Source organism: Streptomyces cyaneus, from assembly GCF_004028635.1.
In the GTDB taxonomy this organism is placed as follows: Bacteria; Actinomycetota; Actinomycetes; order Streptomycetales; family Streptomycetaceae; genus Streptomyces; species Streptomyces cyaneus.
Map to the genome: position 1 here is coordinate 1,485,198 of NZ_ML138678.1, position 115,343 is coordinate 1,600,540.

Annotated in this window: 86 protein-coding genes, 1 other RNA gene and 1 pseudogene (2 of these 88 cut by a window edge); 29 read left to right on the forward strand and 59 right to left on the reverse strand. The window is 70.7% G+C overall.

Annotated elements, in window-relative coordinates:
- From EHO50_RS06660 to EHO50_RS06710, 12 genes and pseudogenes are all read right to left on the reverse strand, one after another.
- Positions 1-156: the start of an SUKH-4 family immunity protein gene (locus EHO50_RS06660; protein WP_128428819.1), read on the reverse strand. Its footprint begins 1,068 nt before the window's first position; the window shows 156 of its 1,224 coding nt (coding positions 1-156); the start codon lies at positions 154-156; its stop codon lies off the left edge, out of view.
- A gap of 218 nt (positions 157-374) precedes the next feature.
- A pseudogene (locus EHO50_RS06665) lies at positions 375-899 on the reverse strand (AAA family ATPase); the annotation flags it as partial.
- A 65-nt stretch (positions 900-964) separates the two neighbouring features.
- Positions 965-1,087: a hypothetical protein gene (locus tag EHO50_RS45560; protein ID WP_281288160.1), complete on the reverse strand. Its 123-nt coding sequence runs from the start codon at positions 1,085-1,087 to the stop codon at positions 965-967.
- A complete protein-coding gene (locus EHO50_RS06670; protein ID WP_128428820.1) occupies positions 1,084-3,393 on the reverse strand; it encodes a xanthine dehydrogenase family protein molybdopterin-binding subunit in 2,310 nt (769 codons plus the stop codon). Before EHO50_RS06670 ends, EHO50_RS45560 begins: the two co-directional genes overlap by 4 nt.
- Positions 3,390-5,099, reverse strand: a complete 1,710-nt coding sequence (locus EHO50_RS06675) for a 2Fe-2S iron-sulfur cluster-binding protein (protein WP_128428821.1) — start codon at positions 5,097-5,099, stop codon at positions 3,390-3,392. Before EHO50_RS06675 ends, EHO50_RS06670 begins: the two co-directional genes overlap by 4 nt.
- Positions 5,096-5,989, reverse strand: coding sequence for an FAD binding domain-containing protein (locus EHO50_RS06680; protein ID WP_128428822.1), 894 nt, complete (start codon positions 5,987-5,989; stop codon positions 5,096-5,098). The genes EHO50_RS06675 and EHO50_RS06680 overlap by 4 nt, the downstream gene beginning before the upstream one ends.
- A gap of 237 nt (positions 5,990-6,226) precedes the next feature.
- Complete coding sequence (locus tag EHO50_RS06685; RefSeq protein ID WP_128428823.1) at positions 6,227-7,837, reverse strand: beta-N-acetylhexosaminidase; 1,611 nt, start codon at positions 7,835-7,837, stop codon at positions 6,227-6,229.
- Positions 7,838-7,851: 14 nt separating this feature from the next.
- Positions 7,852-8,685: a carbohydrate ABC transporter permease gene (locus EHO50_RS06690; RefSeq protein ID WP_128429014.1), complete on the reverse strand. Its 834-nt coding sequence runs from the start codon at positions 8,683-8,685 to the stop codon at positions 7,852-7,854.
- Between the two features lie 14 nt (positions 8,686-8,699).
- Positions 8,700-9,596, reverse strand: coding sequence for a carbohydrate ABC transporter permease (locus EHO50_RS06695; RefSeq protein ID WP_128428824.1), 897 nt, complete (start codon positions 9,594-9,596; stop codon positions 8,700-8,702).
- On the reverse strand, positions 9,593-10,885 hold the full coding sequence (locus tag EHO50_RS06700; RefSeq protein WP_128428825.1) for an extracellular solute-binding protein: 1,293 nt from the start codon (positions 10,883-10,885) through the stop codon (positions 9,593-9,595). The genes EHO50_RS06695 and EHO50_RS06700 overlap by 4 nt, the downstream gene beginning before the upstream one ends.
- 187 nt (positions 10,886-11,072) lie before the next feature.
- On the reverse strand, positions 11,073-11,372 hold the full coding sequence (locus EHO50_RS06705; protein ID WP_128428826.1) for a DUF3039 domain-containing protein: 300 nt from the start codon (positions 11,370-11,372) through the stop codon (positions 11,073-11,075).
- 30 nt (positions 11,373-11,402) lie between these two features.
- A complete protein-coding gene (locus EHO50_RS06710; RefSeq protein WP_030054423.1) occupies positions 11,403-11,975 on the reverse strand; it encodes a YqgE/AlgH family protein in 573 nt (190 codons plus the stop codon).
- Between the two features lie 253 nt (positions 11,976-12,228).
- On the opposite strand from EHO50_RS06710, the gene murA reads away from it, so the two are divergent.
- Positions 12,229-13,569 (forward strand): UDP-N-acetylglucosamine 1-carboxyvinyltransferase, encoded by a 1,341-nt coding sequence (murA, locus tag EHO50_RS06715; protein ID WP_128428827.1) that lies wholly within the window; start codon positions 12,229-12,231, stop codon positions 13,567-13,569.
- Positions 13,570-13,733: 164 nt separating this feature from the next.
- On the opposite strand, the gene EHO50_RS06720 is transcribed toward murA, so the two are convergent.
- The 13 genes from EHO50_RS06720 to EHO50_RS06780 all read right to left on the reverse strand — a co-directional run bounded on the left by EHO50_RS06720 (position 13,734) and on the right by EHO50_RS06780 (position 31,588).
- Positions 13,734-14,015, reverse strand: coding sequence for an HU family DNA-binding protein (locus tag EHO50_RS06720; RefSeq protein WP_007382399.1), 282 nt, complete (start codon positions 14,013-14,015; stop codon positions 13,734-13,736).
- 406 nt (positions 14,016-14,421) lie between these two features.
- On the reverse strand, positions 14,422-15,846 hold the full coding sequence (locus tag EHO50_RS06725) for an NAD-dependent malic enzyme (RefSeq protein ID WP_128428828.1): 1,425 nt from the start codon (positions 15,844-15,846) through the stop codon (positions 14,422-14,424).
- Positions 15,847-16,159: 313 nt separating this feature from the next.
- The gene (locus tag EHO50_RS06730; RefSeq protein ID WP_128428829.1) at positions 16,160-18,472 is read right to left on the reverse strand and encodes a HelD family protein; all 2,313 of its coding nucleotides are present in this window, start codon (positions 18,470-18,472) and stop codon (positions 16,160-16,162) included.
- 69 nt (positions 18,473-18,541) lie between these two features.
- Positions 18,542-19,375 (reverse strand): anti-sigma factor family protein, encoded by an 834-nt coding sequence (locus tag EHO50_RS06735; RefSeq protein WP_128428830.1) that lies wholly within the window; start codon positions 19,373-19,375, stop codon positions 18,542-18,544.
- Positions 19,375-19,896 (reverse strand): sigma-70 family RNA polymerase sigma factor, encoded by a 522-nt coding sequence (locus tag EHO50_RS06740; RefSeq protein WP_010039908.1) that lies wholly within the window; start codon positions 19,894-19,896, stop codon positions 19,375-19,377. Before EHO50_RS06740 ends, EHO50_RS06735 begins: the two co-directional genes overlap by 1 nt.
- 319 nt (positions 19,897-20,215) lie before the next feature.
- Entirely contained in the window at positions 20,216-20,812 is a 597-nt protein-coding gene (locus EHO50_RS06745) for a CGNR zinc finger domain-containing protein (RefSeq protein ID WP_128428831.1), read from the reverse strand.
- A gap of 677 nt (positions 20,813-21,489) precedes the next feature.
- The gene (locus EHO50_RS06750) at positions 21,490-22,641 is read right to left on the reverse strand and encodes a uroporphyrinogen-III synthase (RefSeq protein ID WP_128428832.1); all 1,152 of its coding nucleotides are present in this window, start codon (positions 22,639-22,641) and stop codon (positions 21,490-21,492) included.
- Between the two features lie 164 nt (positions 22,642-22,805).
- Positions 22,806-24,188, reverse strand: coding sequence for a nitrate/nitrite transporter (locus tag EHO50_RS06755; protein WP_128428833.1), 1,383 nt, complete (start codon positions 24,186-24,188; stop codon positions 22,806-22,808).
- Between the two features lie 201 nt (positions 24,189-24,389).
- The gene (locus tag EHO50_RS06760; protein WP_128428834.1) at positions 24,390-25,364 is read right to left on the reverse strand and encodes a hypothetical protein; all 975 of its coding nucleotides are present in this window, start codon (positions 25,362-25,364) and stop codon (positions 24,390-24,392) included.
- Between the two features lie 334 nt (positions 25,365-25,698).
- Positions 25,699-27,024: an acyltransferase family protein gene (locus EHO50_RS06765; RefSeq protein WP_128428835.1), complete on the reverse strand. Its 1,326-nt coding sequence runs from the start codon at positions 27,022-27,024 to the stop codon at positions 25,699-25,701.
- On the reverse strand, positions 27,021-29,225 hold the full coding sequence (locus EHO50_RS06770) for a bifunctional polysaccharide deacetylase/glycosyltransferase family 2 protein (RefSeq protein ID WP_128428836.1): 2,205 nt from the start codon (positions 29,223-29,225) through the stop codon (positions 27,021-27,023). Before EHO50_RS06770 ends, EHO50_RS06765 begins: the two co-directional genes overlap by 4 nt.
- Positions 29,225-30,334: a hypothetical protein gene (locus EHO50_RS06775; RefSeq protein ID WP_128428837.1), complete on the reverse strand. Its 1,110-nt coding sequence runs from the start codon at positions 30,332-30,334 to the stop codon at positions 29,225-29,227. The genes EHO50_RS06770 and EHO50_RS06775 overlap by 1 nt, the downstream gene beginning before the upstream one ends.
- Positions 30,335-30,616: 282 nt before the next feature.
- Positions 30,617-31,588 (reverse strand): LysR family transcriptional regulator, encoded by a 972-nt coding sequence (locus EHO50_RS06780; RefSeq protein ID WP_128428838.1) that lies wholly within the window; start codon positions 31,586-31,588, stop codon positions 30,617-30,619.
- Positions 31,589-31,671: 83 nt separating this feature from the next.
- Here EHO50_RS06780 and EHO50_RS06785 point away from each other — a divergent pair, with 83 nt between their 5' ends.
- A complete protein-coding gene (locus EHO50_RS06785; RefSeq protein WP_128428839.1) occupies positions 31,672-32,991 on the forward strand; it encodes an MFS transporter in 1,320 nt (439 codons plus the stop codon).
- Positions 32,992-33,069: 78 nt separating this feature from the next.
- Here the strand turns inward: EHO50_RS06785 and EHO50_RS06790 are convergent, their stop codons facing one another.
- The gene (locus tag EHO50_RS06790; RefSeq protein ID WP_128428840.1) at positions 33,070-34,443 is read right to left on the reverse strand and encodes a cytochrome P450; all 1,374 of its coding nucleotides are present in this window, start codon (positions 34,441-34,443) and stop codon (positions 33,070-33,072) included.
- 148 nt (positions 34,444-34,591) lie between these two features.
- Between EHO50_RS06790 and yicI the strand changes: the two genes are divergently transcribed.
- A complete protein-coding gene (gene yicI, locus EHO50_RS06795; protein WP_128428841.1) occupies positions 34,592-36,844 on the forward strand; it encodes an alpha-xylosidase in 2,253 nt (750 codons plus the stop codon).
- Positions 36,844-37,854, forward strand: coding sequence for a LacI family DNA-binding transcriptional regulator (locus tag EHO50_RS06800; RefSeq protein ID WP_128428842.1), 1,011 nt, complete (start codon positions 36,844-36,846; stop codon positions 37,852-37,854). The genes yicI and EHO50_RS06800 overlap by 1 nt, the downstream gene beginning before the upstream one ends.
- 768 nt (positions 37,855-38,622) lie before the next feature.
- Here EHO50_RS06800 and dacB read toward each other — a convergent pair.
- The 10 genes from dacB to ftsE form a co-directional block, all read right to left on the reverse strand.
- Positions 38,623-40,224, reverse strand: a complete 1,602-nt coding sequence (gene dacB / locus EHO50_RS06805) for a D-alanyl-D-alanine carboxypeptidase/D-alanyl-D-alanine endopeptidase (protein WP_128428843.1) — start codon at positions 40,222-40,224, stop codon at positions 38,623-38,625.
- Between the two features lie 67 nt (positions 40,225-40,291).
- A complete protein-coding gene (locus EHO50_RS06810) occupies positions 40,292-41,275 on the reverse strand; it encodes an extracellular catalytic domain type 1 short-chain-length polyhydroxyalkanoate depolymerase (protein WP_128428844.1) in 984 nt (327 codons plus the stop codon).
- Positions 41,276-41,369: 94 nt separating this feature from the next.
- Complete coding sequence (locus tag EHO50_RS43915) at positions 41,370-41,525, reverse strand: hypothetical protein (RefSeq protein ID WP_164904768.1); 156 nt, start codon at positions 41,523-41,525, stop codon at positions 41,370-41,372.
- Positions 41,522-42,562: a DUF4232 domain-containing protein gene (locus EHO50_RS06815; protein WP_128428845.1), complete on the reverse strand. Its 1,041-nt coding sequence runs from the start codon at positions 42,560-42,562 to the stop codon at positions 41,522-41,524. The genes EHO50_RS43915 and EHO50_RS06815 overlap by 4 nt, the downstream gene beginning before the upstream one ends.
- Positions 42,563-42,629: 67 nt before the next feature.
- Positions 42,630-43,931, reverse strand: a complete 1,302-nt coding sequence (locus tag EHO50_RS06820) for a contact-dependent growth inhibition system immunity protein (protein ID WP_128428846.1) — start codon at positions 43,929-43,931, stop codon at positions 42,630-42,632.
- A 124-nt stretch (positions 43,932-44,055) separates the two neighbouring features.
- Positions 44,056-44,424: a transfer-messenger RNA gene (ssrA, locus tag EHO50_RS06825) on the reverse strand.
- A gap of 119 nt (positions 44,425-44,543) precedes the next feature.
- Positions 44,544-45,086, reverse strand: a complete 543-nt coding sequence (smpB, locus tag EHO50_RS06830; RefSeq protein ID WP_128429015.1) for an SsrA-binding protein SmpB — start codon at positions 45,084-45,086, stop codon at positions 44,544-44,546.
- 59 nt (positions 45,087-45,145) lie between these two features.
- The gene (locus EHO50_RS06835; RefSeq protein WP_128428847.1) at positions 45,146-46,312 is read right to left on the reverse strand and encodes a S41 family peptidase; all 1,167 of its coding nucleotides are present in this window, start codon (positions 46,310-46,312) and stop codon (positions 45,146-45,148) included.
- 67 nt (positions 46,313-46,379) lie between these two features.
- Complete coding sequence (gene ftsX / locus EHO50_RS06840) at positions 46,380-47,297, reverse strand: permease-like cell division protein FtsX (protein WP_128428848.1); 918 nt, start codon at positions 47,295-47,297, stop codon at positions 46,380-46,382.
- 36 nt (positions 47,298-47,333) lie between these two features.
- On the reverse strand, positions 47,334-48,023 hold the full coding sequence (gene ftsE, locus EHO50_RS06845; protein WP_062706418.1) for a cell division ATP-binding protein FtsE: 690 nt from the start codon (positions 48,021-48,023) through the stop codon (positions 47,334-47,336).
- A 249-nt stretch (positions 48,024-48,272) separates the two neighbouring features.
- Here ftsE and EHO50_RS06850 point away from each other — a divergent pair, with 249 nt between their 5' ends.
- Positions 48,273-48,464: a hypothetical protein gene (locus tag EHO50_RS06850; protein WP_128428849.1), complete on the forward strand. Its 192-nt coding sequence runs from the start codon at positions 48,273-48,275 to the stop codon at positions 48,462-48,464.
- 121 nt (positions 48,465-48,585) lie between these two features.
- Here the strand turns inward: EHO50_RS06850 and EHO50_RS06855 are convergent, their stop codons facing one another.
- The 4 genes from EHO50_RS06855 to EHO50_RS06870 all read right to left on the reverse strand — a co-directional run bounded on the left by EHO50_RS06855 (position 48,586) and on the right by EHO50_RS06870 (position 53,924).
- Positions 48,586-49,221: an LPXTG cell wall anchor domain-containing protein gene (locus EHO50_RS06855; protein WP_128428850.1), complete on the reverse strand. Its 636-nt coding sequence runs from the start codon at positions 49,219-49,221 to the stop codon at positions 48,586-48,588.
- A 293-nt stretch (positions 49,222-49,514) separates the two neighbouring features.
- The gene (gene prfB / locus EHO50_RS06860; RefSeq protein ID WP_128428851.1) at positions 49,515-50,621 is read right to left on the reverse strand and encodes a peptide chain release factor 2; all 1,107 of its coding nucleotides are present in this window, start codon (positions 50,619-50,621) and stop codon (positions 49,515-49,517) included.
- Between the two features lie 249 nt (positions 50,622-50,870).
- Positions 50,871-52,112 (reverse strand): serine/threonine-protein kinase, encoded by a 1,242-nt coding sequence (locus EHO50_RS06865; protein ID WP_128428852.1) that lies wholly within the window; start codon positions 52,110-52,112, stop codon positions 50,871-50,873.
- Positions 52,113-52,262: 150 nt separating this feature from the next.
- Complete coding sequence (locus EHO50_RS06870; protein WP_128428853.1) at positions 52,263-53,924, reverse strand: serine/threonine-protein kinase; 1,662 nt, start codon at positions 53,922-53,924, stop codon at positions 52,263-52,265.
- A 369-nt stretch (positions 53,925-54,293) separates the two neighbouring features.
- On the opposite strand from EHO50_RS06870, the gene EHO50_RS06875 reads away from it, so the two are divergent.
- From EHO50_RS06875 to EHO50_RS06910, 8 genes are all read left to right on the forward strand, one after another.
- Positions 54,294-57,824, forward strand: a complete 3,531-nt coding sequence (locus EHO50_RS06875) for an FHA domain-containing protein (protein WP_128428854.1) — start codon at positions 54,294-54,296, stop codon at positions 57,822-57,824.
- Between the two features lie 244 nt (positions 57,825-58,068).
- Entirely contained in the window at positions 58,069-59,451 is a 1,383-nt protein-coding gene (locus EHO50_RS06880; RefSeq protein WP_128428855.1) for an ABC transporter substrate-binding protein, read from the forward strand.
- 67 nt (positions 59,452-59,518) lie between these two features.
- Positions 59,519-60,802: a carbohydrate ABC transporter permease gene (locus tag EHO50_RS06885; protein ID WP_128428856.1), complete on the forward strand. Its 1,284-nt coding sequence runs from the start codon at positions 59,519-59,521 to the stop codon at positions 60,800-60,802.
- Entirely contained in the window at positions 60,799-61,713 is a 915-nt protein-coding gene (locus EHO50_RS06890; RefSeq protein ID WP_128428857.1) for a carbohydrate ABC transporter permease, read from the forward strand. The genes EHO50_RS06885 and EHO50_RS06890 overlap by 4 nt, the downstream gene beginning before the upstream one ends.
- 172 nt (positions 61,714-61,885) lie before the next feature.
- Complete coding sequence (locus EHO50_RS06895) at positions 61,886-64,147, forward strand: bifunctional glycosyltransferase/CDP-glycerol:glycerophosphate glycerophosphotransferase (protein ID WP_128428858.1); 2,262 nt, start codon at positions 61,886-61,888, stop codon at positions 64,145-64,147.
- Between the two features lie 171 nt (positions 64,148-64,318).
- Positions 64,319-66,520, forward strand: a complete 2,202-nt coding sequence (locus EHO50_RS06900; protein WP_128428859.1) for a bifunctional glycosyltransferase/CDP-glycerol:glycerophosphate glycerophosphotransferase — start codon at positions 64,319-64,321, stop codon at positions 66,518-66,520.
- Between the two features lies 1 nt (position 66,521).
- Positions 66,522-68,753: a bifunctional glycosyltransferase/CDP-glycerol:glycerophosphate glycerophosphotransferase gene (locus EHO50_RS06905; protein WP_128428860.1), complete on the forward strand. Its 2,232-nt coding sequence runs from the start codon at positions 66,522-66,524 to the stop codon at positions 68,751-68,753.
- A 50-nt stretch (positions 68,754-68,803) separates the two neighbouring features.
- The gene (locus EHO50_RS06910; RefSeq protein WP_128428861.1) at positions 68,804-70,435 is read left to right on the forward strand and encodes a hypothetical protein; all 1,632 of its coding nucleotides are present in this window, start codon (positions 68,804-68,806) and stop codon (positions 70,433-70,435) included.
- 38 nt (positions 70,436-70,473) lie between these two features.
- Here EHO50_RS06910 and EHO50_RS06915 read toward each other — a convergent pair whose 3' ends face one another.
- Positions 70,474-70,887 (reverse strand): organic hydroperoxide resistance protein, encoded by a 414-nt coding sequence (locus EHO50_RS06915; protein ID WP_128428862.1) that lies wholly within the window; start codon positions 70,885-70,887, stop codon positions 70,474-70,476.
- Positions 70,888-71,020: 133 nt separating this feature from the next.
- Between EHO50_RS06915 and EHO50_RS06920 the strand changes: the two genes are divergently transcribed.
- The 3 genes from EHO50_RS06920 (at position 71,021) to galE (ending at position 74,474) form a co-directional block, all read left to right on the forward strand.
- Positions 71,021-71,491, forward strand: coding sequence for a MarR family winged helix-turn-helix transcriptional regulator (locus EHO50_RS06920; RefSeq protein ID WP_128428863.1), 471 nt, complete (start codon positions 71,021-71,023; stop codon positions 71,489-71,491).
- Positions 71,492-71,789: 298 nt separating this feature from the next.
- Positions 71,790-73,430, forward strand: coding sequence for a glycosyltransferase family 2 protein (locus tag EHO50_RS06925; protein ID WP_128428864.1), 1,641 nt, complete (start codon positions 71,790-71,792; stop codon positions 73,428-73,430).
- A 63-nt stretch (positions 73,431-73,493) separates the two neighbouring features.
- Positions 73,494-74,474 (forward strand): UDP-glucose 4-epimerase GalE, encoded by a 981-nt coding sequence (gene galE, locus EHO50_RS06930; RefSeq protein ID WP_128428865.1) that lies wholly within the window; start codon positions 73,494-73,496, stop codon positions 74,472-74,474.
- 34 nt (positions 74,475-74,508) lie between these two features.
- Here galE and EHO50_RS06935 read toward each other — a convergent pair whose 3' ends face one another.
- Together EHO50_RS06935 and EHO50_RS06940 are read right to left on the reverse strand one after the other, a co-directional pair.
- On the reverse strand, positions 74,509-75,024 hold the full coding sequence (locus EHO50_RS06935) for a GNAT family N-acetyltransferase (protein ID WP_342786898.1): 516 nt from the start codon (positions 75,022-75,024) through the stop codon (positions 74,509-74,511).
- 232 nt (positions 75,025-75,256) lie between these two features.
- Positions 75,257-75,739 (reverse strand): Lrp/AsnC family transcriptional regulator, encoded by a 483-nt coding sequence (locus EHO50_RS06940; RefSeq protein WP_128428867.1) that lies wholly within the window; start codon positions 75,737-75,739, stop codon positions 75,257-75,259.
- 93 nt (positions 75,740-75,832) lie between these two features.
- On the opposite strand from EHO50_RS06940, the gene EHO50_RS06945 reads away from it, so the two are divergent.
- Together EHO50_RS06945 and EHO50_RS06950 are read left to right on the forward strand one after the other, a co-directional pair.
- Complete coding sequence (locus EHO50_RS06945) at positions 75,833-76,651, forward strand: LLM class flavin-dependent oxidoreductase (protein WP_128428868.1); 819 nt, start codon at positions 75,833-75,835, stop codon at positions 76,649-76,651.
- Positions 76,648-77,085, forward strand: coding sequence for a nucleoside deaminase (locus EHO50_RS06950; RefSeq protein ID WP_128428869.1), 438 nt, complete (start codon positions 76,648-76,650; stop codon positions 77,083-77,085). Before EHO50_RS06945 ends, EHO50_RS06950 begins: the two co-directional genes overlap by 4 nt.
- A 42-nt stretch (positions 77,086-77,127) precedes the next feature.
- Here the strand turns inward: EHO50_RS06950 and EHO50_RS06955 are convergent, their stop codons facing one another.
- Positions 77,128-77,772 (reverse strand): LuxR C-terminal-related transcriptional regulator, encoded by a 645-nt coding sequence (locus tag EHO50_RS06955; RefSeq protein WP_128428870.1) that lies wholly within the window; start codon positions 77,770-77,772, stop codon positions 77,128-77,130.
- An 85-nt stretch (positions 77,773-77,857) separates the two neighbouring features.
- Positions 77,858-78,496, reverse strand: coding sequence for a TetR/AcrR family transcriptional regulator (locus EHO50_RS06960; RefSeq protein ID WP_128428871.1), 639 nt, complete (start codon positions 78,494-78,496; stop codon positions 77,858-77,860).
- A gap of 428 nt (positions 78,497-78,924) precedes the next feature.
- Between EHO50_RS06960 and EHO50_RS06965 the strand changes: the two genes are divergently transcribed.
- From EHO50_RS06965 to EHO50_RS06980, 4 genes are all read left to right on the forward strand, one after another.
- Positions 78,925-79,845, forward strand: coding sequence for an ABC transporter permease (locus EHO50_RS06965; RefSeq protein WP_128428872.1), 921 nt, complete (start codon positions 78,925-78,927; stop codon positions 79,843-79,845).
- Positions 79,838-80,680 (forward strand): ABC transporter ATP-binding protein, encoded by an 843-nt coding sequence (locus tag EHO50_RS06970; RefSeq protein ID WP_128428873.1) that lies wholly within the window; start codon positions 79,838-79,840, stop codon positions 80,678-80,680. The genes EHO50_RS06965 and EHO50_RS06970 overlap by 8 nt, the downstream gene beginning before the upstream one ends.
- Positions 80,681-80,871: 191 nt before the next feature.
- Positions 80,872-83,091 (forward strand): CDP-glycerol glycerophosphotransferase family protein, encoded by a 2,220-nt coding sequence (locus EHO50_RS06975; protein WP_128428874.1) that lies wholly within the window; start codon positions 80,872-80,874, stop codon positions 83,089-83,091.
- Positions 83,088-84,749 carry a glycosyltransferase family 2 protein gene (locus EHO50_RS06980; protein ID WP_128428875.1) on the forward strand — a complete coding sequence of 554 codons (1,662 nt, stop codon included), beginning with the start codon at positions 83,088-83,090 and terminating at the stop codon, positions 84,747-84,749. The genes EHO50_RS06975 and EHO50_RS06980 overlap by 4 nt, the downstream gene beginning before the upstream one ends.
- A 62-nt stretch (positions 84,750-84,811) precedes the next feature.
- On the opposite strand, the gene EHO50_RS06985 is transcribed toward EHO50_RS06980, so the two are convergent.
- From EHO50_RS06985 to EHO50_RS44495, 3 genes are all read right to left on the reverse strand, one after another.
- A complete protein-coding gene (locus tag EHO50_RS06985; RefSeq protein ID WP_128429016.1) occupies positions 84,812-86,293 on the reverse strand; it encodes a hypothetical protein in 1,482 nt (493 codons plus the stop codon).
- Between the two features lie 129 nt (positions 86,294-86,422).
- Positions 86,423-91,357 carry an NAD-glutamate dehydrogenase gene (locus EHO50_RS06990; protein ID WP_128428876.1) on the reverse strand — a complete coding sequence of 1,645 codons (4,935 nt, stop codon included), beginning with the start codon at positions 91,355-91,357 and terminating at the stop codon, positions 86,423-86,425.
- A 374-nt stretch (positions 91,358-91,731) separates the two neighbouring features.
- The gene (locus EHO50_RS44495) at positions 91,732-92,253 is read right to left on the reverse strand and encodes a hypothetical protein (protein WP_181449561.1); all 522 of its coding nucleotides are present in this window, start codon (positions 92,251-92,253) and stop codon (positions 91,732-91,734) included.
- A 301-nt stretch (positions 92,254-92,554) separates the two neighbouring features.
- Here EHO50_RS44495 and EHO50_RS07000 point away from each other — a divergent pair, with 301 nt between their 5' ends.
- On the forward strand, positions 92,555-93,121 hold the full coding sequence (locus EHO50_RS07000) for a DJ-1/PfpI family protein (RefSeq protein ID WP_128428877.1): 567 nt from the start codon (positions 92,555-92,557) through the stop codon (positions 93,119-93,121).
- A gap of 124 nt (positions 93,122-93,245) precedes the next feature.
- Here EHO50_RS07000 and EHO50_RS07005 read toward each other — a convergent pair whose 3' ends face one another.
- Positions 93,246-93,911 (reverse strand): HAD family hydrolase, encoded by a 666-nt coding sequence (locus EHO50_RS07005; RefSeq protein ID WP_128428878.1) that lies wholly within the window; start codon positions 93,909-93,911, stop codon positions 93,246-93,248.
- Positions 93,912-94,025: 114 nt separating this feature from the next.
- On the reverse strand, positions 94,026-94,541 hold the full coding sequence (locus EHO50_RS07010; RefSeq protein WP_128428879.1) for a DUF6912 family protein: 516 nt from the start codon (positions 94,539-94,541) through the stop codon (positions 94,026-94,028).
- 341 nt (positions 94,542-94,882) lie between these two features.
- On the opposite strand from EHO50_RS07010, the gene EHO50_RS07020 reads away from it, so the two are divergent.
- Positions 94,883-95,686: an Rv3235 family protein gene (locus EHO50_RS07020; protein ID WP_128428880.1), complete on the forward strand. Its 804-nt coding sequence runs from the start codon at positions 94,883-94,885 to the stop codon at positions 95,684-95,686.
- Positions 95,687-95,908: 222 nt separating this feature from the next.
- On the opposite strand, the gene secA is transcribed toward EHO50_RS07020, so the two are convergent.
- On the reverse strand, positions 95,909-98,758 hold the full coding sequence (gene secA, locus EHO50_RS07025; RefSeq protein WP_128428881.1) for a preprotein translocase subunit SecA: 2,850 nt from the start codon (positions 98,756-98,758) through the stop codon (positions 95,909-95,911).
- 274 nt (positions 98,759-99,032) lie between these two features.
- On the opposite strand from secA, the gene EHO50_RS07030 reads away from it, so the two are divergent.
- Entirely contained in the window at positions 99,033-99,632 is a 600-nt protein-coding gene (locus EHO50_RS07030; protein WP_128428882.1) for a GNAT family N-acetyltransferase, read from the forward strand.
- A 328-nt stretch (positions 99,633-99,960) separates the two neighbouring features.
- A complete protein-coding gene (locus EHO50_RS07040; RefSeq protein WP_128428883.1) occupies positions 99,961-101,202 on the forward strand; it encodes a winged helix-turn-helix domain-containing protein in 1,242 nt (413 codons plus the stop codon).
- Positions 101,203-101,239: 37 nt separating this feature from the next.
- Here EHO50_RS07040 and EHO50_RS07045 read toward each other — a convergent pair whose 3' ends face one another.
- The 8 genes from EHO50_RS07045 to mtnA all read right to left on the reverse strand — a co-directional run bounded on the left by EHO50_RS07045 (position 101,240) and on the right by mtnA (position 111,911).
- Positions 101,240-101,986 carry a response regulator gene (locus tag EHO50_RS07045; RefSeq protein ID WP_128428884.1) on the reverse strand — a complete coding sequence of 249 codons (747 nt, stop codon included), beginning with the start codon at positions 101,984-101,986 and terminating at the stop codon, positions 101,240-101,242.
- 202 nt (positions 101,987-102,188) lie between these two features.
- The gene (gene hpf / locus EHO50_RS07050) at positions 102,189-102,881 is read right to left on the reverse strand and encodes a ribosome hibernation-promoting factor, HPF/YfiA family (protein WP_373922014.1); all 693 of its coding nucleotides are present in this window, start codon (positions 102,879-102,881) and stop codon (positions 102,189-102,191) included.
- Positions 102,882-103,196: 315 nt separating this feature from the next.
- A complete protein-coding gene (locus tag EHO50_RS07060; RefSeq protein ID WP_128428887.1) occupies positions 103,197-104,309 on the reverse strand; it encodes a ComF family protein in 1,113 nt (370 codons plus the stop codon).
- A gap of 250 nt (positions 104,310-104,559) precedes the next feature.
- Entirely contained in the window at positions 104,560-106,401 is a 1,842-nt protein-coding gene (locus tag EHO50_RS07065) for an LpqB family beta-propeller domain-containing protein (protein ID WP_164904779.1), read from the reverse strand.
- Entirely contained in the window at positions 106,391-108,475 is a 2,085-nt protein-coding gene (gene mtrB, locus EHO50_RS07070) for an MtrAB system histidine kinase MtrB (RefSeq protein ID WP_128428889.1), read from the reverse strand. Before mtrB ends, EHO50_RS07065 begins: the two co-directional genes overlap by 11 nt.
- 1 nt (position 108,476) lies before the next feature.
- On the reverse strand, positions 108,477-109,166 hold the full coding sequence (gene mtrA / locus EHO50_RS07075; protein ID WP_199812060.1) for a two-component system response regulator MtrA: 690 nt from the start codon (positions 109,164-109,166) through the stop codon (positions 108,477-108,479).
- 156 nt (positions 109,167-109,322) lie between these two features.
- A complete protein-coding gene (locus EHO50_RS07080; RefSeq protein WP_128428890.1) occupies positions 109,323-110,138 on the reverse strand; it encodes a sulfite exporter TauE/SafE family protein in 816 nt (271 codons plus the stop codon).
- Positions 110,139-110,759: 621 nt separating this feature from the next.
- Positions 110,760-111,911 carry an S-methyl-5-thioribose-1-phosphate isomerase gene (mtnA, locus tag EHO50_RS07090; protein WP_128428891.1) on the reverse strand — a complete coding sequence of 384 codons (1,152 nt, stop codon included), beginning with the start codon at positions 111,909-111,911 and terminating at the stop codon, positions 110,760-110,762.
- Between the two features lie 140 nt (positions 111,912-112,051).
- Here mtnA and EHO50_RS07095 point away from each other — a divergent pair, with 140 nt between their 5' ends.
- The 3 genes in view from EHO50_RS07095 to EHO50_RS07105 are tightly spaced (at most 4 nt apart) and all read left to right on the forward strand, a layout consistent with a single transcriptional unit that may run on beyond the window.
- On the forward strand, positions 112,052-113,398 hold the full coding sequence (locus EHO50_RS07095) for a DUF7847 domain-containing protein (protein ID WP_128428892.1): 1,347 nt from the start codon (positions 112,052-112,054) through the stop codon (positions 113,396-113,398).
- A gap of 4 nt (positions 113,399-113,402) precedes the next feature.
- A complete protein-coding gene (locus EHO50_RS07100) occupies positions 113,403-114,179 on the forward strand; it encodes a DUF4129 domain-containing protein (protein ID WP_128428893.1) in 777 nt (258 codons plus the stop codon).
- A protein-coding gene (locus tag EHO50_RS07105; protein ID WP_128428894.1) for a DUF4350 domain-containing protein crosses the window boundary here: on the forward strand, positions 114,176-115,343 show its 5' portion. It continues 35 nt past the right edge of the window; 1,168 of the gene's 1,203 nt are visible here — the first part of the coding sequence; the start codon lies at positions 114,176-114,178; its stop codon lies beyond the right edge, outside the window. The genes EHO50_RS07100 and EHO50_RS07105 overlap by 4 nt, the downstream gene beginning before the upstream one ends.

Consider the following 115,343-nt stretch of genomic DNA (forward strand, 5'->3'; position numbering starts at 1 on the left):
GCTCAACACGCCGCTGTCGCACGGCAGTCCGGGCCCCGTCAGCCAGCGCCGCGTCGACGCGTGCGTGACGTACGGAGCCAGCTCGGCGTCGGTCAGGATGATCGCCGCGTCACTGGCACAGGTCGTACTCGCGTAGGTCGTAATCGTCGTGCTCATGGCTCCCCCGCATGCGCTTGCTCACCGCCCCGGGCAGGGCACGGCGCACCGACCGGTCCGCCGGCTCCGGCTGCCGTCCCCACTGCCCAGAACACTACGTGCCACCACTGACAACGCCCCGGATCAGCACGACCACCGACAACGCCCCGGCCCAGCACGACCACCGACAACGCCCCGGCCCAGCACGACCACTGACAGCGCTTCACATCAGTAGACGCTCAGTCCACCCTCGCGCGTTCCCGCCCCGCCAGAATCGCCTCCACGGTCTCCCCCACGGTCAGCTCCGACGAGTCCACCCACAACCCGATCCGCGGCGTCTGCGCCCGCAGCGCCCCGTCCAGCTGCTCAACCGTCCAAGCCCCGTACCCCGTCTTCGCCCGCCCGGCCTCCCGCGCCGCCACCGCAGCGGCATTCGGCGCGAGGACGATGACGTACAGCGGACGCGTGCGCACCAGCCGTACGTACGTCGCCAGATCGGCACCCAGCACCACGTCCTGCACGACAGCCGTGAACCCGGCCTGCGCGTACGCGTCCGCCGTCGCCGCCGACAGCCGGTACCGCAGCCGGAGTTGGGCCTCGCCCTCACCGCCGTCGGCACGCTCGCCGCCGTCGGCATCGTCGGCTTCGGGCTCGTACTCCACGCGCCCCGAGACGATCATCCGCCGGAAGACGTCCCCACGGACATGTGCCGCCCTCGGCAACCGCTCCGCCAGCGCCTGCGCGACCGTCGACTTGCCCGCCGCCTCCCCCGCTGCCTAAAGGGCGCGGGAGGTACCCCCATCCCCGGTGATGAGCACGACCCCGCGCATCACGTGAGATACACGCCGCCCAGCACGACGACGATCGCCGCGAGCAGGAACACCAGGATCCACAGCGCCAACCTGCCCACGCCGGGCGCGGGTTCGTAGCGCGGTGGGTCCGGCTCGGTCACTGCCCCGTCACCACCGCGGCCTGCGGCCGGATCGGCAGGCGGTTCACCGGGCGGCCCGTCGCGGCCCGTACGGCCGACGCGATGGCCGCCGGCGAGGTCACCACCGGCACCGCGCTCACCGCCTTCGCACCGAAGGGCGCGACCACGTCGCGTTCCTCGACCAGCTTCACGATCCGGATGTCCGGTGCGTCAAGGGCCGTCGGCAGGGCGTAGCCCGTCAGGTCCGGGTGGCGGATCAGGCCGCGTGCCGAGCGCAGGTTCTCCGTGAGCGCTATGCCCACGCCCTGCGTCACGCCCGCCTCGATGCGCGCCTCCAGCTGGGCCGGGTTCAGCACATGGCCGACGTCCTGGGCGAGCGCCAGCTCCACGACCCGTACCGAGCCCAGTTCGATGTCGACGTCCACCACCGCGCGGATCGCGCAGAAGGACATGCCGACGAAGGCGTCGCCCTGGCCGGATTCGTTCAGCGGCTCGGTCGGGTGCGGGCGGCACTGGGCCGTCGCCCACAGTTCCTTGCCGTCCATCGCCTCGGTGACGGTGGTCGACAGGACGCCGTCGTACGACGTGATCTTGCCGTCGGTGATCTGGAGCAGCTCCGTGGACATGCCGAACTTGTGGGCCAGGGGCTGGAGCAGTTGGGTGCGGACCATCTTCGCCGCACGCTCCACCGCGCCGCCCGACACCCAGGTGTGGCGGCCTCGGCAGCCCGCACCGGCCGGAGGCTGGTCGGTGTCGACCGGCGCCACGTGCACCTCGTCGATGCCGAGCGTCTCCTGGACGATCTGCCGGGCCAGTGTGGTGAAGCCCTGGCCGGTCTCGACCGCGGCGCACAGCACCGTCGCCACGCCGTCGTGGACCTTCACCGTGGCCGTGGAGACCTCGTCCGCGCCCTCGGCGCCGAGCATGTGCACCATGCCCAGGCCGTAGCCGACACCGCGCCGCACCGCGCCCGGTTCGCCCGCGCCCTCGGGGCCGCCGGGCAGCAGCCACTCGTCCTCGGGCGTGTCCTTGGGCAGGGCGGGAAGCGGGTAGTCCCGTACGGCCTGGAGCAGTTCCGCGACCGGGGCCGGGCAGGTCACCGTCTGGCCCGTCGGGAGTACGTCGCCCGTCGCCATCACGTTGCGCAGGCGCAGCTCCGCCGGGTCCATGCCGAGCTTCTTGGCCAGCTTGTCCATCTGCGCCTCGTACGCGGCGCACACCTGCATGGCGCCCTCGCCGCGCACATGGCCGGAGGGCGGGTTGTTGGTGCGTACGGCCCAGCCCTCGATGAAGGCGTTCGGGACGACGTACGGGCCGCAGGCGAAGGCGACCGCGGCGGCCAGGGCCTCGGAGGAGGTGTCGGCGTACGCGCCCGCGTCCAGCAGGATCTGCGCCTCGACCTTCACCAGCCTGCCCTCGGCGTCCGCGTGGTGGCGGTACCGCAGGAGAGTCGGGTGCCGGTGGGTGTGGCCGAGGAAGGACTCCTCGCGCGTGGCGGTGAGCTTGACCGGGCAGCCCGTCTTCAGCGCCAGGAGACCCAGCGGGAGCTGGAAGCCCTGGTCCTCGCGGTCGGCGGTGGCGCCGGGGACGCCGGTGACGACGACCTTGACGCGCTCGGGCTCCAGGCCGTAGCAGGCGGCGGCCCGGTCGCGGTCGGTGTGCGGGTCGGTGGAGGCCAGGTAGAGCTCCACGCCGCCGTCGGGACGCGGAACCGCGAGGCCTGCCTCGGCTCCGATGGGGGCCGGGTCCTGGCGGCCGATGCGGTACAGGCCCTCCACGACGATGTCGCCGGCCGCGTCGGGGTCGCCGTGGCGCAGCGGGATGTGGCGGATCAGGTTGCCGTCGGGGTGCAGCGGCTCGGCCTCGAAGGCCTGCTCGGGGTCGGTCACCGGGTCGAGTACTTCGTACTCGACGATGACGGCCGCGGCGGCCAGACGCGCGGTGTCCGGGTGGTCGGCGGCGACGGCGGCGATGGGCTCGCCGTGGTGGCGTACGACCTCGGAGGCGAAGACCGGGCGGTCCGCCTTGCCGCGGCCGAGCAGCGGGCTGCCGGGGACGTCCTCGTGCGTGACGACGGCCCGTACGCCGGGCATCTCGCGCGCGTGGGAGGTGTCGATGGACTTGATGCGCGCGTGCGGGTGCGGCGAGCGCAGCACGGCCGCCCACAGCAGGCCCTCGGCCCACAGGTCGGCCGCGTACGGGAAGGTGCCCTCGGTCTTGGCGCGGGCGTCGGCGGCCGGCAGGGAGGCGCCGATGCCGTGCGGGATCGGCTCGGGGGCAGGTGCTGCCTCCGCGGCTGTGGTCGCGGTGGCGGCTTCGTTGCTCACGCCTGGCCTCCGTCCTGTCCGTACGCCTGGTCATGCGGTCGCCCGGGCCCCGGGTTCATGGCCCCGGGTGCCTCGAACGCCGACGGGTGGACGCCACCGGCCCCCGGGCCCGCCTGGTGAGGGATACGTGGCTCGTCGCCGTCCTGTTCGCCGTCGTCGGCCGCCGCCTGGGCCTCGCGCTCGGCGACGACCTCCTTGACGGCGTCCAGGACGCCTCGGTAGCCGGAGCAGCGGCACAGGTTGCCGCACAGCGCCTGGCGGGCCTCCAGCTCGGTCGGCGCCGGGTTGCCCTCCAGCAGGTCGTGCACGGTCATCGCCATGCCCGGCACGCAGAAGCCGCACTGCACGGCGCCGCACCGCGCGAGCGCCCGCTGCACGTCCGAGGGCTGTCCGTCCTCGGCGAGGCCCTCGACCGTACGGACCTCGGCGCCGGCGGCGGTCACGGCGGGCACCAGGCAGGACGCGACGAGCCGCCCGTCGACCTGCACGTTGCACGCCCCGCACTCGCCCTGCGAGCAGCCGTCCTTGGCGCCCGCGAGCCCGAGCCGCTCGCGCAGCACGTAAAGCAGCGACTCGCCGATCCAGGCGTCCGAGACGGGCCGGTCGACGCCGTTGACGCGCAGGACGTAGGAGGCGAGGGGGTGTTCCTCGCCGGGGGGTGCCGGTACGTCGTCGGAGGCGGCGGTCCGCGCGGGGTCCTCGGTGCCCTCCTGGTCGGAGTCGCCGCCCTCGGCCGCCGTGGGCTCGGCGGAAGCCTCTGCGGGGCCCTCGGCGGCCTCTGGGGCGCCTTGGGCGTCCGCGGCGGCCTCACCGGGCTCAGGAGCGCCCCGTGAGGCGTCTGGGGCGGTCTCGGCCGGCGGCTCGGATGCGAGCGCGTGGAGGTCGTCGTCACCGGCGTCCCCGGACGCGTGCTCGGCGGAACCGGGCTCCACGCGCGCGTGCATGTCCGGGCCGGGCTGGTCGGTCGGGTGCGCGCCGGACCGGTCGGTGGTGTGTACGGCGTGGTGGTCGCCGACGTGTCCCCCGGGCTGTCCCGGTCGCCCGGGCGCGTGCCCCGCTCCCGTCAGCTCCCCGGTCGCCGGGGCGCCTCCCAGCGCCTCGTCGGTCGCCCCGGCGGCCTGTGCCTGCTGCCCCCACGGCTGCCCGGTCGCCTGGGTCGCCCAGGGGGCGGGCGCACCGCCCGGCAGCGTGGCCGGTGGGGTTCCGCCCCACTGCTCGACGAGCGACGACGTGGTGAACTCGCCCGATTCGTCCGGCAGGTCACCGCCGGCGACGGGGATCGACCACTGCCCGGTGACGTCCTGACCAGGCGCGGGAGCGGCGTCCCGGCCTGCCGCGGTCTCCGAGAAGTTCCACTGCTGGGTGGCCCCGGGGTTGTAGTTGAAGTGGTCGGTGCCCCCGTCCTGCGGGGCGGCGTTCGGGTCGGGCCACTGGGCACCCTCGACGGGCGTGCCGGCGACCGGCCAGCCGCCGGGGGCCGCGGGGTCGGTGCCCGCGGGCGGTCCCTGCGCGACCGTTATCTGCGGCGGCACATACCCGTGGCCGGGCGCGGCGAGCGGGCTGTCGGTGGAGGCCAGGAGGGCGTCGATGCCCCCTTCGGGGAGTTTGACGAAGGCGGTGGCGCCGTCGTCGTAGTCGCCCTGGGGCAGCGGGTCCCAGCGGCCTCGGCCCTGGGGCGTGCCCTCTCCGTGGTGGTCGTCGGTCACGACAGTGCCCTCCCCAGTGCTCGTCGGGCCAGTGCGGCGACGGTGCGCCGCAGGTGCAGTACGGCGGGCGGATGCTGTGTCACGGAGCCGTCCTCGGCCGGGGCCGGGTCGGGGATGCAGGCCGCGGAGACGTACTCGCCGAAGGCGTGCAGCGCCTCGGGGACGATCGCGCGGTTATTGTCCCAGTCGATCAGCTGGGCGACCCAGTGCTCGGCCTCCAGCGGCCTGAGCGCCATCGGCGCTATGGCACCCACGGCGCACCTGACTCCGCGCCGGGCGGGGTCGAGGACGACCGCGACGGACGCCATCGCGCGCCCCGGGCCGGTGCGGCCGGTGGCCTTGAGGAAGACCTGCGGGGCGTGCAGCAGCGGCACGCGCACGTAGCCGATGAGTTCGCCGGCGCGCAGCATCTCCATGCCGGCCAGCAGGTGCGACACCGGGATCTCCCGGCGGGCTCCGCCCGGGCCCGCGATGATCAGGGTCGCTTCGAGGGCGGCGAGGACCGGCAGCGCGTCACCGGTCGGGGACGCCGAGGCGATGTTGCCGCCGAGCGTGCCCGCGTTGCGGATCTGCGGCGGGCCGGCGGCGCGCGCGGCGGCCGCGAGCGCCGGGATCAGGGCGGCGAAGTCGGGGCGGCCCATACGCGCGTGCGTGAGTCCGGCACCCAGCAGGGCGTGGCCGTCCTGGTACTGCCAGCCACGGATCTCGCTGATCCGGCCGAGGCCGACCAGTGCGGCGGGCCTGAGCTGTCCGGAGTTGACGGCGGCCATGAGGTCGGTGCCGCCCGCGACGGGCACGGCGGCGGGCGTGGCGGCGAGTGCTGCCACGGCCTCGTCCAGCGTCGTGGGCAGCGTGACGGCCTGCGCCGCCTGCGGTGTGTGCGTGGTCAAACCGGCTGCCCCTTCCCGCTGCCCCACCTGGTCCCACCTGTGCTGCCGTACGGTACGTGCTGACAGGGCGGACGTGGCAACTCTGGCACATCTTCGCAGGACCCGAAGACAGGGGTCCGCTAGGAGGCATTCGCCCACCTCATCAGGGAGATGGTCCGTTTTCGTACGGCATCACCGGTGCGTGCCGATTGACACTCTTCGGTGACACCTTGCCGGTTTTTTCCATTACCTGTTCCATTACCTGTCCGGGGGCGAGCCGTCGATCGGACGGCCGAGCACACCGGGGCGCCGCTGCCAGGGCCGCGGTCCCGTCGGCGGACGGTAGGCGACTCCCAGGGCGTCGAGTCGTCCGTAGTGCGCGGCCATCCGCCGCTCGAAGTCGGCGAAGTCCCGTTCCGCCGGGGCCGGCAGGCGGCTCCAGGCCACCTCGGCGAAGGCGGCCAGGCGTGGGAACGTCTGGTAGTCCACGCGCGCCTGGTCCTCCATCACCTCGGTCCACACGTTGGCCTGCGTCCCGAGCACGTGCGGGACCTCGTCCGGCGTCAACTGGGCGGGAACGGGCTCGAACCGATAGACGTCCTCCAGGGTGCGCACGTACCCGATCGGCACCGGCTCGTCGGCGCCCGCGTCCTGACGGTGGTCCAGATACACCTGCTGCTCGGGGCACATGACGACGTCGTGGCCCGCGCGGGCCGCCGCGATGCCGCCCGCGTACCCGCGCCAGGAGGACACCGCCGCACCCTTCGCGAGCCCGCCCTCCAGAATCTCGTCCCAGCCGATGAGCCGCCGCCCGCGCGCGGCGAGCCAGCTGTCGAAGTGACCGATGAACCACGCCTGGAGCTCGTCCTCGTCCCTCAGCCCGAGTTCCCTGATGCGCTCCTGCGCCGTAGCCGACTGCCGCCACTGGTCCTTGAGGCATTCGTCACCCCCGACATGAATGAACTCCGAGGGGAACAGCTCCAGGACTTCCTCGAACACCCCCTCGTAGAAGCGCAGGGTGTTGTCAGTGGGGGCGAGTACGTTCGGATTGATCCCCCAGGTGTCCCAGACGGAGAGCGCGGAGGTGTCTATGACGTCGGTGTTGCCGAGTTCCGGGTACGCGGCAATGGCGGCCTGCGAGTGTCCGGGTACGTCGATTTCGGGGACGACGGTGATATGCCGCTCGGCGGCGTACGCGACGATCTCGCGGATGTCGTCCTGGGTGTAGTGGCCACCGTGCGGCTTCTCGTCCCACAGCGGGGAGGCCCGATGGCCGAATTTGGTGCGCGCCCGCCAGGAGCCGACCTCGGTGAGCCGGGGGTACTTCTGGATCTCGACGCGCCAGCCCTGGTCGTCCGTCAGGTGGAAGTGGAAGACGTTGAGTTTGTGGGCGGCCATCAGGTCCAGGTAGCGCAGCACGCCGTCCTTGGGCATGAAGTGCCGGGCGACGTCGAGCATCAGGCCGCGCCAGCGGAATCGGGGGGAGTCCCGGATCTCCGTCAGGGGCAGCCGCCACGTACGGCCGGGGAGGGGTGCGCGCCGGAAGGCGTCGGGGCCGAGGAGCTGGCGCAGCGTCTGGGCGCCCCAGAAGACACCGGCAGGCGAGCCGCCCTGGATGTGGACGCCGTGGGGGGCGATGACGAGGCGGTATGCCTCGGCGTCGAGTCCGGGCCGGACGGACAGATGGAGGACGTCGTACTCGTCCCCCTTCTTGGGCGGCAGCGCGAGCCCGGTCGCCGCGCCGAGCGTCGCGCGCAGCCATCGCGCGGTGTCCTCGGTGCCCGGACCGGCCTCGATCCCGAAGCCGTCGCCGAGTTCGAGGAAGCCCGTGGCCCGCTCCATCCGGTGCGGTGCCGGAATGAGATCCATGAATGATCAGCCTTTCAGTCCTTGACCGCGCCGCCCAGCCCCGACACCAGCCGTCGCTGCACGAGCACGAAGAAGATCAGCACCGGAATCGTCATCACCGTGGACGCCGCCATCACGCCGCCCCAGTCCGGCTCGTCCGGTTTGTAGAAGACGAGCAGGGCCATCGGCAGGGTTGACTGTGAGGTGTCGCTGATGATGAAGGACTTGGCGAACAGGAAGTCGTTCCAGGCGGAGATGAAGGAGAAAACGCTGGTGGCCACGAGGCCGGGGAAGACCAGCGGGAAAAGGATCTGCCACAGGAATCGCGACCGGCTCGCCCCGTCCATGTACGCGGCCTCCTCCAGCGCCTCCGGAACGGCCTTCACAAACCCCCGCAGCATCCAGATCGCGAACGGCAGCGAGAAGGCGATGTGCGGCAGGATCAGCGAGCCGAGCGTGTTCAGTTGGCCGAAGTCCCGCATGAGGAAGAACAGGGGGATCGTCAGCGCCTCCACCGGCACCATCTGGGCCACCAGAAACATGATCAGCAAGGTGGTCCGGAAGCGGAAGCGGAATCGTGTCACCGCGGTCGCCGCGAGAAACGCGATCAGCGCCGAGACGATCACGACCGTGCACGCGACGACAAGGCTGTTGAGGAAGTAACGGCCGAATTCGTTCTGCTCGAAGACCCGCCGGAAGGAATCCAGAGAGGGAGCGAGCGTCCAGGGCCGTGGCTCGCTCGACTCGATCTCGCCGGCCGGTTTGAAGGCGCTCAGCACCATCCAGTACAGCGGAAACGCCACCACCACGGCGATCAGCAGCGCGGACGCCTCCGCGAGCAGCCGCCAGGGACGCCGTACGAAGCTCATGGCACTCACCGGCCTCACAGCTCCTCCCCCTGCCTGCGCAGCAACCGCAGATACACCAGCGTGACCGCCAGCAGGATCAGCAGCATCACCACGCCGATCGCCGAGCCCAGGCTGTACTGCGAGGACGCGAAGGCCTTTTGGTAGGCGTACACGTTCAGCACGAGGTTCTGGCCCGCGATGCCGCCGCCGTTCGTCATGACGTAGATCTGCGTGAAGACCTTGAAGTCCCAGATGACCGACTGGATGGTGACGACCACGAGGATCGGCCGCAGCATCGGCGCCAGCACCGACCGCCAGATCCGCCACTGCGAGGCACCGTCCAGCGCGGCGGCCTCCAGCACCTCCGCCGGTACGGCACGGATACCGGCGTACACCGTCACCATCACGAACGGAAAGGAGCACCAGACCACTTCGAGCAGGACGAGGAAGAAGGCACTGAAGCGCCCGTACGTCCACGAGTGGTCGCCGAGCCCCAGGACGCGGTTCACCGGCCCGAAGTCCGGGTCGAACAGGAACAGCCACACCGTCGAGCCGGTGATGGCGGGCGTCGCCCACGCCCCCATCGCGGCCAGCATCAGCGCGAGCCGCGGCACGGCACGCACGCGCGTGAGCAGCACGGCGAGCGCACAGCCGACGGCGAGCGTCGAGACGACGCAGGCCGCCGCGAAGACGACCGTCGCCAGCAGCACCTGCCAGAACTGCTCGTCGCCGAAGAGCTCCGCATAGTTCCCGAAGCCCTGGAAGGTGGTGGGTTCCCCACCGCTGACCTGTGCCTGGGTGTACTGGAAGAACGAGATCAGCCCGAGCTGGTAGACGGGGTAGACGAGCAGGCCGGCGAGGACGACGAGAGCGGGGGCGAGGTAGAGCCAAGGTGTGCTCCAACGCCCCATGGGGCGCGGGGAACTGTTCATCCGGCGGAGCCAAACGCCTCGTCCATCTTCTTGGCGGCGTCCTCAGAAGCCCCCGCCACGTCCTTCTTGCCGCTGATGACCTCTTGGAACATCGTCGGCAGAACGAGCGAGGAGTCGATCTCGGACCACGCAGGCGACGCGGGAACGAACTTCGTACCCGCGGCGAGGGTCTCCGCGAAAGGCTTGACGTACGGCTCCTGCGCCGCCACCTGCTGCCTCACGTCGGAGAACGTCGGCAGGAACCCCATCGCCCCGAACATCGAGGCCTGCGTCTTCTTCGAGGCCAGCTGCTCCATCAGCTCGACCGCCAGCGTGCGGTGCGACGTGCTCTTCAGTACGCCGATGTTGTTGCCCCCGGCGAACGCGGGAGCGATGGAGCCCGCCGCCACCCCCGGCAGCGGCACCACCGCGTACTTGCCCTTCACCTTCCCGGCCTCCACGGCGGTGTGGCTGAAGTCGCCGCCGATCGCCATGCCCGCCTTGCCGGCCGCGAACGCGGTGACGGTGTCGTTGCCACCCATGCCCGCGCACTTGGCGGCGGGACAGTTGTCGTCGGTGAAGAGGGAGGTGTAGGCCTTGATGCCCTTCTGGGCGGCCGCGCTGTCGATCGCCGAGGCGTACGAGCCGCCCTTGCCGGCCGCGATCTCACCGCCGTTGGCCCACACGAACGGCATCGCGCCGTACGTGTACGCCCCGCCCACCACAAGCCCGTACAGCTCGGGCTTCGCGGCGCGGATCTTACGGGCCGTCGTCGCCAACTCGGTCATGGTCTTCGGGACTTCGAGGCCGAGTTCCTCGAAGACGTCCGTGCGGTAGTACAGGGCGCGGACGCCGACGTAGAAGGGCGCGCCGTAGATCTTGCCGTCCACGGTGACGGACTGCTTGGCCGTGGGGTCGGTGTCCTTGGCCTCGCTCCAGTCGCCGAACTCCTTGGTGACGTCGAGGAGTCCGCCGTCCTTCACATAGCCGGCGGTGTCCGTGTTGCCGTACTCCATCACGTCGGGGGCGGAGTCCGGGTCGTTGAAGGCGGCCTTGACGCGCTGGGCGCGGGTCTCGATCGGGATGTACTCGACGTCGACCTCGGTGCCGTCGTGGGCCTTCTCGAAGGCGGTGACGACGGAGTCGACGACCTTCTCCTTCGGCTTGTTGCCGACTTCCTGGAAGAGCCAGACACGCAGCGTGCCGGTCTTCTCGTCCTTGTCGGAGGAGGAGTTGGTGGAGGTCTGGGGGGCGCAGGCGGTGACGGCCAGGGCGGTGAGCAGTACGGCGAGTCTGGGGGCGAGCTTCATGGAGCGGTCCTCCGAGCGTACGTTGCAACATATGCAATGACGGTTTCGCTCTGCACAACGCATCGGAGCCTAGGGACTACATGAACATGGCCACAAGAGGTCTCAACCACTTCGTGACACGCAAAGGCCCCCGGGGTGCGCCGAAACGCGCCCCGGGGGCCTTGCAAGCCTCAGGCCGGAGGGAGGGTTACTTCTTGTCGCCGCCCTTGCCCTTGTCGTCGCCACCGGCGCCCATGGACTCGTAGATCTCCTTGCACATGGGACACACCGGGTACTTCTTCGGGTCGCGGCCGGGCACCCAGACCTTGCCGCAGAGCGCCACGACGGGGGTGCCGTCGAGGGCGCTCGCCATGATCTTGTCCTTCTGGACATAGTGGGCGAAGCGCTCATGGTCGCCGTCGCCGTGGGACACCTGTGGCGTCGGCTCTACGAGGGTCCCCGTACCAGTCCCGCGCTGCGGCTGGGTCTCAGGCTCAAGAGTGCTCATAACAACCAAGAGTACTGAAGCCCACAGGCGTCAGTTGAGCGATGGGTCGTCCGGGTACGTGGCCACCATCGCGAGCTCGTTGCGCTGTCGACGCAGGACCTCGCGCCAGAGCCTTTCCGGCGACGGCGAGGAGACGTCTCCGGGCTCGGACTCGACGACGTACCAGGCGCCCTCCACCAGCTCGTCCTCCAGCTGGCCGGGGCCCCAGCCGGCGTATCCGGCGAAGATCCGCAGACTGCCGACGGCCGAGGCGAGCAGCTCCGGCGGGGCCTCCAGGTCCACGAGCCCGATCGCGCCGTGCACCCGGCGCCAGCCCAGCGGGGCGCTCTCGCCGTTCGCGTCGCCGGGGATGACGGCGACGCCGAGGGCCGAGTCGAGGGACACCGGGCCACCCTGGAAGACGACGCCGGGTTCGCCGGCGAGGTCCGCCCAGCCCTCCAGGATGTCGCCCACGTCCACGGGGGTCGGACGGTTGAGGACGACACCGAGGGAGCCCTCCTCGTCGTGGTCGAGAAGGAGCACCACCGCGCGGTCGAAGTTCGGGTCCGCCAGGGCGGGCGTTGCCACGAGCAGCCGCCCTGTGAGCGAGGACACCTCGGTCATGCCAGACATGATCCCGCATCTTCCCTTCGCGTGGGGAGGCAATCCCGGTTCGGGAGTGAATGCAGCTCAGGGCGGAAAGGAGCGCCCCCGGGCGCACGGCCGCGATGGTGACCGCTTGTGCCCGCCGGTGAACGGTTCGTGTTGTGACACAGCTATGACGATCCTGAGCCCTCCTTGGGCTTACTGAAGGGGGGTCGGCGGCGATTACCCTTTCCCTCCTGGCCCCTGCCCAACTCATCGGAACGCGAGATACATGACCGTCAACGACGATGTCCTGCTTGTCCACGGCGGAACCCCGCTGGAGGGCGAGATCCGTGTCCGCGGTGCGAAGAACCTCGTACCGAAGGCCATGGTCGCCGCTCTGCTGGGCGGCGAGCCAAGTCGACTGCGCAACGTGCCGGACATCCGTGACGTGCGCGTCGTACGCGGTCTGCTGCAGCTGCACGGGGTGACGGTCCGCCCGGGTGAGGAACCGGGCGAGCTGGTGATGGACCCGTCCCACGTGGAGAGCGCGAACGTCGCTGACATCGATGCCCACGCGGGTTCGAGCCGTATCCCGATCCTCTTCTGCGGCCCTCTGCTGCACCGCCTCGGGCACGCCTTCATCCCCGGTCTCGGCGGCTGCGACATCGGCGGCCGGCCCATCGACTTCCACTTCGAGGTGCTGCGGCAGTTCGGCGCGCGGATCGAGAAGCGGGCGGACGGGCAGTACCTGGAGGCTCCGCAGCGGCTGCGCGGCACGAAGATCCGGCTGCCTTACCCGTCCGTCGGCGCGACCGAGCAGGTGCTGCTGACGGCCGTCCTCGCCGAAGGCGTCACCGAGCTCTCGAACGCGGCCGTGGAGCCGGAGATCGAGGACCTCATCTGCGTCCTGCAGAAGATGGGCGCCATCATCGGCGTGGACACCGACCGCACGATCCGCATCACCGGTGTGGACTCGCTCGGCGGCTACAACCACAAGGCGCTCCCCGACCGCCTGGAGGCCGCCTCGTGGGCGTCCGCGGCGCTCGCGACCGAGGGCAACATCTACGTCCGTGGCGCCCAGCAGCGCTCGATGATGACGTTCCTCAACACCTACCGGAAGGTGGGCGGTGCCTTCGAGATCGACGACGAGGGCATCCGTTTCTGGCACCCCGGCGGCCAGTTGAAGTCCATCGCCCTCGAAACGGACGTGCACCCCGGCTTCCAGACGGACTGGCAGCAGCCGCTGGTGGTCGCCCTCACGCAGGCGACAGGCCTGTCGATCATCCACGAGACGGTCTACGAGTCCCGCCTCGGCTTCACCTCCGCCCTGAACCAGATGGGCGCCCACATCCAGCTCTACCGCGAGTGCCTGGGCGGCTCCGACTGCCGCTTCGGCCAGCGCAACTTCCTGCACTCCGCGGTCGTCTCCGGCCCCACCAAGCTCCAGGGCGCCGACCTGGTCATCCCCGACCTTCGCGGCGGCTTCTCGTACCTCATCGCGGCCCTGGCGGCCCAGGGCACGTCCCGGGTCCACGGCATCGACCTGATCAACCGCGGCTACGAGAACTTCATGGAGAAGCTCGTCGAGCTGGGCGCGAAGGTGGAGTTGCCGGGCAAGGCGCTCGGCTAACGGCCAGAGGACCGACGTAAGCCGATGGGGCGGTCACCCAGTACTGGGTGACCGCCCCATCGGCGTTGAGTGCAACCCCCTAAGGGGCGCGGGGAACTGCGCGACCAGCCACAACCAGCCCGCAGCCGCCCACGGCGCCAGGCTGCAGCGGCGTTGAGGCGCCCTTACTTACCCTTGGCCGCTTCCTTGAGCTTGGAGCCCGCGGAGACCTTGACGCTGTAGCCGGCCGGGATCTGGATCGGGTCGCCGGTCTGCGGGTTGCGCGCGGTGCGAGCGGCACGGTGGGTGCGCTCGAAGGTCAGGAAGCCAGGGATGGTGACCTTCTCGTCGCCCTTGGCGACAATCTCGCCGACGGTCTCGGCGAACGCGGCCAGCACGGCGTCGGCGTCCTTGCGGGTCACCTCGGCGCGGTCGGCCAGCGCGGCCACCAGCTCACTGCGGTTCATGTTGTTACTCCCGTGTTCTTCTTGCTGTTGAGGCGTGCCACGCGGCGGAGCCGCATATTGGGCACAGCTAAGCCGATGCTGCCAGGGTCCTCGGACAGTCCCCGGACCCGGGTCCGTCGTCAGACCCTCGCGCGCCCAGTGACGCATCCTGCCCCTACCTGCGGCGGGAAAGCCAATCCGGCACCCGGAGGAGTCGTGAGAACACCCTTGGGAGTCACACGAAGAGAGGGCCTGAGCATTCGCGTCACGATAAACGGCGGCTGGAGGCCCTTGGTTCCACGACGCGCCGTTACAAGGGCTTGCCGTGGCGATCCTCACAGCCGCCACACACTTTCGGGCCGCAGCGGGGTCCGGGGGCGGCAGCCCCCGGCGACGCCCGCTCCGATGCCGATCGTGACGCGGGTGCCTACTCGACCGACGACACGGCGCTGACGGACTTCGCCGCTTCCCGCACCGCGCCGGCCACCGCTCCCGCGACCTTGTCGTTGAAGACGCTCGGGATGATGTAGTTCGGGTTCAGCTCGTCCTCGGTCACCACATCCGCCAGCGCCTTCGCGGCCGCGAGCATCATCTCGGTGTTGACCGTGCGGGACTGAGCGTCCAGCAGACCGCGGAAGACGCCCGGGAAGACCAGCACGTTGTTGATCTGGTTCGGGAAGTCGGAGCGGCCCGTGGCCACAACTGCGGCCGTCTGACGGGCGATTGCCGGGTCGACCTCGGGGTCCGGGTTCGCGAGCGCGAACACGATCGCGTCGTCGGCCATGGCGGCCACGTCGTCGCCGTCCAGGACGTTCGGGGCCGAGACGCCGATGAAGACGTCCGCGCCGCGCACGGCCTCCTTCAGCGTGCCGGTCAGGCCCTCGGGGTTGGTGTTGTCGGCGATCCAGCGCAGCGGCGAGTCGGCGGGGGCGTCCCGCAGGTCCTCGCGGCCGGCGTGCACGACGCCGTGGATGTCGGCGACGACGGCGTTCTTCACGCCCGCGGCGATCAGCAGTTTGAGGATGGCCGTACCGGCCGCGCCGGCGCCGGACATGACGACGCGGATGTTCTCAATTGCCTTGCCCGCAACGCGAAGTGCGTTGGTCAGGGCGGCCAGGACGACGATCGCCGTGCCGTGCTGGTCGTCGTGGAAGACGGGGATGTCGAGGGCCTCGCGCAGCCGCGCCTCGATCTCGAAGCAGCGCGGGGCGGAGATGTCCTCGAGGTTGATGCCGGCGAACCCGGGGGCGATCGCCTTGACGATCTCGACGATCGCGTCGGTGTCCTGGGTGTCCAGGCAGATCGGCCAGGCGTCGATACCGGCGAACCGCTTGAAGAGGGCCGCCTTGCCCTCCATGACGGGCAGCGCGGCCTTGGGGCCGATGTTGCCGAGGCCCAGCACCGCCGAGCCGTCCGTCACAACCGCAACGGAGTTGCGCTTGATGGTCAGACGCCGCGCGTCCTCGGGGTTCTCGGCGATCGCCATGCAGACGCGGGCGACGCCCGGCGTGTAGATCATCGAGAGGTCGTCACGGTTGCGGATGGGGTGCTTGGACTGCATCTCGATCTTGCCGCCGAGGTGCATGAGGAACGTACGGTCGGAGACCTTGCCGAGCGTGACGCCCTCGATGCCGCGGAGCTGCTCGACGATCTCGTCGGCGTGCGCCGTGGAGGTCGCGGCGATGGTGACGTCGATGCGGAGCTTCTCGTGGCCGGAGGCGGTCACGTCGAGGCCGGTCACCGAGCCTCCGTGGGACTCGACGGCTCCGGTGAGCTGGGAGACCGCGGTTCCGCTCGCGGGCACCTCCAGCCGGACCGTCATCGAGTAGGAGACGCTGGGCGCCGTTGCCATGGCCGACTTCCTCTGCTTTCACCGTGTGACGCTGGATGCCGTCCGATCGTCGCACCTACCGCTGAGTAGGAGTTAGCCGGGCTTGAATTGCGAACGTATTGTTCGCCACGTCTTCTCATAAAAAGAGGCCCACGTCACATCGTGACGTGGGCCTCTTCAACGTTCATGACACCGACCCGCCATGCTCGCCTCGCGGCAAGTGGTCGCTCGTAGCGACGAAGGTTGGGCCCGGGGGCTTGGATCGAGCCGGTGCCACACCCAGGCTAACAAACAGATCCCGTAAGGCCATTCCCGTACCGGGTGTTCCTCCGGATCAATCTCTGAGCAGGTCCGGCACCCCGGTCGCGTCCGGCTCGTCCCGCTCCCCCGACACCACGGTGAGCTGCTGGGTCGCCCGGGTCAGCGCGACGTACAGCACCCGCAGTCCGGCCGGGGACTCGTCCGCGATCTCCGCCGGTGAGACGACGACCGTCGCGTCGTACTCCAGCCCCTTGGCCTCCAGGCTGCCGAGCGCCACGACCCGGTCGCCGAGCCCGGCGAGCCACTTGGCCGCCTCCTCGCGCCGCTGCATGGCGACGACGACGCCGACCGTGCCGTCGACGCGGTCGAGCAACCGGGCGGCCTCCTCGCGGACGGTGTGCGCGAGGGAGTCCTCCACGACGGTGCTGCGTCCCTTGTTCGTTGTCACAAAACGCGGCTCGACGCCGGTGGAGCGGACCGCCGACGGCGAGGTCGAGCCGGGCATGGCCAGGGCCAGTACCTTCGCCGCCAGCTCGGCGATCTCGGCGGGGTTGCGGTAGTTCACGGTGAGCTGGAAGCGGCGGCGCGGGCGGGAGCCGAGTGCCTCGTCGCGGGCCTGGGCCGCCTCGTCGACGTCGGACCAGGAGGACTGGGCCGGGTCGCCGACGATCGTCCAGGTGGCGTGCCGGCCACGGCGGCCGAGCATCCGCCACTGCATCGGCGTGACGTCCTGGGCCTCGTCGACGATGACGTGGGCGTACTCGGTGCGCTCCTGCGCAAGCCGCTCGGCGCGCTCGCGCTGCGACTCCTCGCGGACCGGCATCAGCTCTTCCAGGCCGGTGAGCTGGTCGAGCGGGTCCAGCTCGCGCCTCTTCCTCGGGCGGGCCGGGCTGCCGAGGATCGCCTGGAGCTCGTCCAGCATGGCGATGTCGTGCACGGAGTGGCCGTCCCGCTTCAGCGAGCGGGCCACCTTGCGGACCTCGCCGGGGTTGAGGATCCGGCGGGACCAGCGACCGAGCCGCCGCTCGTCGGCCATCGCCGCCAGCACGGCCGCCGGAGTCAACTCCGGCCACCATGCGTCGAGGAAGGCGATGAAGCTGTCCTCCGAGGTGACGTCCTCGTCGAAGGAGGAGCGCAGCTCGGCGGCGAGCTCGGGGTCGGAGTGGCGGGTGGCGCCGCCCGACTGCGCCCACAGGGCGTCGAGCAGCAGCTTGCGGGCGCGCGGGCGCAGCAGGTTCACGGGGGCCGTGCCGCCCAGGACGTTGTGGCGGATCCGCTCCAGCTCCCCGGCCTCCAGTTCGAGCCGGCGCCCGAAGGCGACGACCCTGAGCCGGGTCGGCGAATCGTTCAGCTCCAGGGCCCCGCGGGCGGCCTTCCGCAGCACCTTGAGCATGCGGTACGAGCCCTTGGCGCGGGCCGTGGACGGGGAGTCGTACAGCTTGGCCTCGGCGCCGTCGACGAGCGAGCCGATCGCACGGATGGCGACCTGGCCCTCCTCGCCGAGCGACGGGAGCACGCCCTCGGTGTACGCCACCAGCAGCGGGGTCGGGGAGACGATCAGGATGCCGCCCGCGTACCGGCGCCGGTCCTGGTAGAGCAGGTAGGCGGCGCGGTGCAGGGCCACGGCCGTCTTCCCCGTCCCCGGACCGCCCTCGACGTAGGTCACGGAGGCGGCGGGGGCGCGGATGACCAGGTCCTGCTCGGCCTGGATGGACGCGACGATGTCCCGCATGGTGTGGCTGCGGGCCTGGCCGAGGGCGGCCATGAGGGCGCCGTCGCCGATGACCGGCAGCTCGTTGCCGTCGAGGAAGGCCTTGAGCTCGGGGCGCATGAGGTCGTCCTCGACGCTCAGCACCCGGCGCCCCTTGGAGCGGATGACCCGGCGCCGTACGACCCGTCCCGGATCCACCGGAGTGGAGCGGTAGAAGGGCGCCGCGGCCGGGGCCCGCCAGTCGATGACCAGCGGGGCGTAGTCCTGGTCGAGCACGCCGATGCGGCCGATGTGCAGGGTCTCGGCGATGTCGGCGGTGTTGTCGTCCCGCACCGCGCCCTCGGCGGGCTCGACGGCGGTGTACGCGCCGTCGGGTCCCTTCTTGCCGTCCTTGCCGAGGAGCAGGTCGATACGGCCGAAGAGGAAGTCCTCGAACTCGTTGTTGAGCCGATTGAGGTGGACACCGGCCCGGAAGACCTGCGCGTCCCGCTCGGCGAGCGCGCCGGGTGTGCCGACCTGGCCACGCTTGGCCGCGTCGTTCATGAGGAACTCCGCCTCGTGGATCTTCTCCTCGAGGCGCTGGTACACCCGGTCCAGGTGTTCCTGTTCGACGCCGATCTCTCGGTCTCTCGAGGAGTCTTCGAGCGCGGTTTCCTGTGGAGCCTGAGCGGCCACCGGGCCCCCTTCTGACGTGCTGGGCAGCCGTCAACCGTACGCGAAAGGGACCCGGAAAAGCTACGGCGGCTACACGTCGACCTCGACGATCTTCTTTCCGTCGAAGTCCATGATCTCGACGTGATCGACATCGTCCGGTGCCATGGAGACGCCGCCGCTGACGTAGAGCGGGTTCCTGGCCTGCTCGGTCTTGGCGTCCGGGATGCCGTAGCCCCACTTGGGGACGGACCAGGAGGCGGCCGTCTCGCGCTCGCCGTCCTTGCTGACGAAGATCATGGAACACTTGAGCGGGCCCTTGACGCCCTTGAGTTCGAGGGCCGTCTCGGTGCCCCAGAGCTTCTCCGACATGGCGACGGTCGCACTGGCACCGGTCGTGGAGTCGCTCCCCGAGACCTTGTTCTCGATGCTGGTGAACAGGTCCTTGGCGGGGTTGGCCGCCACCACGGTCCGGTTTCCGTCGCCGCCGCCGCTGCCGTCGCCGCCGTTCGTCGCCACGGCCACGAACGGGCCGCCGACGATCAGCGCGGCCGCCGCGGCGACCATGTAGAAGCTGCGCCGGCGCTTCTGGGCGCGACGCTCGGCGACCTCGTCCACGAGCTTGTTCACCAGACGCGGGCTGGGCTTCGCCGACAGGGAGTCGCCGATCGCGGGCGTACCGGCACCGGGCAGGTCCGCGAGCGCGGCGAGCATCGGCTCCATTCCGGCGAGCTCGTCCAGCTGCTGGGCGCACCATTCGCAGGTCGCGAGGTGAGCTTCGAAAGCGGTTGCCTCGGCGTCGTCGAGGATCCCGAGGGCATAGGCACCGACGGTCTCGTGTTCGCTCGGAACCGGATGTCCCTGCATGGGTCCAGACATACCCGAACCGCCCATCCCGAATCCCTGGTTTCCCCCGTAAACACTCATCACGCCGTCACCCCCCGCTCCTCCAGAGCCAGCTTCATCGACCGCAGGGCATAGAAGACCCTGGAACGAACGGTGCCACTGGGTATGCCCAGCGTCTCGGCCGCCTCGTTGACCGTACGCCCCTTGAAGTACGTCTCGACCAGTACCTCCCGGTGGGCGGGGGTCAGGTCGTCGAGTGCGTCCGACAGCGTCATCAGCCACAGCGCCTTGTCGATCTCGTCCTCCGCGGGGATGACCTCCAGCGGCGACGGATCGACCTCCTGCGGCCGGGCCTGCCGGCTGCGGTGGCCGTCGATGACGATGCGCCGGGCGACCGTCACCAGCCAGGGGCGTACCGATCCGGTCGCTCGATTGAGCTGTCCGGCGTTCTTCCAGGCACGGATGAGCGTCTCCTGCACGACGTCCTCTGCTCGTTGCCGATCACCGGCGACCAGTCGAAGGACATACGCAAGGAGGGGTCCGGCGTGCTCTCTGTACAGCGCACGCATCAGCTCCTCATCAGGTTCCGAGGGCTGGGACATGCGATGTCGGGCCCTCGATCCACGTTCATTGGCCACGACGGAATCCTTGCGCACGCCCACCTCCGATGTCCGGGGGTTCCCCCAGTCGGTCGCTCGACCACCCGTACGGAAGCGGCGCGTTGAGTGTTCAAAGTGAGGCGACAGTTTTCTGCGGAGTGACGTGACGAGCGGGACATGGCAGCACATTCCCACCGTGCGATCTTTACATTTCCACCACATCGGCAAGATCGTTTCGATGCTTCCCTACGGTGGCGTAGGTAAACGGCATGTAATCGAAATCACTTCGACAGCCGTTCCACAGAAGCCGCATAACGGACTGTCAGGCGCGAGCGAGGGCCGCGCGACGACGATGCCGAGCGACCCTTTCCCGATTCCCGCAGACCTCACTGGAACACCAGCGCCTCCTGCGCCCCCGGGACGAATCGACATAAACGATCGGGCAGTTGTCGCCCTCGCACTCCCTCAGCCCGGCCCGCGCGACCGGATCGGTGAGCAGTTCCACGGCGTCCCGCGCGACGGCACCGAGCAGCGCGGCGCACTCGGGCGGATGATCCAACTCCCTCACGAGGGTGCCGTCTTCACTCCGTACGGCACGGGGGGCCGGGGGCGCGGTGCAGGCGAGGTCGTTCACGCGGGCGAGCGCGATGTCGTACGACGGCCAGGGCTCGGGGGCGAGTCCGCCGCGCACCAACTGTCCGATACGTCCACGCAGTTCGCGGAACTGCACGAGCCAGGAGCCGTCGGCGTGGGCCAGCGGAGTACCCGGCGGAACCAGCCCCGCCCCGACGATCCAGGCGCACAACACCTCGACGGAGTCGAACCGTTCCTCGGGGTGCGTGGTCGCGAGGAGATCCAGACAGATCCGCCCGGCGTCGAACCGCAGCTCGTACGCGTCCGTGACCGTACCCAGTGCCATGTGCCTGTCACCGCCTAGGGGTCACCCCGGTCAACAGGGGTCGGTGAGGTGCTGTGAGAGGGCTGGGGGAAGAGCAGGGAGAAGGGCTGGGGAGAAGCGTCCCCTCTAACAGTGCCTGCCCGCCGCCGGAGCCGGAACCCCTCGTACCGCCCACAGCCCTGGACGACCGCGCGTGGAGCTGCGCGTGACGGCCTTGTTCCGGACGCCGGGCGCTCTACGCTCACCGGGCGCACCGGCATGGTTTCCGCCCCCGCCGCCCCTACCCGTCCCGTCCTTGAAGGGGCTCCGCCCCTTCCACCCCGCCAGGGGGCTCCGCCCCCTGGACCCCCGCTCCTCAAACGCCGGAGGGGCTGATTTCACCAGGGCACTTCACCTCACGACGCCGGCCCAGGCATTTCAGCCCGTTCGGCGTTCGAGGACGGGCGCGGCCATCCCGATCCCCCACCCACCCGCTGGGGGCTCTACCTCCCGGCGCTGACGGTCACTGCCCAGCGCCGGCCCAGGTATTTCAGCCCGTCCGGCGTTTGAGGACGAGGCCCCTTCAGGGCCGAAGCGGGGGTCTGGGGGCCGCAGGCCCCCAGGACGGCGGGGTCGAAGGGGCGGCAGCCCCTGGAGGACGGGAAGGGTAGGGGCGGCGGGGGCGAGAAAAGCCAAGGCCCGCCCCGGCACCGGCACCGCTACACGTCCGCGTACTTCGCGTCCGCCGCCGGATCCAACGCCAGCCGATACCCCCGCTTGACGACAGTCTGGATCAGCTTCGGCGCCCCCAGAGCCGTACGAAGCCGAGCCATCGCCGTCTCCACCGCATGCTCGTCCCGCCCCGCCCCCGGCAACGCCCGCAACAGCTCCGCGCGCGGCACCACCCACCCCGGCCGACGAGACAGAGCCCGCAGCAGCGACATGCCCGCCGGCGGCACGGGACGCAGTGCGCCGTCGACCAGAACCGCGTGCCCGCGAATCTCCACGTGGTGCCCGGCAATCGGCAGCGACCGAGCCCGACCGGGCAGCTCCTGACACAGCAGCTGGACCAGCGGACCGAGCCGGAACCGTTCGGGCTGGACCGTGTCGACGCCGAGCGCCTGCAGCGGCAGCGCGGTGACCGGACCGACGCAGGCCGGAAGGACGTCATGATTGAGGGCGGCGAGCAGCTCCGGAAGCAGCCCGCGCTCCTCCGCCCGCGACAGCAGGGACGCCGCGGCCGGGGCGCTGGTGAAGGTGAGGGCGTCCAGCCCGCGGGAGACCGTCGCGTCCAGCAGACGGTCGACCGGGCCGATGTCCTCCGGCGGCAGCCACCGGTAGACGGGGACCCCGAGCACCTCCGCTCCCGCGGCCCGCAACGCCTCCACGAATCCGGGCAGCGGCTCACCGTGCAGCTGGATGGCGACCCGGCGCCCGTCGACGCCCTCCTCCAGCAGCCGGTCCAGTACCTCGGCCATGGACTCGCTGGACGGCGACCAGTCCTCCGTGAGCCCGGCGGCCCGTACCGCGCCCTTGACCTTCGGTCCGCGCGCGAGGATCTCGACCCCGCGCAGCCGTTCCAGCAGGTCTTCGCCCAGCCCCCATCCGTCGGCGGCCTCGATCCAGCCCCGGAAGCCGATCGCGGTCGTGGCGACCACGACGTCCGGCGTCCGCTGGATGATCTCCTTGGTGGCGGCGAGCAGCTCGCTGTCGTCGGCGAGTGGCACGATGCGCAGGGCAGGGGCGTGCAGGACGGCGGCGCCGCGCCGCTGGAGCAACGCCCCGAGCTCGTCGGCCCGGCGCGCGGCGGTCACGCCCACGGTGAACCCCGCGAGGGGCCCATGGTCGGATTGCTGCTGTTCGTCGTACATAACTCTCGTCCCGCACTCGAGTTGTGGTGCCTGCGCCAGGTGGTCCACCGGGGGTGACCGGGAGCGGCTCCTGATCGCACCCTTGGTGGGTACACCTGCATGCCGATCGAGCCTGTCAACGGTGCGTGACAGGCTCGGTTCGGCTTGATGTCAGCAGTGTTACGTCACACCTCTGCGTAGCTGAGCTGCGGCTTTGCCTCCGAGGTCGCTGTGGCGTGCGTCTCCGAGGCGGCCGGGCGGCGAAGGTATACGGCCCAGGTGACCAGGAAGCAGACGCCGTAGAAGGCGAGGAAGGCGACGAAGGCGCCGGTGCCGGAGCCCACCGTGAGGAAGGACTGGCGGAAGGCGAGGTTGATGCCGAGGCCGCCGAGCGCACCCACCGCGCCGATGAGGCCCATGGAGGCACCGGAGAGCCGGCGGCCATAGGCGGCGGCGTCCTCACCGGTGAGCCCCTTGGCGAGGGCCTTGTTGTGGAAGATGCCGGGGATCATCTTGAACGTCGAGCCGTTGCCGAGCCCGCTCAGCACGAACAGGGCGATGAACGCGGTGGTGAACAGCGGCAGCGACTTCTGCATCGAGGCCACGATGATGACCGCGGTCGCGGCGGCCATGGCGACGTAGTTCCACAGCGTGATCTTCGCACCGCCGTACCGGTCGGCGAGCCAGCCGCCCACGGGGCGGATCAGGGAGCCGAGCAGCGGGCCGATGAAGGTGACGTAGGCGGACTGGAGCGGCGTCCGGCCGAACTGGGTCTGCAGGACGAGACCGAAGGCGAAGCTGTATCCGATGAAGGAGCCGAAGGTGCCGATGTAGAGGAAGGACATGATCCAGGTGTGGGCCTCCTTCACAGCGTCCTTGGCGGCACCGGTGTCGTTCTTCACCGAGGAGATGCTGTCCATCTTGAGCCACGCGAGGACGGCGGCGATCACGATGAACGGGATGTAGATCCCGAGCAGCAGGCGCGGGCCGGCGCTGGCACCGATGACCGCGAGACCGACGAGCTGCACCACGGGCACACCGATGTTGCCGCCGCCGGCGTTCAGACCGAGCGCCCACCCCTTCTTACGCAGGGGGAAGAAGGCGTTGATGTTGGTCATGCTGGAAGCGAAGTTTCCGCCACCGACACCGGCCAGCATCGCGCAGAGCAGGAAGGTGGTGAAGGAGGTTCCCGGCTCCATCACGGCGAATGCGGCGACGGTCGGCAGGAGCAGCATGCTCGCCGAGATCACCGTCCACATCCGGCCGCCGAAGATGGCGACGGCGAAGGTGTAGGGCACGCGGACGATGGCACCGACCAGCGTGGCCATCGAGACGATCGTGAACTTGTCGGCAGGGGTGAGCCCGTACTCCGGCCCCATGAAGAGGACCATCACGGACCACAGGGTCCAGATCGAGAAGCCGATGTGCTCGGAGAGGACCGAGAAGAAGAGGTTGCGCTTGGCGACCTTCTCTCCGGTCTCGTCCCAGAACGTCTCGTCCTCGGGGTCCCAGTGATCGATCCAGCGGCCTCCCCTGCTCGAGGCGGGGGCTGTGCTAGGGGCTGTCATGACGCCTCCACGGTACTTCGGGGCTCGGTCGCACTTCGAGTGGCTGGTCCCGAAGGTAGGGAGGGCTCGTTTCCGCGCTGTGGCACCGGGTGACCGGAAGGGAACTTTGCTCTCACCCGGCGGGAAGGGCGGATGAGAGGTTGTGGCAGTCGTCCCTATATAAGGGCGAGATATAGGGACGAGATACAGGGGCCGCGGGCGTCAGCGCTGCGGGGGCTGCCAGTGCGGGTTCTGCTGGGGATACGGCTGCTGGGGGTGAGGCTGAGGCTGGCCGTACGGCTGCTGGGGCTGCGGCTGGCCGTACGGCTGCTGGGGCTGGCCGTAGGGCGGCTGGGGCTGCGGCTGCTGCGGCGTGGCGTACGGGCCCGGGGTCTGGGTCTGGGGAGCGCCGTAAGGGCCTGGGGCCGGCTGATTGCCGTACGGGCCCGGGGCGGCGGGCTGGGGAGGGTACGCGCCCGGGGCCGGGGCGGCGGGCTGCCCCGGGTAGGGGCCAGGGGCCTGCTGGCCGTAGGGCCCGGCGGCGAAGGGGTTCCCTTGGCCAGCCATCTGCCCTGGCATCTGTCCCGCGTACTGCCCCGTCATCTGCGCACCCGGCGGCAGATACCGCACCCGACCGCCCTCGTCGGTGATCGGCGTGAACCCGGCGGCCTGGAGCCGGGCCGCGAACTTGGCGTTGCGCTTGCGGTTGACGGCGAAGCCGATGCCGACGATGGCCATGAAGAACGCCCAGGTGAGGAATGCTGCCAGCCAGGCGCCGGCATCCGCGCCCAGCCGCACTCCGAGGATCCCGGCGCCGATGGTGAGGCCGATGGCCGCGTACCCCATCCGCTTCTCGGCGTTCTTGCCGGTGAGGTCGAAGTTGATACGGGCCTTGAGAAGCTCGAAGGCGTCCGGCACGAGGGGCGGTACGGACACCCCGTCGCCGGCGTTCGGATACTGCGCCCAGTTCTGCCCGGCGCGAGCGCGGGCCTGGGGGCTGGGGTCGGGCGCGATCATCATCACGAGCGCGTTGTTCCGCCCGGCGCTCTGCCGTACGTCCACGTACTCGTACCCGAACTGCTGGGCGATGAAGGCCAGCGTGGCGAGCTTCTTCACGGAGGCCATGGGGCTGGTGAGCTCGACGGGCCCTCCGCCCGCCATCAACTGCAGCATCTTCTGCACTTGCCGCTTGCTCATCAGCACCTGCTCCCCACCGACCACCCGGACCAACCGGCCCCTCGGGTCACCCCGTTCACTTGCGCAACCCGGTCAGTGTTCCATGGGGGTCTGACAGGACGGAACCTCGGTCGGCGGGGTTCACAGGTTCTTACCGGATCTTGGCTGCCTCCAGGGGCCGGAGCCGATCGCCGAGGGCAAACGGAAGGGGATCAGGCCTCCGGATGATGACGGAGCGGCGTGCCAGGGGCTCTGCTGCGGCGAAGTCGCGGCGGGAATGGGCGAGTCCACCTTCATCCATCGCCGCCGAGGAAACAGCGTCCCTGAGATCGATGTCGGCCAGAACCCGCGTGCCCTACCTGGCGTGAGAGCGCTTCTTCCCAGCCCCGTCCGGCCACAACCGCGGCCCCCGCTTCGCCGCAAGGTCCTCGACCCAGCCCACCGCCACGATCATCAACCCGATCAACGGCCACACCAGGAAGAACATCCAGATCATGTACGTCGAGTCGAGCGCTGCCGTCGCTCGCTCGCTCTCCATGAACGGAAGCTCGTACAGCCGGTCGAGGATCGGGACCGTGGCCATGATCAGGAGGTTGTGCCAGAGGTAGATCGTGACCGCTCGGTTGTTGGAGAGGGTGACCAGCTTGTCCCACTTCGATAGCTTGCCCGGCAGTTCCTGCCACGACGGGGAGTACTGGAGCAGGATGACCACGAAGCCGAAGGACCAGGTGGCCTGGGCCAGCGGGATGTCGTTCAGGTCCCAGCCGTCGGGGCCCAGATGGCCCGAGGCCCACCACAGGCCGAAGGCCATCAGCAGGACCGAGCAGGAGACGGCCACATAGCGCGGGATCTTCGCCAGGAAGCCCTCGTGGTGGGCGAAGCCCAGGACCCAGCAGCTGCCGTAGACGGCGAAGTCCGTGACCGCGTTGCCCGTTTCGCCGGGGATGGAGACCAGTCCCGTGCCCACGATCGCCGTCAGTCCCAGCGGGGCGAGCAGCGTCGGCCAGGGGGCCCTGCGGAAGGCCCACAGGAGGAGGGGTGAGGCCACCACGAACCACAGGTACGCCCGCAGGTACCACAGCGGCCCCGCCGCCTGCACCGCCCACGTGTCCTCCAGCAGCCCCGACTTGGAGCCGATGTGCCACGGGAACGGCGGTGCGCCGATCGGGATGACGTAGTTGATCAGGTCGACCAGGACCCAGGAACCGCCGTGGTCCGGGTCCTTCGTCGGGTTCCAGCCGCCCGCGAACATCAGCGCCAGCACCACCGCGCTGAACGCCCAGAGAGGGGGCAGCAAGCGGCGGATACGGCCCCTGATCACACCCCACGCCGGGCGGTTCAGCGAGCGAGCCATCAGCGAGCCGGCCAGCGCGAACATCACGCCCATGGACGGGAACAGCACCGTCAGCCACGCCCAGCCGAAGAGGTGGTAGACGACCACGCGGACCAGGGCTATCGAGCGGAGCAGGTCCAGGTAGCGGTCCCGGCCCGGCTTGGCCTGCTTCTTGGGCGCGGGTGCGGCGGCCGTGGGGGGCACCGGGGCCGACTCCGGCACCGGCACCGGCTCGGTCGTGCGCTGCTGCGGGACGGCGTACGGCGCCGTCGTCCATGCCGACTCCGAGGGGCCGGCCTCCGTGCCCGGAGCTCCGCCCGTCCCCGTCGGCTGATATCCCTGCGTCATCCCACCGGCCTCCGATCACCGTCACGCGTACCTGCCGCCCGCTGCCGCGGCACCGGTCCCCCGGGTGCCTCGACGACGCCCGTGCGGCGCAGCTTCTGCCAGCGCAGGCGGCCGCCGGTGAGGGCCGTGATCCAGGACTGGAGCAGGACGACGTACATGAGCTGGCGGTAGAGGATCTGCTGGAGGGGGAGGGAGATCAGGTGGGTCATGCGTTCCTTGTCCAGGCGGAAGGCGTACGCCGCGCAGACCAGCTGGATGGCCAGGACGCCGAGCCACGCGCCGATCGTCTTCTGTGTCGGGCCGAAGATCAGGCCGTAGAGGAGGAACACGTCGATCAGCGGGGCCAGCAGGGGGGCGAGCACCATGAAGAGGGACACCAGCGGCAGGCCGACCCTGCCGAAGCGGCCCGACGGGCCCCGTTCCACGAGCGCCTTGCGGTGCTTCCAGATCGCCTGCATCGTGCCGTACGACCAGCGGTAGCGCTGCGACCACAGCTGCTGGACGGTCTCCGGGGCCTCGGTCCAGGCCCGGGCCTTCTCGGCGTACACCACGCGCCAGCCGTCGCGGTGCATCGCCATCGTGATGTCGGTGTCCTCGGCGAGCGTGTCGTCGCTCATGCCGCCGACCCGTTCGAGAGCGGACCTCCGGAAAGCCCCGACCGCGCCCGGGATCGTCGGCATGCAGCGCAGGATGTCGTACATACGGCGGTCGAGGTTGAAGCCCATCACGTACTCGATGTGCTGCCAGGCGCCGATCAGGGAATCCCGGTTGCCCACCTTCGCGTTGCCGGCCACCGCGCCCACGCGCGGGTCACCGAACGGCTGGACCAGCTCGCGGACCGTGGACGGTTCGAAGACCGTGTCGCCGTCCATCATCACGATCAGGTCGTAACGGGCGTTCGCCAGGCCGCGGTTGAGCGCCGCGGGCTTGCCGGCGTTGAGCTGGCGGACGACGCGGACGTTGGGCAGGCGCATCGCCTCGACGATCCGTGCCGTGCCGTCGCTCGAACCGTCGTCGACGACGATCACCTCGATGGGGTGCTCGCTCGCCATCAGGGAACGGACGGTGTTCTCGATGCACTTGGCCTCGTTGTACGCCGGGACCAGCACCGACACCGGTTCGGTGACCGGCGGGCCCCAGCGGAAGCCGCGGCGGCGCACCCGGCGGGCGTGGATGCCCGACAGCAGCAGCATCAGCACGAAGCGGCTGATGACCAGGAAGCCGATCACCGCCAGGCCGACCACCAGGACGCCGGTGATGTTGTCCGAGGCCTGGACCAGGAAGACCCAGGCCTTGCCCTTCCACTGGTCGAGGCCGGTGACCTGGGTGTGGGCGCTGGGCGCGTCGAGGGCCTCGGTGAGGTTGTCGAACTCGTAGCCCTCGGCCTTCATGTCCGGCAGGAACCTGTCCAGCGCCTCGACCGTCTGGTGCCGGTCGCCGCCGGAGTCGTGCATCAGGACGATCGCGCCCTTGCCGCCCTTGGGGGTGGCACGGCGGATGATCTCGTCGACGCCCGGCTTCTGCCAGTCCTCGCTGTCGGTGTTGTTGACGACGGTGATGTAACCGCGCCTGCCGATGTACTCCGTCACGGGCCAGGACTTGTTGTCCATGGCGTCGGCGAAGGAGGAGTACGGCGGGCGGAAGAGGGACGTACGGATACCGGCCGCGCCGCTGATCGCCAGCTGGTTCTGGGACAGCTCCCAGTCGATGCGCTTCTTGCTCTGGAAGGAGAGGTCGGGGTGGTTGAAGGTGTGCAGGCCGACCTCGTGGCCCTCCTCGACCATGCGCCGGACCAGGTCAGGGTGGCGCGAGGTCATGGTGCCGGTGACGAAGAAGACGGCGTGCGCGTGGTGCTTCTTGAGCACGTCCAGGACCTTGGGGGTCCAGGTCGGGTCCGGGCCGTCGTCGAAGGTGAGGACCAGGCGGTGGTCCTGGAGGGTCAGGGACTCGGTGCGACCGCTGCGGGTGTCGATGACCGGGCCGCCCTCGAGGATCTGCTCCGGGACCTTGTCGGAGGCGGCGGCGGGCTGGACGCGGTGGTCGGCCAGGATCTCGTTGTGGACGTACCCCCGCAGCATCAGCATCGCCATCAGCGCGACGAGAACGAGTGAGGGAAGCAGCAGGCGCATGGGCACGCGGCGGCGCCGGGAGCCGTCGGGGGCTCCCTTCGCGGGCCCGTGACGGCGGGTGCGGGATGCCATCAGAGGGTGTACTCCGGGGACGGGGCGAGTGCGGAGGCGGAGACGCTCGTGTCCGGCTCCTGTGCGATGGGCGTGGGGTCGCTGGGGCCGTTCGCGACAGTGCCGCTCGCGGGTTCGTCGGTGGTCGGGGTGTCGGTCGGCTCCTCGGTGGGGCCGCCGCCGTCCGTCGGGGTCGGGTCGGGGCCGGGGATGGTGGGCTCGGTGGTCGGTCCGGGGTCGGGGGTGGGATTGGTGCCCGGGTTCGTGGTGGCCTTGGTGGCGGTCGGCTTCGGCTCGGCGGACACGCCGGGCTCCTCGGCGCCGGCCGACGTGCCGGGCGCGGTGGCGTCGGCGTCGGGGGACACGCTCGTGTCGGCGGTGGCCGTCGGGGAGGTGCCCGGGGAGACGCTGCCGGTGCCGGAGGGCTGCGGTGCCGACTCCGCGGGCAGCGGCGGGGTGTCGACCTGGCCGGCCGGCTGCTCCTTGGGGCGCTCCACGGGCAGCCAGGGCGCGTCGGAGTTGCCGGACAGCAGCGTGGCGACGATGACCACGGCGTAGATCGCGCAGGCGAGGCCCACGGCCATGCCGATACGGCGGAAACGGCGGCTGCGGCGGCCCGACTCGTCGACGAACACGGGCCCGTCGGAGCCCTCGCCGCCGCCCGGGGCGTCCTTGGCCGCGCGCAGCATGCCGTCGAGCTGCAGGCCTATGCCGTCGAGCTGGACGGTGACCTCGTGCGGATCGTGGGTGGCGCCGGGCCGCGCGGGCTCCTCCGGCTCGCTCCACGGGTCACGGACCGCCGGCGCGGTGCGCGTCTCACCCGGTGCCGGGTACGCGTCGTGGACCGCGGGAGCGGTGCGCGTCTCGCCGGGCGTCGGGTACGCCTCGCCTCTCGGGGCCGACGGTCGGTCGAAGGCCGACCAGCCGTCCGACCGCCCGGCGGTGGGGCGTACGTCCGCCGTCCTCCCGACCGCGGGAAGCACCGTGGTCTCGTCGGCGTCGGATGCGTCAGCCCTCGGCCCGCCGCGCAGGATCTCCGTCTTGTCGGCGTCCGAAGAGGCACGCCCGCCACCGTGGAGTATCTCCGTCTCCCTTGCTTCGGATCGGGAGCGATGGCCCTGACCGGGCACCTCGGTCTCCCCGGTCGCCGGGAAGGCCTGGGTGTGACCCCTGGAACCTGCCGGGGAGGAACCGCCCCCGGACCCCGATGACACGTCGGGCCACTCCGGTTGGGCGTCTTCTCGCCACTTCTTCACGCGCACGCACATCCCCCCACGGGACCGTTCTGGGTGCGCGCACGACACTGAGCACCCGTCGCCTGCCGAGCCCCCACCCGGCCGAGCGCCCCCCTTTATCACACTGTGCTCAGGCCATGAATGTAGCGCACGCGGAGGTTTCGTGGTTGCCGCGTGTCAATTGTGAACGCTCCCAGTGGCCAAATCGATGGCCGGAATCCATCCCTGGGCCGGCTTCACCAGCCAGCCTTCCTCGGCTGTGAGCTGGGCCGCAGCGCGTCGAAGGGCGTCCAATGCAGGGTGCACCAGGCCCTTTCGCCACACCAGTGACACGGGTGACAGGGGCACGGGATCGATCAAGGGCCGCAGCACGGCCCCGGGCATGGCCGGAAAGTCGATGACGGCGAGAACGGGGGTCCTCATCTTGGCCATGATCCGCTGGAACTCCTCGTCACCGACGGCGAGCGGGGCGGGCGGAGCCACCTCGATCCCCCTCCCGTCGAACAGCCGGTGCGCGAGGTCGGTCCACTCCGGCGTACGGGGGTTTCCGGCCCCGGCGTAGACGGTCCCGCCCTCGAGCGCGGCGAGCGGCACCGCCTGAAGTGCCGCCAGCGGATGGGTCTCGGGCAGCAGGATCGCCATCGGCTCGTAGCGCACCGGCTGGTGGTCGAGGCCCGCCCGCAGCGCCGGGTCCAGCCCCGCGAACCGGCCGAAGGACGCGTCCAGCCGCCCCGCGACCATCTCGCCGGCCGCGCCCGTCAGGCCGCTCTCGTAGCGGGCCATCAGCTCGTACTCGGGGGCGAGCTCACGGGCCCGGTGCAGGACGCGGCGCGGGGTGCCCAGGCCCGCGGAGTTGAGGTCCACCAGCAGGGGGCGGGCCTGGCCGAAGGCGGCCAGCAGGTCCTCCTGGGCCTGGAGGGCGCGACGCGCGTACGGCACCAGCCGCTCACCGTCGGCCGTCAGCGTGACCTGCCGTGTCGTCCGCACGAACAGCTCGGCACCCAACTCCCGCTCCAGCCGCCGTACATCCCGGCTGAGCGCCTGCTGGGCGACGTACAGGCGGGCCGCGGCACGCGTGAAGTGCAGCTCCTCGGCCACGGTGAGGAAGGCGCTCAGGAGGCGGGGGTCGAGGTGAGCGGGAGTGGGCATGCGGCGAACTTACAACGCAGGTGCGTGAATCCGCGCGGAGCAGGTGTTGGACCTCTTGATCCACTTCGGGTGACGGTGGATCCATGCCGCAACCGCCTTACGGACAAGCCCCAGAAGCGACGAGAACCTCGATGTCTCCCCTGCTCACCGTCACCGGCGACACCCTCGTCGCCGTCGACTTCGGACCGCGGACGAGGAGCGAGGGGCGCCGCCCGCCCGGCCCGTACCGCCGGCTCTTCGCCCACCGCGGCGCCCGCGCCTTCACCATCGGGAACCTGATCGCCCGCCTGCCCATGGGCATGTTCAGCGTGAGCGCGGTCGTGATGATCGCCGGCTCCCGAGGTTCGTACGCCCTCGCCGGCGCCGTCACCGCGACCGGCCTCGCGGCGACCGCGCTGGTCGCCCCCTGGACCGCGCGGCTCGTCGACCGGTACGGCCAGGCCCGGGTCGCCGTACCCGCCACGCTTTTCGCGGCGCTGGGCAGCCTCGCGCTGTTGCTGTGCGTGCGCTACGACGCCCCGACCTGGACCCTCTTCGCCGCCTACGCCGCCACCGCGTCCACCCCCAACACCGGCGGCATGTCCCGCGCCCGCTGGGCCCATCTGCTGAAGGGAGACGCCGAGTCCCTGCACACCGCGAACTCCTTCGAACAGGCCGCCGACGAGCTGTGCTTCATGCTGGGCCCGGTCCTCGCGGCCTTCCTGTGTGGGACGTTCTTCCCGGAGGCGGGGACGCTGGTCGGGGTGGTGCTCCTGGTGACGGGCGTGCTGGCCTTCGCGGCCCAGCGCTCGACGGAGCCGCCGCCGCGGGGATGTACGGCCGACGCCAACGACACGAACGTGAAGTCGCCGCTCCGCGCCCCCGGCATGCCCTCGCTGCTGACCGTCTGCCTCGCCATGGGCGCGGTGTTCGGCTCGACGGAGGTCGTCACCCTCGCCTTCGCGGACGCGCAGGGCCACCGCACGGCAGCGGGCGCGGTACTCGCGCTCCAGGCGGCGGGGTCCTGTGCGGCGGGCCTGTGGTTCGGCCGCCTCAGGCTCTCCGGTCCCCCCGAGTACCGCTACCCCTGGTGCATAGCCGCGATGACCACGCTGCTGACCCTGCCCCTGCTCGCCGCATCCCTCACCGGCTCGCTCCTCCTGCTGTCCGCCGCCCTGCTGATCGCCGGCATGGCCACGGCCCCGACCATGATCACCAACATGTCCCTGGTCCAGCAACGCACCCCGGACGGCCGCCTCAACGAGGGCATGACCCTGGCGGTGACGGCCCTGCTCGGAGGGATCGCCTGCGGCAGCGCGGTCGGGGGGTGGATGGTGGAGCACCTCTCCCCGACGGCGGGGTACGGAGTGCCCGTCACGGCTGCTGCCGCCGCACTGGTCATCGCGCTCGCAGCAATGCCCTGAAGGGGCGCGGGGAACTGCGCGACCAGCCACAACGGCGCCGCAGACAAACACCAACCCATCGCGGCACCCCCCACCCGCTCAGCCCCGCGCAGCGACCCGCGCCGTCGCCGGCCCCTTCGCCATCAGCGTGATCCCCGCCCCGAGCGGCACCTCCCCCACCTCCGCGTCCTCGAACTCGAACTCCCGCAGCAGCACCGCCAGCCCGAGCACCGACTCCAGCATCGACAGGTGCTGCCCGATGCAGGCACGCGGCCCGCCACCGAACGGGAACCAGGCATAGCGCGGGCGCCCCGCCTCCGCCTCCGGCGTGAAGCGGGAGGGGTCGAAGCGCTCCGGGTCCGGCCAGTAGTCGGGGTGTCGCTGGGTGACCCAGGGGCTGACCAGGATGTCGGCGCCGGCCGGTATCCGTACGCCGTCCACCTCCGCGTCGGCGACCGAGCGGCGGCCGATGACGGGTGCGGAGGGATACAGCCGCATGGCCTCCTTCAGCACCATCGTCAGATACGGCAGCGCTTCCATGTCCTCGGCGGTGGGCGCCCGCCCCGCGGGACCGCCGAGCACCCGGTCCACCTCCTCCCGCACCCGCCGCTGCTCCTCCGGGTGCCGGGCGAGCAGGTGCAGGCCGAAGGCGAGTGCGGTGGCGGTCGTCTCGTGGCCGGCCAGCAGGAAGATCAGCACCTGCTCGCGGAGCTCGTCGGCATCCAGGCTGCCGTCCTCGGCGTTCTCGGCATGCACGAGGAGGGTGACCAGATCGTTCCGATCCTCCCGGCCCCGACGGCTGTCGATGATCCCGTCGCACAGGGCGCGCAGCTCCGCCTGGAGGCGTCCGGCGCGGCGGTTGGCGGGGGTGGGCCAGGTGCGCGGCGCCTTGAGCGGGGAGAAGCCCCGCTTGAGGGAGTACTCCTGGAGCGGGGGCAGGGTGCGCTCGACCACCTCGAACGCCTGCTTCACATCGGTCCCGAACAGGATGCGGCCGACGACATGCAGTGCGAACCGGCGCATCTCACCGACCAGTTCGACGGTCCCGCTCGGCGCCGAGCGCCACGCGTCCGCCAAGGCCGCCGCCTCATCGGCGACCTGATGGGCATAGCCATTCACCCGGCGCCGGGTGAACAGCGGCTGCACCAGCCGCCGCTGCCGCAGGTAGGCGTCGTCCTGGCTGGTCAGCAGCCCGTTGCCGACCGACTGTCGCAGTTCCTCGTAGAAGACGTTGTCCTTGCGGAAGTTGGTGGCCTGCGTGGCGAGCACCTGCTGTGCGCCCTCGGCCGAGAACACCGCGTAGATGTCCGACCGCAGCCCCGGCGGCCCGGCCCGGAAACGCACCACGTCGCCGTGGTCGCGGCGCGCCCGCAGGTAGGCGGCGAGGGGATCGTTCAGCAGGTCACTCATCGAGCCGAGTAACGGACTCCCCGTCACGATCGGCGCCCGAGCGGCCGTCGTCGTCATCGTCATGGCTCCCCCATTCCCGCCCAAGCCATTGACGCACCCTCAGCCCACACATACCTTCGACTGTCGAAGCGCTTCGACAACAATCGTCGAAACGATTCGACGAACGGAGCCGGGGAATCACCGTAGACGCAGTCGAGTAAGGACCCCCCACATGAAGTTCACCGACGGCTACTGGCTCCTGCGCGAAGGAGTCACCGCGGACCATCCCGCCGAAGTCCTCGACGTCACCGAGTCGGACGGCGCCCTGGAGATCCACGCGCCGACCCGGCCCATCCGCACCCGCGGCGACCTGATGACGGGACCGGTCATGACGATCAACGCCCACACTCCGATGCCCGACGTCATCGGCCTCACCCTCACCCACTTCAGCGGCGAGCAGCCCCGCGGCCCCGAGTTCGAGATCGCCGAGTCGGAGGAGGCCGCCCCGCAGATCTCGTACGACGACGAGCACGCGACCCTCACCTCCGGCTCCCTGTCGGTCCGCGTCGCCCGCACCGGCTCCTGGCAGGTCGAGTTCCTGGCCGGCGGCCGCACGCTCACCTCCAGCGGCGCCAAGAGCATGGGCATCATGCGGGACGCGACCGGGGCGCACTACCTGCGCGAACAGCTGCGCCTCGGCGTCGGCACGTCCGTCTACGGCCTCGGCGAGCGGTTCGGCCCGCTGGTCAAGAACGGGCAGGTCGTCGACATCTGGCAGGCCGACGGCGGCACGTGCAGCGAGCAGGCGTACAAGAACGTCCCGTTCTTCCTCACGGACGCGGGCTACGGCGTCTTCGTCGACCATCCGGGCAAGGTCTCCTTCGAGGTGGCCTCGGAGGTCGTGTCCCGGGTGCAGTTCAGCGCGGAGACGCAGGAGTTGACGTACTACGTCATCTACGGCCCGACCCCGAAGGACATCCTCCGCAAATACACGGCGCTGACCGGCCGCCCCGCCCTCCCGCCGCCGTGGTCCTTCGGTCTGTGGCTGTCCACATCCTTCACGACGTCGTACGACGAGGAGACGGTGACGTCGTTCGTGGACGGCATGCGCGAGCGCGAACTGCCGCTGTCCGTCTTCCACTTCGACTGCTTCTGGATGCGCGAGTTCAACTGGTGCGACTTCCAGTGGGACCCGCGGGTCTTCCCGGACCCGGAGGGGATGCTGGCCCGGCTGAAGGCGAAGGACCTGCGGGTCTGCGTCTGGATCAACCCGTACATCGCCCAGCGCTCGCCCCTGTTCGCGGAGGGCAAGGCGCTGGGGCACCTGCTGCGGCGGCCGGACGGCAGCGTCTGGCAGTGGGACCTGTGGCAGCCGGGCATGGCGCTGGTCGACTTCACGTCCCCCGCCGCCCGCGACTGGTACGCCGCCAAGCTGGAGGCGCTGCTCGCACAGGGCGTCGACTGCTTCAAGACCGACTTCGGCGAGCGGGTGCCGGTCGACGTGGCGTGGTCCGACGGCTCCGACCCGGAGCGGATGCACAACTACTACACGTACCTCTACAACCGCACCGTCTTCGATGTGCTGCGCAAGCACCGGGGCGAGGAGGAGGCGGTGGTCTTCGCGCGCTCGGCGACGGCGGGCAGCCAGCAGTTCCCCGTGCACTGGGGCGGCGACTGCGAAGCGACGTACGAGTCGATGGCGGAGTCGCTACGCGGAGGTCTCTCGCTCGGCCTGTCCGGCTTCGGGTACTGGAGCCACGACATCGGCGGCTTCGAGGGCACCCCGTCGCCCGCGCTGTTCAAGCGGTGGCTGGCCTTCGGCCTGTTGTCCTCGCACAGCCGCCTGCACGGATCGTCCTCGTACCGCGTCCCGTGGCTCTTCGACGAGGAGTCCGTGGACGTGGCCCGGCACTTCATCAACCTGAAGCTGCGGCTCATGCCCTACCTGTACGAGGCCGCCCGCACCGCCCACACCGAGGGCGTGCCGATGATGCGGGCGATGGTGCTGGAGTTCCCGGACGATCCCGGGTGCGCGCATCTGGAACGGCAGTACATGCTCGGGTCGGACCTGCTCGTGGCCCCCGTCTTCAGTGACGAGGGCGACGTCTCGTACTACGTCCCCGAGGGCACCTGGACCCACCTCCTCGGCGGGCGGACGGTGACCGGCCCACGCTGGGTGCGCGAGCAGCACGGCTTCCAGAGCGTGCCGCTGCTGGTGCGGCCGGGCGCGGTGATCCCGGTGGGCGCGGTGGACGACCGGCCCGACTACGACCATGCCGACGGGGTGACTCTGCGGGCGTTCGGGTTGGAGCGGGGCGCGCAGGTGACGGTGCGGGTCGGGGAGGTGGTCTTCACGGTCGTACGGGAAGGGGACACGCTCCGGGCCTCGTGCAGCGATCCGGCGGCGCCCTGGGGGCTGGCGGCGGGTGAGCGCGAGGTGCGGGCCAAGGCGGGGACCGGGTTTCTCTCCCTGGAGCTGGGCTGATGGCGAAGATCACGGACGTGGCGCGGCACGCCGGGGTCTCCCCCAGCACCGTGTCGTACGCGCTGAGCGGCAAGCGCCCGATCTCCGACGAGACCCGGCGCCGCGTCGAGGAGGCCATCCGCGAACTCGGCTACCACCCGCACGCCGGCGCCCGCGCCCTGGCCAGCAGCAGGTCGAACGTGCTGGCGCTGATGGTGCCGCTGCGGGCCGGGATCAATGTGCCGGTGGTGATGCAGTTCGCGGTGTCGGTGGTGACCGCGGCTCGTCGGTACGGCCATGACGTGCTGCTGCTGACCCAGGAGGAGGGCGAGGAGGGGCTGCGGCGGGTCGTGGACACGGCGTTGGTGGACGGGCTGATCGTGATGGATGTGCAGCTCGACGATCCGAGGCTGCCGCTGCTACGGAGGCTCGACCGGCCGTCGGTGATGATCGGCTTCCCGGCCTCCTCCGAGGGGCTGACCTGCATCGACCTCGACTTCATGGCGGCGGGTGAGGCGTGCGTGGAGCATCTGGCGCGGCTCGGGCACCGGGTGGTGGCGCTGGTGGGGTCGCCGCCGGAGGTGTATGTGCGGGGGACGGCGTTCGCCCAGCGGGTGGTGCGGGGGTTCACGGCCGCGGCCGATCGGGGGCGGCTCGCCTCCGCCGTACATCCGTGCGAGGCGTCGCCCGCGGCGGCACGTGCGGTCGCCGAGCAACTGCTGCGGGAGCAGCCCGCGCTGACGGGGGTCGTCGTCCACAACGAGGCGGTTCTGGAGCCGCTGATCGATGCCTTCGAGGGGCTGGGGCTACGGGTGCCGACGGACCTGTCGGTCACCGCGATCTGTCCGGACGAGCTCGCGGAATCGCTGCGGGTGCCGGTGACGTCGATCGCGCTGCCTGCCGCGGAGGTGGGGGCGCGGGCGGTGGAGCTGCTGATGAAGAAGCTGGACGGGAAGGCCGTGTCGGAGGCGACGCTGCTGGCGCCGAGGATGACGGAGAGGGGGAGTACGGGGCGGCGGGCGGTGGCGTGAACGGTCGCTGATCGTGCTGCCGGGCGGGGGGCTCGTGTGCTGTACTTGGAGGCGGACAGGGCGCCGGCTGGGCGGGTAATCCAGTACTCGGCCGGAGGCCCAAGCTCACCAGGAGCGTGTCGTATGTCCCCAGGATCCGTGGGGACATCCGGCTACCTGGTAAGCCGCCAAAGAAGGTGGGCTCCGCTCGGAGTTGCTGCTCCGAGCAGGGCCCCGGCTCACCAGGAGCCTGTCGGATGTCCCCAGACCGTGTGGGGATATCCGGCTACCTGGTAAGCCACCAAAGAAGGTGGGCCCCACTCGGAGTTCGTGCTCCGAGCAGGGCCCCGGCTCACCAGGAGCCTGTCGGATGTCCCCAAGCCGTGTGGGGACATCCGGCTACCTGGTAAGCCACCAAAGAAGGTGGGCCCCACTCGGAGTTCGTGCTCCGAGCAGGGCCCCGGCTCACCAGGAGCCTGTCGGATGTCCCCAATCCGTGTGGGGATATCCGGCTACCTGGTAAGCCACCAGAGCAGCCACCTCCTCGCGTGCTTTGCCGCACGCTCCGGCAAGAGCCGGATCAGCCGCATGACGAGAGTCGGTTTCTGCTCCTCGTGACAGCCCATGCGGGGGCGTCCTCCCTTCGACGTGAGGCGGTCAGTCACGGTCCCGGGACCGCTCTCGTCGGGCCGGGCCCCGACGAGGTGGGGCCCGGAGTGAAGGGAGGACGCACCCAACTGGCGCGTCACGACGTCATACTATCGGTCACAGCGCACTTGCCGTGCGTAATCAGCAGATGTCCGGCTTGCGCCAACTGCACTCGACATCGGTGTTCGTCCCGCCCCCGCGAATCGACGTCGAAACGGCCGAACCGGCCGCCTCCGCGGTCGACTTGGCCAACGTCACCACGATCGCGTCCTCCAACGGCTTCACGGACGAGGCCAGATAGTTGTTGAGGACGATGCCGTAGACGAGTTCGCGTCCCCCGGCATCCGTGACGTACCCGGACAGGCCCGACGCCCCCGTCAACGACCCGGTCTTCGCACGGGCGTTGAGCGCGGCAGCCGTACCGCACATCCGCGTCCGCAGCGTGCCCCCGACGAACCTGTCCGGGGCGCAGGCGACGGGCAGCGAGCGGTACCAGTCGGCGTACCAGGGCTCGGCGCGCACGGCGAGGAGGAGCTCGACGAGCTGCCCGGCCGGGAAGTTGTTCATCCGCGAGAGACCGGAGCCGTCGACCTGCCGCACCTTGCCGGAGTCGACGCCGACGCCCTTGAGGTAGCCGCTGATCGCCGACAGCCCGGCGCCCCAACTCCCCTGCTGCGAGGCCTTGTAGCCCATGGCCTTGGTGAGGATCTCGGCGTGCATGTTGTTGGAGAGCTTCATGAACGGCACGAGCAGGTCCTTCAGGGGCATGGAGTCGTGCGATGCCAACTCCCGTGCGGTCGCGGGGGTCTGGCGGCCCAGGCGGGTCGGCCCGGTGACCTTGACGCCGTGCTTCGCGAGCGCGTCCCGGAAGACGGCGGCGGCGTATCCGGTGGGCTCCCAGACGGTGGCCCACTCCTTCGCGCCGGCGCCGCCGACGGGTGTCGTACCGCTGACGACGACGGTGTTCGTGCCGTGCTCCCGCTCCACGGTGAGGTCGTTCGCCCCACCGGCGGCGACGGTGGTGGCCCGCACGTCGAGGTCGACGTAGTCGGTGTCGGGCGTGACGGTGACGACCGGTTCGTCACCGGCCTCCTCCCCCGGCGCGACCGTGACGATCACGGTCCCGGTGTCGTAGTCGGTGTCCGGGGCCACACTGAGGGCGCTGATCTGGGCCGAGTAGTACGAGGACTCGTCGTCGGCGGCCCAGGAACGGCCGAGACGCTGGTCGTCGAACCGGGTGTCGTCGGCGACGAGCCGCCCCGCGACGCGGGTGACACCGGAGGCGGCGACATCGGCGGCGAGCCGGTCGTAGTCCTGGGCGAGCAGGGTCGGATCGCCGGTGCCGCGCAGGTAGAGGTCGCCGTACAGCACGGAGCCCTGCCGTCGGCCGGTCGACAGCACGTCCGTCGTGAACCGGTACTCGGGGCCGAGGATCTCCATCGCGGCGGCCGACGTGGGGAGCTTGGTGTTGGAGGCGGGCATCAGGCGGGTGGAGGGCAGGTGCTGGTAGAGGAGCTCGCCGGTGGCGGCGTCGGCGACCACGACGCTCGCCACGCCGCCCTCCATCCGCGCATCGCCCAGGACGGTGTCGATGGCCTCCGGCAGGCCACTTCGGTCGGCATCCGCACCGGCCTGCGCGCCGGGGCCGAGGACGGCGGCGACGAGCGCCGCTGCGACGGGCCAAATCCATAATCTTCTACGGGAGTTGAGTCGTCTTCCGGAATCGCTCACGGGTCTGCTCATGCTTCAGGAGCATCCCGGACAACCGCCCTCGGCGACAGAGCACGTCGACAGAGACGTCGACGTCGGCTCAGCCCAGCCCCCAGGCCCGCCCCATCCGGTACGCGGCACACAGGTTCACGTCGAGGACATACGCCCCGGCGCTCCCGCACTGCTCACTCCCGCTCCCCGGATCGACGGGCTGCCCGTGCCCCATCCCGGTGACGCTGTACGTCTCGACGACGGCACGTCCGCCCGCGTCCCGGAAGACCTGATGCGGATACCCGGCGACGGTGTCACTCACGTCGGCCGTCTGATCGGCCCCCTGCACATCGGTCCACTGCCGCATCAGGTCGGTCATGTTGACGGGCTTCACGGTGTAGTCGGCCGTGCCCTGGAAGGCGATCAGCGTGGGCCAGGGGCCGGTGTACCCCGGCCGGGCGGCCCGCACCCGGTCGCCCCACTGCCGCGGGGTCTGCGTGGCACCGACGTACATGCACACGTACGGCGACCCGGCGGCCTGCGCGCACCCGTACGGCAGCCCGGCGACGATCCCGCCCGCCGCGAACCGCTCCGGATACGCCGCCATCATCACGGTGCTCATCCCGCCCCCGGCGGACAGCCCGGTGACATACACACGCGAGGCGTCGGCGGCGGTGTCCGCGAGCTGCCGGTCCACCATCTGCGCGACGGACGCGGCCTCGCCCTGCCCCCGCGCGATGTCGCCGCTCTGGAACCAGTTGAAGCAGGACGAGGCGTTGTTGGCGGACTGCTGCTGCGGCAGCACGACGGAGAAGCCCCAGCGGTCGGCGAGCTGGAGCCATCCGCTGCCGGTGCCGTAGCCGGTGGCGTTCTGGGTACAGCCGTGCAGCGCGACGACCACGGGCCGACCGTCGGGCAGCCCGTCGGGGACGTACCGGAACATGCGCAGCGCACCGGGGTTCGACCCGAACCCGGTGACCTCCTGGAGAGAGGCGGCCTCGGCCCGGCCCGGTGTGAGGACGGCGGCGATCAGGGCGACGAGAAGGGTCACGAGGACGGGGATACGACGGCTTGCGGCTCTGGTCTGTGTCATGCAGAGGGACCGTAGAAGCGTGAACGAGCCGTCGATATGGGGTCGGACAACATAACGGACGCGTCCGTCATGGGGGCTTATCGAGTGGGCTGCCTCAGAGCAGCAGCAGGCTGGTGACGAAGCAGACCCAGAACACGAACTGGGCGCCGCAAGGGTCCTCGCCGGGGTCCTTGATCGCGTCGTCCACCACGTGCGGGAGCCAGACCACTGCGGCCACTGGAGGTGCGGTGAGGGCAAGGAGCGCGATCACGGGCCCTGGGGGTCGGGGGCGGTGGCGGTGGCGGCGGGGTCCCGGTACGTCTCGTCCTTCTTCCACGGCCCGACGCCGAGCCTCCCCGTCGTCCCGAGGTCCAGCTCCGGCACGACCATCACGGGGTCGGCCCCGGGCCTCGCCCGCACGCGGACATACGGCGCGTTCACCGGGTCGCCGACACCCGCCTCGGTGGTGTTCCGCCACGCCAGCCCCGCCTCCGCGGCCTCGCCCGGCCGTAGGACGACGGGCTGCGGGGTGCCGCCGCCACCGGTGGCGGTGCTGATCCGATCGGTTCCGCGCAGGACACGCACGCCATCGACGGAGTCGTGGTCCTCGTCGAGGAGTTCGAGCTCCGGGTACCCGTTGAGCCGATAACTGCTGGTGCCGCAGTTGACGAGATGCAGGCCGACGACGCGCAGCCCCATGGCAGCGTCCCCGTCATCGGCGTAGAGGCGCACTCCGGACTCGGGGCACGGCCCGGAGGCGGACGACGCCTCGGCGGCGGGGACACTGCGCACCTGGACCACATCCACGCCCGACACCTCGGGCGCGTGCCCGACCGTCTCCGCCATGACGACGCTGCCCTTGACGGTCCGCCCCGGCCCGACCGCCTCGACGATCCGTTCCCCGTTGTCGACCACACCTCCCGACGCCGAGGTGAATCCGAGGGTCACCGTGTAAGTGGCGGTCTCCGTCTCCCGGTTGGTGACCTCGAACTCCGCGCTGTAGTCCACCCCCGAGCAGCCGCTCTCCGGCCCCCAGGCGTACAGCGCGGTGATCTTCACGCCGCCCTCGGCCGCCCCGTCACCGGAGGGCAGGGGCAGGGGAGTCGGCGTACCGGAGGGGCTGACGGACGATTCGGTCGGCGATTGCGCGGACGCCGGGCCGCCGTACTGCGAGAAGTCCGAGGGACACAGCTTCTCGGCCCGGACCCGGCCGTCGTCATCGCCCGGCGAGGCGCCCTGTGAACCGCACGCGGCGAGCAGCAGGACACCGCCGAGCACGGCGGGAACGGCACGGGAGGCGGGAGGCATGCGCCCACCTCACCAAGATCCGGTCGCACGGGCTGTGGTGGAACCCACACCTCCGGTCACAGCGGTGTCACAGATCACTCTGGATGAACCCGTCGACCAGCGAGACATGGAACTCGCCGTAGCCGAACCGCTCCCCGAGCACCTGGTAGCGGGCGTACCGCTCCTCGCTGAGCGGCATCCACAGCGCGAGCAGGACCCGCAGGAACAGCCGGAAGCCGAGGTCGGGATCGACCTGGGCGACGACCTGCTCCAGCACCTGCGCCGCGGCGGCACCCGGTATGCCCTGCCAGTGGGGCTGGATGGTCCTGGACGCGAACTCGGCTTCCAGGTCGCGCAGTTCGCGCAGCACCTCGTCCGTGAGGTCCGCCCGCACCGGTCCCGGGGCGGGGCGGTAGGCGGGCGCGGTCTCCCGCAGCCGCTCCCGGCAGACCTCGGCGATCTGCTCCAGCCACTGCCGTACGTCGATGCCGAGACGGTCGGGCCGCAAGCCGCAGTCGGACGCGGCCAGCCACAACGTGGTGAGCGTGTCGTCGGACAGGGGCGAGGCGAGCAGCCGCGTCACGTCCTCCAGCAGAACGGCGGCCGCACTGCCCGGCGACTGCCGGACGTCATCGGCGCCAACCGCATCGCGCAGGCGCTCATCCGCCGTGCCGTCGTACCAGTGCGCGAACCGCCCGGTGAGCTCCGAGAGCCCGAAGTCCCAGTCGGCATCGCGCCGGGCCGGGTCGACGGGCGGCCAGTCGACCTCAAGGTCGTCGTGGACGACCGCGAAGCAGTACTCGAAGGGCTCGCTGAGCTCGATGAACCGGTCGTAACGCGCCTTGTCGACCCGCACGGAGTGCGCCTTCAGGATCCGCAGCAGCAGGCGGAAGCCGAGATCCGCGCCGGCCTCGGCAACGGCCCGCCGCAGGACCGCAACGATGTCCGGCAGTGGCACCGCCCGCGCCAGGTCCGCCTCGACCGCCCCGATCTCGGCGAGTACGGCGTCCCGCATCTCCTCCTCCACCAGCACGGGCCGGCGGGGTTCGACGAACATGGTGCTCCGGTACTTCACAAAGGTCTTCGGGCGTTTCGGCGGTCGCGCCGGATACGCCTCCGACCAGCCACGCAGCCAGTCCCGCACGGTCGCGCCCCGGACGACCGGGTCGAACCGCTCCCGGTCGGCGGCCAGCCACAGCGTGCGGATCATGTCATCCGGCAAGGACGACTCCAGCAGGCTCCGGGCATCCTCCCCGACCTGCTCGTCTCCCTCCATCCCGCCCTTGGGTAAGGGCAGGGGCAGGGCGGCCTCGGATCTCCCGGCGAGGCCGCTGAGCCCGAAGTCCTCGTCGTACATCACGTAGTACGGCTCGTCCGGCTGCGTAGTCATCCCCGTCTTCGCTCCCCCGTCATTGCTCCCCCGTCTTTTGCAATACCGGCATGACAAAGGCCCCGCTGCCCGGAGGCGGCGAGGCCTTTGCCCACATGGGTTGGGAGGTTCGGAAACCTCCCGATCGTGGAGATGGCGGGAATCGAACCCGCGTCCAACGGTGCAGAATCAGGGCTTCTCCGTGTGCAGTTCGCTGTGATTTTCTCGGCCCCGGCGATCACGCGAACAAGTCGCCGACGGGCCCAGTCACTGTTAGATTTCCCTCTTCACCCCGTGACCGGGATCAAGGTTTAGTTCCCTAGCTGATGCCAGGATCCGGGTCGGGAACAGCCCCGGGCTGACACTTCGCAAGTCGCTACTTAGGCAGCGAGGGCGAAGGAATCGCGCTTGGTGTTGGCGATTATTTTTTGCGACATATGGTTTACGAGATCATTGCCGCTTCCTCGACACGCTTCCCCTGCTTCAACAGCCGCTGTCGAAACCGATCATCCCCATGTGCTTTTTTCAATCCCCACCGGAAAGATCCGGCGAGGGGCGCGCACCCTCTGTGAGGTGCAGTGCCATCGTACGTGACGAACGCACGACGATGCCAGCGTATTCCCGGCGGCCGGCCTACTGGGCCCGCTGCCGCCGCTTCGCCGCCGCGATCGCCCGGTCCGACTCCCGCCGGTCCTGCTTCTCCCGCAGGGTCTGGCGCTTGTCGTACTCCTTCTTGCCTCGCGCGAGCGCGATCTCGGCCTTCGCGCGGCCGTCCTTGAAGTACAGGGCGAGCGGCACGATCGTGTGACCCGTCTCCTGGGCCTTGGCCTCCAGCTTGTCGATCTCCTCGCGGTGCAGCAGGAGCTTGCGCTTGCGGCGCGCGGAGTGGTTGGTCCAGCTGCCCTGGTGATACTCGGGGATGTGGGCGTTGTGCAGCCACGCCTCACCCCGGTCGATCTGGACGAAGCCGTCGGTCAGCGAGGTCCGTCCCTCACGCAGCGACTTGACCTCGGTGCCCATGAGGACGAGCCCGGCCTCGTAGGTGTCGATGATCGCGTAGTCGTGCCGGGCCTTCTTGTTCTGGGCGACGATCTTGCGCTTGCCGCCCTTCTCGCCGTCCCTGGCCTTCGCGGCCGCCCCGCCCTGCTTGGGCTGGGACTCCTTCGGTACGTACATTCCCTTGCTCATAGTGCCGTCCATTTTCGCACTACGCAGGGGGTGCGGGGAAAGCCGATTTACGACTCGCCGAGTCCGCTGAGGACCGTCTCGGCCCGCTCCACGAGCTGCTGGTCGGCATCCAGGTCAGGGGTGATGCCCCTGCCGTCGACGGCTCGTCCGGAGGGAGTGCGGTAGTGCCCGACGGTCAGCTCGGCCACGGAGCCGTCGGGGAGGCGGCTCGGCATCTGGACCGAGCCCTTGCCGAAGGTGCGGGTGCCCACCACGACCGCGCGGCCACGGTCCTGCAGGGCGCCGGTGAGCAGCTCGGCCGCGCTCATCGTGCCGCCGTCGACGAGCGCGACCAGGGGTCTGCCGGTGTCGCCGCCGGGTTCGGCGTGCAGGGCGCGCTGGTCACCGTCGACGTCGTACGTGGCGACGAGGCCGCCGTCGAGGAAGGCGGAGGCGGCGGTGACGGCCTCGGTGACCAGGCCGCCGGAGTTGCCCCGCAGGTCGAGGATGACGCCGACGCCGGCCGGGGCGTGGCGCAGGGCGGTGCGGACGGCGTCGCCGGAGCCCTTGGTGAAGGAGGCGATCCTGACGACGGTGATGCCGTCGGCGAGTTTTCGAACAGTGACCGAGTCGGTGGACAGGGTGGCCCGGCGCAGAGTGAGGTCCCACGCGCGCGTGCCACGCTCCAGCCCCACCCTCACCGCCGTACCGGCGGGCGCGTCCGTCGCGTCACCCCGCAGTAAAGAGATGACCTCGGTGACCGGGCGCCCGGCGACCCTCTCGCCGTCGATGCTGCGCAGCCGGTCGCCCGCGCGGATCCCGGCGACCGCCGCGGGCGACCCCGCCCGCACCTTGGTCACTTCGATACGACCGTCCCGCTCGCGGCGCGCCCACAGCCCGACGCCGGTGTACTCGCCGTCGAGGGCCTCCTCGAACTCCTTGTACTCGCCCTGGGAGTAGACGGCCCCCCAGCGGTCTCCGCTGCGGCTGACCGCGCGCTCGGCGGCCTCCATGGGGGACTCGCCCGCGGCCATGGCCTCGGCGGCTGCCTCGGCGACGTCGACGTGCCGGCCCGCCGGGGCGGCCGAACCGGCGGCGTCGGCCGAGGATTTCCGGTCAGGGCCGGGCAGGGAGCCGGTCGCGGCGCCCGCGACGAGCACGCTCGTGAAGAGCAATGTCAGGGCGGCCCCGCGGCGAATGCGGCGGGGCTGACAGAACAGGTCACGACCTGACATGCCGGTGAGTCTAGGACAACGTGAGGGGCCGCACGGTGCGTTGCCCGCACGGCCCCCGCGGCGTTGGTCACACCTTCAGATACTTGCGCAGCGCGAAGAACGCTGCCAACGCGGGCATCAGCAGGCTCGTCGCGAGGATGAGCGGCAGCTTCGTCAACACCGCGTCCCAGCCGATGAAGTTGATCAGTGTCAGCTTCTCCGACAGGGCCAGGCCGTGGTCGATGATGAAGTACCGCGCCATCACCAGGAAGGCGCAGGCGACCGACCCGCCGATGAGGCCGGCGACCGCGGCCTCCATGATGAACGGCGCCTGGATGTAGAAGCCGGAGGCGCCGACCAGACGCATGATCCCGGTCTCACGCCGGCGGCTGAATGCCGAGACCCGCACGGTGTTGACGATCAGCATCAGGGCGACGACCAGCATCAGCGCCATGATCGCCCGTGCGGCCCAGTTCATGCCGTTCAGCAGCCCGAAGAGGTTGTCCAGGATCCCCTTCTGGTCCTGCACCGACTGCACGCCGTCGCGCCCGTCGAAGGCGGTCGCGATGACCTGGTACTTCTCCGGGTCCTTCAGCTTGATCCGGTACGACTCCTGCATCTGGTCCGGCGTGAGCGAGGCGGCCAGCGGGGAGTCGCCGAACTGCTCCTTGTAGTGCTTGTACGCCTGGTCCTGCGACTCGTACGTCACCTTCTCGACGACCGTCATCTTCTTCAGGTCGGCGACGATCTCCTTCTTCTGGTCGTCGGTGACCGCGCCCTTGGCGCAGTTGGGGTCGGACTCGGCGTCGCTCTTGTTGCAGAGGAAGACCGAGACGTTGACCTTGTCGTACCAGTAGCCCTTCATGGTGTTGACCTGGTCGCTCATCAGGAGCGACCCGCCGAACAGGGCGAGCGACAGGGCGACGGAGACGATGACGGCGAAGGTCATCGTCAGATTACGGCGGAGACCGACACCGATCTCGGACAGTACGAACTGGGCGCGCATGACGTCTTCTTCAGGCCTTTCCGTGGACGGTCGCGGTCAGTGCTGGTAGCCGTAGACGCCGCGTGCCTGGTCGCGGACGAGGCGGCCCTTCTCCAGCTCGATGACGCGCTTGCGCATCTGGTCCACGATGTTCTGGTCGTGCGTCGCCATCACCACGGTGGTGCCCGTCCGGTTGATCCGGTCGAGCAGCTTCATGATGCCGACGGAGGTCTGCGGGTCGAGGTTGCCGGTGGGCTCGTCGGCGATGAGCAGCTTGGGCCGGTTGACGAAGGCCCGGGCGATCGCCACCCGCTGCTGCTCACCACCGGACAGCTCACCTGGCATCCGGTCCTCCTTGCCGCCCAGCCCGACGAGGTCGAGCACCTGCGGCACGGACTTGCGGATCTCGCCGCGGGACTTGCCGATGACCTCCTGCGCGAAGGCCACGTTCTCGGCGACCGTCTTGTTCGGCAGCAGCCGGAAGTCCTGGAACACCGTGCCCAGCTGGCGGCGCATCTGCGGCACCTTCCAGTTGGACAGGCGCGCGAGGTCCTTGCCCAGAACGTGCACCTGACCGTGGCTGCACCGCTCCTCGCGGAGGATCAGCCGCAGGAAGGTGGACTTTCCGGAGCCGGAGGACCCCACGAGGAACACGAACTCGCCCTTGTCCACTTCCAGGGAGACATCCCTGAGTGCGGGGCGGTTCTGCTTGGGGTAGACCTTGGAGACATTGTCGAATCGGATCACGGATGCACCACGGGTCGCCGGGGGTAGATGAGCGTGACCATACGCGAACCGGGGGCGGGGGCGCAGTCGCCGGATGGGGTTGCGTAGAGCTTGTGCGTTTTTGTGCCGGGTCATGTGAGGCCGCCCAGGGGGAGCGAGGCTGTGACGCCCGCGCCCTTCCCCGAGGAACCTGGCATTGTGGAGGGAGGGGAACGTTCCCGGGGCCGAACCCGTTGAACCCCCGGAGGGAACTCGCAAGGAGGGTGGCGCATGACGTACGACCGGCTGGTGTGCGCGAACTGTGCCGCGCCCGTGAGTGAGGGCCGCTGCCCCGTGTGCCGGGCGAACCGCGAGCGGCTGCAGCAGGAGAACCCGTTCGCGGGCCTGAACCCGATGACGCTGATCGCCCTGCTGGCGATACTGATCGCGGCTGTGGCACTGCTGGCGCACCAGACCGCATAGCCAGGCCGCACAGGGCGACCCTCACACCGTACGCGGACATGGCGAGGGGCCCGGAGCGAAGCGCGCTCCGGGCCCCTCGGCCGTACGGCGTTAATTACGCAGCGTAAACGATGGGCTGCCGTCAGGCAGCCGCACCGCCGCGGCCACCCGCGAGGCGCGGGAGGATGCGGAAGCCGATGCCGCCGGCGATCATCGTGGCGGCGCCGACCAGCAGGAAGGTGGTCTGAGCGGCACCGGTCTCGGCGAGCTCGTCACCGCCGCCCTGGGCGGAGGTGCTGGTGCCCGTGCCGGTACCGGTGGTCTCCGTGCCGGTCTCGGTCAGGGACGAGGAGCCCTCCTCCTGCGGGGAGGTGCCACCGTCGGGGTCGGTGTTGTTGTTACCGCCACCGTTGTTGCCGTTCCCGTTCCCGTTCCCGTTGCCGTTCCCGTTCCCGTTGCCGTTCCCGTTGTCGTCACCCGGGTCGGTCGGGGCGTCGGTCGGGTCCGACGGCTCGGTCGGCTCCAGCGTCGGGTCCGTCGGGATCGTGGGCTCATCGGTGGGGATGCCCGGGTCCGTCGGGATGTCGGTGGGGATGTCGGTCGGCGGGTCGGTGGGAACCGGCGGCTCGGTCGGGTCCTCGTCACCCAGGCAGATGCCGAGCAGGCAGTCGTCCGACTCGGCGGCAGATGCGGCACCCGCCGCGGTCAGCGAGGCACCGGCCGCGATCACGGCGCCGGCCGCGAGGCGCGCGATACGGATCCGCGTCTTCTTCGTCATGTGGTTGCTACCCCCAGTAGCTGAATCGTCAGTGAGGCGGCGCTCGGGGGCCGTGATCGACGGAGGTGATGCTGCACTTGAGCCCCCCGGTTCACATGCGCCCCAGAGATACGCATGCCACGCTTTACCCTTCCCATTTTTCAAAGACACGTCAAGGTTGTTTACGTGCACCATGTCCAAATACGGGGGCTATGGCGGGGGTTGGAACCTGTGAGTGTGATGTAAAACCCAGACATGCAGGCACAGAAAAGGCAACTGCCGCCGAGGTGGCGGCAGTTGCCTTGTCGACAAAGTTACTTCTCTTGCTGCTTGCGCCAGCGAATTCCGGCTTCGAGGAATCCCTCGATCTCACCGTTGAACACGGCCTCGGGGTTGCCGACTTCGAACTCGGTCCGCAGGTCCTTGACCATCTGGTACGGGTGCAGCACGTAGGAACGCATCTGGTTGCCCCAGGAGTTGCCGCCGTCGCCCTTCAGGGCGTCCATCTTGGCCTGCTCCTCCTGGCGGCGCCGCTCGAGCAGCTTGGCCTGGAGGACGTTCATCGCGGTGGCCTTGTTCTGGATCTGCGACCGCTCGTTCTGGCAGGAGACGACGATGCCGGTGGGGAGGTGGGTGAGCCGCACCGCGGAGTCGGTGGTGTTCACCCCCTGGCCGCCGGGGCCCGAGGACCGGTACACGTCCACGCGCAGCTCGGACTCGTCGATCTCGATGTGGTCGGTCTGCTCGACCACGGGGAGCACCTCGACGCCCGCGAAGGAGGTCTGGCGCCGCCCCTGGTTGTCGAAGGGCGAGATGCGCACGAGCCGGTGGGTGCCCTGCTCGACGGAGAGGGTGCCGTAGGCGTAGGGCGCCTGCACGGAGAAGGTGGTCGACTTGATGCCGGCCTCTTCCGCGTACGACGTCTCGATGAGCTCGGTCTTGTAGCCCTTCTGCTCCGCCCAGCGCAGGTACATCCGCTGCAGCTTCTCGGCGAAGTCGGCGGCGTCGACGCCACCGGCCTCGGCGCGGATGTTGACGAGCGCCTCACGGGAGTCGTACTCACCGCTGAGGAGCGTGCGGACCTCCATCTCGTCCAGCGCCTTCTTGACGGCGGTGAGCTCGGACTCGGCCTCGGCGCGGGTGTCCGGGTCGTCCTCCTCCTCGGCCATCTCGAAGAGCACGGCGAGATCGTCGATCCGCGAGCGCAGGGCCTCGGCCTTCCTCACCTCCGCCTGGAGGTGGGACAGCTTGCTGGTGATCTTCTGCGCCTCGTCGGGGTTGTCCCACAGGGACGGCGCTGCCGCCTGCTCCTCGAGCACGGCGACGTCTGCCCTCAGCTTGTCGAGGTCCAGAACGGCCTCGATCGACTCCATGGTCGAGGAGAGGGACTTGAGCTCTTCGGATACATCGACGACTGCCACGCCTCCAGCGTAACGGCTCCGCCAAGCGGGGAGGTCCGGCGACCGTGGGCTATCGGGGCGCCCGGCGTCACCGCCGGCCCACCAGGGGGTTCACCCCTGGGGCTGCGCCCCGGACCCCGCCGAGGCTTCGCGCGCGCCGCGGCGGCTGATGCCGCCTGCGCGACCAACGGCCGTCGAGGGCTGGTCGCGCAGTTCCCCGCGCCCCTTTTGGGGCGATGCCGCGGACGAGGCTCCTTCAGGGCGAGAAAACTAGGGCGTTGCCGGAGCCGAGTTGTTCGTGTCCTGCGGGGTCGCCCCGGCGTCATCGTCCGACGTGGCCAGCCACGTACCCACCCCGGCCGCGGCCACCAGCGCCACCGCCGCGGCGCCCAGCACCACTCGCCGCCGCCGAGCCACCGCCCTATGGCGGGCCGAGCCCGGCCGCGGCGCACCCGCCGCCCTCGGCACCCGGGCCGTCCCGCGCGCACCGCCCGCCAGCTCGTCGGGCCCCGGCACCCTCATCGACGTATGCGTGTCCCGGTTGGAGTCGGCCGGCTTGGCGCCCGGCACCAGCGGCACCGCCCCCCGCCGCCGCACCCGCTCCCCCGCGGGCGCCGCTTCCTCAGCGGCCGGAGCCTCTTCCTCCGCCGGCTCCACATCGGGCTCGTCCACGTCCAGCGGCGGCATCCCGGCCACCAGCGGCAGCAGCTCCCGCAGCCGGGCCCCAAGCTCCGACGCCCGCAACCGTGAGGCCGGCGCCTTCGCGAGGCACTGCACGATCAGCTGCCACAGCTCGTCGGGGATCCCGGGCAGCGGGGCCACCGACTCCGTGACGTGGCGGCGCAGCACGGCGCCCGGATGGCCGCCACCGAACGGCGTGAAGCCGGCCAGCAGCTCGTACAGCACCGTGGCGAGGGCATAGATGTCGACCGCCGCCCGGGGCGGCAGGCCCTCCACGATCTCCGGCGCCAGGTAGTCCGGCGTCCCGATGATCTTCGTGGCGCGGGTGCGGCGCGGTGAGTCGATGAGTTTCGCCACACCGAAGTCCGTCAGCAGGGCCGGGTGGGAGCCGCCGGGCCCCAGCGGTCCCTGCATGTCGAGCAGCACGTTCTCCGGCTTCACGTCCCGGTGCACTACCCCGGCCGCGTGCGCCGCCGCGAGCCCGTCCGCGATGTCCGCCACGATCGCCACCGCCGCCTCGGGCGAGAGCCGCCGGTCGCGGTCGAGCCGGGTGCGCAGGTCGGTGCCGCGAACGAGGTCCATGACCAGCGCGAGATCGTTGCCGTCGACCACCAGGTCGCGTACGGAGACCACGTTCGGGTGCTCGAGGCCGAGCAGCGCCGTGCGCTCCTGCACGAAGCGTCCGACGAGTTCCTGGTCGGACGCGAGATCCTCGCGCAGCAGCTTGATGGCGACGGGCCCCTCGGGGCCCTCGCCCAGCCACACCGTGCCGGCGCTGCCCCGCCCCAGGATCTGGTTGGCGGTGTACCGGCTGCCGATCTTCCGTGCCAAGACTGCTCCTACTGACGCGTGTGTCGCTAAAACTACGCGTCCTGGGAGCCAACCTTCACCGCGGAGACGGAAATCACCCGCCAGGTGTCGACAAATCCCCAAACCAGCCGGAGCCGCACCGGCGCGCCGCCTCCGCTGTGCCGCCTCCGGTCAGTTGGTGCCCGAGCCCCCGCCCAGGTCCCCGATCCACCCCGTCACGGTGGTGAACCAGTCGGTGAGCTGGTCCCAGTAGCCCTTGCCCGTGCCGATCCACTCCTGCAGCGGGCTCAGCTCCCAGATCAGCCACCCCGCGACGAACAGGATGACGATCGTGAACAGGCACCCCTTGAGGCAGCCGAGTCCGGGGATCCGCATCGGGTTGGCGCTGCGCTGACGCGGCTGACGGGGCTCGCGCTGAGGCCGCTGCGGCTCCGGCGCGGGCGGCGGGGCGTATCGCTGCGGCTGCTGTTGCGGCTGGCGCGGTGGGGCGTACGGCTGCGGCTGGTGCTGCTGGGGATGGCCGTAACCCTGCTGCCGACCCTGCGGAGGCCGCTGCTGGGGCTGGTGCTGGGGCTGCTGCTGCGGGCGGGCGACCTGCCGCTGGGGGCGGCGGCGCAGCGGGTCCTGGTTGGGGTCGAGGTACTGGACCTGCGTCTGCTCGTTGCGGTCCCGGGCGGCGCGCAGCTGGTTCTGCCAGGGGTGCGGCTCCTCGGGGCCGGGCTGGCCGGGCTGGCCGGGCTGCTGGCCCGGAGGTCCCGGCGGCATCGACGGCATGACGGCCGTCGGGTCGGCGGCACCCGCCGGGCCGGGGGCGCCGGTGTGCGGCAGGACGCTGGTCGCGCCGTTCGGGTCGTACGTCCCCGGGGCCGCGCCGTGCGGCAGCACCTGCGTGGGGTCGGCCGAGCCCGGCACGGTGGCCGGGGCGGGGTCCGGGGCGAGCAGCGCGGCGACGCCCTCGGCCGCCGCGATCTGCGCGGAGTTCGCGTGCACGCCGATGCCCTCGGCGACGACGCGCAGGGCGCGGGCGAGGTTCTCGGCGCTGGGGCGAAGGTCGGGATTCTTGCTCAGGCAGCGTTCTATGACCGTCCACAGCGGGTCGGGGACCGTGGACGGGCGGCGCGGCTCGGCGCTCAGGTGCTGGTGCAGGACCTCCAGGGCGGAGCCGCCGCCGAACGGCGGGCGTCCGGTGACCAGTTCGTAGAGGAGGATTCCGGCGCCGTAGATGTCGACGGCGGAGGTCTGCGGGCGGCCCTCGGCGGACTCGGGCGCGACGTACGCGGGCGTGCCGACGAACTCGTGGGTGCGGGTCAGGCCCGGGGAGTCGGCGAGGCGGGCGATGCCGAAGTCGGTCAGCAGCGGGTGCATCTGGCCGCCGTTCTGCTGGAGCAGGACGTTGGCGGGCTTCAGGTCGCGGTGGACGACGCCGTCGGCGTGGCTGGCGGCGAGGGCGTCGGCGATCTGGGCGGTGAGCAGGGCGGCGGCGACCGGGGTGAAGGGGCCGTTCTCACGCAGGTAGCGGTGCAGGTCGGGGCCCTCGACGAGGTCCATGACCAAGGCCAGCAGCTCGCCCTCGACGACCAGGTCACGGACCCGGACGATGTTCGGGTGGGTCAGCCGCAGCAGGACGGAGCGCTCCCGCAGGAACCGCATGACGATGTCCGCGTCACTGGCGAGCTCCTCCTTGAGGACCTTGATCGCGACGGTCTCGCCGGGCTGGCCCGGAACCGCCGCCTCGGCGCCCGCGGTCTCTCGCTGGCGGGCCCGCCAGACGGTCCCCGTGGCGCCGCGACCGAGCGGCTCCTCGAGGAAGTACTTGCTGCCTACCGGCCGCACGTCGCGCTCCCTGCTGCTTGCCTACGTTCCTGCCCACTGTAGTGCCGTCCCCCGGGGCACCGGCCTGTCGTCATTCTGTGCGTCTTACGTATGGCTTCCCGTACATGTTCGAAGGAAAGACGCTCGGCTTTGTCTCGTGGTTGCCGGAAGCGGACGTGACCGATCTCAAGCGGTCGCCGGTAGGGCACTTGTCAGGCACTTTTGCGGGCAGAGCCGACCAATCAAGATCACTTGCCTTCGGGCGGGGGGCGCGTTGTCAGTGGCAGGTGCGAGGATGCGTGCAGTACTGGCCGATGTGCTCGTGTGGGGTGGGGAGATCCATCAGATGGGCCCTGCTCCGCGCCCGCGCAGAAGGGACCGCTGACGCCGATGCAGATCCGGCTGACCGTCGTAGACCCGCTGGCCCCGCCTGCCCCGGCGCGAGGTCGCGCCGCGAGCTGCGACGTGCTGGTCACGGCGCCCGCGGGCACCGCCCTGGCCGCGGTGGCGTCGGCGCTCGCCTCGGCGGTGTCCGGGGGCGACGGCCCGGTCGTGCTGTACGCGGGCGCGGAGCGGCTCGACGACCGGCGCAGCACACTCGGCGAGCCCCCGCTGACGGACGGCGCGGTGCTGTCCCTGGGCGCCCCGGCGGCACCCGAGCCCCACCCCGAGCTGGACGACGCCCCGACCCAGCTCCATGTCGTGGCCGGCCCGGACGCGGGCGGGGTCCATCTGCTGCACGGCGGCGAGATCCGCATCGGCCGCTCCGCCGACGCCGACGTCCCGCTCGACGACCCGGACGTCTCCCGGCTGCACTGCGCGGTCACGGTCGCCGCCGACGGCCGCGTCTCCGTCACCGACCTCGACTCCACGAACGGCACCACGCTGGACGGCACCCGCGTCACCACCCGCCCGGTGCGGTTCGCGCCGGGGGCGCTGCTGCGGATCGGCGAGTCGGCCCTGCGGCTGGCTCCGGCCGGCGGGCCGGGCGCGCGGGTGCGGACGGAGCCGGACGGGGAGGGGCATGTGCGGGTCCCTGCCGGGGGGGCCCCGGGAGCGGATGGGGACGCCGGGGCGCGGGGCGACGGGCGGGCGGCGACCGGCCTCGGCGCGGACAGCGCGTCGAGGGCCGGTGCGGCGGTGTCTCACGCGCGTGTGGCGGACGGTGGCGCCGCGACCACGCCCTCACGAGGCCGGTCGGCCGCCCAGGAACACGGTCCGGTCGAGCCGCCCGTCGTGCCGGTGCAGGGCGGGGCGCCGCGGATCGAAAGCGACGGCGGGTCCGAGCGGGCGGTTCCGGGACCGCGCGGAGGCGAAACGCACGGCGCGGGCTTCGAGTTGGGTGCGTTCGACGGGGGCGACCGGGGCCACGGCGGCCCGGACGCCGACCGCGCTTCGAGCGACGGCGGCCCCGAAGGCACCCCGCCGAACAGCGGCAACCGCAAAGGCACCCCGCTGAGGGGCACCGACGTCCCGCAGGGCCTGCGCAAGCGCGGCGGACTCACGGCGTGGGCACGGCGACTGGCCGGCGGGCGCGGGGAGCAGGAGGCGACAGCCGGGCGTGGGACGTACGACGATGACGAGCTGCCGGAGGCGACCGAGCTCCCCTCGGCGGCGAACGGCCCCCGGCTGCCGGAGGCTTGGCCGGACCCCGCGTCCCTGCTGCTGATGGCCCTGGGCCCCGGGCCCCGGCTGTGGGAGCGCGCGCCGGGTCACCCGGAGGCGCTCACGGTGCGGCTCGGCACCGCCGACCGGGCGGCGCCCGACGGTTCGGGACTGCTGCCCGCGGTGCCGGTGACCGCCGATCTGCGTGAGGTCGGGGCGCTGGGGCTGGCCGGTCCGCGCGCGCGGCTCGCCGGGCTGGCCCGCGCGGTGCTCGCCCAGCTCGCCGCGCTGCACTCGCCCGACGCCCTGGAGCTGGTGCTGATCAGTGCGGACCGCTCCCGTCCGCTTCAGGAGCGCACCGCCGAATGGGCCTGGCTGGGCTGGCTCCCGCATGTCCGCCCCGGACATGCCCAGGACTGCCGCCTCCTGCTCGCCTACGACCGTGAACAGGCCACGGCCCGCACGGAGGAGTTGCTGCGGCGCCTGGAGGACTTGTCGCCGCAGACGCGGGGCGGCTCCGGCTCCGGCTCCGGCTCCGGCTGGAACTCCGCCGAGGGGCGGACCGCCGGCTCTGTCTCTGCTTCTGCCGTCCCTGACGGGCGTGCCGTTCGGCGGCCCTCCTGGGCGCGGGACGACGACCCGGCCGACGGGGCGGACGGATTCGCGGGGCCGTACACCGTGGTCGTCGTGGACGGCGATCCCGGGGGCGCCGATGTGCGCGAGGCGGTGGCGCGGCTGGCGCTGGAGGGGCCGCGGGCCGGGATCCACGTGGTGTGCCTCGCCGAGACGGCTTCGGCGTCGCCCGCCTCGCCGGTGACGGAGACCTACGAGGCGGCGTGCACGGTGTCGCCCGCGTTCCGGGAGTGCGGTGCGGTCGCGCTGCTGAGCGGTGATGTGGCCACGGCGCTGCGGCTGATGCGGGTGGCTCGGAGCGAGGAGTCTCCGGGTGCGGGTGCATCCCCCAGCGGGGCCGACCCGGCCGGCAGCGGTCCGGCCGTCAGCGGTCCCGTCGGGCACGGCACCGTGGCCGCCGTGGACGCCGTCTCCCTCGCCTGGGCGGAGCGGTTCGCGCGGGCTGTGGCGCCGTTGCGTCCGGAGGGCGGCGTCGGGGAGCGGCACGCGCGCGTGTCCGTGCCGTTGCCTCAGGCGGCGCGGCTGCTGGACGAGTTGGGGCTGGCCCGGGCCACCCCGGCTTCGCTGATGGCGCGTTGGGCCGACGCGGCCGATGACGCGGAGGCCCTCGGCGGGCGGGTGTGTGCCGTGCTCGGGGCCGGGCCGCGCGGGCCGGTCAGCGCGGACCTCGGCGCCGACGGGCCGCACCTGCTGATCGAGGGGCCGCCCGGCAGCGGGCGTACGGAGCTGCTGCGGGCCGTCGTCGCGTCGCTCGCGGCGGCCGAGCGGCCGGACCGGCTGGGCATCGTGCTGATCGACGGCCGGGACAGCGTCGGCGCGGGCGGCGGCCACGGCGACGGGCTGCGGGTCTGTACGGACGTTCCCCATGTGACCACCCACCTCACCGCCAACGACCCCGTCCGGATGCGGGAGTTCGCCCAGTCGCTGAGCGCCGAGCTGAAGCGGCGCGCGGAGCTGCTCGGGCGGTCCGACTTCGCCGAGTGGCACACGGGGCGTGAGCTGTCGGGCCGGATGGTCACGCAACGGGCAGCGGGGACCGGGGCCGGAGCGGGTGCCGGTGCAGGTGTCGGTGCAAGTGACCTCTCGGGGGATCTGGACTCGCCGCCCAGCTCCACGATCCGGCTGCGGCCGGGGGCGGCCCGTCGGCAGGCCGAGGCCAAGGCCGTGCCGCCGTTGCCCCGGCTCGTCGTGGTCGTCGACGACCTGGACGCGCTGATCTCCCCTGCCCTGGGGTCGACGGGCAGGCCCGCGGCGGGCTCGGTGATACGCGCGCTGGAGGCCGTGGCGCGGGAGGGCGAGCGGCTCGGGGTGCACCTGGTGGCCGCCGCGGGGATCGGGGGCCGTACGGCGGAGTCCGAGCCGGCGCGGCTGGCGACGTTGCGGGTGACGCTGGACGCGGTGGCGGCGGGGCCGGACGAACCGGCGCCCGGGCGGGGGCGGCTGGCCCGGTCGGACGGGCGAGTGGTGCCGTTCCAGGGCGGGCGGGTCACGGGGCGTATCCCGCGGACGGCGACGCTGCGGCCCACGGTCGTGCCGCTGGAGTGGCACCGCATGGGCGACCCGCCGGCCCGGCGCCCGGTCCGGGAGCTGGGCAACGGGCCGACGGATCTGGCGTTGCTGGCCAGCGCGTTGGAGAGGGCGGCGCGGGAGGTCTCGGCAACCGAGGTGCCCTCGCTCCTTTGACGCCGGTCGGCATTTTCAGCCCGTCCGGGGATTGAGGACGAGGCCGTTCAGGCCGATAGCGGGGGTCTGAGGGCGGCAGCCCTCAGGGACGCCGGCCTCGACGAAGCCGAGCCTGGTCACGACGGGGTCACGATCCCCCGCTTGACAGCGGACGCGGTCTTGCCGCCCCCAAACCCAAGGCGTAGACCAGATCGCACGGGACAGCGCTCGAACGTTCGACGAGGCACGAAGAACGGGGCAGTTGATGCGCAGCACGAGCAGCAGGAACCGGACAAGCAGGGCCGCCAGGACCGCGGCAGCCGTATGCGCGGGCGCCCTCGCGCTCTCGCTCACCGCATGCGGAGGCAGCGATGACAAGGACAGCGGCAACGAACAGAGCGGCAGTGGCCAGGAGACCGGCAGCACCGTCACCCTTCCCAAGCTGAACGGCGAATCCCTCGAGGTCGCCGCCGTCTGGACCGGTGCCGAGCAGGAGAACTTCAAGAAGGTCCTCGCGGAGTTCGAGAAGCGCACGGGGGCCAAGGTGACCTTCGTGCCCGCCCAGGACCCGATCATCAACTTCCTCGGCTCGAAGGTCGCGGGCGGCCAGCCGCCGGACATCGCGATGCTTCCGCAGCCCGGCGCCATCAAGCAGGCCGTCGAAAAGAAGTGGGCCAAGCCCCTCGGCGCCGATGCGGTCAAGGAGTTGCAGGCGAACTACTCGCAGGGCTGGCAGGACATCGGAAAGGTCGACGACAAGCAGTACGGCGTCTACTACAAGGCCGCCAACAAGTCCCTGATCTGGTACAACGCCAAGGTCTTCGAGAACGCGGGGGCCGCCGAGCCCAAGACGTGGGACGAGCTGCTGAGCACCGCCCAGACCGTCTACGACTCGGGCGTGACGCCGTTCTCGGTCGGCGGCGCCGAGGGATGGACCCTGACCGACTGGTTCGAGAACATCTACCTCTCCCAGGCCGGCCCCCAGAAGTACGACCAGTTGGCGAAGCACGAGATCAAGTGGACCGACGCGTCCGTGAAGAACGCGCTCACCACGCTCGCCCAGGTGTGGGGCAAGAAGGACTACGTGGCGGGCGGCGCGACGGGCGCGCTGCAGGTCGACTTCCCGGCGTCGGTCACCCAGACCTTCACCGGCGGCGACCAGCCGAAGGCCGCCATGGTCTACGAGGGCGACTTCGCGCAGGTCAACATCGTGCAGGCGAAGGCGGAGGTCGGCACGGACGCGAAGGTGTTCCCGTTCCCGGCCGTGGGTGACACCGCACCCGTGGTCTCCGGCGGCGACGCGGCCGTGATCCTGCAGGACTCCAAGGCCGCGCAGGCCCTGGCCACGTTCCTGGCCTCCCCGGAAGCGGCGACCATCCAGGCGAAGCTGGGCGGTTACCTCTCGCCGAACAAGAACGTGGACAACTCGGCGTATCCGAACGCCGTGCAGCGCAAGATCGCCAAGGCCCTGATCGGCTCGGGCGACGACTTCCGCTTCGACATGTCCGACCAGGCCCCGCAGGCCTTCGGCGGGACGCCCGGCAAGGGCGAGTGGAAGGCCCTGCAGGACTTCCTGAAGAACCCGTCGGACATCGCGGGCACACAGCGCAAGCTGGAAGCCGACGCGGCCGCGGCGTACGGAAACTGACGCCATGGCGTCGGCGGAAGCGGCAGGGGGCCCTCCGCCCTCTGCCGCACCCAGGTCACGCAAGAGCGTGACGGGCACCCGCAGGCTGGTGGCAGTGCTCTTCCTGCTGCCCGCTCTCGTGCTGCTCGGCGCGCTCGTGGTCTACCCGATCGGGTACTCGGTCATCCGCAGCTTCTACGACCAGTCCGGCGACGGCTTCGCCGGATTCGACAACTACGAAGCCCTCTTCACCGACGACGGCATCCGCACCGCCCTCAAGAACAACGTCATCTGGGTGGTGTTCGCCCCGACGGTCGCCACCGCGCTCGGTCTGATCTTCGCGGTGCTGACCGAACGGGTGCGCTGGGGCACGGCGTTCAAGCTGGTCGTCTTCATGCCGATGGCGATCTCGATGCTGGCGGCGGGCATCATCTTCCGGCTCGTGTACGACGCGGACCCGGACAAGGGCGTCGCCAACGCGGTGTGGGTCGGCGTCCACGACACGTTCGCGCAGGCGTCCGCGTTCCCGAAGGCCCACCCGGGCCGCGAGTCGCCCCTCGAAGCGGCGCCGGGCGGCGGCTTCATCACCAAGGCCACCGTCAGCGCCGGCACCCCGGTCACTCTGCCCCTCGTGGGCGTCGCCCCCGACCAGATGCCGGACGACGCCAAGAAGGCCGTACCGGCGCAGCCGGAGTCGGGCAAGGTCACCGGCACCACCTGGCAGGACTTCACGCGCGGCAAGGGCGTCGGCACGCTCGGCGGGGTCGACGCGGCCGAGCTGGGCTATGCCGGGATGGAGATCGAGGCCGTCAAGGACGGCAAGGTCGTGGCCTCCACGAAAGCCGCCGACGACGGCACGTTCACGCTGCCGGCCGCCGCCGACGGGGGCCGGCTGCGGCTCCCGGCGGACAACTTCAAGGAGCCGTACAACGGCGTGGACTGGCTCGGCCCGTCCCTGGTCACGCCGTCCATCATCGCGTCGTACATCTGGATGTGGGCCGGTTTCGCGATGGTGCTGATCGCGGCCGGCCTCGCGGGCATCCCCCGGGATCTGCTGGAGGCGGCCCGCGTCGACGGCGCCAACGAGTGGCAGGTGTTCCGCAGGGTCACGGTGCCGCTGCTGGCACCCGTCCTCGCCGTGGTCACCGTCACCCTGATGATCAACGTCCTGAAGGTCTTCGACCTGGTCTTCATCATCGCCCCGGGCTCCTCCCAGGACGATGCGAACGTCCTCGCCCTTGAGCTGTACCGCAAGGGCTTCTCCGAGGACCAGCCGGGCATCGCCAGCGCCATCGCGGTGTTCCTGCTGCTGCTCGTGATCCCGGTGATGTGGTTCAACGTTCGTAGGCTGCGGCGGGAGGTGCGGCGATGAGCGCGGACGCCGGAAAGCTCACCAAGGCGGCGCCCCCGCCGCTCACCGTCGTCGAGGCCGAGCAGTCCCTCGGCGCCCGGCTCGCCTCGTTCGTCAGCGGCGGGCTGGTGCGGGTGTTCCTGATCGTCGTGGGCCTGTTCTGGCTGGTCCCGACGATCGGGCTGCTGCTGTCCTCCCTGCGGCCGCCGCAGGAGATGACCGCGAGCGGCTGGTGGGAGGTCTTCAGCAAGCCGTCCCAACTCACCTTCGACAGCTACGACAAGCTCCTGAGCAACAGCGACATCACCGACTCGATTCTCAACACCGTGCTGATCACGGTCCCGGCGACGGTCCTCGTCGTCGTCATCGGCTCGCTCGCGGGATACGCGTTCGCGTGGATGGAGTTCCCGGGCCGCGACTGGTGGTTCCTGGGCGTGGTCGGCCTGCTGGTCGTGCCGGTGCAGGTGGCGCTGATCCCGATCGCCGAACTGTTCGGCAACATCGGCATCTTCGGGTCCCTGATCGGCGTGGTCCTCTTCCACGTCGGCTTCGGGCTGCCGTTCGCGGTGTTCCTGCTGCGGAACTTCTTCGCGGAGATCCCGAGGGAGCTGCTGGAGGCGGCCCGCCTGGACGGCGCCGGTGAACTGCGTCTGTTCTTCCGTGTCGTGATGCCGCTCGGCGGGCCGGCGATCGCCGCGCTCGGCATCTTCCAGTTCCTGTGGGTGTGGAACGACATGCTGGTCGCGCTGATCTTCACGGACTCCGGGAGCCAGCCGATCACGGTCGCCCTGCAGACGCAGGTCCGCCAGTTCGGCAACAACATCGACGTCCTGGCACCCGGCGCGTTCATCTCGATGGTGATCCCGCTGGTCGTGTTCTTCGCGTTCCAACGGCAGTTCGTGTCCGGCGTGATGGCGGGCGCGGTCAAGTAGGCGCGAGCGCACCACGCTTGAGGGGGCGGGCCGTCATCGGTCCGCCCCCTTTCGTTCACGTACGGTCCCTCGTATGCCTTAGATCCCGTAACCAAGTCACTCCATTGGCCGTTCCCGGGCAAGGCGCTACGGCGACAGCGCCTACCGTCCCGGCCGACCCAGTGGATGTCCCTTGCCCAGGTTCAGTGTCATTGTCCCCGCGTACAAAGTTCAGGCGTATCTGCACGAGTGCCTGGAATCGGTGCTCTCACAGTCGTACCCGGATCTCGAACTGATCGCCGTCGACGACTGCTCACCGGACGCGTCCGGCGCGATCATCGACGAGTTCGCGGCCCGCGACGCGCGCGTGCACCCCGTGCACCTCGCCGAGAACCAGGGGCTGGGGCCCGCCCGCAACGCCGGTATGGCCCAGGCCACCGGCGACTACCTGATCTTCCTCGACAGCGACGACACCCTCACCCCCGACGCCCTGCACGCGATCGCCGACCGGCTGAAGGAGACCGGCGACCCGGACGTCCTGGTCTACGACTACGCGCGCACGTACTGGACCGGCGAGACGGTCCGCAACCAGGCCGCGGCCCAGCTCGCCGAAGAGGGCCCGGCGCCCTTCCGGCTGGCGGACCGGCCGGGGCTGCTGCGGCTGCTGATGGTGGCCTGGAACAAGGCGTACCGGCGGGAGTTCGTCGAGCAGGAGGGCTTCGCCTTCCCGTCCGGCTACTACGAGGACACGCCCTGGACGTACCCGGTCCTGATGACGGCGGAGTCGATCGCGACCCTGGACCAGGTGTGCGTGCACTACCGGCAGCGGCGCCGGGGCGGCATCCTCGGCACGGTCAGCCCCCGGCACTTCGACATCTTCGAGCAGTACGACCGTGTCTTCGCGTACGTCGACCAGAACCCCGAACTCGCCCGCTGGCGGCCGCTGTTGTTCCGCCGGATGGTCGACCACCTGATCGTGGTGTTCGCCCGCCGCAACCGCCTCCCGCGCGACAGCCGCGCCAAGTTCCTGCGCACGGCCCGCACCTACTACCGCCGATACCGCTCCCCCGGCGCCCCCGTCCCCGCGCGCACCCGGGTCCATCACACCCTGGTCCGCCTGGGCCTGCACCGCACCTACCGCGCCCTGCAACTGACGGCGGCCCTGGCCCGCCGCACCGCCAAGCTCACGAGCCGCCTGCTGAAGGGCCTGCGTTCCACCGCCCTGCGCCTGCACTACCGCATCCAGCGCAGCCTTCCCCTGCGCGCCGACCGCGCCGTCTTCGCCGCCCACGGTGTGCGCGGCCACGGCTGCCACCCGGGCGCCCTGGAGCAGGCGTTCCGCACGCACGCCCCGCGCATCCGCACGGCCTGGGTCGCCGACGCCGAGCAGCACGACTCCGTCCCCACCGGCACCCGCCGTCTGCGCCCCGACACCGCCGCCTACTGGACGGCCCTCGCCCGCTCCAAGTACCTCGTCCACAACGCCGACTTCGACCGTCGCCTCATCAAGCGTCGCGGCCAGGTCCTCGTGCAGACCCGGCAGGGCACCCCGCTCAAGCACATGGGCCTGGACCTGCGCGAACGCCCGGCAGCCGCGGGCGACACGGACTTCGACGAACTCCTCGACAACGTCGACAAGTGGGACTACGTCCTGTCCGCCAACCGCCACTCCACCCTGACCTGGGAACGCGTCTACCCCGGCGGCTACACGACCCTCGAATACGGCAGCCCGCGGGCCGATGTCTTCCAGCAGGCGACTTCGGCCGACGTGGCCCGGATCAGGGAGTCGCTCGGCATCCCCGAGGGCGCGGTCGCGATCCTCTACGCCCCCACCCACCGCGACTACCGCCGCACCCAGCGCACCACCCTCGACCTGCACCACGTCCTGCGCCGCCTGGGCCCCCGCTTCGTCGTGCTGGCCCGCGCGCACCCCCGGCACGGCGGCCCGCTCGCCCCCACGGCGGGCCAGGTCATCGACGTCAGCGACCACCCGAGCGTCGAGTCGCTGTGCCTCGCCTCGGACGCCCTGGTCACCGACTACTCGTCGATCATGTTCGACTACGCCGACCTGGACCGGCCGATCGTGATCCACGCCGACGACCGGGGGGCCTACGAGGCGGCCCGTGGCACCTACTTCGACCTGCGCTCCTTCCCGCCGGGCGCGGTGTCGCGCAGCGAGGACGAGCTGGTCGACATCTTCGCCACCGGCCACTGGCGCGGCTCGCGCTCCGCCCAGCTGCGGTCGGCGTTCCGCGAGCGTTTCTGCCCGTACGGCGACGGACGCGCCGCCGAGCGGGTCGTACGCCATGTCGTGCTGGGCGAGACCGACCACCCGCCCGTCGTACCGCTCGACAAGCGCCACCCCGTACCGTCGCCGGCCGCGTCACTCGCGCACTCCCCGCTCACCACCGTGCCGCAACCCACGGGTGCCCGGACCGTCACCGACAGCCGCTGAACGCCGTTCTCACGGAAGAGGAGTCACATGCCCTCCAGCCCGTCGCGGCCCACGCCGAGCCGGCCGCACACGTGGCGCCCGGCCGGGCGGCCCGGCCGTCGTCGCACCGAGTGAGGCCGACCCCGGCCTCTTGAACAACCAGGCCGCCAGAACAACGACAGAAAGAGCAGTATGCCCCGCTTCAGCATCATCGTTCCGTCCCATGGGGTCGCGGGCCGGCTGTCCCAGGCACTGGACTCGGTCCTCGCCCAGTCCTTCGGCGACTTCGAGCTGATCCCGGTCTGCGACGCCGCCGACTCCCCGGCGGCGCACGTCGCAGCCGGGTACGCCGAGCGGGACTGCCGGGTGGCGCCCGTGAACTCGCCGCCGGCGGCCGGGCTGGCCGGGGCGAGAAACGCCGGTGTGCGGGCGGCGATCGGTGAGTGGCTGCTCTTCCTGGACGGCGACGACGAGCTGATGCCGGGCGCGCTGGCGGCGCTGGACGCCCGGCTGAGCGAGACCGGTGACGTGGATGTCCTGCACTTCGAGCACGAGCGGACGCCGTGGTGGGTGGGTGAGCCGACCAACCCGGCCGCGCTCGTGCTGGCCCGGACGCCGAGTGGGGTCTTCTCGCCCGAGGAGGCCGTCGAGCTGACGGGCGTCCAGCTGCCCGCGTGGAGTGCGGCCTACCGGCGGGCCTTCCTCGTCGGGCGCCAACTCCGCTTTCCCGACGGCCACTTCACCGACGTCGGCTTCGGTGGCCTGGTGGTGATGGGCGCCGAGCGGATGGCGGTGCTGCGCCAGGTCGTCGTACGGCATCTGCTGCGGCGGCAGGGCAACCGGCTGGGCCTGCCGGGGGAGCACCACTTCGAGCTGCTGGACCAGGCCGAGCTGGTGCTGACGCGGGCGGCCGAGCAGGGGCTGTCCGAGGAACGGCGCGCGGCGCTGTTCGAGCAGCTCTTCGCCGCCGTACTGAAGACAGCCGCCCATCCGCGACGGCTGCCGCGCGGGCGCCGGGCCTTCTTCCGGCGCGCGGGCAGGCTCTACCGGCGGCACCGCCCCGCCGGGTTCCGGACGCCGGGCGGCAGTCTCGGTGTGCAGCACCGGCTGCTGGCGAGCGGGGCGTACGCGGCGTTCCGGGCGCTGCGCCGGGCCAACCAGGCGGCGGCGCGGGCGGCCTCGGGTGCGCCGCGTCCGCGCGGGCTGCGCACACGGCTGCGCTACCGGCTTCAGCTGCGCCGCCCGCTGGATCAGAACCTCGCCGTGTACTGCGCGTACTGGGGGCGCGGCTACGTCTGCAACCCGGCCGCGATCCACGCCAAGGCGCGCGAACTCGCCCCGCACATCCGCTCGGTGTTCCTGGTCGAGGCGGACGAGGCGCACACCGTGCCGAAGGATGTGGAGTACGCGGTCATCGGCAGCCGCAAGTACTGGGACGTGCTGGCCCGCGCCAAGTACCTGATCAACAACGCGAACTTCGCGGACGCCGTCGTCAAGCGCAAGGGCAGCGTGCATCTGTCGACCCAGCACGGCACCCCGCTGAAGAAGATGGGCGCCGACCAGGCGACGTACCCCGTGGTGGCGGCCGCGACCGGCAGCTTCGCCAAACTGCTGGCCCGCGTCGACCGCTGGGACTACAACCTCACCTCCAACCGGCACTCCACCGAGATGTGGGAAAGCGCCTATCCCGCCGCGCACGAGACCCTCGAGTACGGCTATCCGCGCAACGACGTCTACTACACGGCGGACGCCACCGACGTCGCCCGCATCCGCCGCGAACTCGGCGTCCCCGAGGGCAAGAAGGCCCTGCTCTACGCGCCCACGCACCGCGATTACGCCACCGGCTTCGAGTCGAGCCTCGACCTTCAGGCGCTGTGCGAGGAGATCGGCGACGAGTACGTCGTGCTGCTGCGCGCCCACTACTTCTACGACCAGGGCGGCGCGCGCGGCACCGGCCGGATCATCGACGTCACCGGGCACCGCTCGTCCGAGGACGTGTGCCTGGCCGCCGACGCGCTGATCACCGACTACTCCTCGATCATGTTCGACTACGCCAATCTGGACCGGCCGATCGTCGTGTACGCGGACGACTGGGACGTCTACCGGGAGCTGCGGGGCGTCTACTTCGACCTGATGGAGGCCCCGCCGGGCCGGGTGACCCGCACGCCGGGCGAGCTGGCGGCCGTCTTCCGCGACGGCTCGTGGGCGGACGAGGAGGCCAGGGCGCTGCGTGCCGCGTTCCGGGAGCGGTTCTGCCAGTTCGACGACGGGCGCGCCGCCGAGCGGGTCGTACGCCGGGTGCTGCTCGGTGAGCCGCCCGAGGCGAGCCCGCCGGTGATCCCCCTGGCCGAGCGCATCCCCGCCCCCGCCGCGACGACCCTCGTGAGGAACTGACGTGCCCCGCTTCAGCATCATCGTCCCCGTCTTCAAGGTGCAGGGCTTTCTGCGGGAGTGTCTCGACTCGGTGCTCGGGCAGTCGTACACCGACTTCGAGGTGATCGCCGTCGACGACCGCTCCCCCGACAGCTGCCCCGCCATCCTGGACGCCTACGCGGAACGCGACGTACGTGTGCGTGTGCTGCACCTGCCGGAGAACGTCGGCCTCGGCCGGGCCCGCAACGCCGGTCTGGAGCAGGCGAGCGGCGACTACGCCCTGTTCCTCGACAGCGACGACCACTACACACCGGGCCTGCTGGCCGCCGTCGCCGCACGTCTGGAGGCGACCGACGACCCGGACATCCTGGTCTTCGACCACGTACGCACCCATTGGTGGGGCCGCGGCGGCCGCAGCACGGCGGCGGACCTGCTGGCCGCGGCCGGCACGGGCACCTTCAGCGTCCGCGAGAGCCCGGAGTACCTGCACCTGTTCCTGGTCGCCTGGAACAAGGCGTACCGGCGTGACTTCCTCCTCAAGCACGAGCTGCGCTACGCGCCGGGCCTGTACGAGGACGCGCCCGTCACCTACCGCTCGATGGTGCTGGCCGACCGTATCGCCTGCCTGGAGCGGATCGGGGTCGAGTACCGGCAGCGCAGGCAGGGCGCGATCACCAAGACGCCGGGACGGCGGCACTTCGACATCTTTCCGCAGTACGAGGGCCTGTTCGCGTTCCTGGAGGGGCGCCCGGACCTGGCGTGGGCGCGCCCGCTGCTGTTCGAACGGGCCCTGGACCACATGCTGTTCGTGCTGGCGCGGGAGGACCGGGTGAGGCCCGCGGACCGGCCGGACTTCTACCGTGAGATCCGCTCCTTCCACGCCCGCCACCTTCCGGAGGGCTTCACCCCGCCCGACGGCTGGCGCGGCAAGGAGATGCGGCTGCTGGCGACGGCGCCCTACGCGTCGTACGCCGTGGCTCGCTCTCTGCGCGACCTGCGCAGGGTGGCGGGGGCCGGCAAGCGGCGCGTGACGGGGGCGGCCTCGCAGCGGGCCCAACGGGCCTGGTACGCGGCCCAGTCGAAGCTTCCGCTCGATCCGCACCTGGCCGTCTACTCGGCGTTCTCGCATCGCGGGGTGCTGGGCGATCCGGCGGCGATCCACGCCAAGGCCTGTGAGATCGCCCCGCACATCAGGGGTGTGTGGGTCGTCCAGGAGGACGCGGTCGACTCGCTCCCTCCCGGCACCGACTTCGTGACGCCCGGCTCGCGGCGCTACCACGAGGTCATGGCGCGGGCCACGTACTGGGTGAACAACGTCAACTGGCCCGGCACCCTGACCAAGCGCCCCGGCAGCGTCCACGTCCAGACCCACCAGGGCACCCCGCTCAAGTACATGGCGGCCGACCTGCTGGCCAAGCCCGGCGCCCGGCACGGCTTCGACGTGCCGAAGATGCTGTGGCGCGCGGACCGCTGGGACTACAGCCTGGTGGCCAACCGGCACTCGGAGCTGGTGTGGGAGCGGGCGTATCCATGCCACTTCACGTCGCTGCGAACGGGGAGCCCGCGCAATGATGTGCTGGTCGACGCGGATCCGGAGGCCGGTGCGGCCGCCCGTGCGCGGCTCGGTGTGCCCGCCGGTGACACCGTCGTGCTGTATGCGCCGACCCGCCGCGAGTACCGCCGGGGCGGCCATGTCGACCGGATCGATCTCGCCCGGTTCGCCGCGGACCTCGGCGCGGGTCACACGCTCGTCGTGCGCCTGCATCCGTCGCTGGCGCAGGGCACGGCACGCGGGATGGGCCTGGCCGATCTGCACCGGCGGGGCGTGCTGATCGACGCGACGAACGAGCCGCACGTCGAGGACGTACTGCTCGCCGCCGATGTGCTGGTCACCGACTACTCGGCCCTGATGTTCGACTACGCCAACCTGGACCGGCCGATCGTGATCCACGCCGACGACTGGGGGGCGTACGCGGCGAGCAGGGGCGCCTACTTCGACATCACGGCGGACGCGCCGGGTCATGTGTCCCGCTCCTACCGGGAGTTGGCGTGGCTGTTCGCGTCCGGGACGTGGCAGGACGGGGAGTCGGCGCGGTTGCGGGCGGGGTTCCGGGAGCGGTTCTGCGAGTTCGACGACGGGTTGGCCGCGGAACGGGTCGTACGGACGTTGCTGCTGGGTGAGTCGATGCCGGAGCGTCCGAGCGAGGTGAGGGTGCCGGCCCCGGCGGATGCGAGGGCTCACTCGATGAGGTGATGTGAGGTAAAGCCGTTGACCCGACCGGCTCGATCGGGAACATACGGCAAATGCCTCAAACCCACACAACCTCCACGACCAGAACTGCGGCCGCTGTAGGTGTCCTCGTCCAGAGGACCGTGCGCGGCGCGAGTGCCCTGCGCGGCGGCCGCAGTTGGCGTCCGACGCCGTATCAGGTCTTCGGCTTCCTGTTCTTCCTGGTGATGTTGCTGGCGTACTGGGCCGTGCCGCTGTGCTGTGACGCGGGTCAGCACGCGGCGGTCGTCGAACGCCTCAAGGTGAACCTGCTCCACCCGCGCCATCCGATGGCGGACCTGCCGGGCGCGGGCAGCCCGTACTACTCGCCGTACGCGGTCGCGCAGGGCGCGTTCGCCCGGCTGACCGGGCTGGGCGGCTGGGAGGTGGTGCGGCTGGCCGGTCCGCTGAACCTGCTGGTGCTGCTGACCGGCATCGGCCGCTTCGTGCGGGTGCTGACGCCCAGGCCATGGGCGCCGGTGCTCGCGCTGGGGGCGATGACGCTGCTGTGGGGGACCGAGCGGGCCTGGTGGAGCGGGTATCTGAGCCTGTTGTCGATGACGGGGAACCTCGGCTATCCGTCTGCCTTCGCCATCGGGCTCACCTTCTGGGCGTGGGCGCTCACGGGGGCGCGGGCACGCGGGGAGGGGCTCGTCCGGTACGTCGGGCCGAGCGGGCTGCCGGGGTTCGCCGGGTACGCGGGGATCGGCGCGCTGTACGGGCTGGTCCTGCTGATCCATCCGATCACCGCGGCGGCGGCGGTGCTGGGGGCGGTGGCGTTCGTCGGCGGGTGGCAGCGGGGGTGGCGGGGCGCCGCGGCCGTGCAGGGGGCGGTGGTCGTGCGGTGGGGGGTGGTCGCGCGGTGGGGCGTGGCGGCGGGGGCGGCGTTGCTGGTTGCCGGGTGCTGGCCGTACTTCGACGTGTTCGCGCTGGCCGGGGACGACAGCGTGGACTGGATGCACCGGCGGCTGTACGAGCATCTCGGCGGGCAGTTCTGGCTGGCGCTGCTGGGGTTGCCGGCGCTGTGGCTACGCCGGCGGCGGGGTTCCTGGCGGGATCCGCTGGTGCTGCTCTTCGCCCTCGACTGCCTGTTCGTGGCGTACGGCTGGGTCAGCGGCCACTACACCTACGGCAGGATCCTCGGGCTCACCCTGGTGCCGCTGCAGTTCGCGCTCGCGGTGGAGCTGGCGGCGCCCCGGCCGTGGGGCAGGGCGCGGCAGGTGCTGGGCGGGGCGGCGGCCGTCGGGGCCTGTGTCGGGTTCCTCACCGTGCAGGGCGGGGCGGTGGTGCCGCGCGCGCTGGATCCGATCGGCCTCGAACAGCCGTCGCGCTGGCCGTCGTACGCCTGGGCGGCACGGCACGTAGGGAAGGGCGAAGTGGTGATCTCCGACGGGCACTTCGCCCCTCGCTCCATCCCCGGGTACGGGCCGAACCTCGCCGCGCCGATCTGGCCCGACCCCGCCCTGGACGAGCGGGAACGGGAGCGTCGGCTCGCCGATGTCCGCGCCTACCTCTCCGACACCTCGACCCGCGCCGAGCGCACGGCCGTCGCCCGGCGGTACCACGCACGCTGGCTGCTGCTGACGCGGTGGAAGACGGTGCCGGAGGAGGCGGTGGTGGTGGCGTGGAGTCGAGGGACGGGGGAGGTGTTGGCGCGGATCGGGTGAGGGGCGCAGGACCGGGTGACGGTCGGTTCGGGGTGGGGTTACTCGATGACCAGGTCGACGTCGATGTTGCCGCGGGTGGCGTTGGAGTAGGGGCAGACCTGGTGGGCGGTCTCGACGAGCTTGCGGCCGGTCGCCTCGTCCAGGGTGTCGGGCAGCTCGATGCGCAGCGTCACCTTCAGACCGAAGCCCTCGCCCTGCTTGCCTATGCCGACCTCGGCGGTGACGGCGGCGTCGGAGACGTCGACCTTCGCCTGACGGCCCACGAGGCCGAGGGCGCTGCCGAAGCAGGCGGCGTAACCGGCGGCGAACAGCTGCTCCGGGTTCGTGCCCTCGCCGTTGCCGCCCAGCTCCACCGGCGGGGCCAGCTTGAGGTCGATCTTGCCGTCGTTGGAAACGGCGCGACCGTCGCGGCCGTGGGTGGCGGTGGCGACAGCGGTGTAGAGCGCGTCCATGGAAAACCATCCCTCTCGAAAGTCGTGTGACGGGCGGCGGGCCTTGCGTGTATCGGTCCGCCGCACGACCACAAGTAGAGCACACAATTCAATTGCACACAACTAAATGACGGACAGGAGCTACCCTGGAGGCATGACGACCACGCCCACAGCCGACTGGCTCCGCCTCGACCAGCAGATCTGCTTCTCCCTGAACGCCGCGTCGCGCGCCTTCGGCGGCGTCTACCGCGTGGTGCTGAAGGACCTGGGGCTCACCTATCCGCAGTACCTGGTGATGCTGGTGCTGTGGGAGCACGGCGACCTGCCCGTGAAGAAGCTCGGCGAACACCTGCGCCTCGACTCCGGCACGCTGTCACCGCTGCTCAAGCGGCTGGAGGTGGCCGGACTGGTACGCCGGGAGCGCAGCGCGCGCGACGAGCGCTCGGTGGAGGTGCGGCTGACGGAGGAGGGGGCCGCGTTGCGCGAGCGGGCCCTTCAGGTGCCGCGCCGGATCGCCACGGCGACGGGCTTCGACGTCGACGAGATCCGCGAGCTGCGGGCACGGCTGGATCAGCTCACCGAGGCGCTGGATGCGGCGGCGGTGGAGGAGGCGGCAGCGGAGTAGGCGGCGTCCGCGCGGGCGCGGGCGCAGGTGGGGCGCGGCCGTAGTTGGGGTGCGGACGCGGGCGAAGGTGAGGTGCGGACGCGGGCGAAGGCGGGGCGGGTGCATAGCCGGGCTGGACATTAGCGGCGTATCACCATCAATTAGGCGTTCATCCGACATACGATCGGGCCGCGTACCCCCTGAAATGCCGCTGCCCGCGAGTGAACCGGTCGCATGCTCCGGCCGTCTTCCGGAACGGGCCCAGTCCCGCTTCACGAGTGATTACCCCTCATTCCTGCGATTCCGGATCGTGGCCCCCATGTCCCCTCACCCCCCTCACCGTCCTCACGCTCCTCGCGCCCCTCACGACACGCACGCCCCACAGGTCGGCATCGTCGTCATCGGCTACAACGACGCCGCGCATGTGACGACGGCCGTCCGCTCGGCGTTGGCGCAGGGTCCCGTGGTCCGTGAGGTCGTCGCCGTCGACGACTGCTCGACGGACGGGAGCGCGGAACTGCTCACCCGTCTCGCCGCGACCGAACCGCGCGTGAAGGTGGTCCGGCGCCGGGTCAACAGCGGCGGCTGCGGCAGCCCGCGCAACACCGGGCTCGACCGGGTGACCTCGCCGTACGTGATGTTCCTGGACAGCGACGACGTACTCCCGCCGGGCGCGGTGGACGCGCTGCTCGCGGCGGCGAGGGGGGCGTGCGCGGACGTGGCGAGCGGGCTGTGCGTGCGGCGGGAGCTGCCCGAGGGGCGCGAGGTGCCATGGCAGGCGCCTCTTTACGCCGCGCACGCCGTGCTTGAGCGCCCTGCGCAGCGCCCGCGCCTGGTCCACGACACGCTCTGCGTCAACAAGCTCTACCGCACGGACTTCCTCCGCGGCCACGGCATCCGTTTCCCCGAAGGCCGCTTCCTCTACGAGGACTTCGTCTTCACCGCGCGCGTGCTCGCCGCCGGGCCGCGCCTCGCGCTCGTCCCGGACCGGGTGTACGTCTGGCACGTGCGGCGCTTTGCCGACCGACTGTCGATCTCCCTGGACCGCGCCGGCATCACCAACTGGCAGGCGCGCACGGAGGCGAGCCGGCTGGCGTACGACATCCTGCTGGGCGCCGGCCAGAAGGAACTCGCACGGGCGGCACGCGCCAAGTTCCTCGACCACGAACTGCGGCTGTACGCACGCGAGTTGGGGTTGCACGACCCGCCCTACCAGCGCGCGTGGTGGGCACACACGCGGGCGTACCTCGCGGAGTACGACGCGTCCGACTGGGCCCACAACCCCACCGCCCCCGGACGCCTCATCGGCCGCGTCGTCCTGTCCTCCCCCGAGCCCCGCGACCTGCCCCGCCTCAGGGACCTGGCCTCCCGCCCGGCCCGCCTCCTGCCTCCCTACACCCACACCCCGGACGGCACCCCCATCTGGTCGGCCGACCTGCCCGAGGTCACCCTGGAGCCGCTGCTGACCCGCCCCGTCCGCCTCCTCCCCCTCGCCGTCGACGCGGAACTGCGCCCACGCGCGCGTGCCGCACTCCTGCGGCTACGCCTGCACGAGCTGTACGGCCGGGTCGCGCACGCGGGACCGGAGGCGCTGGAGGTGGAGTGGCGGTGCCGGGAGACGGGACGCGCAACGGTTCGGCGTACGACGGTGACGCTCACACCTTCGGCCGACGGCATCTGGTCGGCGGAGACGGCAGTCCAGTGGACCGCGTTCGAGGCGGGCACCTGGGAGCTGCGGCTACGGGTGCGCTTCCGAGGCGGCGCACACCGCGAGGTCACGGCGCACGCCCTCTCGGGCGCCGGTCTGCTGCGCCGTCGCGCCGTGGTCAGCACCCGTCACGCCGTAGTACTCGTACAGCCATACGCCACACACTCGGGAGCGCTGGCACTACGCGTGGCCCCGGGTTTACGGGGCGTTATGTCAGTGGTCCACGGCAGACTCCGACGCCTGCTTCACTGACACTGACACCGGCGTCACTGATCACGGACGACCACAGGCCCACTGACGAGGGGACGGCCGCACATGACCTGGCTGATCACCGGCGGCGCCGGTTACATCGGAGCGCACGTCGTACGGGCGATGACCGAGGCGGGCGAGCAAGCCGTGGTGTACGACGACCTGTCCACCGGCATCGCCGACCGGGTGCCCGACGGCGTCCCGCTGGTCGTCGGCTCGACCCTGGACGGTGAGCGCGTCGCCCGCGCCTTGGCCGACCACGGTGTGACCGGCGTGGTCCACCTTGCGGCGAAGAAGCAGGTCGGCGAGTCGGTCGACCTCCCCCTGCACTACTACCGGGAGAACGTCGAGGGCCTGCGCGTCCTGCTGGAGGCCGTGACGGCGGCGGACGTACCGTCCTTCGTCTTCTCCTCCTCGGCCGCCGTGTACGGCATGCCGGACGTCGACCTCGTGACGGAGGAGACGCCGTGCGTGCCGATGTCGCCGTACGGGGAGACCAAGCTGGCGGGCGAGTGGCTGGTCCGCGCGACGGGCCGCGCGACGGGCCTGTCGACGGCATCGCTCCGCTACTTCAACGTGGCCGGCGCGGCCGCCCCGGAACTCGCCGACACCGGCGTCTTCAACCTCATCCCCATGGTCTTCGAGAAGCTCACGGAGAACGCGCCCCCGCGCATCTTCGGCGACGACTACCCCACCCCCGACGGCACCTGCATCCGCGACTACATCCACGTCGTCGACCTGGCCGAGGCCCACGTGGCCACGGCCCGCGCCCTGCAGTCGTCCCCCGGCCACTCCCTCACCCTCAACATCGGCCGTGGGGAGGGTGTCTCGGTCCGCGAGATGATCGACATGATCAACGCCATCACCGGCTACGACCGCCCCCCGACCGTCACCCCCCGCCGCCCCGGCGACCCGGCCCGCGTCGTCGCCTCCGCCGACCGCATCGCTACCGAGCTGGACTGGAAGGCCAAGCACGACGTCCAGGACATGATCGCTTCGGCTTGGGAGGGGTGGGTGCGGGTGCATCCGGGGGCGGCGCGGAGCTGAGCCTTGCGCCGGCTGAGCGGGTCAGCCAAGCGGGTCAGCCAAGAGGATGGCGGTAACGCAACTTGTTGAGCGAGGCCCCACCGGTGGTGTCCTCCACGGCATTGCCGTCCGCACGCCAGCCGGAGGCCTCGTAGAAGCGCCTGGCCCGTTCATTGTCTTCCAGCACCCACAAGGTGGCGTGCGTATAGTCGGCCTGCCTCAGGGCCGCCAACGTGGCCAACATCAACTGCTTGCCCACCCCGGCGCTCCAGACCTCCGGCATCGCGTAGAGAGTGCCGATCTCCGCGACGGCAGGGTCCTCCTGAGACGCACCGAACCCCGAGAACCCGACGATTCCCACCTCGGTCTCGGCCACCAGCACCGCCGACGAGGGCCACTGTGCCTCCGCGATACGCGTCTTCCATTCGGGCTCTTCGCGCCCTGGATCCATGGCGTCGAGGTAGTCCCGCGGAAGAAGACCGGCAAAGGCCGCCTGCCAGGAGCGCACGCGAACACCAGCGACCGCTGACGCGTCATCAGGCCGTGCCCGTCGAATCCGCATGGCTGTCATTCTTCAAGGCGCCCCAGGTCGGGCCAAGTTCTTTTCCTGAGGGCAATGTCGAGGGGCGCGGGAGCGCAACTACGCTCAGCGGCGGCACCGGCGATGAATGCGTCGAAATCGCGCTGCGCCCTGAGCGGCTGCTGACGTCGGCCGCGAGTGTTGTCGGCCAGCCTGCTGCACCTGGACCGCGACGGCAGTGCGCTACCGACCTGCGGGAATGCGGCTACGGCCCGGCTGTTGGTCAGGGCCGGTCTGGTCGGTCTGGCCGGTCGGGGCCGTCGGGCCGCTCGGGGCCGCGGCAGGGCAGGGTCTGGCTGTAGACGACGCTCGTGGTCGTGCTGCCGAAGCCGGCCAGCTCGTCCATGAGGGTCTCCAGGTGCTCCATCGAGGTCGCGGCCACCTTCAGGGTGTAGCAGTCGTCGCCGGTGGTGCGCAGGCACTCCAGGATCTCCCGCCGTTCGGCGAGCAGTCGGCGCAATGGCTGGTGGCGGTTGCCGGGGTACTTCAGCCGGACGACGGCGAGCACGGGGTAGCCGACCTTGGCCAGGTCGACCACGGCGTGGTAGCCCGTGATGACGCCCGACGACTCCAGACCCCGCACTCGTTCCGTGGTGGCCGACGAGCTGAGGTTCACGCGCCGCCCCAACTCGCTGAGGGAGATGCGGGCGTCCCGTTGCAGCTGCCCGATGATCGCCCAGTCGACGTCGTCAAGGTTCACGGCCATGCCGCGACACTACCGGCAGAACCACGGAAGAACGTCGCCCTCACCGGGAAGATTCGGTTCCCCGTGCCGGGATCACCGGCATAGCCTCGACTCATGCAACTTGGCGTCAACGTACCGAACTTCGGGCCCGGAACCGATCCCGGCGTCCTGCGCGAATGGGCGCGGATCACGGAGGGGCTCGGCTTCGACCTCCTCATGGTGTCGGACCACGTGACCGTCACCCCGGACGTGGCCGAGCGCTACCCGGAGCCGTTCTACGAGCCGTTCACCACGCTGTCCTGGCTGGCCGGCCTCACCACGAGGCTGCGGCTGGGCACGACCGTGCTCGTCCTGCCCTACCGGCATCCACTGCTGGTGGCTCGGATGGCCACCAACCTCAACCAGCTCAGCGGCGGCCGGTTCGTCCTCGGCGTGGGCGTCGGCTGGGCGCGTCAGGAGTTCGACGCGCTCGGCGTGCCGTTCACCGCGCGCGGCCGACTGACCGACGAGTACCTGGGTGCCCTGCGGGATGCCTGGCGCACGGAGAGCGGGGACGGTGCCGCCCCGATACCTGTCTGGGTCGGTGGCCACAGCGAGGCGGCGATCCGACGCACGGTCAGGTTCGGCGACGCCTGGCACCCGCTGCGGCTCCCCCTCCCCCTGATGCGCTCGGTCCTGACGAACCACTCGCTGCCGGCGTTCGCGCCCCGCATCGCCCTGCGGATGACCGGCACACCGGTCGACGACCCCGAGCGGCCCGCCGGTGTCGGCACCCTCGAGCAGATCCTCGGCGATCTCGACCAGCTCCGCCTGCTCGGCGCGGACACCGTCGTACTCGACCCCTACCACGCAGACCCGGAGGAGACCCGTCGGCCCCACGTGGCCTGGCAGGCGCTCACGGCCGTGGCCACACACTGGAGGACCCCACAGTGATCACCTCTGGCGACGAGACCCTCCTGCGCCGCGCGATCAGCATCGCGGCCCACGCGGTCACCCTGGGCGACGCGCCGTACGGTTCCCTGCTGGCCGGCCCGGACGGCGCGATCCTCGCCGAGGCCCACAACACGGTACGGCGCGACAACGACATCACCGCCCACCCGGAACTGAAGCTCGCCCGCTGGGCAGCCCGCGAACTCGACCTTGACACGGCTGCCCGCACCACCATGTACACCAGCTGCCAGCCGTGCGGCATGTGCGGCGGCGGCATCGTCCGCTCCGGCCTCGGCCGGGTCGTCTACGCGCTCGCCACCGAGCAACTCGTCGAACTCAACCCGCAGTCGGGCGACTGGCCGACGGTGCCTCAGGACGGCCCGGCCCTGTTCGACGAGGCACGCGCACCCATCGACGCCTACTACCGGCCGAGCTGAGGAGGCTGCGCGCCGACGCCGGACGGGCGCCGCCGGTGACGACTACGCGTTGTTCAGATACGTCAGCACAGCGAGCACCCTGCGATGCCCACTGTCGCTCTGCGGCAGGCCGAGCTTCAGGAAGACGTTGCCGATGTGCTTGTGGACCGCGCGTTCCGTCACGACGAGGGTTTTGGCGATGGTCGCGTTGTCGTGGCCCTCGGCCATCAGCGCCAGCACCTCGCGCTCGCGCGGGGTGAGCGAGTCGAGGGGGGAGTCGCGGCGGCGGGTCAGCAGTTCGGTGACGACCTCGGGGTCGAGCGCGGTGCCGCCGGCCGCGACCCGTTCCAGCGCGTCGAGGAACTCGTCGACCCGGCCGACCCGGTCCTTCAGCAGGTAGCCGAGGCCGCTCGCGCCGCCGGCGAGGAGTTCGGCGGCGTACGACTCCTCGACGTACTGGGACAGGACCAGCACAGGCAGCCCCGGGATCTCCTTGCGCGCGGTGAGGGCGGCGCGCAGTCCCTCGTCGCGGAAATCGGGCGGCATCCGTACGTCGAGCACGGCGGCGTCGGGGCAGTGCTCCAGCAGCGCGGGCAGGATTTCGGGGCCGGTGGTGGCGACGGCCGCGACCTCGTGTCCGGCCGACGTCAGCAGGAGGACCAGGCCCTCGCGCAGCAGGGCGTTGTCCTCGGCGATCACGACTTTCACGGCAGTTCCGCCTCTGCTCCGGTCACCGCGTCGTACGCGGCAACGCCAGATGGATCACCGTTGGCAGCCGGTGCACGCAGCCTACTCACAGAGCCTTGAGGGCATGTGCGGTGGCCCGGGCCAGGGCATCCAGGTACCCCTTGGGCAGCTTGGGGCTGCGGATCACCACCGAGCGCCAGTACAGGGGGCCCGAGATCAGGTCGAGTGCCAGGTCCTCATCGATGCCCGGACGCACCTCGCCGCGCTTCTCCGCGGCCATCACGATCCCGCTGGCGACGCTCGCCTGCCCGTCCCGCAGCGCCTTCTGCAGGGCCTCCGCGATCTCGGGACTGCGAGCCGCCTCGGCCTGGAGATCCGGGAGGATCTGCGAGGCCAAGGGGTGACGCAGGGCGCGTGCGGTCACGCCGTACAGCAGCCGCAGATCACCCTCCAGGGAGCCGGCGTCCGGCACGGGCAGCCCCATGACGGCGACCGCCGACACCACGTCCAGCACCAGGTGCAGCTTGGAACGCCAGCGCCGGTACACCGCGGTCTTGCCGACGCCCGCGCGGCGCGCGATGCCCTCTATCGACATCCGCGCGTAGCCGACGGCCGCCAGCTCCTCGAAGACGGCCGCCCGGATGGCCTCCGTTACGTCCTCCCGGAGTACGGCTGCGCCGGCGGGGGTGCGGCGGCGCGGACGCGGCTGGGGCTGGTCGGCGTTCGTCGTCATGCGGGCAAGCATAGGGCGTTGCGACGATACGGTGCCGTCCCTACGTCAACCGGACGCCACCGACGTCACGACGAGACGGCTCCGTCCACGCCTGCCGACGATCGGCCACGTCACGACGAATCGGTTCCGTCCCTACGTCCGCCGACTCTCGCCGACGTCACGACGGAACGGTCTCGTCCCTACACCCACAGGCTGTCGCCCACGTCACGACGGAACGGCCTCGTCCCTACACCCACAGGCTGTCGCCCACGTCACGACGGAACGGCCTCGTCCCTACACCCACAGGCTGTCGCCCACGTCACGACGAAACGGTTGCGTTCCGACGCCTCCTAGGCCTACGCTCACGTTGCGACGATACGGTCCCGTCCCGACGTAAGAAAACGTGAAGAGTCACGTAAGAGAACGTCGCCGCACCCCTCCCCCGAGCGAAAGCAGCGGATGTGAGCCAGGTCCTCGACACACCGCCCCCAACGGCACCCGCCCCGGCCCCCGCCGACCTCGCGGCCCTCGCCGCCCGGCATGGACTCTCGGTCAGCGGTGCCCGCCCCTCCCTGCCCGAGTACATCCGCCAGCTGTGGGCGCGCCGGCACTTCATCACCGCGTTCGCCACCGCCAAGCTCACCGCCCAGTACAGCCAGGCGAAGCTCGGCCAGGTCTGGCAGGTGCTGACGCCGTTGCTGAACGCGGCGGTGTACTACTTCATCTTCGGCGAGCTGATGGGCACCAAGGGCGGCGTTCCGGACTACATCCCGTTCCTGGTGACGGGGGTGTTCATCTGGACGTTCACGCAGAGCTCGATCATGGCGGGCACGCGCGCGATCTCCGGCAACCTCGGCCTCGTCCGCGCCCTGCACTTCCCGCGGGCCGCGCTGCCGATCTCCTTCGCGTTGCAGCAGCTCCAGCAGCTGCTGTTCTCCATGGCGGCCCTGGTCGTGATCCTGCTCTGCTTCGGCATTCCGGTCACCGCGTCCTGGGTGCTGGCGCTGCCGGCGCTGGTGCTGCAGTTCACCTTCAACGCGGGCGTCGCGATGGTCATGGCCCGGATGGGTGCGAAGACGCCGGACATCGCGCAGCTGATGCCGTTCGTGCTGCGTACCTGGATGTACGCGTCGGGCGTGATGTTCAGCATCAGCCACATGATGAGCAAGCACACGGACTGGCCGTCCTGGGTGACTTCGGCCCTCCTGGCCAACCCCGCCGCCGTCTACATCGACCTGATGCGCTTCGCGCTGATCGACAGCTTCCACGCGAGCCAGCTCCCGCCGCACGTCTGGGCGATCGCGACGGGCTGGGCGCTGCTGGCCGGCGTCGGCGGCTTCATCTACTTCTGGAAGGCTGAGGAGACGTACGGCCGTGGCTGAGAACCTCGACAACACCGCGCTCGCGACCGAGCAGGTCCCCACCGTCATCGCCGACGCCGTCGACATCGTCTACCGGGTCAACGGCACGAGTTCGGGCCGCGGCTCCGCCACCGCCGCCCTCAATCGCATCCTGCGCCGCAAGCAGGCCGAGAAGGCGGCCGGCGTGCGCAAGGTCCACGCCGTCAAGAAGGTCTCCTTCGTGGCGTACAAGGGCGAGGCCATCGGTCTCATCGGCACCAACGGCTCGGGCAAGTCGACCCTGCTCAAGGCGGTCGCGGGCCTGCTCCCGGTCGAGAACGGCCGTATCTACACCGACGGCCAGCCCTCCCTGCTCGGCGTGAACGCGGCCCTGATGAACGACCTCACCGGCGAGCGCAACGTCCACCTCGGCGGCCTCGCGATGGGCATGTCCCGCGAGCAGGTCAGGGAGCGCTACCAGGAGATCGTCGACTTCTCCGGCATCAACGAGAAGGGCGACTTCATCACCCTCCCCATGCGCACGTACTCCTCCGGCATGGCGGCCCGCCTGCGTTTCTCCATCGCCGCCGCCAAGGACCACGACGTGCTGCTGATCGACGAGGCGCTGGCGACGGGTGACCGTTCCTTCCAGAAGCGTTCCGAGGCCCGGATCCGCGAGCTGCGCAAGCATGCGGGCACGGTGTTCCTGGTCAGCCACAACAACAAGTCGATCCGCGACACCTGTGACCGCGTCCTGTGGCTGGAGCGTGGCGAGCTGCGCATGGACGGGCCGACGGACGAGGTGCTGAAGGAGTACGAGGCCTTCACGGGTGACAAGCCGGCCAAGCCGAAGCCGAAGGCTCCCGTCCCCGCGTGAGGCGTGCCGCGTGAGGCGGCCCGCGCGACGCCCCCCTCGTGCGGCCTCCCTCGTGCGGCCTCCCGCTTACGGACCCCTCCGTGCGGACTCCCCCGTGAGGCGCAACTCCGTACGACCCTTTCATCCCATTGGTGCCACTATGACGGACACAGGGTCCCCGGAGTGGTGACGAAGGTGAAGGAGTCCCCGCGATGCCCGAGCTCAGCGTCATAGTCCACGGGCCCAACACCCAGGACCGCCTGACCGGACTCCTCGCCTCCCTGGCCGCGCACCCCCACCCCGAGGTCGAGGTGATCGTGGCCGCGGTCGGGGCCTGGGCGCAGGAGACGGCCCAGGCGTATGCATCCGAGATGCTGGTGCTGCCCCTGCCGGACGGGACGGAGGACGCCGCGGCCCGGTCGGCGGGGGCGGCCCGGGCCTGCGGCCGCTGGCTGCACTTCGTGCACGCCAAGGACGGCCTGCCCGCCGGCGCCCCGCGCACGATCGCCGAGCGCGCTGCGGAACTGCCGGACGAGGTGGACGTCCTCCTCTTCGACCACGTCCGCTCCACCTGGGAGACCTCCGGCCTCCCCTCCGAGGACGGCCCCCGCCTGGCCCGCGCCGGCCGCGCCGCCCACCCCCTCGACGGCATCGCCCGCACCGCGCTCCGCATCACACCCCTGCTGGGCAACCGCGCGCTGCGCACCCCCTTCTGGCAGGCGCACGAACACCAACTCACCACCCCCGACGAGCCGTACGCCGCCTACGCCGCCCTCCTCCTCGCCGACCACATCGCCGCCCTGAACCAAGTGGCGTACGAGCACCACGAGCTGCGCCCCGAGAGCCTCCCGCCGGTCACCCCCGAGGAGCGCTACGCCCCGATCGACCGCTACGAAACGCTCCTCGCCCTCGCCCGGAACCGCCCCGCCTCCCGCCCCAGCACCGGCCCCGCGCCCGACGCCGTCCTGTACGACGTCATGGTCCAGGACTGCCTGCGCACCTTCGCCCGCGCCGCCATGCCGGACGCGGTGGCCAGGGAGTTCTTCCGCCGAGCCGGTGAAGCGGCCGTCCGGCACCGCCCGCCCGGGCACCGTCCCCCCTCCGGCCCCGAGGCCATCCGCCGCGCCCTGCTCGAAGAGAACGCCTACACCAGGTACCGCGCCTTCCAGACGGCCAACCGAGCCCGCCGCGCCGCGAAGGCCGCCGTACGAACCCGCGGACGCCAGGTCGCCGCCGCCCTCGGCGACCACCACTACCGCACGTCCCTGTCCCGCCCGGTCAACCCCAACCTGGCCGTCTTCGCGGCGTACTGGAACCGTGGCGTGGCCTGCAACCCGGCGGCGATCGCCGCCAAGCTCACCGAACTCGCCCCGCAGATCCACCCGGTGTGGGTGGTGACACCGGAGAACGCGCCTCTCCTCCCGCCCCACACGGACCACGTGCTGCCCGGCACCCGCCGCTACCGCGAGGTGCTGGCCACGGCGAAGTACCTGGTCAACAACGTCAACTACCCCAACGCGGTGGTGAAACGCCCGGACGCGGTCCACCTCCAGACCCACCACGGCACCCCGCTCAAGCGCATGGGCGTGGATCAGATGGAGTTCCCGGCCGCCGCCAAGGGCCTCGACTTCCAGGCACTGCTGGCCCGTATCGACAAGTGGGACTACAGCGTCTCCGCGAACAGCCACTCCACCCGCATGTGGGAGCGCGCGTATCCGTCCCGATTCGTCTCCCTCGACTACGGCTATCCGCGCAACGACGTCTTCTACACGGCCACCGCCACCGACATCCGCGCCGTCCGCGACCGCCTGGGCATCCCCCCGACCCACCGCGCGATCCTGTACGCCCCCACCCACCGCGACTACGAGGCCGGCTGGACCCCCCGCCTCGACCTCGCCACCCTCGCCGACCAGCTCGGCCAGGACACGGTCCTGCTGATCCGCGGCCACTACTTCTACGACGGCAGGCCGTCCCCGCTGACCGCCCTGCGCCGCACGGGGCGGATCATCGACGTCTCCGCCTACGACCCGGTCGAGGACCTGTGCCTGGCCGCGGACGCGCTGGTCACGGACTACTCGTCCATCATGTTCGACTACGCCAACCTCGACCGCCCGATCGTCATCTACGCCGACGACTGGGAGACCTACCGCTCCACCCGCGGCGTCTACTTCGACCTGCCGGCCGAGCCACCGGGCCAGGTCGCCCGCACCGAGCGGGAACTGGCGGAGATCCTCACCACCGAGGCCTGGCACGACGAGGGCGCGACCAAGGCCAGGGCGGCCTTTCGCCGCCGATTCTGCGAGTACGACGACGGACGCGCCGCCGAACGCGTCGTACGCCGTGTGTTCCTGGGCGAGAGCGAGGACGCCCTGCCGCCGGTGATCCCGCTGGAGGAACGCACTCCGGCACCGAGCCCTCGGGAGACGGTATGAACCCGGACGTCACCGTCACGGTGATCGTGTACAACGACGCGGCCCGCCTGCCCCGAGCCGTGGAGTCGGTACGCCGTCAGACCCACGCCGACATCGAGATCATCATCAGCGACGACCACTCGACGGACGAAACCTCGGACGTGGCAAGGGAGTTGGCGTCCCGGGATCCCCGCATCCGCCATCTGCGCCTGCCGGAGAACAGCGGCGGCTGCAGCGCCCCGCGCAACCGTGCCCTGGAGATCGCCCGGGCGCCGTACGTGATGTTCCTGGACAGCGACGACGAGCTTCCCGACGACGCCGTGGAGTTGCTGCTCGCCGCCCACCGTGAGCGGGAGATCGACTTCGCGATGGGCGCGGTGGTGCGGGTCCGGGAGGACGGCGGACGCCGCACGAAGTGGATGCCGCACCTGGTCGCGGAGCGCCGCACGGTGATCGGCATCGAGTCCGAACCCCGGCTGCTCTTCGAGCACCTGTCGACGAGCAAGATGTACGCCCGCGCGTTCCTGGACCGGCACGACCTGCGGTTCCCGGAGGGCATCCACTACGAGGACCAGCTGTTCACGACGCAGGCGTACTGTCTGGCCAAGGAGTTCACGGTCATCCCCGAGCCGGTGTACCGCTGGTACATCGCGCCGTACGCGGCCAGGGACGCGGCATCGATCTCCAACCAGCGCCACCGACTCGACAACGTCCGCGACCGCGTCCAGGTCCAGCACCTCATCGACGATTTCCTCGAGGAGAGCGGGCACGGGGCGCTGCGTGAGGACAAGGACTACAAGTTCCTCAAGCACGACTTCCGGATGTACGCCGGGGACCTGCCGTACCGCGACGAGGAGTGGCTGACCGACTTCGCGGACATCATGACTCCCTACCTGGAGACCGTGTCCTCCATGGCCTACGCCCGCTTGCCTCGCGCTGAACGAGTGGTCCTCCAGCTGATCCGCGAACGCCGCTTCCCGGAGGCCCGGCTGGCGGCGCGGGGCCTGGGCCACGGCGTGGCGCCGAGGCAGGTGACACCGGACGCCGAGGGCCACACGTACTGGGGCGACAGCCTCCCCACCACGGAGTGGGCCTGCCGCGAACTGGACGTCGCCGACCTGGAGCTGGACACCCGCCCGTTCCGCAGCGCGCAGTTCCGGCACGAGATCACGGAGCTCACGCGCGGCCCGGGAGCGTCGATCGACCTCACGATCCGGACCTACGACCCGGGTCTGCGCCTCCCGGTGGGCCCGCACCGCGCGAGCCTCCTCATCCGTCCCGGACGGCGCCGCCTCAAGGTCCCCTTCCGTCTCTCCCCCGTCCGCCCCGGCGTCTTCGAAGGCCACGTCCACCTGGACCTGTCGTCGGCCCCCGTCCCCCATCACGGCTTCGCCGGCGTCCGCCACCCCCTCCTGCGCATCGAGCACCAGGGCCTGGCCCATACGGCCGTACTCCTGGCCCCGCTGTCCTTCCCACCCCTGACGGCCCGCATCGACTACCACACCGGCACGGCCCCGCACCGGGTCACGATCGAACCGGAGGGCCGCGGTCCGGGCCGCCTCCAGGTGCGGTGGCAGCCGGTGGGCGTGACCGCGAGGGTGGTACGGCCGGTGGTACGGCGCGTGGCACGCCCGAGGGTGAGGAGAGCGGCCCGGCTGCTGAGGAGCGCGCTGCGGTAGGAAGGTCCGCTTGGCTCAGCCTGTCCGGCGTTTGCGTGTGTGGTGTGGGGGGCGAAGGCTCGTCACCGCACCACCTCGTACAGCACCTGCCCACCCGGCCCCCGAGCCACCACCCGCAACCCCGGCTCCCTCACACCGGCCACCGCCACCGCCCGATCCACCACCCACCGCACCCGGTACGCCTCCACGATCCCCCGGCGCACATCCCCCGGCGTCTCCACCTCGAAGTACCGCCGCACCGCCGCCTCCCGCCGCCCCTCGTCCGGCAGGAAGAAGTCGGGATACCCGGGCGCCACGGTGTACGCCCCGTACGCCGGAATCTGCCGCGCCGGGAAAGTGCGCGCCATGACCACGTCCCCGTACTTCACCCAGGGCGTGACCCAGTGGTATCCCACCCACGGCGCCCGGTACTTCGCAGCGACCGCCTGCGGCAGCACGGTGCGCGGAACGACGTACCCAAGGGTCCCGACCTGCGTCCATGCCCCCACGACCAGCGCCCCGGCCAGCACCCCCACCCACGCCCCACGCCAAGCCCGCCACTCGAGCGCCCCGAGCGCGGCCGCGATCTGCGCGGGAATCAGCACCGCGGGCAGCGCCCGCCCCCACGAGTAGTGCCCGCTCACCCCACCCAGCGCCACGACCATCACCGCCGGCGCAAAGAACAGCACCAACGGGTCGCGCCGGTCCCGCCGCCACCGCACGACCAGCGCCGCCACTCCCAGCAGCACCAGCCAGTACCGGCCCACCATGTCCCGGTACAGCCCCCGATGCACCGCCTCCAGATCGGCGCCCGCCCCGAACAGCGCGAAGAAGTCGTAGTACGGCCACACCCACAGCACCACCACCCCCACCGCCGCCCCAGTCCCCAGCCGCAGCCACACCTCGCGGCCGGGCCGTGCGGCGACCACCGTGGCCAGCGCACCCAGACAGGCCACGACCCCCGAGAACTGATGGCAGAGCAGGATCACCGCCCACAGCGCACCGAGCCCGATCCACGTCCTCCAGCCGCCCGCCGGGCCCGAGCGCACCGCCCCCGCCAGCCAGGCCCAGAAGTGAAAGGCCAGCCCGAGCGCGAACACACTCGGATACGACACCGTCAACGCCAGCGAGTTCAGCCCGAGAAACCCGCTCCATGTGAACAGCGAGGTCCCCCACAGCAACACCAGGCACAGCGCGGCAAGCGCGGGCGCGGCCCGATGCGCGCTCAGTGTGCGCACGTAGCGCCACAGGCCCGTGATCAAGAGCGCCAGCCCGGCCAGCGCACCGATCCTCAGCACGACGAAGACCGAAAACCCCGTCACCCGCGCGAGGCACCCGAGCACCAGCATCCACGGCGAGTAGTACGGACTCGGCGTGTCCGCGTCGACCAGCGGATTGCCGGGGTCGACCAGGCTGTGCCGCAGGCGTTCGACGGTCGCCGCGTGCATACCGAGGTCACCGGCCCACGGGAGCCGGACGATCACGAGGAGCAGCACAACCAACACCAGCGCGGCGGCGGTCTGCGAAGCGATCGTCGTGCTCCGCCTCCGTGGCGCGGCGCGCATCGTGCTCACGCCAGCACTGTAATTCCCGGTTTGTCCCGAATGCGGGAGCGCCCCGGGCTGTCACAGCCCGGGGCGCCCCGATAGTCGTACGGCTAGTCGTAGGGCTAATCGTGGGACTGGTCGTACGGCCTACGAATGCGTCCGCAGCAGCGTCCGCATGGTCCGCATGGCCACCGACAGGTTGGCCAGATCGAAGGTGTCCGATCCCTGGATCTCCTCCAGGGTGGTGCGCGCCCGCCCCAGGATCGCCACGTTCTTCTGCTCCCACGCCTTGTAGCGCTGCTCGGGCGTCGCGGTGCCGTTGCCGGCCGCCAGGACGTCCGAGGTCAGGGCCGCGTGGGCGGCGTAGAGGTCCTCGCGGATGGAGGCGCGGGCCATGGACTGCCAGCGGTCCGCGCGGGGCAGCTCGATGATGCGGTCCATGAGCTGGGTGATGTGGAGGCGGTCGGCGAGGTCGTAGTAGACCTCGGCGACGTCCATCGGGTCCCGGCTCATGCGGTCGGCCACCGAGACGATGTCCAGCGTCGGGAAGGCGGAGGAGAACCCGGCCACCCGGGTGGCGAGTTCGTCCGGGACGCCGGCGCCGGACAGCTCGTCGTAGATCTGCTGGTACCAGTCGAGGTCCGCGCCGCGCAGCAGCTTCGGCAGCTGCGACCAGACCTGCTCGACACGCTCGGCGAAGAAGTCGACGGTGTCGACGAGCTCCAGCGGCTGCGGCCGGTTGTTGAGCAGCCAGCGCGTGCCGCGCTCGACGAGGCGGCGCGAGTGCAGCCGGATCCGGGTCTGGACGTCGGCCTCGACCTTGTTGTCGAGCGCCTCGACCGCGTCCCACACGGCCGCCGAGCGGAAGATCGCGCGGGCCACGGTCTGTGCCCGGACGATCTCCTCCAGCGAGGCGCCGGTCTCCTCGCGCAGCCGGTGCAGATACGTCGTACCGCCCGTGTTGACCGTGTCGTTGACCAGCACGGTCGTAGTGATCTCACGGCGCAGCGGGTGGCTGACCAGGTGCTCGGGGAACTGCTCGCGCAGCGCGCTCGGGAAGTACGCGTGCAGCAGGGTGCTCAGGTACGGGTCGTCGGGCAGCGAGGTGTGCAGCAGCTCCTCGGCGACCGTGATCTTCGTGTACGCCATCAGGACGGCCGTCTCCGGGCCGGTCAGGCCGTGGCCGGCGCCGAGGCGCTCGCGGACCTGGCGGTCGGTGGGCAGGAACTCCAGCGCGCGGTCCAGGTGCCCCTCCCTGACCAGGTGCTTCATGAAGCGCTGCTGGGCGTGGAGCATGTCCTTGGACTGGGCGAGGGCGTTGGCGATCGCCGTGTTCTGGGCGTAGTTGTTGCGCAGGACCAGGCGGCCGACCTCGTCGGTCATCTCGGCGAGCAGCTTGTTGCGCTGCTTGACGGTCATGTCGCCCTCGGCGACCAGGCCGTTGAGCAGGATCTTGATGTTCACCTCGTGGTCGGAGGTGTCGACACCCGCGCTGTTGTCGATGGCATCGGTGTTGATCTTGCCGCCGTGCCGTGCGAACTCGATCCGGCCTAGCTGCGTCAGACCCAGGTTGCCGCCCTCGCCGACGACCTTGACGCGCAGGTCGGCGCCGTCGACGCGGATCGGGTCGTTGGCCTTGTCGCCGACGTCCGCGTGGGTCTCGGTGGACGCCTTGACGTACGTACCGATGCCGCCGTTCCACAGCAGGTCCACCGGCGCCTTGAGGATGGCCTTCATCAGCTCGGCCGGCGTCATCTTGGCGACCTTGCCCTCGATGCCGAGGGCCTCGCGGATGTGCGCGTTGACCTGGATCGCCTTGGCGCTGCGCGGGAAGACGCCGCCACCGGCCGACAGCAGCTCGGTGTTGTAGTCCTCCCAGCTGGAGCGGGGCAGCTCGAAGACGCGGCGGCGCTCTGCGTAGGAGGTGGCCGCGTCCGGGTTCGGGTCGATGAAGATGTGCCGGTGGTCGAAGGCGGCGACCAGGCGGATGTGCTCGCTGAGCAGCATGCCGTTGCCGAACACGTCACCGGACATGTCGCCGATGCCGACGACCGTGAAGTCCTCGCTCTGCGTGTCCACGCCCAGCTCGCGGAAGTGCCGCTTGACGGACTCCCAGGCGCCGCGGGCGGTGATGCCCATGCCCTTGTGGTCGTAGCCGGCCGAGCCACCGGAGGCGAAGGCGTCCCCGAGCCAGAAGTTGTACTGCTCGGCGACCCCGTTGGCGATGTCGGAGAAGGTCGCGGTGCCCTTGTCGGCGGCGACGACGAGGTAGGTGTCGTCCTCGTCGTGCCGGACGACGTCCGACGGCGGCACGACCTCGCCCGCGACCATGTTGTCGGTGATGTCGAGCAGCGCCGAGATGAACGTCTTGTAGCTGGCGATGCCCTCCGCCAGCCACGCGTCCCTGTCCACGCCCGGGTCCGGCAGCTGCTTGGCGACGAAGCCGCCCTTGGCGCCGACCGGCACGATGACGGTGTTCTTCACCATCTGCGCCTTGACCAGGCCGAGGATCTCGGTGCGGAAGTCCTCACGCCGGTCGGACCAGCGCAGACCTCCGCGCGCGACCTTGCCGAAGCGCAGGTGCACGCCCTCGACGCGCGGCGAGTAGACCCAGATCTCGTACGCCGGGCGCGGCGCCGGCAGGTCGGGGATGGCCTGCGGGTCGAACTTCATGGAGACGTAGTCGTGCGGCTGGCCGCCCGCCGCTTCCTGGAAGAAGTTCGTCCGCAGCGTCGCCTTGATGACGGTGAGGAAGGACCGCAGGATCCGGTCCTCGTCGAGGCTCGCCACCTGGTCGAGCGCCGCGTCGACCTCTTCGAGCAGCGCGTCCACGATCTCGCGGCCGGCGCTCTGGCGGTCCGGCGACATCCGCGCCTCGAACAGGGAGACGAGCAGGCGGGTGGTGTGGACGTTGTTGCGGAGGGTGTCCTCCATGTAGTCCTGCGAGAAGGTGGAGCCCGCCTGCCGCAGGTACTTGGCGTACGCCCGCAGCACCATGGCCTGGCGCCAGGTCAGCCCGGCGCTCAGCACGAGGGCGTTGAAGCCGTCGTTCTCCGCCTTGCCGGTCCAGGTGGCGGCGAAGGCCTCGGAGAACCGCTCGCGCGCGTCGTCACCGACATAGTCGACGGCGCCGCCCGCCTTGGGCATGCGCAGGCCGAAGTCGTAGATCCAGGCGACGCTGCGGTCGGAGCAGCGCAGTTCGTACGGCCGCTCGTCGACGACCTCGACGCCGAGCCGGCTGAGGACCGGCAGGACCGCGGACAGGGAGACGGCCGCGCCCTTGCGGTAGATCTTGAACCGGCGCTCCTCGGGGGCGGCGCCGACCGGCTCGTACAGGCTCAGCGAGAAGTTGTTCTCCTCGGTGAGCTGTTCGAGGTGGACGAGGTCGGAGACCGCGGAGCGCGGGCCGTGGTCGGCCTTGTAGCCCTCGGGGAAGGCGCCCGAGTAGCGGCGCAGCAGCTCGGCGGCGCGCTCCTCGCCGAGTTCGGCGTTCAGCGCGTCGGCGAAGCCGTCGGCCCAGGAACGCGCGGCCTCGACCAGGCGCGCCTCGATGCGCTCCTTGTCGCTGTCGCTGAGCTGCGGCAGCTCGGTGCCCTGCGGGACGCGGACGACGAAGTGCAGCCGGGAGAGGATCGACTCGGTGTTCCAGGCGGTGAAGTCGACGCTGGTACCGCCGAGCTCCTCCTTCAGGATGTCGATGATCCGCAGGCGCACGCCGGTGGTGTAGCGGTCGCGCGGGAGGTAGACGAGGGCGGAGTAGTAGCGCCCGTACTCGTCCTGGCGGAGATAGAGGCGCAGCCTTCGCCGTTCCTGGAGGTAGAGGACGGAGGTGGCGATGCGCTGGAGCTCGGGGACCGGGGTCTGGAAGAGCTCGTCGCGCGGGTACGTCTCCAGGATCTGCAGCAGGTCGCGCCCGTCGTGGCTGTGCGGCGAGAACCCGGCGACTTCCAGCACCTCGTCCACCTTGCGCCGGATGACCGGCACCCGGCGGACGGACTCGGTGTACGCCGCCGAGGAGAACAGGCCCAGGTAGCGCCGCTCGCCGACGACCTCGCCGTTCTCGTCGAACTTCTTCACCCCGACGTAGTCGAGGTACGACGGCCGGTGCACGGTCGCCCGGCTGTTGGCCTTGGTGAGGATGAGGAGCTTGTGCTCGCGGGCCTTGGCGCGGGCGTCGGCGGGCAGCCGCTCGAAGGACGGGCTGACCGGGTGGCTGTCGGTCTCGGAGTGGTGCGGGTCGGAGCGCAGGATGCCGAGGCCGGTGCCGGGCACGGCGGCCAGCGAGTCGTCCTCGCGCAGCTCGTACTCGCGGTAGCCGAGGAAGGTGAAGTGGTCGTCGGCCAGCCAGCGCAGCAGCTCGCGGGCCTCCTCGACCTCCTGCTCGCGCAGGTCGGAGGTGGGCTCGCTGGGCAGTTCGTCGGCCATGCGCAGGGCCGCGTCCCGCATCTTGCTCCAGTCCTCGACGGCCTCGCGGACATCGGACAGGACGCGCAGCAGGTCGGCGGTGATCTGCTTCAGATCGGCGCGGTCGGTCTCACGGTCGATCTCGACGTGGATCCAGGACTCGTTGTGCGCATCGTGCGGCAGCTCGCCGGTGGGCGGCTCGGGCAGCACCTCGATGAGCTTGCCGGTGACGTCGCGGCGGACGAAGACCTGCGGGTGGATGACCACATGGATCCCCCGCCCCTGCCGCGTCAGCTCGTTGGTCACCGAATCGACGAGGAAGGGCATGTCATCGGTGACGACCTCGACGACGGAGTGGCTGCACATCCACCCGTTCTCTTCGACGGTGGGCGTGTGCACCCGCACGTTGGCCGTGCCCTGGGGGCGGTTCTCGGCCAGCCGATAGTGCGAGAAGGCGGCTCCGAAGATGTCGACCGGGTCGCGGCCGTTGAGGTCCTCCGGGGCGGTGTGCAGGTAGTAGCGCTGGAGGAACGCGAGCACGCTGTCGTGGTCCGGGGTGCCGGCGGTGCTCTCGTCCGTCGTCCCAGTCGGTAGATACCCCCCGACCGGGCTGTTCTCAGCTACCCGGGCGGCCCTCTCGAGCAGCTCGGCCTTGGCTTCGTCCAGCTTGGTCTGCATTGTCCTCTGGCTCCTGTCGCGCGCCGTTGCGTGACGTAGAAGGAAGTACGGTCTCTTCCCTTGAGGCGTAACGCCGCGACGCGGGGTGTCCGGTCTGCTTCGACGCTATGCCGCGAGGTGAGATGAGCGGGGATATATGAGCCAATCTTGAGCTGCCCACGGGGTGTGACGCTGCTCTCTGCGACGCCCGGGCCCAGGATGCGAATGACGTCCCGGGAGCCCTTACGCCCCCCTCCCGCCCGCGAAGACCAGCGACCGCCGCCCGGGCACGGATGTCGTCCGTGCTCCCCGGGCGCAGGGCAGGAGCAACAGTGCTCCCGCGAGCTATCGCGCTGATCACGCCACTAAGGCTATCGCTCCTTACAGGGGGCCCGTCATGAGCCGTATGTGTACAAAACCGGGGGTGGAACTTTGACGTTCTGCACAGGGGCAAACGGTGCGGGGAGGGCGTAACTGGCGGGGTGGGACATGGAGGGAGAGGCTGAGATGTGAGGCCAAGACGGCGGCCGAGCCCGGAAACCGAGCCGAAGGCAGGCCATCCGGAGGCAGCCCGTGTCCGAAAACAGCGGTGAGGTGAAGCCACCGGGGAACACCCGCCCCGGCAGCGGCAGCGGCAGCGGCAGCGGCAGCGGCAGCGGCAGCGGCAGCGGCAGCGGCAGCGGCAGCGGCAGCGGCAGCGGCAGCGGCAGCGGCAGCGGCAGCGGCAGCGGCAGCGGCAGCGGCAGCGGCAGCGGCAGCGGCAGCGGCAGCGGCAGCGGCAGCGGCAGCGGCAGCGGCAGCGGCAGCGGCAGCGGCAGCGGCAGCGGCAGCGGCAGCGGCAGCGGCAGCGGCAGCGGCGAACGACTCCGTGGCGCGCTTGGTTGTGGGCGGTCGTGCCGCCGTAGCGGAAGCGCCACCTACACAGCGGCAGCCACGACCGGCTCAGCAGCCGCAGCCCGCGTAGCTGCGAGCCGTCGTGCCGCTGGGGCGGCGCCCGCCCCAAAGGAAGCGGCACCCCGACAGCGCCAGGCTGCGTGCCTCACCCCGCCTCAGCCGCAACGCCGGGCACGCACCCCTCACCGGCACCCGAAACCCGCCCTTCCGGCGCCCCCAAGCCGCACGCCCCCTTGGCAAGCCCCCCGCCCCGAGGCACGTTGCCCATAAGGCCCGACGGAGACGCAGACGCAGACCACGGCCCCAAAGAGGAGCGCACCCGACATGACAGCGAAAATCCTCATCGTCACCGGCGACGCCGCAGAGTCACTGGAGGTCCTCTACCCCTACCAGCGCCTCCGCGAAGAGGGCTACGAGGTCCACATCGCGGCCCCCGCCCGAAAAAAGCTCCAGTTCGTCGTCCACGACTTCGAACCCGGCTTCGACACCTACACCGAGAAACCCGGCTACACCTGGCCCGCCGACCTGGCCTTCTCCGAGGTCGATCCCGGCGACTACGTCGCTGTCGTCATCCCCGGCGGCCGAGCCCCCGAGTATCTCCGCAACGACCCCGAACTCCGCAAGATCCTCAAGTCGTTCTTCGACGCCGACAAACCGGTCGCCCAGATCTGCCACGGCCCCCTGCTCACCGCCGCGATCGACAGCCTCCGCGGCCGCCGCGTGACGGCGTACCCCGCCCTGGAACTCGACATGCAGGCGGCCGGCGCCACCTTCCAGGACGCCGAGGCGGTGGTCGACGGCACCCTGGTCTCCTCCCGCGCCTGGCCGGACCACTCCGGCTGGATGCGCGAGTTCCTGACGCTATTGCGGGCGAAGGCACCGGTGACCTGACCCACGCCCCGAACCTCACGAGCCACCGGCGCGGCGTTCCACCGGGCGCCGCGCCTGCGCCCGACCCGCGCCGGGCCGTCGGGCCACCCCCTGCCGCCCTGGCGCGTCACGCCGCAGCCGACGCTCACGCAGCCAACCGCTCCGCCTCCGCGACCGCCTCCCCCAGCGTGTCCACCACCGGCACCCCCACTCCCTCAAGGCTCGCCCGACTGTGCGAGCCCCCGGTGTAGAGCACGGCCCGCGCCCCCACATGCAGCGCCGCCACCGCGTCGTCGGCCGCGTCCCCGATCACCACCGTGCGAGCCGGATCCACGCTCACGAGCGCCTCGATGTGCCGCACCATGTGCTCGGCCTTACTGCCCCCCGACGGCCCGGTCCGCCCGTCGACGCGTATGAAGTGCTGCTCGATCCCGAACCCCCGTACCAGCGGGACGAGTTCCTCATGCCCGTACATGCTGAGGATCGACTGGCTGTGCCCCGCCGACCGCCACTCCACGAGCAGCTCCGCCACGCCCGCGGTGAGCCCGCACCCCACCCGGTGCTCGGTGTAGTACCGGTGGAAGGTCACGTCCATGACCTCCCACTCGGCGTCGGTCGGCAGCCGCCCCAGCAACCGCTCGTAGAACTTCGGCACCGGCACGCAGTACAGCGCCCGGTACTGCTCCATCGTGATCGGGTCGAGCCCCAGCTCGGCGAACGCCGCGTTGGTCGCCCCGATGATCGCGTCATTGTCGTGGAACAGCGTCCCGTTCCAGTCCCAGACAATGTGCGCCGCTCCCTGCTTCCCCATGCCAAAAACCGTACCCGCCACCACTGACAATCAAGGCAACAGCAGGTCAACGAGGTATCCGGCGGGTGCGGGCGGCGCGCGATCCGAGCACCGACCGCCACCGCCGCGCCGGGCTCAGTCCCCCAGCCCCACCAGATTCGGAATCTCCTGAGTCGCGTACCAGAGCAACTCGTGGTCCCCGGCTCCGTCCACGACGAACTGTGCGTCGTCGTCCCCACCGTCCGCCGCCTCCAGCGCCTCGGCGGCGGCCGCAATGTCCGTCTCCGCGTCGTCCGAGTCGACATGCACGGCGGCCGCCTTGGCCAGCGCCACGCCCCCGGCGATCCGCACCTCACCCAGCGCCGACGGATCCAGCCCCCGGTCGGGATCGGCGACGGCCGCCCCGTCGGGCACGTCGACGGCGACCACGACCCGGCGCCGCACCGCGCCGGGTTCCGCCGCCAGCAGCCGCAGCGAGGCCAGCGCGGCCCGGTTCAGCGCCGCGTACTCCAACTCCTCGATGTCGTCGGAGAGATACCACTCGCGCAACGCGGGCGTGACGCCGTACGCGACGAGCGGCCCGGTCCCCAGCTCACCCGTCTTGGAGGCCTCGGCGAGACCGGGGAGGGTCAGGGGGACGTAGACGCGCATGGCTGACCACTTTCGTTGTTCGTAGGGCTCCGCAAGGACTCGGAAGGCGGGTCCCGCACCTCCGGTCCCGCACCTCCCGGACGGCCTTCAGGATACGTGCGGGTGTCCCCTTTCGAGTCCCCACCACCACCCCGCCCGACGTCCACTCCGGTCCGGAAATTCACCCGGCGCGGGCCCGCCATCGCGGCCTTTCGCGTCCGTGGATCACCCGGATAAGTGAACATTCCTGCCGCCCGACCCGAGCCCCCGCTTCCTTGCCGTCGGCGCCCAGAACCCCGTACAAGATCACCGACCGCGAAGTTACTGCCCGGTACCAACCGGGTTCAGCGAACGGGGACTCCATGAACAAGGTCATGACCAGGGCACAGCACCGCCCCGGCACCCGCCCGCCCAGCCGCCGCGACACCCGCCGCCCCGGCGGCACCCCACCCCGCACACCGAGCCACGGCACATCCCGTACGACATCGCCCGACGGCCGCCCACCGAACGCACCGGGCACGACGGAACCGCTCACCCGCACAAGGCCCGCCGACAACCGACCGCCCACCACCTCGGGGAGCACCGCAGCAACCGCCCACGTCCATCCGCGGGCAGCGGTGTCCACGGCGCCTGCGGGAAGTCGTACCGTCGGGCCGGCCCCCGCCCCGGAGCGGCTCGGCGCTTCGCCGGCGCCGGTCCACGTGGCCCACCCGACCGCCCCAGCCCCGACGTGGGACGCCCCACAGGCCCCGGCGGAACACGGGGCCCGCGCACCCCACCGCGTCCCTCCGCAGGCTTCCCGCGGGCCGATCACCCAGATCCCCCAACCCCGCCCCACCGACGTCTTCGCCGACCGCCTGCTCCTGGTCCTCAGCGGCCAGCGCCCCGTCCACTCGATGCTCCGCCACACCGTCGGCCGTGCCTACGACGAACTCGCCTGGCTCGCGGAACGCGGCCCCCTGCGCGCCCGCGGCACCCGCCCCGTCGTTCGCGACATCGGATACTTCGAGCCCCGCCCGGGAGCCATCGAGGCCTTCGCCCGCATCGGCGCCGGCGACCAGCTGCGCGCCATGGCATTCCGCCTGGAGCAGGGCGGGGACCTCCGCTGGCGCTGCACGGCGGTGGAACTGGGCGGCCCGCGCAGGCCGCGCCCGGACGAGGACTGACCACCCCAACGGGCTGCCGCGAGCGACCACAACGGGTCGCCGCAGGCCACCACGACGGCTCGCCGCGAGTCGCAGCAGGCCACGCACGCCGAAGGGCCGGGCCCCAAAGGAGACCCGGCCCTTCCAAATCGCTACGCCGCCGCAGGCACCATCACCGTCACCATGCACCCGTCTTCCCGACGGCGCTGCACCAGCGCGGCGCTCTCGCCCGGCGCTACTGCGCTACTTCTTACGGCGCCGACCACCACGCGACTGCTTGCGCCGCTCCGCGCGCGTGAGGCCGTCGGCCTCGGAGCGCACCGGCTCGTCGTCGTTGGTGAAGTCGCCCTCGACGATGTCGCCCTCGCCGTCCACCTTGGGCGCGGTGTAGTGCAGTCGGTCCGGGCGGCGCGGGGCCTCGAGGCCCTTGGCGCGGATCTCGGGACGCGCGCCCGCCTGCGCCGGCACCGCGTCCTTCTTCTCGAGGTCGGCCACCGGCTTGGTGTCCTCGACCGGGACCTCCTCGACCTGCTGCTCGACCTGGACCTCCAGGTTGAACAGGTAGCCGACGGACTCCTCCTTGATGCCCTCCATCATGGCGGTGAACATGTCGAAGCCCTCGCGCTGGTACTCGACCAGCGGGTCCTTCTGCGCCATCGCGCGCAGGCCGATGCCCTCCTGGAGGTAGTCCATCTCGTAGAGGTGCTCACGCCACTTGCGGTCCAGGACCGACAGGACGACCCGGCGCTCCAGCTCACGCATGATCTCGGAGCCGAGCTGGCCCTCGCGCTCCTCGTACTGCGCGTGGATGTCGTCCTTGATGGACTCGGCGAGGAACTCGGCGGTCAGCCCGGCGCGGTCGCCGGCCGCCTCCTCCAGCTCCTCGATGGTGACCTTCACCGGGTAGAGCTGCTTGAACGCGCCCCACAGCCGGTCCAGGTCCCACTCCTCGGCGAAGCCCTCGGCGGTCTCCGCGGCGACGTACGCGTCGATCGTGTCGTCCATGAAGTGCTGCACCTGCTCGTGCAGGTCCTCGCCCTCCAGGACGCGGCGCCGCTCGCCGTAGATGACCTCGCGCTGACGGTTGAGGACCTCGTCGTACTTCAGGACGTTCTTACGGGTCTCGAAGTTCTGCTGCTCGACCTGCGACTGGGCGGACGCGATCGCGCGCGTGACCATCTTGTTCTCGATCGGCACGTCGTCCGGGACGTTCGCCATCGACATCACTCGCTCGACCATCTGGGCCTTGAACAGACGCATCAGATCGTCGCCGAGCGACAGGTAGAAGCGCGACTCACCGGGGTCGCCCTGACGGCCGGACCGACCGCGCAGCTGGTTGTCGATACGGCGCGACTCGTGCCGCTCGGTGCCGAGGACGTAGAGGCCGCCGAGGTCCTTGACCTCCTCGAACTCCGCCTTGACCGCCTGCGCGGCCTTCTCCAGGGCGGCGGGCAGAGCCGCGGCCCACTCCTCGATGTGCTCCTCGGGGTCGAGGCCGCGCTGGCGCAGCTCCGCCTCGGCGAGGTCCTCGGGGTTGCCGCCGAGCTTGATGTCGGTACCACGGCCGGCCATGTTGGTGGCCACGGTCACGGCACCCTTGCGGCCGGCCTGGGCGACGATGATCGCCTCACGGTCGTGCTGCTTGGCGTTCAGCACCTCGTGCTGAACACCGCGCTTGGACAGCTGCTGCGAGAGGTACTCGGACTTCTCGACCGACGTCGTACCGACGAGGATCGGCTGGCCCTTCTCGTGCTTCTCGACGATGTCGTCGACGACCGCCTCGAACTTCGCGACCTCGGTGCGGTAGATCAGGTCCGACTGGTCCTTGCGGATCATCGGCTTGTTCGTCGGGATCGGGACCACGCCGAGCTTGTAGATCTGGTGGAACTCGGCGGCCTCGGTCATCGCCGTACCGGTCATGCCGGACAGACCGGGCTGTTCCTTGCCTTCGTGGTCGTGGCGCTTGTACAGGCGGAAGAAGTTCTGCAGGGTGATCGTGGCAAGGGTCTGGTTCTCGTCCTTGATGTCCACCCCTTCCTTCGCCTCGATCGCCTGGTGCATGCCCTCGTTGTAGCGGCGGCCGGCGAGGATACGGCCGGTGTGCTCGTCGACGATCATGACCTCGCCGTCCATGACGACGTAGTCCTTGTCCTTCTTGAAGAGCTCCTTCGCCTTGATGGCGTTGTTCAGGTAGCCCACCAGCGGCGTGTTCACCGACTCGTAGAGGTTGTCGATGCCCAGCCAGTCCTCGACCTTGGCGACACCGGACTCGTGGATGGCGACCGTGCGCTTCTTCTCGTCGACCTCGTAGTCGCCGGTCTCCTCGATGCCCTTGAGCGGGTTGCCGGCCTCGCCCTTCTTCAGGCGGGTGACCAGCTTGGCGAAGTCGCCGTACCACTTGGTGGCCTGGTCGGCCGGGCCGGAGATGATCAGCGGCGTACGGGCCTCGTCGACGAGGATGGAGTCGACCTCGTCGACGATGGCGAAGTTGTGGCCGCGCTGGACGAGTTCGTCCTTGGACCACGCCATGTTGTCGCGCAGATAGTCGAAGCCGAACTCGTTGTTCGTGCCGTAGGTGATGTCGCACGCGTACTGCTCGCGGCGCTGGGCCGGCGTCATGTTGGCGAGGATGCAACCGACGCTCAGGCCGAGGAACTTGTGGACGCGGCCCATCATCTCGGAGTCGCGCTCGGCCAGGTAGTCGTTGACCGTGATCAGGTGGACGCCCTGACCGGACAGCGCGTTCAGATACGCGGGCAGCGTGCCGACGAGCGTCTTGCCCTCACCGGTCTTCATCTCGGCCACATAGCCGAGGTGGAGGGCGGCGCCGCCCATGATCTGCACGTCGTAGTGACGCTGGCCGAGCGCGCGCTTGGCGGCCTCGCGCACGGTGGCGAAGGCCTCCGGGAGCAGATCATCCAGGCTCTCACCATCGGCGTACCGCTGCTTGTACTCATCGGTGAGGGCCCGCAGCTCGGCGTCGGAGAGGTCGACGAAGTCCTCTTCGATGGAGTTGACCTGGTCCGCGATGCGGTGCAGCTTGCGCAGGATCTTGCCTTCGCCTGCACGCATGATCTTCGAGAGGACGGACACGGGGGTTGGTCTCCTTGCCGGTCGGGCCTGGGACGGTCGGTTTCCATTTGACTTGACTGAGCAACGGCCATCGTATGCGAGGACCCCGCCACGTCGGGAGCCTGCCGGTGGCGCCGACCGCCCGCTGCTTCAAATCTCCGTCAAAGGGGACAACGGCCGGGGGTCACAGATGGTGCCGCGTTCCGCCTACGAATTGCGCGAAATGCGATCACACGCGCACACACCGCTCAGTAAAGGATGGCGCCTGCTGCGACCCCCGGAGCAGAATCGGCCGATGGAACCCGTCACGCTCACCACCGGCCGCCTCCTGATGCGCACGGTCGGCCCGAAGGACACCGACGCCGTGTACGAGGCCGCCCAGGACCCCGACATCCAGCGCTGGACCACGCTGCCCTCGCCCTACCTGTACGAGCACGCCGACAGCTTCACGGACCAACTGGTCCCCGACGGCTGGAGGAACGGCTCGATGTTCACCTGGGGCCTTTTCCTCCCCGAAGGGGAGGACCTGGTCGGCATGCTCGGCCTCACGATGCGTTCCATGAGCGGCGCCGAGATCGGTTTCTGGGGCACGAAGGAGCACCGCGGCAACGGCTACATCACCGAGGCCGTCCTCGCCGCGTCCCGCTGGGCCTTCGTCGACCGCTCCATCGACCGCGTGGAATGGCGCGCGGAGGTCGGCAACACCCCCTCCCGCGCAGTAGCGCAACGCGCCGGCTTCACCCTCGAGGGCACCCTCCGCTCAGCCATCGTCCACCAGGGCGTACACCGGGACTGCTGGGTGGGCTCCTTGCTCCCGTCCGACCTGGGCCTACCGTCAACAGCCCCATACCTACCGGCCCCACAACGCCCCGCCCACCCCGACACCGGAGCCTGAACAGAACCGTCCCGGTCCCAGACCGGTAGCAACGACGCCCTCCCACCCGGCCCGCCGAAGGGGGCGCTGCTGTCCCATACCCCCAAACCCACCCCCCAACCCCCCCGGCCGCGGGGGGGGGGGGGGGCCCGGGGGGGGCCCCGGGGGGGGGGGGGGGGGGGGCCCCCCCCCCCCCCCCGGGTCGAAGGGGCGGAGCCCCTGGGGACGGGAAGGGTAGGGGCGGCGGGGGCGAAACCCTCCCGACGTCGCCCCCAGCGCCAGCCCCTCCTCCTCCCCCAACCCCCACCTCACGCCCCATTGTCAGTGCCACCCCCTATCGTCCGAACCCATGACGACCCCGCGCCCCACCACCAACCTCACGGCAGACGAAGCCCGCCGCATCGCCCTGAGAGCCCAAGGCTTCCTCGGCACCCCCAACCGCACGTCCGGCGTCCGCGGCATACTCCGTCACCTCGGCGCGGTCCAACTCGACACCATCTCGGTCCTGGCCCGCTCCCACGAACTCATCCCGTACGCCCGCCTGGGCGCGGTAGGCCGCAAGACGGTCGAGACCGCCTACTGGACAACAACACCCACTGCATCCAACGCACCCACTACATCCACTGCCGCCCCCTCGGCACGACCGCCAAAACCACAACCACACGCCTTCGAGTACTGGTCCCACGCGGCCTGCATCCTCCCCATTGAGGAATGGCCCCACTTCGCCTTCCGCCGCCGCGCCTACCGAAACCGCCCCCACTGGAACCACGAACTTCCCGACGGCGCCTACGACCAGGTCATCAAGCAGCTCCGCACCGAAGGCCCCCTCACCGCAACAGAGCTGGGCGGCGCGAAGAGAACCAGCGAGTGGTGGGACTGGTCGAGCTCGAAGGTCGCCGCCGAACGCGCCCTGATGTACGGCGAGGTGGTCTGCGTCGAACGCCGCGGCTGGAAGCGCGTCTACGACCTCGCCGAACGCGCCATCCCGCAGACACTGCTGCACGACGAGCTGGACGACACCGAGTGCCTGCGCCGCCTGGTCCGCCTGGCCGGCCAGTCCCTCGGCGTCGGCACGCGCGCGGACATCGCCGACTACCACCGCCTCAAGGGCGAGCAGGTCGACGCCGTGATCGCCGACTCGGGCCTGATCCCGGTCGCGGTCGAGGGCTGGGGCAAGCCGGCCTGGGCCGACCCCGCGGCCCTGGAGACACCCCCGCGCGGCCGCCACCGCACGACGCTCCTGTCCCCGTTCGACTCCCTGATCTGGGAACGGGCACGCACTGAGCGGATCTTCGGCTTCACCCACCGCTTGGAGGCCTACGTGCCCAAGCAGAAGCGGGTCTACGGCTACTTCGCGATGCCAGTCCTGGCCGGCGGCCGCCTCGTCGGCCGTGTGGACCCGGCCCGCGAGGGCCGCACCCTGGTCGCCAAGCAGGTCACCCTGGACGGCCCGAAGGCAGTCCCCGCGGTGGCCCAGGCACTGGCCGAGGCGGCGAGCTGGGTGGACTGCACGGACGTACGCGTGGAACGGGTGGACGCGCCCGACCTGCGCGAGCTACTGGCCAAGGAGCTCACTCGCATATTGGCGTGACCCTCATATGGGCTTGACCCTCATATGGGCGTGCCCCTCAGCGGATCTCGAGGATCTTCTCCCGCATCGCATACACCACGGCCTCCATCCTGGAGTGCAGCTGCAGCTTCTCCAGGATGTTGCGCACATGGTTCTTCACGGTGTTCTCGGAGATGAACAACTCCTTGGCGATGTCCCGGTTGTTCATCCCCGTGGCGACGAGCTTGAGGACCTCCAGCTCACGGTCCGTCAGCCGCGGCGCCGGCACGAGCCGGCGCTCGTCCGTGCGCTGGATCATCGACTTGAACTCGGTGAGCAGCTTCGACGCCATGGACGGACTGATCTGCGACTGCCCGTCGGCCACCGCGCGAATGGCGGTGGCCACCTCGTCCGTGGAGATCTCCTTGAGGAGATAGCCGGTCGCACCCGCCTTGATCGCGTCGTAGAGGTCGGCCTCCTCGTCGCTGATCGTCAGCATGATGATCTTCGCGCTGGGGGCCACCTCCTTGATGGAGGTGCAGGCCTCGATCCCGCCCCGCTTGGGCATCCGTACGTCCATCAGGACGATGTCCGGCAGCAGGTCCGCGGCCTTGTCGACGGCCTCCGCGCCGTCTCCCGCCTCCCCTACGACCTGGATGTCCTCCTCGGCCGCGAGCACGATCTCCAGTCCACGGCGGAACAGGGCGTGGTCGTCCACGACGAGGACTCTGATCGGCTCCTTGCGTGGAGAGCCCGCGTCCGGGCCCACGCCGACGACATCGCCGTCGGCATCCTCGTCCCGCATCGGTCCGAAGCTGTCCGCCATCGTTCCTCCCCCTGAAGGCTGTGGCTGGTCGTTTGCCATCGCCAACCCAAGGCAGCGGCCCACCGGTTGGGCCGGTAGCGGCCATGATTTCATGCCCGGCCGACACTGCGGTGACGAGCGGGGCGCGAAGTGGTCGCACACCGGTGCCCCTGGGGGCGCACACGCGCTCCAGGGGCACCGGCTCAGCTGTCAGCCGGGTTGGTCAGCCGCCCAGCGTGCCCCCGGCCGCGGGAGACTGCGCCTGGGTGACCATCGGGTCCGTGTTGAGGTGGATGACCCCGTAGTCGTAAGCGTGCCGCCGGTAGACGACACTCGGTTCCTTCGTCTCGGAGTCGACGAAGAGATAGAAGTCGTGCCCGACCAGCTCCATCTCGTAGAGGGCCTGGTCGAGGGTCATCGGGGAGGCGACGTGCGTCTTCTCGCGCACGATGAGGGGGCCTTCGCCCTTTACTTCCAGTGAGCCGATCTTCTTCGTGGGAACTCCGTCCGGCTCTTCTTCCTGGAAGGTGTGGCCGTTGCCGTTGAGCGTCGCCGCGCCCGGAACGTGGTCGGGGACCTCGGCCGCCGTGAGTCGGCGTGCGCCTCGGCGCGAGAAACGCTTGTCGTGCTGCTTGCGCAGCCGGGCATCCAGCTTCTCCGCCGCCAGGTCGAGCGCCGCGTACGGATCGCTGGCCGCTGCCTCCGCCCGGATCACCGGACCGCGGGAGCGGAGCGTGATCTCCACTCGATCACTGCGGTCGGCCTGTCGGGGGTTGGGCTCCTTGGACACCTCGACGTCCAGGCTGATCACCTTGGCATCGAGCCTCTGGATCTTCTCCAGCTTCAGCTTGTCGGCCACGTGCTTGCGGAACCGCTCGGGCACCTCGGTCTTGCGGCCCTTGACGACGATGTCCACGCAGAACTCCGTTCCCGGATCGCTCCGCTCCATCGGCGGAGCATCTCCCTTTTGCACCAGGCTCCGGTGAACCCCGGAACCTCGGACTCGGTGACTTCCACCTCCTCCTCCCCCATGGGCAAGATCTCCACCCCATCGCCGCGGCTGATTGCGTAAAACCCGCAGCACGGCATTCGGATATGACAGGGATGGCCTGCGCCTTTCCCTCACAACCGAACATATCTCGCCCGGACGGATGTCGTCACCCTCTACTCCGGCGTACCTCCGTTCAGGTGAATTGACCCTCTCGTTACCTGCAACGATGCAAGTTCGCAGTCAGTTCCGGTTTATTTCGAAAGAATCCGGCGACGCAGCGACCACGGCCGCGCAGATCACGTCACCAGCCCGCGCGCGGCCCATGATTCCCGGCACCTCACGCGTCCGCCGCACAGCGCCCTCCATCGATCCGGCCCTCCGTTCCCCAGTGCTTTCCCGAGATCCCGCCACGTACACAGCGGTTGCCCCGTCACCACTCACACCGGACTCCGCGGTCACCCATCCATACGCGCCCGCCTCCTCCTCCGTTCTGCCGTATCCGCTCGCTTTCCCAGCCGCGCCCCTGCCACCTCCGGTGTCTACCGCCCTGCCGTACGCAACCGACCGCACCGCGCTGCCACGGGCTGCCGACTCCGCCGTACGGCTACGGCTACGCGAGTCCACGCCTTCCGGAGTGCGCGAGTGCGCCTGTTCCGGACTGCGCGAGTCCGCCCCCTCCGAGCTGCGGGACTGCACCCCCGCCGCCAAGGCCGCCCGCACAGCACGCGCCGCCTCCGCCAGGGACGCGCCCGTCGTCATCAGGTCGTCGACGAGCACGACCGGGGCACCGGCGAGCAGCCGGCCTCCCCCGGGAGCCACCGTCAGCGCACCCGCGAGATTTTCCAGCCGCTGCCGCGAGTTCAGCCCCGACTGATCGGCCACCGCACGCCTCTGCCGCAGCACGGCGAGCACCCGCGCCGGTGTCCCGGCCCGCCTCAGCTCACCCGCAGCGGCGAGCGCGATCCGCCGCGCCGGATCATGCCCTCTGGCCCGGACCGCCCCACGCGCGGACGGAACGGGTACGAGCAGCACAGGCGCATCGGCGCTCCCGAACCCGGCCTCCCGAAGCCCCGCCCGCACGGCTCCTGCCAGGGCCGTCCCGAGCGGTGCCGCGAGCGCCAGCGCGCCGCGTTCCTTGTGGGCCAGCAGCACGGCCCGCACCTCGTCCGCGTACCGTGCCGCCGCGTGCACGACCGGCAGTCCGGACGGCTCCGGCACCGGCAGCACCCGGCTCGGTACGGTCCCGCTGAGAACCGCACGGCACTCCGGGCAGAGCACCGTGCGAGGCCTTGCGCAGCCTCCGCACTCGGCCGGCAGCACCAGGTCGGTGAGGTCCTGCCACCACCCCCGCATGCCCACCACTGTGCCAACACCCGCCCCGGCCGACCACCCCTGTGGATAACTCCCTGTGGAAAACTCCAGCCCCGCGCAGACGCCCATTTCCGTCCCCGGAGCCACGCCGGATTCTCACCGGCGGATTCCCACCGCCGGATTCCACCCGCCAAAAGGGAAGCGGCCGCTTCCAGCCGGAGTCCCACCCCGGCCGGAAACGGCCGCCAACCTCACCGTCCTCGAACCTCGACGGCTCGGCCCGGACAAGACCTCACCCCGGATAAACCGGCGCCGTCCCGTCCGTCACGACCTTCTCCCACTGCGCCCCGGACGGCAGCCGTACGATCCCGTCCTCCGAGTACCCGACCAGCGGCAGCCGTGCGTCCTCGGACGCGGTGACCTCCTTCACGCCGCTGAGGGACGCGGGCGCCGGCCCCTCCGGTGTGGAGCCGTCGACCTGGACGTACCGCATCGTCTGTACGCCGCCCTGCTCACGCCCGACCACCACGAGCCGGCTGTCACCGGCCCACGACATGGCGGTGACCTCCTCCAACTGCGGTGTCGCGGAACGCAGTTCGTGCACCGAGACGGCCGACCGATCCCCCGCCTTGCCGTCCTCGCTCCGTTCGATCCGACCGACGAGCAGCGACGACTTGTCGCCCTGCTGCACCACGAGCGCGATCCGCACCCCGTCGGCGGCGACCCGCACGGACTCTATGCGGCCCTCCAGTCCGGGCGGCGTCTTGACCACCAGCGGTTCGCCCACGCCCTCCTTCAGCAGGAGCAGCCGAGGGTTGTCGGGGTCGCGGTCGGCCACCCACAGGTCACCCTGGGCGTCCCAGCTGGGCACAGACAGCCGCTCATCCGCCGTCGGGCCCGCGCTGGTCACCTCCTGCTCCGCGAGCGGACCGCCCGACACCAGCGCCCCGACGTACAGCTCCTTGCCGTCGCGGCCGACCCCGGCAGCCATGTCCTCGTCGCGCGACACCGCCACCGACCCCAGCTGCACATCGCCCTCACCCAGGGCGCCCGGCACGGGATCGGGCTGCGTGTCGTCGGTGGCGGCCGCCAGCCGTGCGAGATGGTGCTTGGCATCGAGGAAGTACAGGTAGTCGGCGCGTTGCACCGACCCGCGCGCGGCGACGGCCTCCGCCTCGCTCTCGTTGAGCGCGCACAGCTGCCTGCCGCCCGCCTTGAGCTCGACCTCGTCCACCGTGGGGGTGAGGTTCTGCAGGGTGAACAGAAGCTGGGCCGCCATCTCGTTGCACTGAGCCAGGCCGACCCGGGCCGCCTTGTCGTTCAACGACACGGTCAGGATGTTCTGGTCGTTGGGCGTCAGCGAGGTGGCGTTGTTCTTGAGCGCCGTACCGGTGGGGAAACTCGACCTGACCACCGGATCGAGCCAGCGGGTGGGCCCCGCGAGCAGGGAGCGCACCATCTGCGTCACGGGGTCCACGTTCCTGCGCACATAGACGGGATCGGCGACGGCCGCCGTGTGCGGGGAAGTCCTGAGCGTGGTGTTCGTGGCGAAGTAGTACTTGTCGACGGACAGGTAGTTGCGCTGGAAGTCCGACTTGCCCATGACGACGCCGCGCGGCGGGACGTCGATGCGCCACTGCTTCGTCTTCTTGTCCCGGGTGAGGTGCATCGGCTCGCGGTAGTCCCCACTGGCGGACGCGTACGACTGCTGTGCGTCGATCGTGGCGACCCTGGTGCCGGTCAGCGTGTACGAGAGGCTGTCGGCCTCCTCACGGCCTCCCACCCGTTCGGGTTCGGCGCCCGGTCCGTCGTCGAGCACCGTCGTCGACAGCAGGGGCCGCCACTTGTCCGACGCTTCCGGGGTCAGGTACTTGCGCGCTATCTCATAGTTCGGATCGTCGCTGGTCAGTGCCTCCAGGAAGCCCGACACGATCTCCGAGGACGAAGCGTCCTCGTGCGGCGGCATGGCGAAGACCCGCACCTGCGTGTCCTGGCGCGGCGTGGACTCGACACCACGCAGATCGCCGCTGTCGGGCATCGAGGCGCACCCCGCCAGCAGTACGACTCCACAGGCGGCGTACACCGCCGCGCGCCCCGGCCTGCGCCGGGCTCCCCCCTCGCGGTCAGCGCCCACGAGATGCCTCCCCATGCCTGCTCGACTCCTCGGCCTGCCCAGCCTCCTCGCTCGGGGGCCCCTCCGCGCCGGGCTCGTCGTCCTGTCTCCGCGCGCCCGATGCAGGTCGGGGGACCACGCGCGCGCCGTTGCCGGGGCCGGGCAGCGCCGTCGGATCGGCTTTGGGAACCGAGGCGGCGCCCAAGCGCGGCGCGATCGGGTCCCTCGACGACATCGTGGGCGCCTGGTCCCCGGTGGCCTGCGCCGGCACCGTCGCGGTCTTCTCACCGTCGCCGCACGGCAGACCGGCGTCATTAAGTCCACGGTTGCGGCGCGAGTCCTTGGGCTCCAGGGGTATCGGCGAGCCCCGCAGCGGCTCGTCCGCGGTCCGCGGCAGCGTCAGCCGGAACTGTGAACCGCCCCCCGGCTCACCCCACGCCTGCAGCCAGCCGCCGTGCAGCCGCGCGTCCTCCAGCGCGATGGACAGCCCCAGCCCCGTACCGCCCGTGGTACGCGCGCGTGCCGGGTCCGCCCGCCAGAAGCGGCTGAAGACACGGGTCGCCTCGCCGGGCTTGAGCCCGACGCCGTAGTCGCGCACCGCGACGGCGACCGCCCCGCCCGCCGCGGCGAGCTTGACGACGACGTCCTTGCCCTCACCATGCTCGACGGCGTTGACGACGAGGTTGCGCAGCACGCGCTCGACGCGCCGCGCGTCGGCCTCGGCGACGACGGGCTGCTGGTCGCCGACGATGCGTATCTGTGTGCCCTTGCGCTCGGCGAGCGGCTCGGCCCCGCTGACGACGCGCCGTACAACCTCCCTGAGGTCGATCGGCTCGGCCTCCAGCGCCGCCGCGCCCGCATCGAAGCGGCTGATCTCCAGCAGGTCGGCGAGCAGCGACTCAAACCGGTCCAGCTGGTCGGCGAGCAGCTCCGCCGACCGCGCGGTCACCGGATCGAAGTCCTCCCGCGCCTCATGTATGACGTCGGCGGCCATCCGTACGGTCGTCAGCGGCGTCCGCAGCTCGTGCGACACATCGGACACGAACCGCCGCTGCATCCGCGACAGGTCCTCCAACTGCTGGATCTTCAGCTGCAGGTTCTGCGCCATCTTGTTGAAGGCCTCACCGAGCCGCGCGATGTCGTCCTCGCCGGTGACCTTCATCCGTTCCTGCAGCCGCCCGGCGGACAGCCGCTCGGCGATGCCGGCCGCCATCCGCACGGGTGTGACGACCTGGCGCACCACCAGCCAGGCGATGGCCCCGAGAAGTACGACGACAAAGAGCCCGGCGGTGGCGAGCGTCCCCTTGACCAGGCTCAGCGACTTCTCCTCCTGGGCGAGCGGGAAGAGGTAGTAGAGCTGGTACGGGTCGCCGTTGGGGTCGTTGACCTGCTTGCCGATGACCAGGGCCGGCTGGGAGTCCTTGCGGGCACTGGGTTGGTAGACGATCCGGGTGTAGCTCTGGAACGCCCCCGTAGCGCTGTCGATCCGGTCGCGCAGAGCCTCGGGCACGCTCGCAGTCGGGTCCACATCACCGGAGGCGCGCCGCCCGCGTCCGCCGGTGTCACTCCCCGCGGAGGCCGGCAACGTCACCACCTCGAAGGCGCCCTGCCCGCCGCTGGAGAGCGAGGAGACGAGGTCGCTCATCCACGGGATCAGGTTCTGGTCGGAGCGCTCGTCCACCGTCGCACCGTCATCGGCGGTCCCGGCGGCAGCCTCGTCGGCCCTCTGTTTGGCGGCCGCGAAGCCGCCCGTGGCTTGGCTCTGAGAGGCCTTCACCTTGGCGTCCAGCAGCCCGTTGCGCACTTGCCCGATGACGACGAAGCCCAGCAGCAGCACGACGCCGAGCGACATCAGCAGGGTCGTGACGACGACCTTGAGCTGGATGTTGCGCCGCCACAGCCGCATGACGGGCAGCAGCGGCCGACGCACCCAGCGCAGCACCAGACGCAGGACCGGGCTGCCCTGGACTCCGCCCTGCAGCAGCCCGCCCTCGAGGAACCGTCCCCAGCGGGAACCCGACGTCTTCCGGCCGACAGGCCGCTCCGGACGGGCCCCGGTCCGACCGGGGGCCGCAGCGGCACTGTCCCGGGACATGTCAGCTCGGCCCTGCCTTGTAGCCGACACCACGAACGGTCACCACGATCTCCGGTCGCTCCGGGTCCTTCTCGACCTTGGAACGCAGCCGCTGCACATGCACGTTCACCAGACGGGTGTCGGCCGCGTGCCGGTAACCCCACACCTGCTCGAGGAGCACCTCACGCGTGAACACCTGCCACGGCTTACGGGCCAGCGCGACCAGCAGGTCGAACTCCAGCGGCGTCAGCGCGATCGACTGCCCGTCCCGCTTCACGGAGTGCCCGGCCACATCGATGACGAGGTCACCGATGGCGAGCTGCTCCGGCGCCGGCTCCTCCGACCTCCGCAACCGTGCCCGGATCCGGGCAACCAGCTCCTTCGGCTTGAACGGCTTCACGATGTAGTCGTCGGCGCCGGACTCCAGGCCCACCACGACATCGACGGTGTCGCTCTTGGCCGTCAGCATCACGATCGGCACCCCGGACTCCGCCCTGATCAGACGGCACACCTCGATACCGTCCCGCCCGGGCAGCATCAGGTCGAGCAGCACCAGGTCGGGCTTGCTCTCCCTGAAGGCGGCCAGCGCCTTGTCGCCGTCGGCTACGAAAGACGGCTCAAAACCTTCACCACGCAGCACAATGCCGAGCATCTCGGCCAGTGCGGTGTCGTCGTCGACGACAAGGACTCGTCCCTTCATGAATGCCATCATCCCATTCTCATAACAGTGGCGAAGGCAGTGGTGAGATAGGTCACCGGCCAGTGACCTTAGTCGTACTGAGCCGTCACTGTCTGCCCTCGTCCGCCACTGTTGATGTCAGCCATGGATGTCAGCTCAGCTGCTCGAGAGCACCCACAGCGTCAAGGATCAGTCGTGACGGGCAAGCTTGATCGCGGACACGAGCAGGATTACGGCTAGGGCTGGGATCAGCACCGCGTCCGAGAAGACGCCCAGCAGCAGACCGCCCAGCAGTGCGCCTGCGATCGAGCCTGCTGCCATGACCATGGAGAAGCGAAGGTTGGCGCCCAGCACGCCGAAGCTTCCGTCTCGGCTGTAGCGGGCGAAGGCGACCAGCATGGTGGGCAGTGACACCAGCAGGGACAGGCTTCCGGCCGTCTTGATGTCTGCGCCGAACAGCAGCACGATCGTCGGGATCAGCAGCTCGCCCCCGGCGACGCCCATGATCGCGGCAACCACGCCGATGCCGAACCCCGCCACGATCCCGCTCGGCACCTGGGCCCATAGCGGCAGGTCGAGCGTCCCCAGGGCGGTGGTGTGCGTGATCAGCAGGGCGGTGGCCATGACGACCATCAGTGCGGCGAGCACCTTGTAGAGCGTTGAGCTGCGCATTCGCACGGCCCACGTGGCCCCGGCCCATGCACCGAGCAGGCTGCCGGCCAACAGGTTGGCTGCGATGGTCCAGTGCGCGCCCAGCTCGGATGCTGGCACTGCTGCCAGACGGGCGGGCAGCGCGACCAGGACCACGACCAGGCTCATCGCCTTGTTCAGGATGACCGCTGAGAGTGCTGCGAACCCGAACAGGCTGATCAGCAGCGGGAGCCGGAATTCCGCGCCGCCCAGGCCGATCATTCCGCCCAGCACGCCTACGGCTCCTCCAGCGACGAACGCGAGTGGCATTGAGTGCGTCGAACGCCGGGAAATCAGGTCCTTGTCGGTGGCCATGACGGGCATCCTGACTGGTCGTGCGCCCTGGCTGCTACGGCACGGCTCCACCTTCGGGGGGAAGGGACCGGGCGCCCGCTTCAGACTCGTCAGCTCCTCTGAACCCCCTCGTTCCAGCACGAGAGCGGCACGGGCTCACGTGAGCGACTCCAGGACTTTGGACTGGAGCCGCATTGGGGCGAGCGAGGCGGGCAGTCTGTTGACCTGCCCGTTAAAGCACGACGTTGGGGCCATGATCTTAGAGGCTCGCCCCAAAGCGGCTGTCTAAAGTCCTGGAGTCGCTCACCCCAGCCACCCACGATCCCTCCCACCACGGCCCGCAGGATGCGCCAGAGCTCCCAGCCGTCGCGCACCTGCTTTTGGGACCAAAGCGTCTTTGGGGTCCGTGGCGGACCATGCGTACGGCCCTGTGTGGCAGCGCCCGTATCCCTAGGTCCGGACGGTCATGCTGCGCGAACGCGCGATCAGCAGGGGGCGTCCCTGGTTCGAAGATCCCGACGGGCACGTGTTCGTGACCCGGACCGGTCGCCCGCTCACACCGGCGCACCTGTACGTCGTCCTGGGCGTGACCTTCGGGCGGGTTTGCCCCGCTTTGCCCGCCCGAGTGGTCCGACCCCTACCTCACACGATCTGCGTCACCTGCCGCGCCCTGGCGCACAGCTCGGCCAGCGCCTCGGTCGTCACGGGTGACACGGCCCCCTCCTCGGTGACGATCGCCGTCACCAGCTCGGGCGGCGTCACATCGAACGCCGGGTTGTACGCCTGCGTCCCCAGCGGCGCCACAGGAATCCCACCTCCCGGTTCCGCTCCCGCCACCGGCGCCTGGGGCGCCATGACCTCGGTCACCTCGAACCCGGGGCGCTGCTCGACCTCGATGGACGCCCCGTCCGGCGTCTGCGGATCCACCGTCGTCAGCGGTGCCACCACGATGAACGGCACATGGTGGTAGCGCGCGAGCACCGCGAGCGGATAGCTCCCCACCTTGTTCGCCACCGAACCGTCGGCCGCGATGCGGTCCGCGCCGATCAGCACCGCATCCACCTCTCCGGCGGCGAACAGGGACCCCGCCGCGTTGTCGGTGAGCAAGGTGTACGCCATGCCGCTGCGCGCCGCCTCGTACGCAGTCAGGCGAGCCCCTTGCAGCAACGGCCGTGTCTCGTCCACCCACAGCCGCCTGAGCCGCCCGACCCGGTGCGCCGCGAGCGCCACCGCGAACGCCGTGCCCTCCCCGCCCGACACCAGCGCCCCGGTGTTGCAGTGCGTGAGGATGCGGTGCCCACCGCCCGGCAGCAGCTCGTCCAGCAGCGCCAGCCCCCGCTCGGCCATCCGGGCGCTGGCCTCGGCGTCCTCCTTGTGCAGCGCCCGCGCCGCACCCAGCGCCGCAGCAGCGGCCTGCTCGACATCCCCGCTCCTCGCGAGCTCGCCCCGGTACGCGGACTGGGCCCTGCGCACACCGACGGCAAGGTTCACCGCGGTGGGCCGAGCGCCCGCCAGCGACTCCGCAGCGTCGTCCACGTCGAACCCGCGTACGGCGGCGAGCGCGACGCCGTACGCCCCGGCGATCCCGAGCAGCGGCGCCCCGCGCACGGCGAGCGAACGGATCGCCTCCACCAGCGCGGGCGCGTCCGTACAGACCAGCTCGACCTCCTCGGCCGGCAGCCTCGTCTGGTCGAGAAGGACCAGAACGGGACCTTCAGGCGGTTCGTCCCAACGGATCGCGGGTATCTCGGTCGGCCTGCTGTCCTCGCCGGATTGCGCGTACTGATCAGCCATGTCGTCAGTCTGCCCTTTGTCCGGCGGACTATTGAAGGTGTGCTGCCCGTACCGCGGCCGGTACCTCGCCGACCACCCCATGGCACGATGGCTGCCAACCTGCCACCGCGACCGCGGACGGGCACCGTGAAGGAGCGACGATGAACGACACTCCGGGCTGGGCCTCGCCCGGATCCGCCCCGTCCGACGGGCAGGAACCCGGCACGTCCGGCCCGGCCGGGCCCGCAGACCGTCCCGACCCCGCACAGCACCCGGGACCGGACCCACAGGGCACCGGCCCGAAGTGGTCCAAGGAGCAGCCGCCACCCAGCCAGTGGTCCGCCCCGACGGGGCCCCAGGCTCCGGGCCAGACCCCGCCACCCCCACCGCCCGGCCCGGGCTGGGGCGCGCCCCCTCCCTCTGGCCCTGGCGGATACAGCGGACACGGCGGATACGGCGGCGGCCACCAGGGCTACGGCGCCCCGGGCGGATACGGCGCTTGGGGAGGCGGCTGGGGCGGCCCTCCGCCCGCGGCCAAGCCCGGCGTGATCCCGCTGCGTCCCCTCGGCGTCGGCGAGATCCTCGACGGCGCGGTCTCCACCATGCGCACCTACTGGCGGACGGTCCTGGGCATCTCCCTGACCGTCGCGATCGTGACGCAGATCCTCGTCATCCTCGTCCAGGGCCTCGTCCTGAACGACCGCCTCAGCACCGAGGCCCTCAACGATCCGAACGCCACCCTCAGCGAACTGACCCGCGCTACGGGTGACGCCCTGATCAGCTCCAGCGTGATCCTCCTGATCTCGGTGATCGGTGCGATCGCCGCGACCGCCCTGCTGACGACGATCACCAGCCGCGCGGTGCTCGGCAAGTCGGTGACCACCGGCGAGGCCTGGCGCGACGCCCGCCCTCAGGTACTGCGTCTCTTCGGCCTGCTCTTCCTGCTGCTGCTCATGACCTTCGGCCTGGTGCTCGCGGGCGCAGTGCCCGGAATCCTCGTGGCCGCCACGGGCTCCGGTGACGCGGGCGGGGCACTGGTCCTCCTGGGCGTCTTCGGCGCCGGCATCGTCGCACTGTGGCTGTGGTTCCGCTTCTCCCTCGCCTCGCCCGCGCTGATGTTGGAGAAGCAGGGCATCGTGAAGGCGCTGAGCCGCTCCGCGAAGCTGGTGCGGGGTTCCTGGTGGCGCGTCTTCGGCATCCAACTGCTCGCCACCCTCATTGCGAACATCGTCGCGGCGATCGTCGTCATCCCCTTCACCTTCCTCGCCGGCGCGCTCAGCGGCGACGGCGCCACCACCTTCCTCAATGGCACCACCGAGTTCGGCTGGACGTACCTCATCATCAGCGGTGTCGGTTCGGTGATCGGCTCCATGATCACCTTCCCGATCACGGCCGGCGTCACCGTGCTGCTCTACATCGACCAGCGCATCCGCCGCGAGGCCCTCGACCTCGAACTGGCCCGAGCGGCCGGCGTCCAGGGCTACGGCACCGCCACCCCGGGGAGTTGAATCGGTGAGCCTGGCGGGGGGAGTTCTCACATCGGCGTCAGCACTGCCGGACGCTGCCGTACGCGCATTGCTGCGCACCGGCGACACGTCCGTGCTGTCGCTGTCGGCACGCTCCGACGACGAGCCACCGCTGACGATCCCGCGTGATCCCGCGCGGGAAGCGGCCCGGCGCGAGCTGTCGAAGCACATGTACCACGAGAACGAACCCAGTTGGTTCCAGCGCGCCCTGGACACCTTCTGGGACTGGGTCGAGGACCTGTTCAGCAGCGCCTCGACCGTGACGCCCGGAGGACCGCTCGGCCTGGTCGTCGTCATCCTGGTCGTCCTTGCCGTCCTCGGCGCCCTGTGGTGGCGCCTCGGCACCCCCCGCCGCCAACCCACCTCCTCCGCCGCCCTGTTCGACGACCGCCCCCGCAGCGCCGCCGAACACCGAGCCGCCGCCGAAGCACACGCCGCCCAGGGCCACTGGAACCAGGCCGTCCAGGAACGCATGCGCGCCATCGTCCGCTCCCTCGAGGAACGCGCACTCCTCGACGTGCGCCCCGGCCGCACCGCGGACGAGGCCGCCGCCGAAGCAGGCCGCACATTGCCCTCCCACACGGAGCGACTGCGCACCGCCGCCCGGGACTTCGACGACGTGACATACGGCGGACGAACCGCGACCCAGCAGGCGTACCAACGCATCGCCGAACTCGACCGCGTCCTGGAGAGCACCAAGCCACAGCTCGCGAGCAGCGCCCCCAGCACGGCCCACAACGCCCGCCAGGGAGCCGCCGAATGACCACCGAGGCCACGCTCCCGTCCACCTCGGCCTCGCCCACCGCACGCCAAGTGTGGACCCGCACGCGAGGCATAGCCCTCGCCCTCGTCCTCCTGCTGGCAGCGGCCGTCGTGATCGCCTCGATCCGCTCCGACGCCCGGCACGGCGCCCTCGACCCACGCTCCGCCGACCCCAAGGGCAGCCGGGCCGTCGCCGAACTCCTCGCCGACCGCGGCGTGGACACACGCATCGTCACCACCCTGGACGAAGCACGCGCCGCGTCCGCCGCGGACACCACCCTCCTGGTCGCCGCCCCCAACCTCCTGACGCACCGTCAACAGAGCTCGCTGCATTCGGCGACCGCCGACTCCGGCGGCCGTACCGTCCTCGTCGCCCCTGGCAGCTGGTCCGTCGAACGGCTCGTCCCCGGGGTCACCGCGGACCCCGCCACCAGCCTCGACTCGGCACTCGCCCCCGACTGCGCCCTGCCCGCCGCCCAGCGCGCAGGCACCGCCGACCTGGGCGGCGTCCGCTACACCACCACCCACCTCGACGCCGACCAGTGCTACCCCAGCGAGCGCCTGGCCACCCTGCTGCGCGTCCCGGAAACCACCGGGAACGGCGACTCCATCGTCCTCGGCGCGCCCGACATCCTCTACAACGACCGCCTCGACGAGCAGGGCAACGCCTCCCTCGCTCTCCAACTCCTCGGCTCCCGCCCCCACTTGGTCTGGTACCTCCCCTCGCTCTCCGACACGTCGGCCGCCGACGCGGACGACGAACGCAGCTTCTTCGACCTGCTCCCCTCGGGCTGGCTCTGGGGCACACTTCAGCTCTTCATCGCCGCAGCCCTGGCCGCCCTCTGGAGGGCACGCCGACTCGGCCCCCTCGTGCCCGAAAAACTCCCCGTAGCGATCCGCGCCTCCGAAACCGTCGAAGGCCGCGCCCGCCTCTACCGCAAGGCGAACGCCCGCGACCGCGCGGCCGCCGCTCTTCGCTCCACCACCCGCACGCGCCTCGCCCCCCTCGTAGGTGTCCCCGTCTCCCAGGCGCACGCGCCCGAGGCCCTGCTCCCGGTCCTGTCCGCCCACCTCCACAACCACGGAGACGGACAGACCCTGCACACCCTCCTCTTCGGCCCGCCGCCCAGCGACGACGCAGCACTCATCTCCCTCGCCGACCAAC

Bases quoted from the DNA above. Each gene is read 5' to 3' on its own strand.
- EHO50_RS06685 (WP_128428823.1), bottom strand. From the start codon at position 7,837: ATGGATCTCATTCCGGCACCGCACCGGATGGAGCGGGCCACGGGCTTC.
- EHO50_RS06690 (WP_128429014.1), bottom strand. From the start codon at position 8,685: ATGAGCTTCGTACGGCGTCCCTGGCGGCTGCTCGCGGAGGCGTCCGCG.
- EHO50_RS06695 (WP_128428824.1), bottom strand. From the start codon at position 9,596: ATGAACAGTTCCCCGCGCCCCATGGGGCGTTGGAGCACACCTTGGCTC.
- EHO50_RS06700 (WP_128428825.1), bottom strand. From the start codon at position 10,885: ATGAAGCTCGCCCCCAGACTCGCCGTACTGCTCACCGCCCTGGCCGTC.
- EHO50_RS06705 (WP_128428826.1), bottom strand. From the start codon at position 11,372: ATGAGCACTCTTGAGCCTGAGACCCAGCCGCAGCGCGGGACTGGTACG.
- EHO50_RS06710 (WP_030054423.1), bottom strand. From the start codon at position 11,975: ATGACCGAGGTGTCCTCGCTCACAGGGCGGCTGCTCGTGGCAACGCCC.
- murA (WP_128428827.1), top strand. From the start codon at position 12,229: ATGACCGTCAACGACGATGTCCTGCTTGTCCACGGCGGAACCCCGCTG.
- EHO50_RS06720 (WP_007382399.1), bottom strand. From the start codon at position 14,015: ATGAACCGCAGTGAGCTGGTGGCCGCGCTGGCCGACCGCGCCGAGGTG.
- EHO50_RS06725 (WP_128428828.1), bottom strand. From the start codon at position 15,846: ATGGCAACGGCGCCCAGCGTCTCCTACTCGATGACGGTCCGGCTGGAG.
- EHO50_RS06735 (WP_128428830.1), bottom strand. From the start codon at position 19,375: ATGAGTGTTTACGGGGGAAACCAGGGATTCGGGATGGGCGGTTCGGGT.
- EHO50_RS06740 (WP_010039908.1), bottom strand. From the start codon at position 19,896: ATGTCCCAGCCCTCGGAACCTGATGAGGAGCTGATGCGTGCGCTGTAC.
- EHO50_RS06745 (WP_128428831.1), bottom strand. From the start codon at position 20,812: ATGGCACTGGGTACGGTCACGGACGCGTACGAGCTGCGGTTCGACGCC.
- EHO50_RS06750 (WP_128428832.1), bottom strand. From the start codon at position 22,641: ATGTACGACGAACAGCAGCAATCCGACCATGGGCCCCTCGCGGGGTTC.
- EHO50_RS06755 (WP_128428833.1), bottom strand. From the start codon at position 24,188: ATGACAGCCCCTAGCACAGCCCCCGCCTCGAGCAGGGGAGGCCGCTGG.
- EHO50_RS06760 (WP_128428834.1), bottom strand. From the start codon at position 25,364: ATGAGCAAGCGGCAAGTGCAGAAGATGCTGCAGTTGATGGCGGGCGGA.
- EHO50_RS06765 (WP_128428835.1), bottom strand. From the start codon at position 27,024: ATGACGCAGGGATATCAGCCGACGGGGACGGGCGGAGCTCCGGGCACG.
- EHO50_RS06770 (WP_128428836.1), bottom strand. From the start codon at position 29,225: ATGGCATCCCGCACCCGCCGTCACGGGCCCGCGAAGGGAGCCCCCGAC.
- EHO50_RS06780 (WP_128428838.1), bottom strand. From the start codon at position 31,588: ATGCCCACTCCCGCTCACCTCGACCCCCGCCTCCTGAGCGCCTTCCTC.
- EHO50_RS06785 (WP_128428839.1), top strand. From the start codon at position 31,672: ATGCCGCAACCGCCTTACGGACAAGCCCCAGAAGCGACGAGAACCTCG.
- EHO50_RS06790 (WP_128428840.1), bottom strand. From the start codon at position 34,443: ATGACGATGACGACGACGGCCGCTCGGGCGCCGATCGTGACGGGGAGT.
- yicI (WP_128428841.1), top strand. From the start codon at position 34,592: ATGAAGTTCACCGACGGCTACTGGCTCCTGCGCGAAGGAGTCACCGCG.
- EHO50_RS06800 (WP_128428842.1), top strand. From the start codon at position 36,844: ATGGCGAAGATCACGGACGTGGCGCGGCACGCCGGGGTCTCCCCCAGC.
- dacB (WP_128428843.1), bottom strand. From the start codon at position 40,224: ATGAGCAGACCCGTGAGCGATTCCGGAAGACGACTCAACTCCCGTAGA.
- EHO50_RS06810 (WP_128428844.1), bottom strand. From the start codon at position 41,275: ATGACACAGACCAGAGCCGCAAGCCGTCGTATCCCCGTCCTCGTGACC.
- EHO50_RS06815 (WP_128428845.1), bottom strand. From the start codon at position 42,562: ATGCCTCCCGCCTCCCGTGCCGTTCCCGCCGTGCTCGGCGGTGTCCTG.
- EHO50_RS06820 (WP_128428846.1), bottom strand. From the start codon at position 43,931: ATGACTACGCAGCCGGACGAGCCGTACTACGTGATGTACGACGAGGAC.
- smpB (WP_128429015.1), bottom strand. From the start codon at position 45,086: ATGTACGTACCGAAGGAGTCCCAGCCCAAGCAGGGCGGGGCGGCCGCG.
- EHO50_RS06835 (WP_128428847.1), bottom strand. From the start codon at position 46,312: ATGTCAGGTCGTGACCTGTTCTGTCAGCCCCGCCGCATTCGCCGCGGG.
- ftsX (WP_128428848.1), bottom strand. From the start codon at position 47,297: ATGCGCGCCCAGTTCGTACTGTCCGAGATCGGTGTCGGTCTCCGCCGT.
- EHO50_RS06850 (WP_128428849.1), top strand. From the start codon at position 48,273: ATGACGTACGACCGGCTGGTGTGCGCGAACTGTGCCGCGCCCGTGAGT.
- EHO50_RS06855 (WP_128428850.1), bottom strand. From the start codon at position 49,221: ATGACGAAGAAGACGCGGATCCGTATCGCGCGCCTCGCGGCCGGCGCC.
- EHO50_RS06875 (WP_128428854.1), top strand. From the start codon at position 54,294: ATGCAGATCCGGCTGACCGTCGTAGACCCGCTGGCCCCGCCTGCCCCG.
- EHO50_RS06880 (WP_128428855.1), top strand. From the start codon at position 58,069: ATGCGCAGCACGAGCAGCAGGAACCGGACAAGCAGGGCCGCCAGGACC.
- EHO50_RS06890 (WP_128428857.1), top strand. From the start codon at position 60,799: ATGAGCGCGGACGCCGGAAAGCTCACCAAGGCGGCGCCCCCGCCGCTC.
- EHO50_RS06900 (WP_128428859.1), top strand. From the start codon at position 64,319: ATGCCCCGCTTCAGCATCATCGTTCCGTCCCATGGGGTCGCGGGCCGG.
- EHO50_RS06910 (WP_128428861.1), top strand. From the start codon at position 68,804: ATGCCTCAAACCCACACAACCTCCACGACCAGAACTGCGGCCGCTGTA.
- EHO50_RS06915 (WP_128428862.1), bottom strand. From the start codon at position 70,887: ATGGACGCGCTCTACACCGCTGTCGCCACCGCCACCCACGGCCGCGAC.
- EHO50_RS06920 (WP_128428863.1), top strand. From the start codon at position 71,021: ATGACGACCACGCCCACAGCCGACTGGCTCCGCCTCGACCAGCAGATC.
- EHO50_RS06925 (WP_128428864.1), top strand. From the start codon at position 71,790: ATGTCCCCTCACCCCCCTCACCGTCCTCACGCTCCTCGCGCCCCTCAC.
- galE (WP_128428865.1), top strand. From the start codon at position 73,494: ATGACCTGGCTGATCACCGGCGGCGCCGGTTACATCGGAGCGCACGTC.
- EHO50_RS06935 (WP_342786898.1), bottom strand. From the start codon at position 75,024: ATGACAGCCATGCGGATTCGACGGGCACGGCCTGATGACGCGTCAGCG.
- EHO50_RS06940 (WP_128428867.1), bottom strand. From the start codon at position 75,739: ATGGCCGTGAACCTTGACGACGTCGACTGGGCGATCATCGGGCAGCTG.
- EHO50_RS06945 (WP_128428868.1), top strand. From the start codon at position 75,833: ATGCAACTTGGCGTCAACGTACCGAACTTCGGGCCCGGAACCGATCCC.
- EHO50_RS06960 (WP_128428871.1), bottom strand. From the start codon at position 78,496: ATGCTTGCCCGCATGACGACGAACGCCGACCAGCCCCAGCCGCGTCCG.
- EHO50_RS06975 (WP_128428874.1), top strand. From the start codon at position 80,872: ATGCCCGAGCTCAGCGTCATAGTCCACGGGCCCAACACCCAGGACCGC.
- EHO50_RS06980 (WP_128428875.1), top strand. From the start codon at position 83,088: ATGAACCCGGACGTCACCGTCACGGTGATCGTGTACAACGACGCGGCC.
- EHO50_RS06985 (WP_128429016.1), bottom strand. From the start codon at position 86,293: ATGCGCGCCGCGCCACGGAGGCGGAGCACGACGATCGCTTCGCAGACC.
- EHO50_RS06990 (WP_128428876.1), bottom strand. From the start codon at position 91,357: ATGCAGACCAAGCTGGACGAAGCCAAGGCCGAGCTGCTCGAGAGGGCC.
- EHO50_RS07000 (WP_128428877.1), top strand. From the start codon at position 92,555: ATGACAGCGAAAATCCTCATCGTCACCGGCGACGCCGCAGAGTCACTG.
- EHO50_RS07005 (WP_128428878.1), bottom strand. From the start codon at position 93,911: ATGGGGAAGCAGGGAGCGGCGCACATTGTCTGGGACTGGAACGGGACG.
- EHO50_RS07010 (WP_128428879.1), bottom strand. From the start codon at position 94,541: ATGCGCGTCTACGTCCCCCTGACCCTCCCCGGTCTCGCCGAGGCCTCC.
- EHO50_RS07020 (WP_128428880.1), top strand. From the start codon at position 94,883: ATGAACAAGGTCATGACCAGGGCACAGCACCGCCCCGGCACCCGCCCG.
- EHO50_RS07030 (WP_128428882.1), top strand. From the start codon at position 99,033: ATGGAACCCGTCACGCTCACCACCGGCCGCCTCCTGATGCGCACGGTC.
- EHO50_RS07040 (WP_128428883.1), top strand. From the start codon at position 99,961: ATGACGACCCCGCGCCCCACCACCAACCTCACGGCAGACGAAGCCCGC.
- EHO50_RS07045 (WP_128428884.1), bottom strand. From the start codon at position 101,986: ATGGCGGACAGCTTCGGACCGATGCGGGACGAGGATGCCGACGGCGAT.
- EHO50_RS07060 (WP_128428887.1), bottom strand. From the start codon at position 104,309: ATGCGGGGGTGGTGGCAGGACCTCACCGACCTGGTGCTGCCGGCCGAG.
- mtrB (WP_128428889.1), bottom strand. From the start codon at position 108,475: ATGTCCCGGGACAGTGCCGCTGCGGCCCCCGGTCGGACCGGGGCCCGT.
- mtrA (WP_199812060.1), bottom strand. From the start codon at position 109,166: ATGATGGCATTCATGAAGGGACGAGTCCTTGTCGTCGACGACGACACC.
- EHO50_RS07080 (WP_128428890.1), bottom strand. From the start codon at position 110,138: ATGGCCACCGACAAGGACCTGATTTCCCGGCGTTCGACGCACTCAATG.
- mtnA (WP_128428891.1), bottom strand. From the start codon at position 111,911: ATGGCTGATCAGTACGCGCAATCCGGCGAGGACAGCAGGCCGACCGAG.
- EHO50_RS07095 (WP_128428892.1), top strand. From the start codon at position 112,052: ATGAACGACACTCCGGGCTGGGCCTCGCCCGGATCCGCCCCGTCCGAC.